This window comes from Streptomyces luteolifulvus (assembly GCF_008806595.1).
In the GTDB taxonomy this organism is placed as follows: Bacteria; Actinomycetota; Actinomycetes; order Streptomycetales; family Streptomycetaceae; genus Streptomyces; species Streptomyces luteolifulvus.
The window spans coordinates 56913-170472 of sequence record NZ_VZRB01000001.1 but is presented as its reverse complement, the minus strand read 5'-3'; the positions used below and the strand labels follow the sequence as shown (position 1 = coordinate 170472).

99 protein-coding genes and 1 tRNA gene (1 of these 100 running past the window's edge) are annotated in these 113560 nt (G+C 71.6%); 43 read left to right on the top strand and 57 right to left on the bottom strand.

Annotated elements, in window-relative coordinates; genetic code table 11:
* Positions 1-136: 136 nt before the first annotated feature.
* From F7R91_RS00780 to F7R91_RS00770, 3 genes are all read left to right on the top strand, one after another.
* Positions 137-221 (top strand) — tRNA-Leu (locus F7R91_RS00780).
* Positions 222-492: 271 nt separating this feature from the next.
* The gene (locus tag F7R91_RS00775) at positions 493-4365 is read left to right on the top strand and encodes a Pls/PosA family non-ribosomal peptide synthetase (RefSeq protein ID WP_150943340.1); all 3873 of its coding nucleotides are present in this window, start codon (positions 493-495) and stop codon (positions 4363-4365) included.
* An 86-nt stretch (positions 4366-4451) separates the two neighbouring features.
* The gene (locus tag F7R91_RS00770) at positions 4452-5795 is read left to right on the top strand and encodes a M1 family metallopeptidase (protein WP_150943339.1); all 1344 of its coding nucleotides are present in this window, start codon (positions 4452-4454) and stop codon (positions 5793-5795) included.
* Positions 5796-5856: 61 nt separating this feature from the next.
* Here F7R91_RS00770 and F7R91_RS00765 read toward each other — a convergent pair whose 3' ends face one another.
* The 20 genes from F7R91_RS00765 to F7R91_RS00670 all read right to left on the bottom strand — a co-directional run bounded on the left by F7R91_RS00765 (position 5857) and on the right by F7R91_RS00670 (position 35880).
* Positions 5857-6735 (bottom strand): peptidoglycan-binding protein, encoded by an 879-nt coding sequence (locus F7R91_RS00765; RefSeq protein ID WP_150943337.1) that lies wholly within the window; start codon positions 6733-6735, stop codon positions 5857-5859.
* Entirely contained in the window at positions 6735-8312 is a 1578-nt protein-coding gene (locus tag F7R91_RS00760) for a DUF6519 domain-containing protein (protein ID WP_150943335.1), read from the bottom strand. Before F7R91_RS00760 ends, F7R91_RS00765 begins: the two co-directional genes overlap by 1 nt.
* Positions 8313-8390: 78 nt before the next feature.
* Positions 8391-10568 carry a hypothetical protein gene (locus tag F7R91_RS00755; RefSeq protein WP_150943333.1) on the bottom strand — a complete coding sequence of 726 codons (2178 nt, stop codon included), beginning with the start codon at positions 10566-10568 and terminating at the stop codon, positions 8391-8393.
* Positions 10568-14353: a putative baseplate assembly protein gene (locus F7R91_RS00750; RefSeq protein WP_150943331.1), complete on the bottom strand. Its 3786-nt coding sequence runs from the start codon at positions 14351-14353 to the stop codon at positions 10568-10570. The genes F7R91_RS00755 and F7R91_RS00750 overlap by 1 nt, the downstream gene beginning before the upstream one ends.
* The gene (locus tag F7R91_RS00745; RefSeq protein ID WP_150943329.1) at positions 14350-17448 is read right to left on the bottom strand and encodes a putative baseplate assembly protein; all 3099 of its coding nucleotides are present in this window, start codon (positions 17446-17448) and stop codon (positions 14350-14352) included. Before F7R91_RS00745 ends, F7R91_RS00750 begins: the two co-directional genes overlap by 4 nt.
* Complete coding sequence (locus F7R91_RS00740; protein ID WP_150943327.1) at positions 17445-17840, bottom strand: GPW/gp25 family protein; 396 nt, start codon at positions 17838-17840, stop codon at positions 17445-17447. The genes F7R91_RS00745 and F7R91_RS00740 overlap by 4 nt, the downstream gene beginning before the upstream one ends.
* A complete protein-coding gene (locus tag F7R91_RS00735; protein ID WP_150943325.1) occupies positions 17837-18172 on the bottom strand; it encodes a hypothetical protein in 336 nt (111 codons plus the stop codon). Before F7R91_RS00735 ends, F7R91_RS00740 begins: the two co-directional genes overlap by 4 nt.
* Before the next feature lie 20 nt (positions 18173-18192).
* A complete protein-coding gene (locus F7R91_RS00730; RefSeq protein ID WP_150943323.1) occupies positions 18193-18729 on the bottom strand; it encodes a phage baseplate assembly protein V in 537 nt (178 codons plus the stop codon).
* Between the two features lie 84 nt (positions 18730-18813).
* The gene (locus F7R91_RS00725) at positions 18814-19953 is read right to left on the bottom strand and encodes a hypothetical protein (protein ID WP_150943321.1); all 1140 of its coding nucleotides are present in this window, start codon (positions 19951-19953) and stop codon (positions 18814-18816) included.
* Positions 19946-20311, bottom strand: a complete 366-nt coding sequence (locus F7R91_RS00720) for a hypothetical protein (protein ID WP_150943319.1) — start codon at positions 20309-20311, stop codon at positions 19946-19948. Before F7R91_RS00720 ends, F7R91_RS00725 begins: the two co-directional genes overlap by 8 nt.
* 10 nt (positions 20312-20321) lie before the next feature.
* The gene (locus F7R91_RS00715; RefSeq protein ID WP_150943317.1) at positions 20322-21002 is read right to left on the bottom strand and encodes a hypothetical protein; all 681 of its coding nucleotides are present in this window, start codon (positions 21000-21002) and stop codon (positions 20322-20324) included.
* A 54-nt stretch (positions 21003-21056) separates the two neighbouring features.
* Entirely contained in the window at positions 21057-21620 is a 564-nt protein-coding gene (locus F7R91_RS00710) for a HEAT repeat domain-containing protein (RefSeq protein WP_150943315.1), read from the bottom strand.
* A 15-nt stretch (positions 21621-21635) separates the two neighbouring features.
* Entirely contained in the window at positions 21636-28373 is a 6738-nt protein-coding gene (locus F7R91_RS00705; RefSeq protein ID WP_150943313.1) for an eCIS core domain-containing protein, read from the bottom strand.
* Positions 28370-28648, bottom strand: coding sequence for a hypothetical protein (locus tag F7R91_RS00700; protein WP_225320484.1), 279 nt, complete (start codon positions 28646-28648; stop codon positions 28370-28372). Before F7R91_RS00700 ends, F7R91_RS00705 begins: the two co-directional genes overlap by 4 nt.
* Positions 28645-30786, bottom strand: coding sequence for an ATP-binding protein (locus F7R91_RS00695; RefSeq protein ID WP_225320483.1), 2142 nt, complete (start codon positions 30784-30786; stop codon positions 28645-28647). Before F7R91_RS00695 ends, F7R91_RS00700 begins: the two co-directional genes overlap by 4 nt.
* 33 nt (positions 30787-30819) lie before the next feature.
* Positions 30820-31767: a DUF4255 domain-containing protein gene (locus F7R91_RS00690; RefSeq protein ID WP_150943309.1), complete on the bottom strand. Its 948-nt coding sequence runs from the start codon at positions 31765-31767 to the stop codon at positions 30820-30822.
* 48 nt (positions 31768-31815) lie between these two features.
* Positions 31816-32577 carry a hypothetical protein gene (locus tag F7R91_RS00685; protein ID WP_150943307.1) on the bottom strand — a complete coding sequence of 254 codons (762 nt, stop codon included), beginning with the start codon at positions 32575-32577 and terminating at the stop codon, positions 31816-31818.
* Positions 32570-33298, bottom strand: a complete 729-nt coding sequence (locus F7R91_RS00680; protein ID WP_150943916.1) for a T4 family baseplate hub assembly chaperone — start codon at positions 33296-33298, stop codon at positions 32570-32572. The genes F7R91_RS00685 and F7R91_RS00680 overlap by 8 nt, the downstream gene beginning before the upstream one ends.
* 32 nt (positions 33299-33330) lie before the next feature.
* A complete protein-coding gene (locus F7R91_RS00675; protein ID WP_121894385.1) occupies positions 33331-33855 on the bottom strand; it encodes a phage tail protein in 525 nt (174 codons plus the stop codon).
* A gap of 159 nt (positions 33856-34014) precedes the next feature.
* The gene (locus F7R91_RS00670; RefSeq protein ID WP_150943305.1) at positions 34015-35880 is read right to left on the bottom strand and encodes a phage tail sheath subtilisin-like domain-containing protein; all 1866 of its coding nucleotides are present in this window, start codon (positions 35878-35880) and stop codon (positions 34015-34017) included.
* A 372-nt stretch (positions 35881-36252) separates the two neighbouring features.
* On the opposite strand from F7R91_RS00670, the gene F7R91_RS00665 reads away from it, so the two are divergent.
* Positions 36253-36684, top strand: a complete 432-nt coding sequence (locus F7R91_RS00665; protein ID WP_150943303.1) for a YchJ family protein — start codon at positions 36253-36255, stop codon at positions 36682-36684.
* Positions 36685-36692: 8 nt separating this feature from the next.
* Here F7R91_RS00665 and F7R91_RS00660 read toward each other — a convergent pair whose 3' ends face one another.
* Positions 36693-37394: a FadR/GntR family transcriptional regulator gene (locus tag F7R91_RS00660; RefSeq protein WP_150943301.1), complete on the bottom strand. Its 702-nt coding sequence runs from the start codon at positions 37392-37394 to the stop codon at positions 36693-36695.
* 142 nt (positions 37395-37536) lie between these two features.
* Between F7R91_RS00660 and F7R91_RS00655 the strand changes: the two genes are divergently transcribed.
* Positions 37537-38043, top strand: coding sequence for a gluconokinase (locus F7R91_RS00655; protein ID WP_150943299.1), 507 nt, complete (start codon positions 37537-37539; stop codon positions 38041-38043).
* A gap of 14 nt (positions 38044-38057) precedes the next feature.
* Here F7R91_RS00655 and F7R91_RS00650 read toward each other — a convergent pair whose 3' ends face one another.
* The 4 genes from F7R91_RS00650 to F7R91_RS00635 all read right to left on the bottom strand — a co-directional run bounded on the left by F7R91_RS00650 (position 38058) and on the right by F7R91_RS00635 (position 42052).
* On the bottom strand, positions 38058-38684 hold the full coding sequence (locus F7R91_RS00650; protein WP_150943297.1) for a cytochrome b/b6 domain-containing protein: 627 nt from the start codon (positions 38682-38684) through the stop codon (positions 38058-38060).
* On the bottom strand, positions 38668-39420 hold the full coding sequence (locus F7R91_RS00645) for a molybdopterin-dependent oxidoreductase (protein ID WP_150943295.1): 753 nt from the start codon (positions 39418-39420) through the stop codon (positions 38668-38670). Before F7R91_RS00645 ends, F7R91_RS00650 begins: the two co-directional genes overlap by 17 nt.
* Positions 39421-39532: 112 nt before the next feature.
* Positions 39533-41068 (bottom strand): APC family permease, encoded by a 1536-nt coding sequence (locus F7R91_RS00640; RefSeq protein WP_150943293.1) that lies wholly within the window; start codon positions 41066-41068, stop codon positions 39533-39535.
* 33 nt (positions 41069-41101) lie between these two features.
* Positions 41102-42052 (bottom strand): hypothetical protein, encoded by a 951-nt coding sequence (locus F7R91_RS00635; protein ID WP_150943291.1) that lies wholly within the window; start codon positions 42050-42052, stop codon positions 41102-41104.
* Between the two features lie 446 nt (positions 42053-42498).
* Between F7R91_RS00635 and F7R91_RS00630 the strand changes: the two genes are divergently transcribed.
* The 4 genes from F7R91_RS00630 to F7R91_RS00615 are packed head-to-tail and all read left to right on the top strand — an operon-like array spanning position 42499 to position 44685.
* Positions 42499-43392 carry a DMT family transporter gene (locus tag F7R91_RS00630; RefSeq protein ID WP_150943289.1) on the top strand — a complete coding sequence of 298 codons (894 nt, stop codon included), beginning with the start codon at positions 42499-42501 and terminating at the stop codon, positions 43390-43392.
* 34 nt (positions 43393-43426) lie between these two features.
* Positions 43427-43957: an NUDIX hydrolase gene (locus F7R91_RS00625; protein ID WP_150943288.1), complete on the top strand. Its 531-nt coding sequence runs from the start codon at positions 43427-43429 to the stop codon at positions 43955-43957.
* A gap of 9 nt (positions 43958-43966) precedes the next feature.
* Complete coding sequence (locus F7R91_RS00620) at positions 43967-44359, top strand: YidH family protein (protein ID WP_150943286.1); 393 nt, start codon at positions 43967-43969, stop codon at positions 44357-44359.
* Positions 44356-44685, top strand: a complete 330-nt coding sequence (locus F7R91_RS00615) for a DUF202 domain-containing protein (protein WP_150943284.1) — start codon at positions 44356-44358, stop codon at positions 44683-44685. The genes F7R91_RS00620 and F7R91_RS00615 overlap by 4 nt, the downstream gene beginning before the upstream one ends.
* Before the next feature lie 150 nt (positions 44686-44835).
* Here the strand turns inward: F7R91_RS00615 and F7R91_RS00610 are convergent, their stop codons facing one another.
* Positions 44836-45804, bottom strand: a complete 969-nt coding sequence (locus F7R91_RS00610) for an NADP-dependent oxidoreductase (RefSeq protein ID WP_150943282.1) — start codon at positions 45802-45804, stop codon at positions 44836-44838.
* Positions 45805-45915: 111 nt separating this feature from the next.
* Here F7R91_RS00610 and F7R91_RS00605 point away from each other — a divergent pair, with 111 nt between their 5' ends.
* From F7R91_RS00605 to F7R91_RS00590, 4 genes are all read left to right on the top strand, one after another.
* On the top strand, positions 45916-46209 hold the full coding sequence (locus tag F7R91_RS00605) for a hypothetical protein (RefSeq protein ID WP_150943280.1): 294 nt from the start codon (positions 45916-45918) through the stop codon (positions 46207-46209).
* A 140-nt stretch (positions 46210-46349) separates the two neighbouring features.
* Positions 46350-47384 (top strand): phosphotransferase family protein, encoded by a 1035-nt coding sequence (locus F7R91_RS00600; protein ID WP_150943278.1) that lies wholly within the window; start codon positions 46350-46352, stop codon positions 47382-47384.
* A gap of 6 nt (positions 47385-47390) precedes the next feature.
* Positions 47391-48605: an acyl-CoA dehydrogenase family protein gene (locus F7R91_RS00595; RefSeq protein ID WP_150943276.1), complete on the top strand. Its 1215-nt coding sequence runs from the start codon at positions 47391-47393 to the stop codon at positions 48603-48605.
* 131 nt (positions 48606-48736) lie between these two features.
* A complete protein-coding gene (locus F7R91_RS00590; RefSeq protein ID WP_150943274.1) occupies positions 48737-50317 on the top strand; it encodes an IS1182 family transposase in 1581 nt (526 codons plus the stop codon).
* 247 nt (positions 50318-50564) lie between these two features.
* Here the strand turns inward: F7R91_RS00590 and F7R91_RS00580 are convergent, their stop codons facing one another.
* A complete protein-coding gene (locus tag F7R91_RS00580) occupies positions 50565-51158 on the bottom strand; it encodes a TetR/AcrR family transcriptional regulator (protein WP_150943272.1) in 594 nt (197 codons plus the stop codon).
* A 241-nt stretch (positions 51159-51399) separates the two neighbouring features.
* Positions 51400-52173: an SDR family oxidoreductase gene (locus tag F7R91_RS00570; RefSeq protein WP_150943269.1), complete on the bottom strand. Its 774-nt coding sequence runs from the start codon at positions 52171-52173 to the stop codon at positions 51400-51402.
* 188 nt (positions 52174-52361) lie between these two features.
* Here F7R91_RS00570 and F7R91_RS00565 point away from each other — a divergent pair, with 188 nt between their 5' ends.
* The 4 genes from F7R91_RS00565 (at position 52362) to F7R91_RS00550 (ending at position 57345) form a co-directional block, all read left to right on the top strand.
* On the top strand, positions 52362-53600 hold the full coding sequence (locus F7R91_RS00565; protein ID WP_150943267.1) for an exo-beta-N-acetylmuramidase NamZ family protein: 1239 nt from the start codon (positions 52362-52364) through the stop codon (positions 53598-53600).
* A gap of 95 nt (positions 53601-53695) precedes the next feature.
* Positions 53696-55042 (top strand): serine-threonine protein kinase, encoded by a 1347-nt coding sequence (locus F7R91_RS00560; RefSeq protein ID WP_150943265.1) that lies wholly within the window; start codon positions 53696-53698, stop codon positions 55040-55042.
* 433 nt (positions 55043-55475) lie between these two features.
* Complete coding sequence (locus tag F7R91_RS00555) at positions 55476-56078, top strand: hypothetical protein (RefSeq protein WP_150943263.1); 603 nt, start codon at positions 55476-55478, stop codon at positions 56076-56078.
* Between the two features lie 199 nt (positions 56079-56277).
* Positions 56278-57345 carry an RNA ligase (ATP) gene (locus F7R91_RS00550; protein ID WP_150943261.1) on the top strand — a complete coding sequence of 356 codons (1068 nt, stop codon included), beginning with the start codon at positions 56278-56280 and terminating at the stop codon, positions 57343-57345.
* An 86-nt stretch (positions 57346-57431) separates the two neighbouring features.
* On the opposite strand, the gene soxR is transcribed toward F7R91_RS00550, so the two are convergent.
* The gene (gene soxR, locus F7R91_RS00545; protein WP_150943259.1) at positions 57432-57896 is read right to left on the bottom strand and encodes a redox-sensitive transcriptional activator SoxR; all 465 of its coding nucleotides are present in this window, start codon (positions 57894-57896) and stop codon (positions 57432-57434) included.
* A 135-nt stretch (positions 57897-58031) separates the two neighbouring features.
* On the opposite strand from soxR, the gene F7R91_RS00540 reads away from it, so the two are divergent.
* Complete coding sequence (locus F7R91_RS00540) at positions 58032-58493, top strand: MaoC family dehydratase (protein ID WP_150943257.1); 462 nt, start codon at positions 58032-58034, stop codon at positions 58491-58493.
* A 30-nt stretch (positions 58494-58523) separates the two neighbouring features.
* Here F7R91_RS00540 and F7R91_RS00535 read toward each other — a convergent pair whose 3' ends face one another.
* From F7R91_RS00535 to F7R91_RS00525, 3 genes are all read right to left on the bottom strand, one after another.
* A complete protein-coding gene (locus F7R91_RS00535; RefSeq protein WP_150943255.1) occupies positions 58524-59150 on the bottom strand; it encodes a TetR/AcrR family transcriptional regulator in 627 nt (208 codons plus the stop codon).
* 93 nt (positions 59151-59243) lie between these two features.
* Entirely contained in the window at positions 59244-59492 is a 249-nt protein-coding gene (locus tag F7R91_RS00530) for a YiaA/YiaB family inner membrane protein (protein ID WP_150943252.1), read from the bottom strand.
* A gap of 76 nt (positions 59493-59568) precedes the next feature.
* Positions 59569-60720 carry an acyl-CoA dehydrogenase family protein gene (locus F7R91_RS00525; RefSeq protein WP_150943251.1) on the bottom strand — a complete coding sequence of 384 codons (1152 nt, stop codon included), beginning with the start codon at positions 60718-60720 and terminating at the stop codon, positions 59569-59571.
* Positions 60721-60810: 90 nt separating this feature from the next.
* Here F7R91_RS00525 and F7R91_RS00520 point away from each other — a divergent pair, with 90 nt between their 5' ends.
* The 3 genes from F7R91_RS00520 to F7R91_RS00510 all read left to right on the top strand — a co-directional run bounded on the left by F7R91_RS00520 (position 60811) and on the right by F7R91_RS00510 (position 63302).
* Positions 60811-61452: a TetR/AcrR family transcriptional regulator gene (locus F7R91_RS00520; RefSeq protein ID WP_150943249.1), complete on the top strand. Its 642-nt coding sequence runs from the start codon at positions 60811-60813 to the stop codon at positions 61450-61452.
* 47 nt (positions 61453-61499) lie between these two features.
* Positions 61500-62210, top strand: coding sequence for an ArsR/SmtB family transcription factor (locus F7R91_RS00515; RefSeq protein ID WP_150943247.1), 711 nt, complete (start codon positions 61500-61502; stop codon positions 62208-62210).
* Between the two features lie 120 nt (positions 62211-62330).
* Entirely contained in the window at positions 62331-63302 is a 972-nt protein-coding gene (locus F7R91_RS00510; protein ID WP_408055997.1) for a DMT family transporter, read from the top strand.
* Here the strand turns inward: F7R91_RS00510 and F7R91_RS00505 are convergent.
* The 6 genes from F7R91_RS00505 to F7R91_RS00475 all read right to left on the bottom strand — a co-directional run bounded on the left by F7R91_RS00505 (position 63292) and on the right by F7R91_RS00475 (position 71287).
* Positions 63292-64371, bottom strand: coding sequence for a Zn-dependent alcohol dehydrogenase (locus tag F7R91_RS00505; RefSeq protein WP_150943245.1), 1080 nt, complete (start codon positions 64369-64371; stop codon positions 63292-63294). The two genes, F7R91_RS00510 and F7R91_RS00505, sit on opposite strands and share 11 nt — an antisense overlap.
* An 11-nt stretch (positions 64372-64382) precedes the next feature.
* On the bottom strand, positions 64383-65771 hold the full coding sequence (locus tag F7R91_RS00500) for an aldehyde dehydrogenase family protein (RefSeq protein ID WP_150943243.1): 1389 nt from the start codon (positions 65769-65771) through the stop codon (positions 64383-64385).
* Between the two features lie 123 nt (positions 65772-65894).
* A complete protein-coding gene (locus F7R91_RS00495) occupies positions 65895-67232 on the bottom strand; it encodes an ABC transporter ATP-binding protein (protein WP_150943241.1) in 1338 nt (445 codons plus the stop codon).
* 423 nt (positions 67233-67655) lie between these two features.
* A complete protein-coding gene (locus F7R91_RS00485; protein ID WP_150943239.1) occupies positions 67656-69896 on the bottom strand; it encodes a molybdopterin oxidoreductase family protein in 2241 nt (746 codons plus the stop codon).
* Between the two features lie 138 nt (positions 69897-70034).
* The gene (locus tag F7R91_RS00480; RefSeq protein WP_150943237.1) at positions 70035-70652 is read right to left on the bottom strand and encodes a TetR/AcrR family transcriptional regulator; all 618 of its coding nucleotides are present in this window, start codon (positions 70650-70652) and stop codon (positions 70035-70037) included.
* Entirely contained in the window at positions 70649-71287 is a 639-nt protein-coding gene (locus F7R91_RS00475) for a hypothetical protein (protein WP_150943235.1), read from the bottom strand. The genes F7R91_RS00480 and F7R91_RS00475 overlap by 4 nt, the downstream gene beginning before the upstream one ends.
* A 151-nt stretch (positions 71288-71438) precedes the next feature.
* Between F7R91_RS00475 and hmgA the strand changes: the two genes are divergently transcribed.
* Genes hmgA through F7R91_RS00460 form a run of 3 tightly spaced genes read left to right on the top strand, consistent with a single transcriptional unit; the run spans position 71439 to position 74715 of the window.
* The gene (gene hmgA / locus F7R91_RS00470) at positions 71439-72755 is read left to right on the top strand and encodes a homogentisate 1,2-dioxygenase (protein WP_150943233.1); all 1317 of its coding nucleotides are present in this window, start codon (positions 71439-71441) and stop codon (positions 72753-72755) included.
* Positions 72756-72781: 26 nt separating this feature from the next.
* Positions 72782-73531 (top strand): GntR family transcriptional regulator, encoded by a 750-nt coding sequence (locus tag F7R91_RS00465; protein ID WP_150943231.1) that lies wholly within the window; start codon positions 72782-72784, stop codon positions 73529-73531.
* 26 nt (positions 73532-73557) lie between these two features.
* Complete coding sequence (locus F7R91_RS00460; protein WP_191971294.1) at positions 73558-74715, top strand: type ISP restriction/modification enzyme; 1158 nt, start codon at positions 73558-73560, stop codon at positions 74713-74715.
* A 250-nt stretch (positions 74716-74965) separates the two neighbouring features.
* On the opposite strand, the gene F7R91_RS00455 is transcribed toward F7R91_RS00460, so the two are convergent.
* From F7R91_RS00455 to F7R91_RS00445, 3 genes are all read right to left on the bottom strand, one after another.
* Positions 74966-75235: a hypothetical protein gene (locus F7R91_RS00455; RefSeq protein WP_150943227.1), complete on the bottom strand. Its 270-nt coding sequence runs from the start codon at positions 75233-75235 to the stop codon at positions 74966-74968.
* Between the two features lie 115 nt (positions 75236-75350).
* A complete protein-coding gene (locus tag F7R91_RS00450; protein WP_150943225.1) occupies positions 75351-76166 on the bottom strand; it encodes an anti-sigma factor in 816 nt (271 codons plus the stop codon).
* A complete protein-coding gene (locus tag F7R91_RS00445; protein ID WP_150943914.1) occupies positions 76163-76705 on the bottom strand; it encodes a sigma-70 family RNA polymerase sigma factor in 543 nt (180 codons plus the stop codon). Before F7R91_RS00445 ends, F7R91_RS00450 begins: the two co-directional genes overlap by 4 nt.
* A gap of 231 nt (positions 76706-76936) precedes the next feature.
* Between F7R91_RS00445 and F7R91_RS00440 the strand changes: the two genes are divergently transcribed.
* The 4 genes from F7R91_RS00440 (at position 76937) to F7R91_RS00425 (ending at position 84006) form a co-directional block, all read left to right on the top strand.
* Positions 76937-78469 carry a DUF4331 domain-containing protein gene (locus tag F7R91_RS00440; RefSeq protein WP_150943223.1) on the top strand — a complete coding sequence of 511 codons (1533 nt, stop codon included), beginning with the start codon at positions 76937-76939 and terminating at the stop codon, positions 78467-78469.
* Positions 78470-78598: 129 nt separating this feature from the next.
* A complete protein-coding gene (locus F7R91_RS00435) occupies positions 78599-80608 on the top strand; it encodes a tetratricopeptide repeat protein (RefSeq protein WP_225320482.1) in 2010 nt (669 codons plus the stop codon).
* Positions 80605-82296 carry an urease accessory protein UreH domain-containing protein gene (locus F7R91_RS00430; protein ID WP_150943221.1) on the top strand — a complete coding sequence of 564 codons (1692 nt, stop codon included), beginning with the start codon at positions 80605-80607 and terminating at the stop codon, positions 82294-82296. The genes F7R91_RS00435 and F7R91_RS00430 overlap by 4 nt, the downstream gene beginning before the upstream one ends.
* A 102-nt stretch (positions 82297-82398) precedes the next feature.
* Complete coding sequence (locus tag F7R91_RS00425; RefSeq protein ID WP_150943219.1) at positions 82399-84006, top strand: serine/threonine-protein kinase; 1608 nt, start codon at positions 82399-82401, stop codon at positions 84004-84006.
* Positions 84007-84009: 3 nt separating this feature from the next.
* Here the strand turns inward: F7R91_RS00425 and F7R91_RS00420 are convergent, their stop codons facing one another.
* Positions 84010-84816 carry an SGNH/GDSL hydrolase family protein gene (locus tag F7R91_RS00420; RefSeq protein ID WP_150943217.1) on the bottom strand — a complete coding sequence of 269 codons (807 nt, stop codon included), beginning with the start codon at positions 84814-84816 and terminating at the stop codon, positions 84010-84012.
* Positions 84817-85385: 569 nt separating this feature from the next.
* On the opposite strand from F7R91_RS00420, the gene F7R91_RS00415 reads away from it, so the two are divergent.
* The 7 genes from F7R91_RS00415 (at position 85386) to F7R91_RS00385 (ending at position 90508) form a co-directional block, all read left to right on the top strand.
* Complete coding sequence (locus tag F7R91_RS00415) at positions 85386-86207, top strand: glycosyltransferase family 2 protein (RefSeq protein ID WP_150943215.1); 822 nt, start codon at positions 85386-85388, stop codon at positions 86205-86207.
* An 11-nt stretch (positions 86208-86218) separates the two neighbouring features.
* Complete coding sequence (locus F7R91_RS00410) at positions 86219-87199, top strand: glycosyltransferase family 2 protein (protein ID WP_191971312.1); 981 nt, start codon at positions 86219-86221, stop codon at positions 87197-87199.
* Complete coding sequence (locus tag F7R91_RS00405; protein ID WP_191971293.1) at positions 87196-88002, top strand: polysaccharide deacetylase family protein; 807 nt, start codon at positions 87196-87198, stop codon at positions 88000-88002. Before F7R91_RS00410 ends, F7R91_RS00405 begins: the two co-directional genes overlap by 4 nt.
* A 40-nt stretch (positions 88003-88042) precedes the next feature.
* Positions 88043-88240 (top strand): hypothetical protein, encoded by a 198-nt coding sequence (locus F7R91_RS00400; protein WP_150943210.1) that lies wholly within the window; start codon positions 88043-88045, stop codon positions 88238-88240.
* Between the two features lie 40 nt (positions 88241-88280).
* Positions 88281-88478, top strand: a complete 198-nt coding sequence (locus F7R91_RS00395; protein ID WP_150943210.1) for a hypothetical protein — start codon at positions 88281-88283, stop codon at positions 88476-88478.
* A 149-nt stretch (positions 88479-88627) separates the two neighbouring features.
* Positions 88628-89722, top strand: a complete 1095-nt coding sequence (locus tag F7R91_RS00390) for a DUF5925 domain-containing protein (RefSeq protein WP_150943208.1) — start codon at positions 88628-88630, stop codon at positions 89720-89722.
* A gap of 15 nt (positions 89723-89737) precedes the next feature.
* The gene (locus F7R91_RS00385; protein WP_150943206.1) at positions 89738-90508 is read left to right on the top strand and encodes a DUF72 domain-containing protein; all 771 of its coding nucleotides are present in this window, start codon (positions 89738-89740) and stop codon (positions 90506-90508) included.
* A gap of 50 nt (positions 90509-90558) precedes the next feature.
* On the opposite strand, the gene F7R91_RS00380 is transcribed toward F7R91_RS00385, so the two are convergent.
* Positions 90559-90930, bottom strand: coding sequence for a GntR family transcriptional regulator (locus F7R91_RS00380; protein ID WP_191971292.1), 372 nt, complete (start codon positions 90928-90930; stop codon positions 90559-90561).
* Between the two features lie 71 nt (positions 90931-91001).
* Between F7R91_RS00380 and F7R91_RS00375 the strand changes: the two genes are divergently transcribed.
* Together F7R91_RS00375 and F7R91_RS00370 are read left to right on the top strand one after the other, a co-directional pair.
* Positions 91002-91931 carry a GNAT family N-acetyltransferase gene (locus F7R91_RS00375; protein WP_150943201.1) on the top strand — a complete coding sequence of 310 codons (930 nt, stop codon included), beginning with the start codon at positions 91002-91004 and terminating at the stop codon, positions 91929-91931.
* Positions 91912-92412 carry a DUF402 domain-containing protein gene (locus F7R91_RS00370; RefSeq protein ID WP_150943199.1) on the top strand — a complete coding sequence of 167 codons (501 nt, stop codon included), beginning with the start codon at positions 91912-91914 and terminating at the stop codon, positions 92410-92412. The genes F7R91_RS00375 and F7R91_RS00370 overlap by 20 nt, the downstream gene beginning before the upstream one ends.
* Here F7R91_RS00370 and F7R91_RS00365 read toward each other — a convergent pair.
* Positions 92409-93038: a class I SAM-dependent methyltransferase gene (locus F7R91_RS00365; RefSeq protein WP_150943197.1), complete on the bottom strand. Its 630-nt coding sequence runs from the start codon at positions 93036-93038 to the stop codon at positions 92409-92411. The genes F7R91_RS00370 and F7R91_RS00365 overlap by 4 nt on opposite strands.
* A 139-nt stretch (positions 93039-93177) precedes the next feature.
* Between F7R91_RS00365 and F7R91_RS43755 the strand changes: the two genes are divergently transcribed.
* A complete protein-coding gene (locus F7R91_RS43755) occupies positions 93178-93312 on the top strand; it encodes a hypothetical protein (protein WP_150943195.1) in 135 nt (44 codons plus the stop codon).
* 9 nt (positions 93313-93321) lie between these two features.
* Here F7R91_RS43755 and F7R91_RS00355 read toward each other — a convergent pair whose 3' ends face one another.
* From F7R91_RS00355 to F7R91_RS00345, 3 genes are all read right to left on the bottom strand, one after another.
* Positions 93322-93783: a GNAT family N-acetyltransferase gene (locus tag F7R91_RS00355; protein ID WP_408055996.1), complete on the bottom strand. Its 462-nt coding sequence runs from the start codon at positions 93781-93783 to the stop codon at positions 93322-93324.
* Positions 93784-93808: 25 nt separating this feature from the next.
* Positions 93809-94522 carry a DsbA family protein gene (locus F7R91_RS00350; RefSeq protein ID WP_150943194.1) on the bottom strand — a complete coding sequence of 238 codons (714 nt, stop codon included), beginning with the start codon at positions 94520-94522 and terminating at the stop codon, positions 93809-93811.
* A 173-nt stretch (positions 94523-94695) separates the two neighbouring features.
* Positions 94696-94911: a hypothetical protein gene (locus tag F7R91_RS00345; protein WP_150943192.1), complete on the bottom strand. Its 216-nt coding sequence runs from the start codon at positions 94909-94911 to the stop codon at positions 94696-94698.
* A gap of 422 nt (positions 94912-95333) precedes the next feature.
* Here F7R91_RS00345 and F7R91_RS00340 point away from each other — a divergent pair, with 422 nt between their 5' ends.
* Complete coding sequence (locus tag F7R91_RS00340; protein WP_150943189.1) at positions 95334-96356, top strand: lytic polysaccharide monooxygenase auxiliary activity family 9 protein; 1023 nt, start codon at positions 95334-95336, stop codon at positions 96354-96356.
* 103 nt (positions 96357-96459) lie between these two features.
* Here the strand turns inward: F7R91_RS00340 and F7R91_RS00335 are convergent, their stop codons facing one another.
* Positions 96460-97320 (bottom strand): esterase/lipase family protein, encoded by an 861-nt coding sequence (locus tag F7R91_RS00335; RefSeq protein WP_150943187.1) that lies wholly within the window; start codon positions 97318-97320, stop codon positions 96460-96462.
* Positions 97321-97515: 195 nt separating this feature from the next.
* On the bottom strand, positions 97516-97962 hold the full coding sequence (locus tag F7R91_RS00330; RefSeq protein WP_150943185.1) for a MarR family winged helix-turn-helix transcriptional regulator: 447 nt from the start codon (positions 97960-97962) through the stop codon (positions 97516-97518).
* 97 nt (positions 97963-98059) lie between these two features.
* On the opposite strand from F7R91_RS00330, the gene F7R91_RS00325 reads away from it, so the two are divergent.
* A complete protein-coding gene (locus tag F7R91_RS00325) occupies positions 98060-98434 on the top strand; it encodes a cupin domain-containing protein (RefSeq protein ID WP_150943183.1) in 375 nt (124 codons plus the stop codon).
* Between the two features lie 3 nt (positions 98435-98437).
* Here the strand turns inward: F7R91_RS00325 and F7R91_RS00320 are convergent, their stop codons facing one another.
* On the bottom strand, positions 98438-99412 hold the full coding sequence (locus tag F7R91_RS00320; protein WP_150943181.1) for a DNA polymerase Y family protein: 975 nt from the start codon (positions 99410-99412) through the stop codon (positions 98438-98440).
* Complete coding sequence (locus F7R91_RS00315) at positions 99409-102849, bottom strand: DNA polymerase III subunit alpha (protein WP_150943179.1); 3441 nt, start codon at positions 102847-102849, stop codon at positions 99409-99411. The genes F7R91_RS00320 and F7R91_RS00315 overlap by 4 nt, the downstream gene beginning before the upstream one ends.
* A 153-nt stretch (positions 102850-103002) precedes the next feature.
* Here F7R91_RS00315 and F7R91_RS00310 point away from each other — a divergent pair, with 153 nt between their 5' ends.
* A complete protein-coding gene (locus F7R91_RS00310) occupies positions 103003-104076 on the top strand; it encodes a DUF3533 domain-containing protein (protein WP_150943177.1) in 1074 nt (357 codons plus the stop codon).
* 191 nt (positions 104077-104267) lie between these two features.
* Here F7R91_RS00310 and F7R91_RS00305 read toward each other — a convergent pair whose 3' ends face one another.
* The 4 genes from F7R91_RS00305 to F7R91_RS00290 form a co-directional block, all read right to left on the bottom strand.
* Positions 104268-105350: a S1 family peptidase gene (locus F7R91_RS00305; RefSeq protein WP_150943175.1), complete on the bottom strand. Its 1083-nt coding sequence runs from the start codon at positions 105348-105350 to the stop codon at positions 104268-104270.
* A gap of 235 nt (positions 105351-105585) precedes the next feature.
* Positions 105586-106455, bottom strand: a complete 870-nt coding sequence (locus tag F7R91_RS00300) for a slipin family protein (protein ID WP_150943173.1) — start codon at positions 106453-106455, stop codon at positions 105586-105588.
* Between the two features lie 141 nt (positions 106456-106596).
* Positions 106597-107499 carry a S1 family peptidase gene (locus F7R91_RS00295; protein WP_150943172.1) on the bottom strand — a complete coding sequence of 301 codons (903 nt, stop codon included), beginning with the start codon at positions 107497-107499 and terminating at the stop codon, positions 106597-106599.
* A gap of 239 nt (positions 107500-107738) precedes the next feature.
* Positions 107739-108926 carry a DUF5685 family protein gene (locus F7R91_RS00290; protein ID WP_191971291.1) on the bottom strand — a complete coding sequence of 396 codons (1188 nt, stop codon included), beginning with the start codon at positions 108924-108926 and terminating at the stop codon, positions 107739-107741.
* A 299-nt stretch (positions 108927-109225) separates the two neighbouring features.
* Between F7R91_RS00290 and F7R91_RS00285 the strand changes: the two genes are divergently transcribed.
* The gene (locus F7R91_RS00285; RefSeq protein WP_150943168.1) at positions 109226-109663 is read left to right on the top strand and encodes a cell division protein SepF; all 438 of its coding nucleotides are present in this window, start codon (positions 109226-109228) and stop codon (positions 109661-109663) included.
* A 45-nt stretch (positions 109664-109708) separates the two neighbouring features.
* On the opposite strand, the gene F7R91_RS00280 is transcribed toward F7R91_RS00285, so the two are convergent.
* Positions 109709-110899 (bottom strand): acyl-CoA dehydrogenase family protein, encoded by a 1191-nt coding sequence (locus tag F7R91_RS00280; RefSeq protein ID WP_150943166.1) that lies wholly within the window; start codon positions 110897-110899, stop codon positions 109709-109711.
* Positions 110900-111034: 135 nt separating this feature from the next.
* Positions 111035-112633 (bottom strand): MFS transporter, encoded by a 1599-nt coding sequence (locus tag F7R91_RS00275; protein ID WP_150943164.1) that lies wholly within the window; start codon positions 112631-112633, stop codon positions 111035-111037.
* A 247-nt stretch (positions 112634-112880) separates the two neighbouring features.
* On the opposite strand from F7R91_RS00275, the gene F7R91_RS00270 reads away from it, so the two are divergent.
* Positions 112881-113560, top strand: the 5' portion of a protein-coding gene (locus F7R91_RS00270) for a hypothetical protein (protein ID WP_150943163.1). Its footprint extends 511 nt past the window's final position; 680 of the gene's 1191 nt are visible here — the first part of the coding sequence; its start codon is at positions 112881-112883; the stop codon falls past the right edge of the window.

Here is a 113560-nt window from a genome sequence, read left to right as displayed (position 1 = left end):
TGGTCCTCCTCATCCTGCCCTTCCGCGCGCCCGCGCCCCAAGGTGCGGGGCCGCGACGAGGGGTGATCGGCCACCCGGGAAAGCCTGGTAATGTTTCCTCTGTCGCCGCGGGGAAACCCCGCGCGACAGACACCTTGTCCGGGTGGCGGAATGGCAGACGCGCTAGCTTGAGGTGCTAGTGCCCTTTATCGGGCGTGGGGGTTCAAGTCCCCCCTCGGACACACGAGATGAGTGAGGGTCGCGACCATGAGGTCGCGGCCCTCACTCGTTGTGTGGGGGATGTCTCGTTCACGTGAAGATCACCAGGTCAGCGCCGATCCCCCGGCCGCCCAGGCTTCCCCGAACGGCCCTCTTCGAATGGTGATCCGACCATCCCGAACCTAGGTTGTACTAAAATTTCCGGCTTGTTACGAAGCCGGGCCGGACAACCCCAGGCAGACCTGAGGGCCCGCCGGCGCCCCGGAGCTTCCGGGATCGAGACACGAGGACCTGATGGCAGCCATACAGGAGAGCAGTGCTCTCGGTCTGCTCGACGAAGAGATCCGTGAGCGGTTCGGTGACACAGCACGTTTCTCCGGGGGGCACGCGGCCTCTCCCCGCACGCTCGTCGACGTCTTCGACGCCTCCGTGCGGTCGTACCCCGATGAGCTCGCACTGGACGACGGCACCACCCGGCTCACCTATCAGGCACTGGCCGTCGAGGTGGAGCAGCTTCGGCGCAGGCTCGGCGCCGCCGGGGTCGGACTCGGCGACCGGGTGGGCGTCCGTGTCCCGTCGGGCACCAATGATCTGTACGTCGCCATTCTCGCCGTACTGGCCGCAGGGGCCGCCTACGTCCCGGTGGACGCCGAGGACCCGGACGAGCGGGCCGAGCTGGTCTTCGGGGAGGCCGGGGTGCGGGCCGTCATCGCGGGCGGACACGAGATCGCCGTCCATGGCTGGTCCGAGGCCCGCGCCGCGCGTCCCGGTGTCGAGCACGACGCTTGGATCATCTTCACCTCCGGCTCCACCGGGAAGCCGAAGGGCGTCGCCGTCAGTCACCGCAGCGCCGCCGCGTTCGTGGACGCCGAGGCCGCGCTGTTCCTCACCGACGACCGGGTCGGGCCCGGCGACCGGGTCATGGCGGGGCTCTCCGTCGCGTTCGACGCGTCCTGCGAGGAGATGTGGCTGGCCTGGCGGTACGGGGCGTGTCTGGTGCCCGTGCCGCGCGCGCAGGTCAGGAGCGGGGCCGATCTCGGGCCCTGGCTGGTCGAGCAGGAGATCACCGTCGTCTCGACGGTGCCGACGCTGGCGGCCCTGTGGGAGCCGGAGACCCTCAACGACGTACGCCTGCTGATCTTCGGCGGCGAGGCCTGCCCTCCTGAGCTGGTGCAGCGGCTGGTGACCGAGGGACGCGAGGTCTGGAACACCTATGGGCCCACCGAGGCCACCGTGGTCGCCTGCGCGTCGCTGATGAGCGGTGAGGAGCCGATCCGGATCGGGCTGCCGCTGGACGGCTGGGAGCTGGCCGTCGTCGACGAGGCCGGGGAACCGGTGCCGATGGGCGGCACCGGGCAGCTGGTGATCGGCGGGGTGGGGCTCGCCCGGTATCTCGACGCCGAGAAGGACGCGGAGAAGTACGCGCCGCTGGAGTCGCTCGGCTGGGAGCGGGCGTACCGCAGTGGTGATCTGGTCAAGGCGGAGCCCGAGGGGCTGGTGTTCCTGGGGCGGGCCGACGAGCAGATCAAGCTCGGCGGGCGGCGGATCGAGCTCGGCGAGGTGGACGCGGCTCTGCAGGCGCTCCCCGGTGTCGCGGGCGCGGCGGCCGCGGTGCGCACCGCCCGCAGCGGCAACCAGCTTCTGGTCGGGTATGTCGTCACCCAGGAGGACTGGGACCAGGCGGCGGCCGTGGAGAAGCTGCGGGCCGAGCTGCCCGCCGCGCTCGTGCCGCTGCTCGCGCCGGTCGACGACCTGCCGACCCGCACGAGCGGCAAGGTGGACCGCAAGGCGCTGCCCTGGCCCCTGGAGGGCCTGGAGACCGGCGGCCCCGCGGAAGAGCTGTACGGGACGGAGGCCTGGCTCGCCGAGCAGTGGCGGGAAGTCCTCGGCATCGCTGTCACGAGCGCCCGCGACGACTTCTTCGCGATCGGCGGCAGCAGTCTGGCCGCCGCCCAGCTGACCACACGGCTGCGCACCCGGTACCCGAGTGCCGCCGTCCTCGACATCTACCAGCAGCCCGTGCTGCGCAAGCTGGCCCGCCGTCTGGAGGAGTCCGCGCCGGACGACGGCGCGGACCGGGTGATCGCCCCGGTGCCGGTGCGCGCCAAGGTGATCCAGCTGTTGCTTCTGGTTCCGCTGTTCACACTGCTGGGGCTGCGCTGGACGGTGCCGCTGGCCGCGCTCGGGAATCTGCTGCCCGCGTACGCCTGGCTGCCGACCGCTCCCTGGTGGCTCGTGGTGACCGGCGCCCTGCTGCTGTTCACCCCGCCCGGACGGCTCGCGATCGCAGCGGGCGGGGCGCGGCTGCTGCTGCGCGGCGTGCGGCCCGGGCGCTACCCCCGCGGCGGGAGCGTCCATCTGCGGCTGTGGGCCGCCGAGCGGCTGGCCGAGTTCAGCGGGGCGACCTCGCTGACGGGCTCGTGGCTGGAGCGGTACGCGCGGGCGCTGGGCGCCAAGGTCGGGCCGGAGGTGGATCTGCACTCGCTGCCGCCAGTCACCGGCATGCTCAAGCTGGGCCGGGGCGCGGCCGTCGAGTCCGAGGTGGATCTGTCCGGGTACTGGCTGGACGGCGACCGGCTGGAGATCGGCCCGGTCAAGGTGGGCGCGCACGCCGTGGTCGGCACGCGCAGCATGCTCTTCCCGGGTGCCCGGGTCGGCAAGCGGGCCGAGGTGGCGCCCGGGTCGGCCGTCACCGGTCAGATTCCCACCGGTCAGCGGTGGGCGGGCGCGCCCGCGGTCAAGCTCGGCAAGGCGAAGCGCAACTGGCCCAAGGAGCGGCCCCGCCGGGGCACGTACTGGCGTGTGATGTACGGCCTGACGGGCATCGCGCTGGCCGCGCTGCCGGTGCTGTCCGGCCTGGCCGCGCTCGCCGTCGCCCTTGAGTTCGTCCCCGCGGGCGGCTCGCTCGGCGAGGCGGTCAGGGGTGCGGCCGTCGCCCTGGTGCCGGCGACGCTCGCGTTCGGGCTGGCGTACGCCGTGCTGCTGCTGATCGCCGTACGGCTGCTGAGCCTCGGCCTGCGCGAGGGCACGCATCCCACGCACAGCCGCGTGGGCTGGCAGGCCTGGACCGTCAGCCAGCTGATGGACCGCTCGCGGGAGACCCTGTTCCCGCTGTACGCCGGGCTGGTCACGCCGGTGTGGCTGCGGCTGCTCGGGATGCGCGTGGGGCGGCGCGCCGAGGTGTCGACCGTGCTGGCGCTGCCGAGCCTGACCACGGTCGGCGACGGCGCGTTCCTCGCCGACGACACGCTGACCGCGCCGTACGAACTCGGCGGCGGCTGGGTACGGATCGGGCGCGCGGAGATCGGGCGGCGGGCCTTCCTGGGCAACTCGGGGATGACCGCGCCGGGGCGGAGCGTGCCGGACGGCGGACTGGTGGGTGTGCTGTCGGCGACGCCGAAGAAGGCGAAGAAGGGCAGCTCGTATCTGGGGCTGCCGCCCGTCAAGCTGCCGCGCAGCACCTCCGACGGCGACCACAGCAGGACGTACGAACCGCCGGCGCGGCTGCTGTGGGCCCGCGGTCTGGTGGAGCTGTGCCGGATCGTGCCGGTGTTCTGCTCGGCTGCCCTGGCAGTCCTGACGTTGGCGGCGCTGTGCGCGCTGGGCATGTGGGCGGGGCTGCTGTCCGGTTTGGTGCTGCTCGGGGCGGGTGTCCTGGCGGGCGTGGTATCGGTGGCCGCGAAGTGGCTGCTCGTGGGCCGGCACCGCAGCGGCGAGCATCCGCTGTGGAGCGGGTTCGTGTGGCGCAACGAGCTGGCGGACACCTTCGTCGAGGTGCTGGCCGTGCCGTGGCTGGCCGGTTCGGTGCCGGGGACACCGCTGATGACCGCGTGGCTGAGGGGTCTTGGAGCCCGTATCGGCAAGGGCGCCTGGGTGGAGAGCTACTGGCTGCCGGAGAGCGACCTGGTGACACTGGAGGACGCGGCCACCGTCAACCGGGGCTGTGTGCTGCAGACGCACCTCTTCCACGACCGGATCTTGCGGACGGATACTGTGGTCCTCCGTGAGGGCGCCACGCTGGGCCCTGGCGGAATCGTCCTGCCGGGCAGCACGGTCGGAGCCCGTACGACGTTGGGTCCGGCCTCGCTCGTCATGGCGGCGGAGTCCGTTCCCGACGACACCCGCTGGCTGGGCAACCCGATCGAGGCATGGCGTTCCCGGAAGTGAGCGCGGCTCGGCCGGGTCCCGGGGACGATGCGTTTCTTCGCGATCCGGCACGACGTACGAGCACAGCGCAGGGAGCAGACGCAGCAGTGGCAGTTCAGCAGTCCGTGGGTGCGGACCCGTACTTCCCGGCCAATGGTGATCCCCGCTACCGGGTGCACCGCTACGAGCTCGTGCTGGACTACCGCCCGGGCCCGAACCGTCTGTCGGGGACGGCCCGGATCAACGCCATCGCGGGCCGGTCGTCGCTCACCGAGTTCCAGCTCAACCTGGCCGACTTCAAGATCGGCCGGGTCAGGGTGGACGGCCGGCAGCCGCACTACACCCACCGGGGCGGCAAGCTGCGCGTCCGGCCCGCGAAACCGCTGCGGGCCGGGGCCGCGTTCACCGTGGAGGTGCACTGGTCGGGCAACCCCAAGCCGATCGCCAGCCCCTGGGGCGGGCTCGGCTGGGAGGAGCTGGGGGACGGGGCGCTGGTGGCGAGCCAGCCGGTCGGGGCGCCGTCCTGGTACCCGTGCAACGACCGGCCCGGGGACAAGGCGTCGTACCAGATCTCGATCACGACGCCGTCCGCCTACGCGGTGGTGGCGGGCGGGCGGCTGCTGACCCGGACCACCAGGGCGTCGACGACCACGTGGGTGTACGAACAGTCGGCGCCCACGTCCAGCTATCTGGTGGGTCTGTCGATCGGGAAGTACGAGACGGTGCTGCTCGGCGACCCGGGGCTCGGCGGGGTTCCGCAGCACGGGCACATTCCGGCGCACCTGCTGCCCGAGTTCTCGCGGGACTTCGCGCGGCAGCCGGGGATGATGCACCTCTTCCAGCAGCTCTTCGGGCCGTACCCGTTCGACGAGTACGCCGTCGTGGTGACCGAGGAGGAGCTCGATGTCCCTGTGGAGGCCCAGGGGTTGTCGCTGTTCGGCGCCAACCATGTGGACGGGGCGAGGGGTTCGGAGCGTCTGGTGGCGCACGAGCTGGCGCACCAGTGGTTCGGCAACAGCGTGTCCATCGCCGACTGGCGGCACATCTGGCTGAACGAGGGTTTCGCGAAGTACGCCGAGTGGCTGTGGTCGGAGCGCTCGGGCGGGCGGAGCGCACAGCAACTCGCCACCGCCGCACACCGGTTGCTGTCCGGCCAGCCGCAGGACCTGCGGCTGGCCGATCCCGGCCGGAAGTCGATGTTCGACGACCGGCTCTACGAGCGCGGCGGACTCACCGTGCACGCCCTGCGCTGCGCGATGGGCGACGAGGCGTTCTTCCGTATGCTGCGCGCCTGGGCGGGGCTGCACCGGGGCGGCTCCGTCACCACGGCGACGTTCACCGCGCATGCGGCCCGGTTCGCGGCCGAGCCGCTGGACGACCTCTTCGACGCGTGGGTGTACGGGACGGCACTGCCCCCGCTGCCCTCGCCACAGGCGCGGGCAGCGGGGTAGTAGGGGCAGTAGGGCCTGTCGGACGTCGCCCGGCAGGCGGTAGGTTTCGGACCGACCCGGGTCAGGTCGCCGGCACCTTCAGCTTGTCCCAGCTGGACTTGCCCGGGATGCCGTCGGCGTCCTTGCCCCTGAAGCCGAGCTTGGTCTGCCAGGCGGCGTAGGAGCGGCGGTCGGCCTCGGTCCACTCGGGGCTCGGCCCCTCCTCGTAGCGGCCGCAGCCCTCGGCCACCAGGCGGCGGCCCATGGCGGTGATGACCCGGGACTTCTGGCCGATGTGGAAGAAGCCGCTGCCCGGGAACGGGGCGTGCGCCGGCTTCGGGTCGGGCCTCGGATCCGGCTTGGGGGCCTTTCCGTCCAGCCGGTCGGCTATGCGCCGGCGCATGCCGTCCATGGTGAAGCCCCGCGGGTCCTGCTTGCCCGGCTGCCACTCCTTGTGGCCGATCACCGAGCGCTCGCTCCAGCCGTGGTGGCGGCAGATCGCGGCGGCGACCTTCTCGATGGCCTCCTTCTGCACCTCGGGCCAGGGGTCCCTGCCGTTGCCGAGGTTGACGCACTCGAAGCCGTAGAAGTGCCGGTTGCCGTCGGCGTCGGCCTCGTTGTCGTGCGGCAGCCCCGTCTCGTTGACGACGGCGCGCAGGACGTCGCTGTCACCGAGCCCGGCGTGGTTGGCACGGCCGTTGCCGACGAGGTGGACATGGCCCTTCTTGTCGATGACGCCGTGGCACAGCGGTCCCGGCAGCCCGGAGTAGCCGTTGTAGCAGATGTTCACCGAGGCTTCGGTGCCGGAGGTGACGGTGTGGTGGATCATCACGCCGTTGACCGGCCCCCAGGGGCCCTTGGTGTTGCGGTTGTGGGTGCGCCAGTTGCGCACCTCGTGGACCGTGAGGCCCTCCGCGCGCAGGATCGCCACCAACTTGGACGCGCTGAGCGGCGTCGCCATCACTCGTCTCCTTCCACGGCGGCCTCCGCGGCCGCTGTCGTCTGCGAGCGGCCGCCGGACGGGTCCGCCTCCGCCTCCTGCTCCTGCCGGCGGGCCTGCTCCTCCGCTGCGAGCGTCGCCTCGTCGGCCGCCGGGATGCTGCCGGCCCGCGGGGCGAAGCCGAGCCGCAGGTCGACGGCGCCGCCCTCGCCCTTGACCAGGGCCAGCGGGGCGAAGTGGCGGGCGATGCCCGAGGGCGCCCGGAGCAGGGGGCGGCGGGCCGGGTCGGCGGGCCACTCGACACTTCCGGTGGCGGTGCGGGCGGGGATGATCCAGTGGTCACCGGTGCGGTAGGTGCCGCCCGTGGCGAAGTACACCTCGACCCCGTCCTCCAGGGGCAGCCACTCCCCCTCCGCGACGGGGACGGCGCCGCCCTTCAGCGCGGTGGTGCGTCCCTTGCGCTTCGGGCCCTCGTGGTGGTCCCAGCGGCGCAGGAAGGGGTGGAGGTGCGGCAGCCGGCCGACGCCCGGCGCCGGTTCGGCGGACAGCCGGACGCGGCGGCCCGGCAGGTCCAGTTCCTCGACCCGCAGGAGCGGCAGGGGTTCGAGCCGGGAGGCGTAGGCGGTGTCGGTGAACTCGACGAGGTCGCCGACGTCCAGGTCCAGCTTGTCGTCCTGGCCGAGGGAGGCCAACTGCACCCAGGTGCCGTCGAGTTCGTCGACGGGGAAGACCACCGAGCCGTTCTCGCGGGACCACTTGAAGGTGGCGTCCTTCGCCGCGCCGCCGGCGTGGACCTCGACGCGGTACAGCTGGTTCTCCGGGCCGCGGTAGCGGGCGTCCGGCTTGACCAGGCACGGGTCCTCGTCGGCGTGGTCGGGCCGCTCGCTGCGGGCGGCGAGCCGGGCGGAGGGTGCGGCGCGGCCCCTGGCCCAGCGCTCGAACGCCGCGCGGACGACGTCCTTGGACGGCTCGGGCTCCTCGATCGCCAGCTCGGCGAGGGAGAGCGGCAGCACCTGCCAGACGACCTTGACCCGGGCGGCGGTGTCCGGCAGGGCCGCCCCGAGGGCGACCTCGCGCAGGGCCGGGTCCTCGGCCGCGGTGACCGAGCGCTCCCACACCTTCAGATAGACCACGAAGGGCGTCTGGGCGGGCGAGGGCAGCCGGTCGCCGGGCTTCTCCGGGTCGCGGAAGCCGTCGGGCTGGTCCCAGTAGGTCCAGAACGCGGGCGGGGCCGCGGTCTCCTGCTCCGTGGAGTCCGCGGCGTCCTTGGTGTCCTCGGTGTCCTCGTCGGGCACCGGGATGCCGGGGGCCGGGCGGTCGGCGTCGCACAGGATGCCGTCGACGTAGTAGCGGCCACCGTGGATGTACAGGGTGTCGATGTCGTGCTTGCCGCCCACGTAGTCGATGCGGAAGCCGGCCGCGTCGACCGGTCCGCCGTGCGGTCCGATCAGGTCGGCGGCGAGGGTGCGGGCGTGGTGGAGCTGGATCGCGGTGTGTTCGTTGGCGTCGGCGTCGAGCTGGACGCGGCCCTGCTGGGCGATGACCGCGGAGTAGTGCCGCTCCGGGCGGAAAGTGGAGCGGGAGAGGTCAGCGTGCATGAAGGGGGTCCCCCTGGTTCAGGATTGTGCGGTTCGCGAAGTCATCGGTGGGTGCGGCCCGGAAGGCCCGGGGACGGCTCATGTCACGAAGAAGATCCCGGCGTCCGTGCCCGCGGGTGTGTACTCCGCGAGCCGTGCCCGCAGGCCGTCCTCGCGCTGCGGGCGGTACAGGTCGTGGAAGGCGCCGAGTTCGGCCCCGTCGTCGGCGCCGCGCCGGATCTCCTCGGCGCAGCGGTCCGCCAACTGCCCGTACCAGGGCGTCCCGTAGCGCTCCGCGGCGAACAGCGGCCGTACCGCGAAGGCCCGTCCGGGTCCGGCCAGGTCGGGCTGGCAGCGGTGGCGGCGCGGGGTGCGCGAGCCGGCGGGGACGTAGCAGAAGCGCAGACAGCCGATGCCGCGCCGGGCCACCTGGAGGCGCCCGGTGAACACGGAGTTCTCGGCGATCTTCACCGCGTGCGTGTGCACCTCGCCGATCACCGTCGTCCGGTGCAGATGGAGCACGGCGTGGGCGTGGCGGCAGTCCGGTGCGGACAGGGCCTCGCGGTCATGGCCGGTCGCGTCGAGGACGCTGTCGCGCAGATGGATGTCGAGCGGCTCCTCGCTCACCTCGTCGCCGATGACCTCGATGGTGCCGAGGATGCTGTGCTCGATCTGGAGGCAGGCGGTGGTGCGCTCCAGGACGATGCTGGGCTCGTCCGGCGAGTGCGGTGCGCACTCGGGCTCCAGGGACCAGCCGGGCACGAGGGTGCTGTGCCGGACGACGACGGCGCCCATCGGGCCGGTGACGTTGATGCCGCGCCCGGCGATCAGCAGCCCGTCGAGGACGATCCGGGGCCGCTCGTGCGGGGAGCAGTCGTCAGCCACCGCACGGATGTTGAGGGCGTCGGGCCGGTTGCTGTACCAGTCGAGCAGCCGGATCACCGGCCGGGTGCCCTCCGCCGCCCGCACCTCCAGCCGGTCGCCCGGGTCGAGGTCGAAGTCCAGCTGCTCCTGGTAGGCGCCGCTGTGGGTGATCTCGATGATGCCCTCGGGCCCGGTCCGGTCGGCCCGGCGGTCGTGCTGCCAGGCCCGGTAGGCGTCCATGATCTGCCGGTACGGCTGTCCGGGGCCGACCCGGTAGAAGACCGCGTCGGGGCGGGGCCCGCGGTCCTCGCGCGGGTACTCGCCGCCGCCCATGTCGGCGCCGAACGCGTAGTGGTGGTCCACCCACACGCCCTGCCGGGGCGCCGACCGGGAGCCGAACGCGATCCGCCCGAGCTCGGGGTCGACGGCCACCTGGCCCCGCTTGGGGCGGTAGCGCCAGTCGGAGAGGTCGGCGACCACGATGTCGGACGGCGGTACGGGCCGGTCCTCGCCGTCACGGCGGATGACGAAGCTCTTGCCCGGGCCGTAGTAGTCCAGCAGCCGGTCGTGGAGCAGACGGCGGGTGATGAACGCCGGGACGTTGTCGACCGCGGTGAGGTGTGTGGGCGACGGCTCCGGGACCGGCCTGGTGACCAGCGGGGTGTCGTTGCCGAGGATGGAGAAGGTGTAGAGGTTGCGGGCGCGGTCGATGCAGTACGCCGGTGACGACGTCAGCGAGTAGGCCTTCAGGCGCCAGACGAAGAGTCCGACTCCGGCCGGGGTCCAGCCTCCTTGCGTCTTCGTGGAGTCGGCGCGGCGGACGTCGACCGTGCGGGCCGTGGTGTCGAAGGGTCCGCCCGCGAGCGCGAGCGCCGAGCCGTCCCGGAGGTCGAGGAGCCGGCCCCTTCCGGTGTCCCGGTAGAGCTTCACCGGCTGGGTGTGGGCGACCAGGCGGGACAGCTCGACCGCCCGCGCGGGCCGGCCCGCGACCTGATCGGACAGCTCCTCCAGCAGATGCAGGGTGCCCTTGCGGCGGCGGTTGGCGACGGTCGCCGCGACGTCGGCGCGCGGCGCGATCGCCTCGGCGAGCGCGGAACGGCCCCCGTCGTGCAGGCCGGTGGTGAGGACGCGTTCATAGCCGGGCAGGGTGCGGTAGCCGACGAGGTCGCCGAGATACGGCAGCACCCAGGGCGCCGCCGTCTCCACGAACAGGTCCTCGTAGCCCTGATCGACGCCGTCGCGGACCCGGTCGAGCTGTTCGGCGATCACCGCGAGCAGCGCGCGCAGCGGTTCGCCCTCCTCGGCGTCGCGCAGGAGGTGCCAGCGGGGCAGCAGCGCGGCGAGTCCGTCGGGTTCCCGGGTCGTGGCCGGGGCGGTCGTCTCGAACGGGACGTCCGTCGAATGCGCGGCCATCAGTTGACCTCCGTCAGAATCAGGGTGTCCGCGGCCCGCGGCGACAGCAGGGCCAGCTGGGCCGGGCGGATGCCGCGGAAGACGAACACCGAACGGCCCTTGGCCAGGCGACGGGTGTCGGTGATGTCGGGGTTGAGGCGCAGGAGTTCGGCGAGCGGGATGCCGTACCGGGCGCAGACCGAGGTGAGGGTCTCGCCGTTCCTCGCACGGACGGTGTGGACCTTCTCGTCGTACGCCGCCGGGTGCGCCGGCACCGATGCCTTCGGTGCACCGGGGCGGGTGAGCAACTGGGTCAGCTCGTCCGGGGTGGCGGACGCGGGGACGCCGGTGAAGACGTCGACGTCGACGTAGTCGACGCCGGGCACCGTGTGGGCCGTGGCGAGGAGTTCGGAGAGGCGGGCGGGCTGTGCCAGCTCCCGCCCCGCGAAGCCGAGCCGGCGCAACAGGGCCTGGCGCAGCCGTGGTTCGACGCTCTCCCAGGCGTGGTCGGGGGCGACCTTCACCTTGGCGGCGACGAGCAGCAGGACCAGTTCGCGCACGTCCACGCGGACCGGCAGGCCGGGGTCGCCGTACTCGGCCAGCGCACCGCGCAGGGCGCGCAGCGTGGCTGAGTTCTCGCCGTCGGCGGCGATCGGGACGTCGTCCGCGCCCGCGACCGTCACATGGAGCACGCGCCGCCGTCCGTCGAAGAGTTCGCGTGCGGCGGCCCGGCCGATGCCGGCGCGGGAGCGGGCGAAGTCCTCGTAGTCGGCCGCGGACACCAGACGGTCCAGGGCGGAGACGGCGAGCGGGATCGTACGGCGGGTCAGCGCGGGCCCGTCGGCGTCCGAACCGCCCATGGCCGGGCGGGGGTTGGTGACCGACATGACGCCGAGCGGGCGGGTGAGGGGCTGGGTGATCCGGTCGGCGGGGACGTTGGCGGCCCTGCCGGTGCCGAAGCGGTAGCGGGCGTGGACGTTGTCGTGCCCGGAGGGCAGCCGGGCGCCGTGGACGCCGTCTCCGAAGGTCACCGTGGTCCGGCCGTCCCCGGTGGTGCCGGTGATGTAGATCCGCTCGCGCGGGCCGCGGCCGGCGAGGCTGTCGACCTCGTGCCACAGGACGCCGTCGACCCGGATCTCCAGGACGGGTGTGGCGCCGAGTGGGTTGTCGTCGGCGAGCCAGGTGAGCGGGGACTGCCAGAGCGCGAAGGTCTGGCTGGTGCGGTCCGAGTCGCCGCTGCCGATGGCCTCCTCCCGGCTCTCGCCATGGGTGGTCTCGACGACGTTGCCGAGGATGCGGACGCTGTCGCGGCGGTAACGGTGGGCGAGGTCCGCGGTCAGGGTCAGCCGGGTGTGCACATGGTCGCCGGGCAGCCGGGCGTCGACCGCGGGGTCGGCGGCGGCGATCGTGACGACCTCGGTGGCGGTGACCGCGCCCGGGATGTCGCTGCGCTCGCCGGTGACGACGAGCGTGCGGCCGGGCCGCAACCCGTCGTACAGCTCGGCGAGTTCGATCTCGTTGCCGTGCACGTCCTCGCCGAGCGGTTCGTCCGCGAGGCGCAGCGGCTCGCCGGCCGCGTGCACGGTGGTGTCGCGGACGTGCGAGAGCAGGACGTCGAACTCGTCCAGCCAGGGTTCGGCGAGGGTGAGTTCGGTGCCGCGTCCGGTGATGCCGTAGTTGCTGTACGCGGCCGTGCGTGCGGCCACGACCTGGGTGGTGACGAACGCGAGCCGGGCGTCGCCCGGGATGCCGTCTCCCCCCTTGGCGGGGCGCTGGACCGCCACCCAGCTGCCGACGGTGATGCCGGTGTGCACGGTGTCGAGCTGGAGCACCCGGCGGTTGACGGGTTCCGGTTTGCTCGCGAGGACGACCTCGACGTTGGGCTCGGTGCTGCCCACCGTGTAGCGAAGGCTCACCTCGTACTCGCCGTGCGTGAACTGCTCGTTCGCGCCCGGCCGCAGCGGGATCTCCTGGGCGGTGCCGTTGCGGACGCTCACGTGGACCACGCCGTCCTCGTCCGGCCGGGACACGAACAGGGTGCTGTCGGGCAGCCCGTCGCGCAGGCGGGCGATGACGCCGGGCTCCTCGGAGTCGTCGGGCCGTCGGATGAGCCGGCTCAGGTCGCGGTCCTGGCCGGCCCGGGTCGACAGGTCGACCTGCCCGCTGCCGAGAGGGAAGCTGACCTGCTGGGCGACGGGCAGGTTCTCCGCCCGCTGGTCGGAGCTGCTGCCCTCGACGTACTGGAACTCCGCCCGGACCGGGACCTTGCCGGCCGTGTCGTAGACGACCCGCATGCTGACCAGGACGGCGCCGGTGAGCGGCCAGTCCGCGGTGCGGATGACCCGGCCGCGGTCGTCCTGCACCGGCTTGAGCGGGGCCGTGGCGCCGAAGGGGGCCGCGGTGACCCGCAGCGCGAGCAGCTCGCGCAGGAGCTGCGGGGTGCCGGGGGCGGCGGCCCTGCGCCAGGCCGGGTAGAGACTGCCGAGGCCGGGGTCCAGGGCCGTCAGGAGGCGCGCGGTGTCGCTGCCCGGGCGCTGGGCGCGGGTGCCACCGCGGGGGGCGGGGGCGGAGGCGCGCAGGGCGGGCAGGACGGTGCTGAGGGCCTGGAAGGCAGCGGTGCGGGGGTCGGGGGTGGTGGCGGTGGTAGCGGTGGCGGCTTTGGCGGTCACCGTGTCCGTGGGCTGCGCGGGCGCCAACTCCAGGGCGCGTTCGGCGAGTTCCGCGAGGACCGCCTCCAGCTGCTCGAACCACGCCGCCACGTCCTCGTACGGTGTGGCCAGCACCTGGGCCTCGCCGAGGCGGGCGACCGGCTCCGCGAGGCGGGCCGCGAGCCGCTCCGGGGTCCTGATGGCGTCCAGGTCGGTCCGCAGGGGTTCGAGCACCTGGTCGTCGAAGTCCTCGATCAGCCGGCTGACCGGGCGCGGGTTGGGAACCTCGGGCGTGAGCGGTTCCTCGCCGGGCTCGCCCGGCACCGCGGGCTCGGCGGTCCAGCGCCGTACCTCGTCGACGAGTTCCTTCAGGGTGGGCGGGGCCGACCTGGGCAGCGAGATCGCCGTGATCTCGTCGTCCCGGTCGATCCGGGCCCCCGCGACGGGCAGCAGCTTGCGTTCCCCTCCGGCCTGTTCACCGAAGACGAAGAGCAACTGGTCCCCGGTCCGCAGGGAGTTCGCGGTGCCCTCGACGAAGAGTTCGGAGCGGCGCTCCAGGTCCTCGGGGGTGACGAGGGAGGGGCGGCGGCGCCGGACCTTGAGCTCGTTCCAGTCCCAGCGGGCCGTCAGGTCCCGCCCGGTCTCGAAGGTCAGGGACTGCTCGTCGGCGGAGGCGGGCACGCTGTGGCTGCGGGCACCGCGCGGGATCAGCACCGGCAGGGTCTCGGCACGCGGGTCGCGTTCCAGGGCGTACGCGAGGTGGGTGGCCGCGGCGACCCCGGGGCGGGGACGGTGGCCGACCAGCCGGCCCAGCAGGACCAGCGAGCGGTGCTCGTTGGCGGTGCGGATGTAGGCCTCGTCGGCGATCCGCTCGGAGTGGAAGGTGAGCAGGTCGCCGAGGACGGCTGCGGCGTCGAGAAGTCCGATCGCCGGGTCGTCGGGGGTGCGCACGGTGAGCCGGTTCAGGGCCGGGTACGCGGGTGAGGCGAGCCGGTCGAGGAGGGCGGCCCGGAAGTCGCCGTACTCACCGACGCGGTAGTCGAGGGCGGTGCGGCCGGGCGGGTTGTGCGGCGGGGCGGGCGCGAGGCGCTCGTCGTGGCCGCCGCGGCAGGCACCGCCGCAGCCGCAGTCGTCGGTCAGGGCGTCGGTCGCGGTCATCGGGCATCTCCCAGGGAAATCGCCAGCAGGCCGTTCTCCGGCCGGTCCGGGTCGTTGTCGCAGCTGGCGATCTCCAGCGGGCCGAGCCGCAGCACGCCGTCCTCCCTTTCTCCTCGGTCCTGTTCGAACAGCCGCCGCAGCCGGGTGACCTGGACGCTCTCGACGCCTGGCACGGCCGCGGCGACGGCGACCAGACGGCTGAGCCGCACGGGGTCGCCGAAGGTCAGCGCGTCCGGGTGGAAGAAGCCCCGCCGGCCGGTGCCGAGGACCTGGTACAGCTCGGCCAGGATCTGACCGTGCTGATGGCCGGGCGCCGCGCACACGGTCAGGGCGATGTCGAGCGGTACCGGGCGCGCGGGCCCGACCACGAGGTCGTGGCCGATGCGCCGGTACGCCTCCAGGGCCTCGGCGACCTGCCCGAGCAGTTCGTCCGTCGGGGCGCCCGTGCCGTAGGCGTCGATCGCGACATGAGCCTCCTGGACGCTGCCGGTCCAGCGGATCTCGGCGGCGGCGCGCTGCACCCCCGGCAGGGCGGAGGCGAGGGCCGCGTAGTCCTCGGCGGTGACCGCGCGCAGCCGGGTGCGGCGCAGATCCAGAGGTGCCAACTGGCGTACCTGTTCGACGGGTTCGGGCTCGGTGCCACCGGTGGCGGGCAGCGGGTTGCGGACGACCGCGGCCGGCGGATGCTCGCAGTCGCTCTGGACGACGAGGTGGTTGACGGCCTCCGCGCCGACGTTGCCCGCGATGCCGCCGCCGAGGCGGTAGTGCAGGGCGAGCCGGGCGCCGGGTGCCGGTTCGGCGCCGTGCCGTCCGTCGCCGAAGCGCAGGGCGAGGCGGCCGTCGTCCTGGAGTTCGCCGACGAAGTGCCGGTCGCGGGAGCCGCTGTCGAGCAGGTCGCGGCGGGGTTCCCAACTGGTGTCGTCGTTCTCGTGGACGCGTACGGCGGGCAGCGCGCGGCGCGGGTCCTGGGTGAGCGCGGCGGTCGCGGAGCCGCGCAGGACCGGCTCGTCGGGGTGGAGACCAGCCGCGTACGCCGGGCCCCAGCTGTGGGCGATCTCCCAGGCGATGTGCCCGTCGAGGACGGTTCCGGCCCGGGCCCGCGCCGTGAGGATCTCGACGCGACGCAGCTTGGCGTCGAGCAACCGGTCGCTGCGGTACAGGAGTTCACGCAGCGCGCGCACCGGATGGCGGCGCAGTTCGAGGCGTTCCAGCACCTTCAGGCCGTAGATCACGGTGAGTTCGGCGATCTCCTCCTCGCCGAGTCCGTCGCGGTCGCGGGCGCTGCGCCACAGTTCGACGAGCCGCTGCCGGACGTGTCCCGGGATGGCGGCGATCCGCTCGGCCTGGCCGGCGGCGACGGTGCGGGATGCGGGGAAGGGCACCGCCTGGACGACCGGGGCGCGGCCGAGGACGGGCCGGAAGCGGGGTGCGATCCCCGGGTACACGGACTGGGCGAGCAGCGTCCGCAGGGCGGCGGCCTGCGCGTATGCCGCGCCGGGCACCACGCGCTCGTGCCGCTGCCCCGCCCGCTCCAGGCCGAGCCCGGCGCGTACGGTGGCCGCCTCGCCGACCACGTCGAACAGTTCGCGGACATCGTCGGGGGTGAGTGCGTCCCCGCTCTCGGTGCGGTCCGTGAGGGAGTTGATGAGCCGGGCGGGCGCGTTGCCCTCGGCGCGGTCGGGGCAGCCGAAGGCGGGATCGCAGGGGGCGGTCACGGCGGGCGCGGGCGGCACGGTGACCGTCTCGGGCAGCCCGGTGAGGGTGCGGCCGTGGTCGACGAGGACGACATTGCCGCGGGCCAGCGTCACGTCCTCGACGGGCAGACAGTCGCGTCCGCCGCGGGTGGTGAGGCAGAGCGGGAAGCGGAGGGCGTCCTCGGCGGCCCAGGTGACCTCCAGGACCGGCTGGTCCTCGATCCGGTCGAGCCCCCGGGTGACGGAGGTCAGCCGCACGGCCTGGCGGTGAGCGGGGTCGGCGTCACCGGGTGTGCCGGTGCGCGGCCCCTTCACCTCCTCCAGCACGAGCAGGTCGCCCGGCTTCAGATCGAGCCGGCGTTCCCGGCAGGTCTCCGGGTCGTCCCACTCGTCGCGCAGGGTGGCCGAGGTGGCGCCCTCGGGCAGGGTGCACACCTCGCCGCCCCAGGTCCACAGGCGGATCGCGTTGTGCGCGACCCGCAGCTCCAGCGGGTCGGCTGCGGCGACCGGCTCGAAGACCTCGACCGAGCCGCGCTCGTCGAGGTCGGCGAGCTCGTTCTCGTCGACGACCGTGCCCGGCTCGGGCCGGTCGTGCGGGTCGAGGGTACGGACGTCGACGGAGGCGAAACGGTAGGTGCCGGTGGTGAGCGTGTGGTCGCCGGCGGTCTCCACGGTGACGTACGCGCGGGCCGTGCAGCCGTCGTGCATCGCGTAGTCGATGAGCCGGACGTGGCGGCGTACGGAGACGCGGCGGCGCGCGGTGTCGAGGTAGGCCTCCGTGGCGACCGCGTCCTGCTGGTAGCTGATCTGGTCGCCGGTGTACGCGAGCAGTTCGACGAGCGTCGTGCCCAGGTCGGCGGGGTTGCGTTCCACCCAGTCGGGTGTGGTGAGCGCGAGCCGGTCCAGGAGCAGCTTGCGGATGGTGTCGTAGTCGCGGGCCGTGTAGTCGACTACGGGCGCGTCCGGGAAGTCCGGCTCCGGCTCGTGCTCGTCCTTGCAGTCGAAGGGGGTCGGGCAGTCGGGCCGGAAGGAGAAGGCCGCGCTGTGGTAGCGCTGGTCGAAGCCGCGGAACGGTTCGGTGCCGGGGCGTCCGTACGGGTCCGTCTCGACGAGCGAGAGCCGGTAACGGGAGGTGTCGCCGGCCCGGTCGAGGGTGACGTGGAGCCGGTCGTCGAGCTCCGGGTCCTCCTCGCGTTCGACGCTGATGTCGAGGGCGGCGATGCCGGTGATCCGGCGGCCGCCGTCGATGCGGACGTTCTCGGCGCCCAGGCCGTGCGGGGCCTTGCCGAGGAACGTGACGGTGAGCAGCAGGCCGTCGTCGCTGACCTCGACGGCGTCGACTCCGTTGAGCTGGGCGGCCCGCACCTTGGCCCGGCGGGACGGGGTGGCGGCGGTCGTCATGCGGCCCTCCCTTCGAAGACGTCGTCCCGGCGGGTTCCGGTGGAGCGCAGGACGTACGACAGATACACGCGTACGGCGTTGTCCTCGCCGACCACGTCGAGGGCCTCCACCTCGATGAGGTCGCCGAGCCAGCGCTGCAGCGAGGCCTGCACGGACAGTTCGAGGGTGCTGATCAGCTCGGGGCTGTTCGGGGCGAAGACGAGATCGAGGAGCCCGCAGCCGAAGTCGGGGCGCATCACCCGCTCGCCGGGGCTGGTGAACAGCAGTTGTTCGATCAGGTCGTGGACATGCTCGCCGTGGGAGGCGTGCGCGGTGCGTCCCCTGCGGTCGGCGCGGAAGGGGAACGCGATATCGGTGCGCGGGCGGGTACGTGGACTCGTCTGGCGGCTCATCGGACGATGACCTTTCGCTGTGCGGCCTGGACCACGGGCGGTCCCTGCGGCACGAAGGCCGCCGTGAAGCACTCGGCCGCGGAGGTGTCGAGCAGCACGGGTGAGCCGTCGACCGCGACCCCGGTGCCGTCGGCGGTCCAGCGGACCGAGACGCACGGCGTGGGCACACCGTCGACGGTGTGGGGGCAGCCGGTGACGACATAACTGTGCGCGGCCGTGGCGACGGCCGCGCCTTGGACGAGCACGCCGCCGGAGGGTGTGGTGGCGGCACTGACGCGGCCGCCGTGCGGGCAGCCGATCACCGCACCGGCGTCGAGCAGACTCCCGGACAACTTCTTCGATCCCCCGTCTTCTATCGCTTCGAGAGCACGGTCAACTGGCCCTCGTTGATGGTCACTTGCTGTCCGCGCAGAACGATCTCGGCGCCCGCGCCAGTGGCGATGACCACGGCCTCCTTGGTGATGCGGATGTAGGCGCCGCCCTGGGCCTGGAGCAGGATTCCCTGCTCGACGCCGGGGGTGTCGTTCAGGACGACCTTGTGCGCCTGCGGTGTCTGGACGACCACCGGCTTGTTCGGCGCGTTCGCCTGCAGCTCGCGGCGCGCGTCGGGCGGCAGTTCCTCGGCGGCGCCGTACCAGCAGCCCGTCCAGACCGGGAAGCTCGGGTCGCCCTGCTCGAACTCCACCCAGACGCCGGCGCCGGGCGGCGGCACGACGAACTGCCCGGACTCCGGTCCGGTGAACGGCAGACAGGGCAGCGCCCAGGTGGACGGCTCGTTGCCGAGAACGTCCGGGACCTCGACGGTGATACGGCCGATGCGCAGCGGGTCGTCGTTGTCCACGACCCGGCCGCGGAACTTGCCGAGGTAGCGATTACTGGGTGCCGCCATACTGAACTGCTCCTGGTCCGTTGTCTGTTAGGTGTGCCGCTGCCGCGGCGCCTGCCCGGCCCATGGGGGCCTTGGCGTGCGCCGCTACGGCCGGACGTGGTCGCTGCGCGCCTCCAGTCCCTCCCTGGAGAGGGTGAAGTTCTGCTGGAAGGAGCCCGGGCGCAGGCTGTGCGTCACGGACTTGACGTAGTAGTCGCCGTCGTACGCCCGTCCGGCGCCGCGCACACCGACCAGCCGGCGGGGCTGGAGGAGATAGCCGTGCCGGTTCACGTCGAGCGACCCCGAGCCGGAGACGACGTCCGCGGAGATGGCGGCGCGGGCCAGCAACTCCGCCTCGGCCTGGCCCCGTTGCTGCTTGGCGGTGCCGGACAGCGTCCGGCGTTTGAGGGCCGGGGTGGGCCGTTTGCCGAGCGGCGGGCGCAGCGGGCTGATCGGCGGCTGGGGCAGCAGCGTGGACTGCCGGGTGCCGGGATCCTGCCAGCGGGCCTGCGGCTCCTCCCGCGCCGTCCCGTCGTACGCGAACGTCAGCTGGTCGACGGTCGTGTTGGCGTCCATGTTGACGTTGAGGGCGTGCTGGCGGATGCCGAGGCGGACCTCCGGTCCCCAACGGGCCGACGACTGGCCCGGGTTGGGGCCGGGCTCCAGATAGAAGGTGTAGCCGTTCGCCCGGGCGAGCTCGGTGACGTACTGGAGGTCGGTGCCCGTCTGGTAGTGGACGCGGAGGTCCTGGTGCGGGGGCTGCGTCACCTTCTCGGTGTAGACGTCGGGCCGGATGCCGTAGTCGGAGTAGCGGCGCAGGATGGCCAGCACCCGCTCGGACGGGGGCAGATTGGGGTAGCGGGCGGTGCGCTCCTCCAGATCGAGGAGCAGGCTCAGGTCCTCGCCGGTGATGGTGAGGGTGGAGTGGCCGGGCTGATTGCTGGCGCCGACCTCCTGACGCACGATCAGGCCGTCGAAGAGCACCTCGGTCGTGCCCTTCACGGTGACGGCGACGACGAGACGCGTCTTCGGATCGAAGAACCCCTCGGGCAACAGCCGCCGGCTGATGATCCCGGTCTTGGTCAGGTCGAAGGCCAGCTGAAAGCCGCTGCGCTCCCCCGCGGTGGCGGTGATCTGGGCGGACAGCAGGGCCTGGGTGACCTCGGCCGGGACCGGCCGGGCCAGCTTCGGCCCCATGAGGAGCGTGAGGTGAACGGGGCCCTGCCCCACGGGCAGCTCAGACACGCCGGTCCCCCCGGGGAAGTCCGCCGGCGAGCGGAACATCGATGACGTTCCCGGCCTCAGCGGTCAACTCGCGTGGATCGAGTACGGGGTTGGCGTCGGCGATCCGCCACCACTGGCCGGGATCACCGAAGTAGCGCTGCGCGAGCAGATCGGGCCGCTCGCCGGCGCCGACGACATGCTCCTGAGTCTCTTCTTCTTCCAACGGCGGCAGCAACCGCCGTCTGGCGTACCGGACTTCGGTCCCGTCGGCCTGGCGGTGCACCCCGATCTCGGCGTCGTGGTAGCGGCTGGTGCGCGGGTAGGGGTGGGCGCCCGGTATCGCGCCCAGGGCGTTCTCGTACGGTTCGATGTCGGCCATGGTGTGCAGCTCAGCCCCTTCCGCTCAACGTGCCCGAGAGTCCCAGCGCGCCCAGCCCCGCGCCCCGCGCGGCGGCGGCGAGCCGCTCCTTCTGGGCGAGGTGCGCCAGATAGAGATCGGCACCGCGGTGCCCGGCGGGCAGGTCGCTGACGGTGAGGATCTTCATGCCGATGCCGAGCGAGGCCCGTATCGGATTGAGGTTGACGTCGAAGGCGGACTCGTTGACGGACAACTCGGTCAGCCGGACCGGCATGACGCGCTTGCTCCCCCAGGTGAACAGCGTCAGCGGCATCTCGATCGGGCTGATCTCGATGGTCCCCTTCTCCGACAGCCGGCTCGCGGCCCGCAACTGCGCGGTGGTCGGCTGCACCAGCATCTCGAGCGTCGCGAGCTGCGGGTGGATCCCGTCGGGCGCCGCGATCTCCAACTGGTCGGTGGCATCGATCTCGGCGGTGAACTTCCAGGTCTCCTGAGCGGGCCCCTTGAGCCGCAGAGCCTCGTTCCGGTCCCCACCGCCACTCCCCCCTCCCCCGGAGTCCCCACTGTCACCGGCGGACTGCGGACTCAGACTCCGCTCAAGGGTGTCCGGGTTGAACTGCAGCACGATGACGCGCTGGGGGGTGCCGCGGTCGGGGTCGATGACGACTATGCCGGAGCGGATGGGTTTGGGGATGTCTGCGTAGCGGGTCACCGCTGGTCCTCCAAGAGCTGGTCCTGAGGGAGAGCCGACGCAAGGCGACGCATGTCAGTTCCCTTCGGAAAGTCCGTCCAGCAGGATCTGGGCATTTCTGCGGACATGCTCCACGGGGTCGCCGTCGCGCAGTTCTCCCACGAGATCGACAAGACCGGGATGCGGGAAGTAGCCCGTGGCAATGATCACGGACTGGCGGACTCCGGCATCGCTGTCGCGCGCGGCGGTCCCAAATTCACGGATCAGATCGTCCGCGTCTGCCTCAGTAGCAGAAACCGCCGCAGCGAAGACAGCTCTGAGCTTCTCGTCCCTGGTGCTCGCCCCGCGCAGGTCGGCCAACGCCTCCCGAGCCGACCAGACGTCGCAGTCCTCACGAATCTGTCGAGCAATCTCCGCGCTGCCAGGTCCGTGCAGCGTGAAATACCGGGTACCGATGGGCCGGTCATCCACCAAATGGATCTCGGTTTTCCGATCCAGCGTGACCCAGCTGTCGACATACGCGCCGGCCTCTTGGATCTGAGCCTTCTTCAGAATCCAGCCCCGCTGCATGGAAACGAAATCAACATCATCCGAGGTGCAACTCGGCTTGATTACCAGTCGCTCAGTAGTACCCGTCATTGTGGTGCCTCTCGCTCATTCCAGTCCGTAGAACCTTAGCAGGAACTCCCTGATGAGATTGCGCGCCTTTTCGGTGGCATCTTCCTTGTTGTCGAACTCGATCCCGTCCAGTTTCATCCTGGCCAGTAGCCACCTTTCCGCCAACTCACCCTCACGTTGCTTCAACTCCTCACGTTGCGCCTTGCTTCCCTTCAGGCCCTTGGTCTGGCCTTCCACTTCCTCTTGCTCAATTCCCTGGGCCGCCGGCGCGGCACCCACCATCGACATGGGGAACCGGCCGCGCCCACCCAGACGCTTCCCTTCGTGCTCGGCGAATGCCTGATGCGGAGTCAGGCCGCCCCGGTCAGGACCATAGGCGAGGAGATCGGCGGTCATGGCGGCATAAGCGAGGTTGGTCGGATTGCGGTGGGACTCACGGACGAACATGAGCCAGTGCGCATTCCTCACCAGCCTGGCCTGATCCTCCGTGAAGCCCTCGGGAGCCTTGCCCTCGAGAATGTAGGACCGCAAGCCTGCCGCGAACCGCGGACCAGACAGGCCTACACTCTTCAGACTGTCCTCTGGCTTTCTGCCAGAGGCAGTCGAAGACTCCTTCTTCTTCCCTTCGGTCAGGTGCTGGTATTTACCTATCCCCTGCGTGACCAGATTGGTCACACCCGTTTTCTGCTGTTCCTTGACCCGTTCCTCGTTCTCGCCGATATCATAGAGTTCCATCTTGCCCCAGCTGACATCGTACGGATCCGCAAGCACCGGGTCCTCGCCGGGCCGTGAAACATCAAGTTGCTCACCGCGTTCACGGAGATACCGCACTGCCGCCGGGATATGCGGGCCGCCGTTTATCCGCAGTGGCTCGTCGATTCCACTTCGGTCGTCAGCCGACTGCGCTTCATGCTTCTCCCGGCGCATTTCCCGAGCGGCTGCGACCACATCGTCACGGTCAAGAACTTCATTCGTGACCTCTCTGACAAGCACTCGCAGTTCGGCACCAGACAGCTGATACCCGTCCTCCGCCTTTCCGGTGGGATTCAGCGTGGCCGCCACCTCGAAGGCAGGAGACCCATGTCGCGCGAGACTCGTCAGGCGATACCAGGTCCGCATTCCCTTGAGCGCGCCGTCGAAGACTCGCTCGTGGACCGACCTCCGGAGCATGCCGCCGATCTTCGGGCGGATACGCGCAATTATCTTCTGGAGCCGTGCGTCCTTCGAATCCTTCGAGTCCTCGTCCTTCTTGCGCTGGTCCTTCTTGTCCTGCTTCTCCTTGTGCGGGTCCCTGTCCTTGTCCGGGTGCTTGTCCTTGGGGCCCTTGCGCTTGGGGTCCCGGTCCTTGGGCTTCTTTCCGTCCCCGTCCTTAGGCTTCTTCGGCTTCCTCGGGCTGCTCTCGTCGCCGTCCTTGGGTTGCCTGCCGTCCCCGGACTTGGCGTCCTTCGGGCGGTTGGGGCCGTCCTTGTCGTCCTTGGGCCTGGTCGGGCGCTCGTCCTTCGGGCGGTTGGGGTCGCGGTCGGGGCGACTGCCGTCCTGGGGGCGGTCGTTGTCCCTCGGGCGCTCGGAGTCCTGGTCTCGGCGCGGCCGGTCCTTGTCCCTGGGGCGGTCGGGGGTCGGCCTGTCGTCCCTCGGTTTCGTCGGAGTGTCGCGGTCCGGGCGCGGGCGGGTGCGCGGGGTCGCGGGCTCCGTCGGGCGGGAAGCCGGGCGGTCGGGCTGGGGGCGGCCTCGGCCGTCCTGGCGGCCCGGGCCCGACGGGGGGCGGCCCGCGGAGGGGCCGGTGGGCCTGGGGCGGCCGGCGCCCTGGGCTGTGGGGGCGGGCCTCGCCGGGGACTTGGCGGACGGGCGGTCCGACGCGGTCTGATGCTCGGAGCGAGCCCCGTCCCGGCGGCCGCCCTTGTCGTCGGAGCCGTCGGCGCCCGGACCGCGACCGCCACCCCCCTTGCCCTTGCCGCCCAGCTTCGCTGCCACGTTCTTCAGGCGGCGGCCCACCTTGGCGACGTACTTTCCGATGCCGGAGAGCAGGGCCTGGTACAGCACCTCCAGCAGCGCGACCACGCCCGCTGCTACCGCCTTGGCGAAGAGGATGCCCGCGCCGCCCATCCGGACGGCCTTGAGCCAGGCGAGGACCGCGCCCAGGGAGCGGAGGATGGCGCTCAGCGCGCCCCACGCCGTGCGGATGGCGTCGATCACCGCCATCACCCAGCCCGCGCCCGGGATCAGCTTCGCCACGACCTTCGTCAGGACCAGCTCGCCGATGATCAGCGGAAGTTGCGGGACCACCGCGTCCCACGCCTCCTTGACGATCTTGTCGAGGCTGTAGCCGCCCTTGATCAGCTTGTCGATGATCGCCTTGGGAACGCCGATGATCTCCTGGATCTTCTCCTGGAACCAGGCCTTGACCGCCGAGGAGACCTCGCGGAACAGATGGTTCTTCGCACCGTCGACCGCCGAGTTCTTCGCGCCGCCGAGCCAGCCGCCGGGATCGGAGAGGAAGTCGACCGCGATGAGCATCCACGCGCCCAGCGCACTCAGCAGCTTCGACGCGAACTCCAGGACCGCCTTCACCGCCTCCACGACCGCCTTGAGCGCGGCGAGGAGGGCCTTCTTCAGCACGTCCAGGATGCTGCTCAGCAGCCGGCCGATGGCGTTGAGCAGATCCGTGATCGCCTGCTTCAGTGCCTGCGCCAGCCGGTTGACCAGGGCGATCGCCGCCGCGATCAGGTCGGTGATGAACTTCCGGATCCGGTTGGCGAGTTCGATCACCGCACGCACCATCGCCAGCGCGAACTCGATCAGGTCCTTGATGAAGTTCTTGATCGCCTCGACGATGTTCTTGCGGGCGTCGTTGATCCAGCGCTCGACCGTCTGCTTGAAGGTGCGGATGAAGCCGACGACCGCTTCCCGCGCCGCCCGGATGACCCGGACGATCGCGTTCTTGATCTCGATGACCTTCTGTTTGATCCAGTCGAAGGCCTTGCTGACCCAGTTGCCGGACTCCTGGACAGAGGCGTCCCGCTTCTGTTCCGCGTCGCGTTCCGCCTTGTCGCTCTCGTCCTTGATCTTCTTGTCGCTGTCCCCCTTCTCCTTCTCGACGTTGTCGTCGGTCTTCTTCTCCTCGTCGTCGACGTCCTTGCGGACCTTGTCGTGCCGCTCGGTCTTCTTGTCACCAAGGCTCTTGAGTTCTTCGTCCTGCTCCGCGCGCCAGCCCTCGCGCTGGGCGGTGACCTCGCCCATCGCCTTCTCGCGCTCGCCCGCCTGCGACTCGGTGTTCGTCGCGATCTCGGCGTCGACCTTCCGCTTGTGCTTGGCCTGCGCGTCGCGGAAGTCCCGGTCCTTGGCCTGCCGGCCCTCGGAGACACCTTTCTGCCCGTCGGAGAACGCCGCCTGGAACTGCGGCCCCCGCTCGTGCTCGGCCACCTCAGAGGCGGCTTCCGGGGGTACGGCACCGGTCGCCCCGCCCTCGGCCGCCACTCCCTGACCGCCGCCCTGCTGCCCCGGCACCTCCGCGGTCAGCTGCTCCTTGGGCGCGTTCGGGTAGACCTGGTCCTCGCCCATGCCCCGGCCGGCGTCGTCCCGGCCGGTCTGGACGGTCTCCTGCCCCTTGGCGTCGACGTGGCCGTCCTGCTCACCGGTGGTCTGCTCGGCGGCGCCCTTCATCTGCACGCCGGGCGCGTTGCCCGCCTGGGCCTGCTTCAGCGCCTCGTCCTTGGTCGGCAGCCCGGCGAACTTGGCCGCCAGCTCCTGGGCGTCGACCTCGAAGCCCAGCCAGCTCGCCACCTTGCCGATGCCGAAGCCCAGGGCCATCTTGAACGTGTCCCAGCCGCCCGGCTCCTCGGCCTTCTCCGCCTCGATCTGGCCCTCGGGCTGCTTCTCGCCGGTGACCTTCGCGTCCTCGCGCTCCGGCTCCTGCGCCTGCTGGGCCGGGTCCTGCGCATACTGGGCCGGTGCGTCCGTCCTCGGCCTGCCCTGCAGGGTCTGCGGCGCGCCCGCCGGCCGCTGCATGGCGGGCGGTGCGGCGGCCAGCGTCTTGTGTTCGTCGCCGACGGTGCGGTCCACCGCACCGCTGACACCGCCCATGGCCTGAAGTGCCTTGTGCGGCTTGAGTTTCGAGGCGGTGGCAAGGCCCGCCTCCGGGGAGACGCCCGTGAGGTTCGGCGCGGGTGCGGAGTCCTTCTTGCCTCGGGCGGCCGGGCCGGAGGCTCGGCCACCGCCACCACCACCGCCCGCGCCCCGTCCACCACCACCGCCCGCGCCCCGTCCACCGCCACCGCCGTGTGACGCCGAGCGGGCGGTGGGTGCGGATGCCGCCGTGGGCTCGGGGGCGGTCTCCGGTGCCGCCGCCTTCGACGCGGGTGCGGAGGCCTGCTCCTGGGGAGCAGGCGCGGACCTCGGCGCCGGAGCCGCCGTACGACCGCTCGGTTCGGCCGGGGACTCCTGCGCCCCGCCTCCCGCTCCGGACGAGGACCCGGACCCGGACCCGGCGGACGGTGCGGGCGCAACCGGCCCGCCCGAGCCGCCCGTCGGCATGTCCTGCCCGGCCGGCGACGAACTCTGTGCGTCCGCCGAGGCTCCTGTGCCGCTCGCCGTCTCCTTCGCCCCGGTCTCCGACTGCGCCGCCCGGCCGGCCGTGGCCTGCTGGGACTCCCTCTCCGGCGCGGCCGACGCCTTGTCTCCGGCGGCGTCGGTGCCCTTCTCCTCCTTGGCGGCCGTCTCCTTCGCCGCGCTGCCGCCCTCGGACTTGGCCTCCGCCTTGCCCGGCGCCTCCTGCACCGTGGTCTGCGCGGCGACCGGCCCGGCCTTCGGGTCGTCACCGCTCTTCGGGTCCCTCGACGCGGAGGTCGACGCGGGCGGACCTGCCGTCGTCTGCTCAAGTGCCGGGCCGCTCAGGCCGGTCGAGCTCGCGGGGCCGCCCTCGGTCTCCGGAGCCGACGACTCCGGTTCCGCGGCCTCATCCGATGTGTCCTCCTCGGGCTCCGCCTCCGCGGCCGCGTCCTCGGCGTCCTCCGCCTCCCGCTCGACCTGCACCTTCTCGGCCCTGGTCGGCGGCGGAGCGGGGAAGGAGGGGACCGCCGGGGTGGCGGAGGACGACGGGTCCAGCTGGTCCGCGGTCGGTACGGCGGACACGTCGAGGTCGTGCTGCGGAAGGAAGTCCTCGGGCTGGAGCTTGGTGTCCCAGGCGCTCGGCTCCCCGCCCCCGACCTCGACCTCCGACTCGCTGCCGGAGCCGAACGGGTCCTCGTCCGTCTCCTCCTCCGGGCCGCCGAGATCCTGGTTGCGTGCGCCGTCGAGCGTGCTGAACGCACCGGGCAGCTGAGTGTCCTTGCCGGACGCGGCCGGTGAGCCCTTGGGCTTCTCCTGCCCGCGCCTGTCCTCCTGCTTCAGCTGCCGGCCGGCCACGGCGGCCTCGGCGGCGCCCGCACGGTTTCTGGCCGCGGACTCCTCCTTGCTCGCGGCCGGAGTCTCCTGCCGCTCACGGGCCTCCTTGCCGCCCTTCTCCTCGCCGCCCTTCTGCTCCTTGCTCCCCTTCTCCCCTGGCTCCCCCTGCTCCCCCTTCTCTCCCTTGCCCGACTCCGACCCCGTGGCCTGCTGTGTCCCGCCCTGCTGTCCGGCGTCGGCTTTCTCGCCGGCTGCCGGAGCCGGAGCCGGAGCCCCAGCAGGACCGCCGGACGAAGGCGAAGTCGCGGGGGCCTGCGAGGCGGAGGCGGAGGACGAAGGGCCCGCCGCCGAAGACCGCCCCTGCTGCGCCCCAGCCAGATCGGCCCGACGTTCCGCCGGACCGCCGTTGCGCGGAGTACTGCCGGGCGCGCCCTCCTCGACCGCCCGCTCCTTCTCCGGCCCGGGCGCCGCCCCCGGCCGCTGCTCCTGCGTCCGCCGCTCCTCCGCGTCGCACCGCTCGTTCTCGCGCTCGGTGCGGAGCTGTTCGGCCGTGTCGGGCTCGATCCGCGGGGCCTCCAGCGCGTCCCGCTCCAGACCGTCGTCGGCGAAGTCGTCGTACGCCTCGATCTCGTCGACCATGTCGAGCACCCGGTCGTGCTCGGAGCCGAGCAGCCGGTGCTCCAGACGGGCCAGTACGCCGTCGAGCAACTCGTCGGGCAGCCGGGCGAGTTGCTTGCGGGTGCGCTGAGAGAGGTCCTCGGGGTCGCCGCGCAGGGAGCGTACGACCGAGTTCGCGAGGCGGTCGACGAGGGTCGCCGGGTCGATCGCCTCCATCCGGTTCCGGTCCGCGTCCACGGTGGCGTATCGCAGCCAGCCCGGGGTGGCCTGCCCCTCCTCGACCTGCGGCGCGGCCTTCTGGTCGGCGGCCGGTTCGGCTCGTACCAGATTCTGGGCCGCCGACTCCGCCTCCCGCTCGACGGCCTGCTGCGGCAGGCTCACCGCGCCGAGTTCGCGGCCGGCCCGCAGGGCGCCGAGGCCGTGCGGGTTCTGCACGGTGTGCAGCAGCTCGTGGGCGAGGAGGCGGCGGCCCTCGTCCGTGCCGGGCATGAAGGCGCCCTCACGGAAGAAGACGTCCTGGCCGACCGCGACCGCGTCTGCGCCGAGCAGTTCGGTCAGCTGCCCGGCGTCCCGGCCGGTGTGCAGCCGTACCCGGCCGAGGTCGTGACCGAGCTGTTCCTCCAACTCCCGCCGTACGCCGGGGTCCAGCGGCTGTCCGGCCCCGCTGACGATGTTCTTCGGCTCGGGGGTACGGGAGTTGGCGGCCCGCTCCTTGCGCCTGCGACGGCGCTGTTCGGCCGCCTGCTCCGAACGGGCCTCTTGATTCTGGGAGTTCACCGGGTCACCTCCCCGTGTCCGCTCAGCCCCTCGTGCACCGCGCGCGCCAGTTCCTGTCCGAGGCGTCGCGCGGACAGTCCGGCGGGCAGGGAGGCCAGGCCGGACAGGGTGTCGACGCTCAGCGCGCCGTCCGCGGCGAGCGGTACGCCGTGTTCCCGGACCAGCCGGGTGAGCTCGCGTTCGAAGGCGGCGGAGACCCGCTCGGGGTCCACGCGGAAGCCATGGAGGGCGAGTTCGCCGATCTCCACCCGGACCGTGTCCGGTTCCCTGTTCACACCCACCCGCGCACCTCCCCCGGGGTCAGCGAGCGTTCGAGCTTCAGGTACTCGGTGCGGGCCGCAGCGAGCATGTGGCGCATCTGGAGCGGGTCGCCCTCCTCGGCTGCGAGGAAGGCCCCGGACAGCGCGATGTTGCGGATCGAGCCGCCTGCGACGGTGAGCTGGGCGAGGAGAGCCGGGTCGATGTCCTTGACCGGGGCCTGCGCGGGCAGGACGCGGCGCCAGATCTCGGCGCGTTCATGCTCGGCCGGGAAGGGGAAGTCGACGACGAAGCGGATGCGTCGCAGGAACGCCGTGTCCAGGGCCTTCTTCATGTTGGTGGTGAGCACGGCGAGGCCCCGGTAGGCCTCCATCCGCATCAGCAGATAACTGACTTCGAGGTTGGCATACCGGTCGTGGCTGTCCTTCACCTCGCTGCGTTTGCCGAACAGCGCGTCGGCCTCGTCGAACAGGAGGAGCGCACCGCCGCGTTCGGCGGCGTCGAAGACCCGGCGGAGGTTCTTCTCGGTCTCGCCGATGTACTTGCTGACCACCTGGGAGAGGTCGATGACGAACAGGTCGAGGCCGAGCTCCCTCGCCATGACCTCGGCGGCGAGCGTCTTGCCGGTGCCGGAGCCGCCGGCGAACATCGCGGTGACGCCGAGGCCGCGGCGCAGGGTCCCGGCGAAGCCCCACTCCTGGTGGACGGTCGCCCGCTGCCGCACATGCGCGACGATCTCCCGCAGCACGCGCGTCTGCCGCTCGTGCAGGACGAGGTCGTCCCAGCCGGCCTGCGGCTCGATACGGCGGCCCAGCTGATCCATGCCGATCCGGGCCTCGTCGAGGCCCGCCCGCCAGGCGAGTTCGGCGGCGTCGAGCTCGTCCTCGTACGGCAGTCGGTGGCGTACGGTGGCGGCGGCCGAGCGGACGACATGCGGCGGCAGCTGGAACTGGGCGACCAGCGAACGGAGTTCGCGGTCGTCGAGGTCGGCCACCTCGTCGAACGCATCAGTCCAGAGGGCGAGTTGCTCCTGGTCGTCCAGACGCGGCACGCTCACCCGGGCACCGTGCGGCCGGTCCGAACGCAGCGGGTCCTCGCTCGACACGACGACGGGCACGGCGGCCCCGGCCAGGAACGCCTCGGTCGCCGCCCGCTGGTCGCGGTCCAGCTCGCCCACCTCGACGAGCAGCGCGGCGGGCAGCAGGATCGCCTCGCGCTGCCAGAGCCGGGCGAGCAGGTCGCGCTCCGCGGGGCCCGCCGGGATGTCCTCGGCGTTCATGGCATAGAGCCCGAGCCCGGAGCGGGCCGCCGCGGCGGCGGCGAGGTCGGCCCGGCTGCGCGGGTCCTGGCCGGTCACCTCGACGAGCGGCGGCGTGCCGGGGCCGGCCACCGTCGTCCAGCCCTCGGCGATCCGGGTGGCGGCGAGGTCGTACGAGGGTGGCAGCGTCTCCGGCACCGGTGTGCGGCGCAGTTGGCCGTGCAGCCGGGCGTCCAGGTAGGGCGAGCCGAGCAGGAAGTGCAGGATGCGCTCGTCGAGCCGGAGGCGGGACGTGGTCAGCAGCGAGTCGTCGGCCGGCTCGACGATCCGCCAGCGCCGCAGCGGGGCCACGGGGGTGAGCGCGCTCCAGTGCGGTTCGTCCAGCGCGGCCAGCGCGAGCGAGAAGGTCGGGTAGGCCCGCTGGGGGTCACCGCAGGCGGCGGCACATCGGGCGGCGGCGGTCGGCTCCGTCTCCTGAGCGGCGGTGAGCAGGACGAGGTCCCGCTCGAAAGGGGTGAGCCCGAAGCAGGCGGCGAGCGCGTCGAGGGGCGCGGTACCGGGGCCTCCGGCGGTCAACAGGTCGGCACCGGAGGCGGGCGGCGGGTCGAAGGCGCCGGGAGCGTCGGAGGGACCGGGACCGGGGGCACCTGCGGTGGCCGACGCATCGGAAGCGGTGGGGGCGGGGGCCGCGCCGGAAGCGGCAGGAGTCACGGCGGACGTCGCGGTGCCGCCGTGCGGGCCCGCACCCTCCGCCCCCGCGGCCGGAGACCCGTCCGATGCGGCGTGCGCCGCGCGCGCCGCGTGCGTGTCGACGCGGGCCAGGACGCGGCGGATCTCCGCGGTCAGCGTCGTGCCGCCGTGCCGAGCGTGCGCTCCGTCCGGCTCGTGCGTCCCCATGCCCTCACCTGCCCCCGTCCGTGCCATCCCGCCTCAGCTCTCCGTGCCCTCGCCGCCGGCCGGACGCGGTCCGGTGCCGCCGTCCGTGCGCTCAAGCTCGGCCGGTTCGGCGCGCTTCGGGGGCTTCTTCACCGCGGCGGACTTCGCCGTTCTGGCCGCCTGAACCGCCTTACGGGGGCGGCCAGGTGTCTTGGCAGCGGCCTTGGCGGGCGTACTCGCCCCGGCCCTGGCAGGGGTGCTGCCCTCCGCCCCCGCACTCGCACTCGCCCGGCCACGCTCCCCAGCGCCGGCCTTCACCACGTCCGCGGACGCCCCCGCATGTGACGGCACATCAGCATCCCGCTCCGCCCCCGGAGGGACCGGCGCACCCGGTGCCCCGAACGGCAGCACCCGTACCGTGGTCCGTTCCACCGGCTTCCCCGGCACCGGCGTCTGCTGCCCGTCGATGAGGACGAGCGCCGCCTGGTAGACCACGGACAGCGAGTACGGCGTCTGGTAGAGCATCCCCCACAGCTTCGAGGTCTCGTCGATGTCCATCACGGTCGGCACGAACCGCACCCGCTGTGCAGCCTCGGCCAGGTCGCTTCCCGCGAGGTACGGCTTCTCCCCCGCCCGTTCGATGACGTCCTTGGGCAGGACGGGGATCTCGTGCAGCGTGCGGACCACGGAGCCGATCAGCCGCTGCCCGACCAGCTCGGTCTCGTCGCCGTACGCGCTGATCAGGAAATGCAGGTCCAGTGCCGCGGCGGGCCGCTTGACCAGCGTGCCGTCGGCAGCCCGCGTCGGCAGGTCGTTGTTTCGCTGCGAGGTGTTGGGCGTGACCTGGTAGAGGAACACGGAGATGGTGGGCTCGGCCGGCGGGTCGGCATGTGGCTTGCGCGGCTCCACCTTGACCGCTTCGCCGAACTCCGGTCCCACATTGGACTCGATCAGCAGGGCGAGGGCCTGGGTGACATGGGCGAGGGCAAGTGCGTTGCTCATGGCGTCAGTTCCTCAGTTCCTCTCGTACGGTCAGTCCCTGTGTGCGGCTCACTCGCGCCCCCGTGCCAGGTATGCGGCGAGGCTGAGCGTCGCCCCCGCGCGTCCCCCCGCAGGCGTCCGGGGGCGTCTGCCGCCGGCGGGTGACTCGGCCGCCGTGACTTCGAGCCGCCCGATCTGCACCTGCACCACCTGCTCGGGCGCCCGCCCGGGCCGCCGGGCGGCGGCCTGCCGTGCTGCGTCCCGTGCCGCCGCGGTGTCCGCGGAGCGGGGACGCAGGGCCGCGGACGCGTCGGCGGCAGGTGCGGTGTCCGTGCCCGGGGGGAGGGGCGCGGACACCGCGATCCGGTCGGCGGCCTGGTCCGGGCGCCCCCGTCCCGTCGCGCGCCGCGCGGTGTCGGACCCGGGCCGCGGTCCGGGCGCCAGGGGCGCGACGGGACGCAGCAGCGGTGTCTCGGGGAGGACCGGTACGGCGGCACGCGCAGCGGGCTCGTGGGGTACCCGCTCCGTGTGTACGACGGTCCGCTCGCGTTCGGTGTGGGTGCGCGCGTCGAGGGTGGAGGCCGAGCGCGCCGGGTCGGCCGGCTCCGTGACCGACGGCGTCGAGGAGGGCCACCGGGGCGCGTCCTCGTCCGGCACGGCCGTCCGGGCCCGTACCGCCTCGACACGTTCGAACGGCCCGGGCAGCCGGGGCCGTACCCGTACCGCTCCGGAGCGCGGAGCGGCTCCCGGTGCGGTGTGCCGGGCGATCAGCCGGTCGAGGAAGTCGGGTTCGGGCGAGCCGTCCGACCGCCCGGCCAAGGAGTCAGACATCCGCACACAGCTCCAGGTAGTAGCGGCGCCGCAGCGGGCTGAGCGCCAGGATCTCCGGCTCGCTCCACCCGTAGGCGGTGGCGAGGAGATGGACGTCGAGCAGTACGTCCCGGGCCCAGGCGTCCAGTTCGGTCCACAGGTAGGAGGCGATGTCCAGCTCGGCCCGGGTGGGCCGCCCGCACTCGGGGCAGCCCACGTTGAGCGTCAGGTCGGCGCCCGGGTCGGCCGCCTCGACGGCCTCGGCGATCCGGCGCTGGACCGGCGCGGGCAGGTCCCCCGCCGTGACCGCCGTACCGTCGTGGACCGCCGAGACGAGGCACCGCGCAAGGAGCGCCCCGCGCGGGTCGGCGGAGCGGGCCGCCGCCGTCAGGTCGGCGGCGGAGGGCAGCCGGAACTCGACGTCCCAGCCGCCCTCCGCGACCCGCACCACGGCCTCGTCGCGCCCGGTGAGCGACTGGGCGAGCTCCCCGGCGTCCAGCTCGAACTCCATGTCCGCGCCGCACGCCCGGCACTCCAGCCGCACCTGCATCCGTTCCCCGAACAGGGCCCGGCGCAGCGCGAACAGGTCCGCCTCCCGCTCTCCGACGGGCAGCACCGGCAGGGACCCCGCGTCGGCGTCCGGACGCGCGGTGCGGTGCAGCAGCAGCGCGCGTCCGGCCGGCGCCTCGGCGAGGCCCGCCTCCCAAGCGGCCAGCAGGCCGGCCGCCCCGGTGATCGCCATCTCCTCCCCCGTTTCGCTCAACTAGCCGCTGTTCAGGCCGGGTTGAGGAACGACGGCTCCTCCGGCTCGGGCACCTCGTAGTCCCGCTCCCAGCCCTCGCACTCGAGCTTCAGCGACTGGATGGCCACCGCGTTGGCGTTGGCGTCCAGCTCGCCGAGGACCTGGTACTCGCTGGGCCAGGTCCGGTAGAGCTTGTGCGAGACGGCGACCTGGCCGGCCTCGTTGAGGACCTGGATGACGATGTCCTTGCGGAAGTCGGCCAGGGACACCTCGGCGCCGAGGCCGGCGCCGACCTGCCAGACCTTGTTGGCCCAGCGATCGAACTCGGGGTCGTGGGTGACTCCGCGCTCCAGGGTGATGCCCTCGAACTCGGAGCGGCCGGGCGACTTGCGCGGGGAGGAGGGGTCGCCGCCGTGACGGTGCTTGACGACCTCGGTGGTCCGCTTCAGCGGACTGATCTTGCTGATGCCGGCGACCGTACGACCGTCCCACAGAACCAGGAACTTGAAGTTCTTGTACGGGTCGAAACGATGGGCGTTGACCGTGAACTCAGCCATCGGATTCTTCAGCTCTCCAAGGTTCTGCGGGCGCTGAGCGCTCCGCTGGGAATGCCGCGATGTGCCGTTGATCGTCTGAGGCACCGTCGTGGCTGGTCGCGCAGTTCCCCGCGCCCCTTCAGGGCGCTGCCGAACCGCAGTGGACTTCGCTCGACCTGCTCAGAGCGCGAACTGCCCCGACGTCTGCTGGATTCTGACGATCACGAACTCGGCCGGACGGACCGGCGCGATGCCCACCAGGACGTTGACGACACCGTTGGCGACGTCCTCGTCGGTGGTGGTCTCGTGGTCGCACTTGACGAAGTACGCCTCGCGCGGGGTGCTGCCCTTGAAGGCGCCCTGGCGGAAGAGCGTGTGCAGATACGAGGAGGCGCTGAGCCGGATCTGCTGCCACAGGCTCTCGTCATTGGGCTCGAACACGACCCACTGCAGGCCGCGCTGGAGGCTCTCCTCCACATGCAGGGCGAGCCGCCGGACGGGCACGTACTTCCAGGCGCTGTCCAGCGCGTCGGAGCCCTCCAGGGTGCGCGCACCCCACACCAGCGGGCCCGTCAGCGGGAAGGTCCGCAGGCAGTTGACGCCCAGGGGGTTGAGCAGCCCGGTCTCGCGGTCGGTGAGGTCGACGGTGAGCGAGTGGACGCCCGCGAGGCGTGCCTCGGTGCCCGCCGGTGCCTTCCACACACCGCGCTCGGAGTCGGTGCGCGCGACGACGCCGGCGACCGCGCCGGAGGGCGGGAAGGCGCGCAGCCGCCCGGTGAGCGGGTCGGTGAGCTGGATGTGCGGGAAGTACAGGCCGGCATGGTTGCCGCGTACGGAATCGAAGGCCGAGAGCCCGGCCCGTGCCGTGTCCACGCTCACCCAGGTGCTCGGCGCGTCCACGAGCAGGAAGATCCGCCGCTCCTCGCACAGCCGCTGCGCGGCCGAGACGACGGTGAGCTGGTCCTCGGTCTTCTCGTACGACGCGACCTCCGGCAGGGCCAGCAGGTTGACGTCGGCGACCGAGCGCAGCGCCTGGATGCCGGTCTTGCCGGCCTCGGAGCCGATGAGGTCGCCGGGGCCCGGGGCCTCGCCGTCCTCGCCGCCCTCCAGCGGGAACACCGGCGGGTTGACGGAGGCTTCCAGGCCCAGGTTGTTGGCGCACTCGCCGAGGAAGCGGACGACGTCCTCGGGGTCGGTGGAGCCCGCGACGACCTGGATACGCCGGCCGAAGGCCGTCACCTCGACACCGGCGAAGGCGTGCTTGCCGGGGGCGTCGGGCAGTGCCCGCAGCTTGCGTTCGAGCAGCAGCGCCAGCTCGGCGACGGTGCACGGGGCTTCGCCGTCGCAGTCGGGGTCGTAGAGCGTGAACTCGCGCTCCACATCGCCGATCTTGACCGTCAGGTCGACGGCCAGGTCGGGCAGTTCGTGCCCGAACGGCTTGGAGACGGTGCCGGACGGGTCGGGGCGGCCCTCGCCGACGGCCTCGACGCGGATGAGCCGCGACCCCGCGTTGATCACGGTCGGCGCGTAGCGGCCGTGCCCGGCGTCCATGGACAGCCCGGTGAAGCTCTCCCGGGCGTCGCCCTTGGCGTCGTACACCCGCAGGTTGAAGGTCTCGTCGGGACAGGGGGTGTCGTAGTCGACGGCGACGCGCAGGCCGTTGCCCCACACGCCGGGTTCCTTGGCGTGGACTTCGAGGACGCGGCTCTCGCTGTGGCCCTCGGTGGACTCCAGGACGACGCAGGCGGCCTTGCCGCTGCCGGCCTTGGCGACCCGGACGATCACGGCGACGGTGCCGCCGTTGCCGAAGAACTGGTGGACCGCGTAGGCGAGGGCGCTCTGCGAGCTCAGCCCGCCGAAGCGCCGCTCGAACTCGGCGAATCCGGTGACGCGCACCGGCTCGTTGAGCGGACCGCGCCGGGTGTGCCCCACGAAGGCGGTCACCGAGGTGGTCACGGCGGAGATGGTCCGGGTGCTGCTGGGAAGCTCTTCGACGTAGACGCCGGGATACGTCGGCCTGGCGGCGCTCACTGCATTCGTCGGCATTCCCCCTCCAATCCCTTTTCGGGCACCGGTTGACAGGCACCAAGAGACGGCAGAAGGAGGTTCCTCGTTCACGGTGCGCGCGGGTCGGCCGGTACGCGCGTTCGCGCCGGCCCGCGGGCACCGCATCAGCTTTCCCCCGTCAGTGCCCCGGACGGACGGCCGCCCGGGTCAAGCAAGCACGCTTGTGACTCCTGATGCTCAAGTGCTCAATCCACCTTTGGGGGTGAGGAGTTGGACGAGCAAGAGGGGTTCACGCCAGCCATGAGGAAGGTTCGATGAAGGGTGCCTTTCATGACCCGCACAGGATGTGCGCGCGTCGGGACAGGTCCTTCACAGATCTCACACGGGCGATGGTGCAGCAGAATGGAGGGCATGTCCCGACGTACCTCGCATCTTGGGCGGAAGCACGGCTCCGCCCCTGCTCACCAGCCCTTCTGCCCGTGCGGCCTTGGGGAGACGTACGAAAAGTGCTGTGGCCGATTCCACCGGGGTGAGGCCCCGGCACCGACGGCGGAAGCGCTGATGCGCTCGCGTTACAGCGCCTTCGTGAAACGGGACGAGGGGTATCTGCTGCGGACCTGGCATCCGCGTACCCGGCCGGCGCGGGTCGAGTTCGATCCGGGGATGCGGTGGACCGGTCTCGAGATCCTCGCGACGGAGGACGGATCGGCGTTCCACTCCACCGGCACGGTGACCTTCCGGGCCTCGTTCCGGGGCGGTTCCCTGCACGAGCGGAGCGGCTTCGAACGGGTCGACGGGGCGTGGGTGTACGTCGTCGGGGAGTTCCCCGACGAGGACGAGTGACGAGGGGGTTACGGGGCGAGGATGTCCAGCTCGTGCAGCGCCCCCACGGTGATCTCCCGGGTGAGCTGTTCGGCCCGCTCGGCGTCACCCTCCCGCACCGCCTCCGCGACCTGGACGTGCAGGGTGACGGCGGCCGGGTCGGGGTCCTCGAACATGACGTCGTGATGGGTGCGGCCCGCCAGGACCTCGGCGACGAGATCGCCGAGGCGGGCGAACATCTCGTTGCCCGAGGCGCTGAGGATCACCCGGTGGAAGGCCATGTCGTGGACGAGGTACCCGTGCAGCTGGTGGCCGCGTGAATGGGCCACCATACCGAGGGCGCACTCGGTGAGTTCGGCGCACTGCTCGGCCGTGGCATGCCGGGCGGCGAGCCCCGCGGCGACCGGTTCGATGGCGGAGCGCAGCACGGTGAGCGAGCGCAGTTGCCGCGGCCGGTCGGCGCCGGCCAGCCGCCAGCGGATGACCTGAGGGTCGTAGACGTTCCACTCGGCCTTGGGGCGCACCGTGACGCCCACCCGGCGGCGGGACTCGACCAGATGCATGGATTCGAGCACGCGCACCGCCTCGCGCATCACGGAACGTGACACGTCGAAACGCTGGGCCAGTTCGTCCGTCCGCAGGACACTGCCCGGCGGGTACTCGCCCGCGGTGATCGCGGGGCCGAGGGTGTCCAGTACATGGCCGTGCAGCCCCCGGCCCGCTGTGCTCATGAAAGCAGAGTACGGGCCATCGGACGGGGCAAAAAGTCGGATTTATTGATCGCACGGACTTGAATTAGTCGTACCTAATAGGCTTCAGTATGGCCGACGTCAGAGGCCGGCGTCGGTGGTCGAGGAAGGCAGCGAGGCAGTGATGCGTACCCCGCACGTCGTCGTGGTGATGGGCGTCACCGGCACGGGCAAGAGCACGATCGGTCCCCTGCTCGCGGCCCGGCTCGGCGTCCCGTACGCCGAGGGCGACGACTTCCACCCGCGGGCCAACATCGCCAAGATGTCGGCCGGGACGCCGCTCGACGACGCGGACAGATGGCCCTGGCTCGACGCCATCGGCGCCTGGGCACGCAAGCGGACCGGGCTCGGCGGGGTGGTCAGCTGCTCGGCGCTGAAGCGGTCCTACCGGGACCGGCTCGCGGCCACGGCTCCCGGGATCACGTTCCTGCACCTCACGGGCGAACGGAGCCTCATCGAGGACCGGATGGCGCACCGCCGGGGTCACTTCATGCCGAGGTCACTGCTGGACTCGCAGTTCGCCACGCTCCAGCCGCTCGGCGCGGACGAGCCCGGGGTCGCCGTGGTCGTCTCCGGCAGCCCGGAGGAGATCACCGAACGGGCCGCGAAGGCGCTGGACGAACTTCCCTAGCCGGCCAGCCCCTGTCAGGGACGCCACAGCGGATGCTCGTGCTGTGCCCACTCCCGGCTCACCCTTCCCGTGCGCAGGCCCCGCCGGGCCTCCGGATCGCCGATCGCCATGCCGATGTGGCCGGCCAGCACGATCCCGATGGTCAGGGCGAGCCAGTCGTGGACGAAGGTCGCGCTGGTGCGCCACACCAGCGGGGTGAGGTGGGTGAACCACATCAGCAGCCCGGTGCCCAGCATCACCAGCGTCGCCCCGGTGATCCAGGCCGCGTAGATCTTCTGCCCGGCGTTGAACTTCCCGGCGGGCCGGGACGAGCGCCGCTTGTCGCGGACCAGGGCGGCATGCAGCCAGACGCGGTCGTGCGGACCGAAGCGGTTCAGGAAGCCGAGATCGGCGCGGAAGGCACGGGAGGCGAGGCCGACCAGCACCGGCACCGGCAGGGCGAGCCCGGCGCACTCGTGGACGCGGACGACCAGCTCGCGGCGGCCGACGAGTTCGGCGAGCTGGGGGACGTACAGGCAGGCGGCCGTCACCACGCACACGCCCATCAGCGCGGCCGTCGTGCGGTGCACCCACCGCTGGGCCGGACCGAAGCGGCGGACCGTGGCGACCCGCGGCGTCGAGGCCTCAGCTCGTAGGCTCATCGTCCCGCCCGTTGGACCGGCCGACCCAGGCGTCGACGTCGTAGCCGCGCTTCTCCCAGTAGCCCGGCTTCACGTCCTCGGTGACGGTGATGCCGGAGAGCCACTTGGCGGACTTGTAGAAGTACATGGGTGCCACGTAGAGGCGGACCGGGCCGCCGTGCGCGTGGCCGAGGTCCTTGTCCTGCATCCGCAGGGCGACCAGGACGTCGGAGCGGCGGGCCTGGTCCAGGGTGAGGCTCTCGCTGTACGCACCGTCGAAGCAGGTGAAGCGGACCGCTCCGGCCGAGGGGCGCACTCCGGCGGCGTCCAGCAGCCGGGACAGGCGCACTCCCTCGAAGGGGGTGTCGGGCACCCGCCAGCCGGTGACGCACTGGACGTCCTTGACGATCCGGGTCTGCGGCAGGGCCCGGAGGTCGGCCAGGGTGTAGGTCCTCGGGTGGTCGACGAGGCCGTCGACGGTGAGGGCGTAGTTCTCGGCGTTCTTGTGGGGCACCGAGGAGGTGACGGAGTAGTAGCGGAAGCCGCCGCCGTTCGGCAGCAGGCCCGTCAGACCGGTGGGGTCCTTGTCGGCGGCGCTGCCGAGGAAGGCTTCCAGGTTGCGCTGGAGGGTGGGTGCGGCGACCACGCCGAGGGCGCCCAGGCCGAGGGTGCCGAGGACGACGCGGCGGCCGACGGGCGTGCCCCTGCCCTCCGAGGGAGCCGGCCTGCCCGGTTCCTCGGGCTGTTCTGACTTCACCTTCTCATTCGAACACCCGCGACCCGGGCGGGGCCAGGGATCGCGGGTGCTCGTCAGGCTTCCGTAAGCAGTTCTTACGCGAATCTCATCGAGCCTTGTTTCCGGACGGGGCCTACGGCGTGTCCTCCGCTGCCTTCTCCAGCTGGAACGCCTCGTTGCCGAGCCCGATGCGGGCGTGCGCCTCCGGCTTGCCTGCGCGCAGGGCCAGACCCTGCACCAGACCGCAGACGAGGGCGAGCGCGATGATCCCGGGCAGCACCCAGCTCAGTGACGAACCGGCGCCGGCACCGACCAGGACGTCGAAGTCCTTGACCGTGTAGCCGGCGATCACGAGCAGGGCGATGCCGGCGAGCGACGACGCGGCCAGCCGCCCGGCCTGGGCACCCACGGCACCGCGCCGGACGAAGAAGACGACGACCGAGAAGGAGGCCGCGGCCATCAGCAGGATCACGCCGAGGGCACCGACATTGCCCATCCAGGTGAACAGGTGCATGACGGGTCCGGTCGGGTCGCCGGTGGGCTTGTCGTCGGCGAGGGCGAAGGCGATCACGACGACCACGGACACCACGGTCTGCAGCAGCGAACCGGTGCCGGGGGCGCCGCTCGCGCCGGCCGTCCGGCCGAAGGCGCCGGGCAGCAGGCCCTCGCGGCCCATGGCGAAGGCGTACCGGGCGACGACGTTGTGGAAGCTGAGCAGGGCCGCGAACATGCCGGTCACGAACAGGATGTGCAGGACGTCCGTGAAAGTGCCGCCGAGCCGGGACTCGGTGAGGCCGAACAGCAGCCCGGCGCTCTCCGCCTGCGCGGTGCCGACGATCGCGGACGGGCCGGTGGCGACGGTGTACGCCCAGGAGCTGATCGCGAAGAAGACGGCGACGAAGCTCACGGCGAGGAACATCACGCGCGGGACGAGGACATGCGGACGGCTGGTCTCCTCGGCGTACACGGGTGCCTGTTCGAAGCCGGTGAACGCGGCGATGCAGAAGCACAGTGCGGTGCCGACCCCGGCGCCGCTCAGGGTGTCCGGGTTGAAGGCGTGCAGCGACAGTCCCTCGGCGGCCGGGTCGGCGACCACCGCCACGTCGAAGATGACGACGAGGGCCACCTCGACGACCAGCAGCACGCCGAGCACGCGCGCGTTGACGTCGACCTTCAGCCAGCCCAGCGCGCCGACGACGAGCGCGGCCGCCAAAGCCGGTATCCACCAGGCGACCTGGGTGTCGGCGTAGGTGGCGAAGAGCCCGGAGACCTCGAAGCCGAAGATGCCGTAGATGCCGACCTGGAGGGCGCTGTAGGCGACGAGGGCGACCAGGGCGGCGCCCGCGCCGGCGGTGCCGCCGAGGCCACGGGCGATGTAGGCGTAGAAGGCGCCCGCGTTGTGGACGTGGCGGCTCATCTCTGCGTAGCCGACGCTGAAGAGGACGAGGACGACGCCGAGGACGACGAAGAGGAGCGGCTGTCCGACGATGCCCATGACCGCGAAGGTGGTGGGCATGACACCGGCGACGACCATGAGCGGGGCGGTCGCGGCGAGGACGGAGAGCAGCAGGCCCCCCGTGCCGAGCCGGTCGGCGCTCAGGGCCCGCGTCTGCCCCTTGAACGTGCTGATGCCGGTGGATCTGCTCGTACTCGAACTGCCCGTCGTCATGGGGGACCGTCCTTCGTCTCGGATTCGGGGGTGTCAAGCCGTGCCGAGCGCGTTGTCGCGTGCGGCGCGGAAGGCGGTGTACGGATCACGGTCGGGGTACGACCAGGGGGCAGCCGTGAGGTGCTCGCCGATGCGGTGGAACAGGGCGGCGGCCTCGGCACCCCGGCCCTCGCAGACCTTGGCGTGGGCGAGGAAGTTGAGGTCGACCAGGCGGCGGGGGTGGCCTTCGTGCTCCCACTCCAGCCACCAGTCGAAGGCGGCCTTCATGACCTGGCGGGCCCGGCGGCCGGACCAGTGGCCGGAACCGGCCGGGTCGGCGGGCTCGTGCCCGGCGGCGGCCAGTACGCGGTAGCGCTCGGCGTGCGCGACGACCGGCAGGATCGCGAGCGGGGAGTCGGCGGGCGCCCGTTCGGCCCACTCGTTGGCGAAGTCGTAGACCTCGTGCAGCGGGTCCGGGCCGGAGCAGGCCCGGCGCTCGGCGATCCGGGCGATCATCAGATGGTGGGCGTGATGGTGGTCGGCGTACCGTGCCCGGACCTCCTCGAAGAGCCGGGCCGCCTCCGCCTCGGTCCCGAGGGTGCGCTCCAGCATGAGCAGGCCGAGCCAGGGGGTGGGGTCGGCCGGTGCGGGCGCTGCCGCCGCTAAGCAGGCCTCGCGGGCGCGGACCGGCTTCTCCTTGCCTCGCAGGGCGCGCTGGACCTGGGCGAGGGCGAGCAGGACGCGTGCGTCGGCGGACTCCGGTTCGGCGAGCAGCCAGTCGCGGGCCCAGGCGTCGCTGTAGGGCTCCGCGGCGAGGACGGCCACCCGATGGCCCCGGCTGTCCCAGTCGTCACCGGTGCGGGTGAGCAGGGTGCGCGCGGCCTGCCAGCGGCCCTGTGCCAACGCGGCGCGCGCGGCGACGAGTTCTGTGTCGTCGAGCGCGGTGTCGGGGGCCTGAGCGGCGCGTCTGCGGCTACGGCCCAGGGATGGTGGGGGTGGGGACACCGCGGAGACTTCCTCACGCGACGCAACGAGTCGTCGGTTGTCGGCTTGCCATCAACTGATCACGCACAGAAAACCGCCCGCCAATGGTTCACGTCAAGCGCGAGGCTGGTGTTACATGCATCAACTATTGGTGCGCATGAGGAAGTTGAGCCGGGTTGGGCCGGGGCCCGAGAGACCCATACGGCAGGGACCCATGGGCCCGATACGACAGGGGCCGATAGGCCCGATATATCCATCTGGTCACGAATGTGACCTGCGTCATAGCCGAAGGCGCCCCGGCCCCCCACCATGGCTGGGAAGGTCACGCCGCCACCCCCGCTCGGCCGGGCACCGTGACCGGGTCGACTGCCCGAATTCCGGGAACTCGAAGGAGCACAGCACGCTCCGGGACGCTACAGTCGGCCACTACGCACCCGATGCCCGGCCGGAAGATCGAGGTACGCCGCGTGTCCCTTCTGGTTCTGATTCTCGCCGTGAGCGCGGCTTGCTGTCTGGGCTTCGGATACGTACTTCAGCAGAATGCCGCCCAGCATGCGCCGCTCAGCGACTTCCTCTCGCCCCGGCTGCTCCTGGACCTGGTGAAGGTGCCGCGCTGGCTCGGCGGTATCGGGCTGATGGTGGCCGGCATGGTCCTCGGCGCAATCGCGCTCGGCCAGGGCGAGCTGTCCCTCGTCGAGCCGCTGCTCGCCACGAACCTCCTCTTCGCGCTCGCCCTCTCCCGCAGACAGACCAAGCAGCCGCTGGGCCGCCAGGGATGGTCGGGACTCGCGCTGCTCGCGGGCGGCGTCACCGTGTTCATCGTGGCGGGCCAACCGCGCGGCGGCGACGCCGTCACGGACCCGCAGCGCCACTGGCTGATCATCGGCGCCATGCTGGGCGCCGCCCTGCTGCTGACGACCTGCGCCAAACGCTCCCGGCTGAGTTCCGGCCCGGTCCTGCTGGCCCTGGCCGCCGGCGTGCTCTACGGCCTCCAGGACGGACTGACCCGGGTGAGCGGGCAGCGGTTCTCCGAGGGCGGCTGGCTCGAACTACTCACGGGCTGGCAGCCGTACGCCGTGCTCGCCCTCGGGGTCACCGGGCTGGTCCTGGTCCAGAGCGCCTTCGAGACCGCGTCCCTGCGCATGTCGCTGCCCGCGCTGACCGCGGCCCAGCCGCTGGCCGGGATCCTCTGCGGCGTGGGCTTCCTCGGGGACCGGCTGCGCGCCGACACCGGAGCGCTGGCCTGGGAGGCCGCCGGACTCGCGGCGGTCGTGACCGGCATCGTGCTCCTCGGACTGCACCCGGCGATGCCCAGCGGCGCCGCGGTACCCGCCCGGCAGCCGGCACTCCAGTCGAACTGACCCCGGGTCCCGCGCCCCCTGCTTGGATGGGGCCATGAGCGCTGCTGACGAGATCCTCGACATCGTCGACGAGAACGACCGCGTCATCGGGCAGTCCCCGCGCGGGGAGGCATACGCCAAGGGCCTGCGCCACCGCTGCGTCTTCATCCAGGCCCGGGACGCCGAGGACCGCCTCTTCGTCCACCGCCGCACCGCGACCAAGCTGGTCTTCCCCTCCCTCTACGACATGTTCGTCGGCGGAGTGGTCGGCGCGGGCGAGTCGTACGACACGGCGGCCCTGCGCGAGGCCGAGGAGGAGCTGGGCGTGACGGGCCTTCCACGCCCCGAGCACCTCTTCACGTTCCTGTACGACGACGGCGCGGGCCGGACCTGGTGGTCGGCGGTCTACGAGGTCCGCTGCGAACTGCCCGTCAGCCCACAGCCGGAGGAAGTGGCCTGGCACGGCTTCCTCCCCGAGGAAGAGCTGCGGCGCCGCCTCACGGAGTGGGAGTGGGTACCGGACGGGCTGGCGGCGTACGAGCGGCTGGGGGCGTACCGATCCGAGCAGCGGCCCCCGGCCGGATAAGGTCGCCAAGTGATCGATTTCGCGCAGAACATCCGGCTGTGGTTCGCCCCCCAGGAGGTCCGGCAGGAGGGCAGCACACCCGACTACCGGTTCTCGCTGGCGAACGAACGCACCTTCCTGGCCTGGCTGCGCACCGCACTCGCACTGATCGGCGGCGGCTTCGCCGTGGACCAGTTCCTGCCGGACCTGCGCTGGGGCTGGCGCGTGGGACTCGCGCTCGGGCTGCTCGGCGCGGGTGTGCTGTGCTCCCTGCGCGCGGTCAACCACTGGATGCGCTGCGAGCGGGCCATGCGCCGGGGCGAGGACCTGCCGGTGTCGAGGTTCCCGGCCATGCTGAGCCTGGTGGTCGCGGTGGTGGCCGTGGTGATGGTCGTGGTCGTGCTCGTCGGGTGGGAGGGATGAGCGGCGGGCCCGTCCCGGTCCGCGATCCGGGGCTCCAGCCGGAGCGCACCCTGCTGGCGTGGCGGCGTACGACGCTGGCCAGCACCGTCGCCGCGGTGCTCGCCATGCGGGCGACGCTGCGCGGCGGGGCCTCGGCGACCGGGATCGCCGTCTGCGCCCTCAGCTTCTTCCTGTGGCTGGGGTTCCTGGCGGTCGCCCACCGCCGGATCAGGACCCTGGGCACCGCGGCCGGCCCCCCGGCCCCGGTGCTCACCCCCCGGCACGCCGCGGCGGCGGCCCTGCTCACCGTGGCCCTGGCGGTGTGCGGGGTGGCTCTGGTGCTCTGAGCACTCCGCTGGAAGTGCCGCGATACGTCGTCGGCCGTCTGCGGCGCCATCGCGCGGGTCGCGCGGTTCCCCGCGCCCCTTCAGGGCGCTGCCGAACCGTAGCGGACTCAGCCCGACCTGCTGTCTAAGTAACGCTGCGGCTCAATACACCTAATACCCGGTGGCTCCCCGGCCCTCCTCCGGCTCCTCCTCCCATTCCACCGTCACCACGATCTTTCCCCGGGTCCGGCCCTCCTGGTTCAGCCGGTGGGCCTCGGCGGCCCGTTCCAGCGGGAACGTCTCCGACACATGCACCGACACCGCACCCGCCTCCGCGAGTTCGGTCAGCCGCAGCAGGTCCACGGGGTCGGGGCGTACGAAGTAGTAGCGGCCCCCGTATTCCACGACGTCCCCGTCGGCGATCGACGCGAGGCGGCCCTCCGGGGCCAGCAGGTTCGCCGAGATCCTCAGCGTCTCCCCGCCGATCGTGTCGAAGGCCGCGTCCACGCCCTCGGGCGCCAGCCCGCGCACCCGCTCGGCGAGCCCCGCGCCGTACGTCACCGGCTCACCGCCCAGCCCCCGCACGAAGTCATGGTTGGTCTCGCTCGCCGTACCGATCACCCGGGCGCCCAGATGATGGGCGAGCTGGACGGCGATCGAGCCGACCCCTCCGGCCGCCGCGTGCACGAGGACGGTCTCGCCGCGCCTGACCTGGAGCACCTTGACGAGCACCTGGTAGGCGGTGAGCCCCACGAGCGGCAGACCGGCCGCCTCCTCGAAGGACAGATTGCGCGGCTTGCGGGCAAGGGTGCGCACGGGTGCGGCGACGTACTCGGCGAAGCTGCCGCGGGAGAGGAAGTCCTCGCGGATGTAGCCGATGACCTCGTCCCCGACGGCGAACTCCGCGACGGCCGGGCCGGGCCGCACCACGACCCCCGAGACGTCCCAGCCGGGGACGACCGGGAAGACGGCTTCGAGGGCTCCGTCGAGATACCCCTCGCGGCACTTCCAGTCGACGGGGTTGACGGCCGCCGCCCGCACCTTCACCAGCACCGAGTCGGGTCCGACCTTCGGCAGGCGCAGCTCCCCGTACTCCAGCACCTCGGGTCCGCCGTACCGGCTGTAGCTGATGCCCTTCATGTCACCGACCCTCCGGGGTACACGGACGCCACGCAAGCCGGATGCCCCGATGGGGGCCGTTCGCGTGGCAGCCTGTCGGACGTCGACCCGTACCCCGAAGGTGAGAGCACCATGACCAGCCACCTGGAGCACGTCTCCCACCCCCACGTCCACGGCCCGGACTGCGGCCACACCCAGGTGCGGCACGGCGACCACGTCGAGTACGCGCACGGCGGGCATCTGCACCGCGAGCACGGCGGCCACTGGGACGAGTGCGAGCCCGGCGGGCACGTCCCGCACGAGGGCCACGACCACCGGCACGGCGAGGGCTGCGGGCACGAGAGCGTTCTGCACGGCGACCATGTCGACTACCTCCACGACGGCCACCGGCACGCCGCCCACGACGGCCACTGGGACGATCACTGACCCCTGGCGGCCACCGGCGGGTCCGTCCCACGCCTATCGTGGCTCCGATCACGTTCAGTCCCTCCTCTGGACTACATACCGACCGGTCGGCATCATTAGGCGAGTCCCGTTCACTCGTATGCAGACACGCAGGGAGAACCATGAGCCCCGACCATCCGCCCGGACTCGATCTCGACCGGCTGCGCGGCCTGCTCGACACCGAGCGGCCCGGCCTGGTGCACGGGCCCCTGACCGGCCGGCTGATCGAGGGCGGACGGTCGAACCTCACCTACAGCGTCTCCGACGGCACGTCGAAGTGGGTCGTACGGCGGCCCCCGCTCGGCCATGTCCTGGCCACCGCGCACGACATGAAGCGCGAGCACCGGGTGATCAGCGCACTGCACCCGACGAACGTGCCCGTGCCGCGCCCGGTGCTGCTGTGCGAGGACGAGGAGGTGCTGGGAGCGCCCTTCTACGTCATGGAGTTCGTCGAGGGCACCCCGTACCGCACCGCGGACCAGCTCGCCCCGCTCGGCGAGCAGCGCACCCGCGACGCGGTGCTGTCGCTCGTCGACACCCTCGTCGAGCTGCACGCGGTCGACCCCGCCGAGGTCGGACTCGCCGGCTTCGGCCGCCCCGAGGGCTTCCTGGACCGCCAGTTGCGGCGCTGGGGCAAGCAGCTCGACGCCTCCCGCAACCGCGAACTCGGCGGCATCGACGAGCTGCACGCGGCACTCGGCCGTCAGCTGCCCGGCTCCCCGGCGCCGGCCGTCGTGCACGGCGACTACCGGCTCGACAACGTCCTGATCGGTGACGACGACACGATCAAGGCGATCCTCGACTGGGAGATGTCCACGCTCGGCGATCCGCTCACCGACCTGGGCCTGCTGGTGATGTACAGCATGCCGCTGGGGATGCCCCACTCCCCCGTCTCCACCACCGCCGAGGCGGCCGGGCACCCGAGTCCCGCCGAGCTGATCGAGCGGTACGCCGCACGCTCGGGGCGCGATGTCTCCGCGGTCTCCTGGTACACGGCGTTCGCCTGGTTCAAACTCGCCGTGATCCTGGAGGGCATCCACTACCGCTACACGCTGGGCCAGACGGTCGGGCGCGGCTTCGACCGCATCGGCGACCTGGTCCCGGTCTTCATCGAGCACGGCCTGACCACTCTTCACGACGGCCTCCAGGAGGGCTGATCCGTCATGGACTTCGCGTTCGACGCACGTACGGAAGAGCTGCGTGCCAAGCTCCGCGCCTTCATGGACGCATACGTCTACCCGGCCGAGGCGGTGGCGGAGGAGCAGCGGGCCGCGCTGGCGTCCCCCTGGGACACCCCGGCCGTGGTCGAGGAGCTGAAGGCCGAGGCCCGCCGGCAGGGCCTGTGGAACCTCTTCCTGCCCGACGCCGAGTACGGCGCCGGGCTGACCAACCTCCAGTACGCGCCCCTCGCCGAGATCACCGGCCGTTCCCCGCAGCTCGCGCCCACGGCGACGAACTGCGCGGCACCCGACACCGGCAACATGGAGGTGCTGGCGCAGTTCGGCGACGAGCAGCAGAAGAAGCAGTGGCTGGAGCCGCTGCTGGCGGGAGAGATCCGCTCGGCGTTCGCGATGACCGAGCCGGAGGTGGCCTCCTCGGACGCCACGAACATCACGACGTACATCAGGCGGGACGGCGACGAGTACGTCATCACCGGCCGCAAGTGGTACATCTCCGGGGCGATGGACCCGAACTGCAAGATCTTCATCGTGATGGGCAAGACGGACCCGGACGGGGCGGACATCCGCCGCCAGCAGTCGATGATCCTGGTCCCCCGGGACACCCCGGGGGTCACCGTCAAGCGCGCCATGCAGGTCTTCGGCTACGAGGACCACTACCACGGCGGTCACGCCGAAGTGATCTTCGACCAGGCGCGTGTGCCGGTGTCGAACCTGATCGGCGAGGAGGGCGGCGGCTTCGCCATCGCCCAGGCCCGCCTCGGTCCGGGCCGCATCCACCACTGCATGCGACTGATCGGCATGGCCGAGCGGGCGATCGAGCTGATGTGCAGGCGGGCGGTGTCCCGTACCGCCTTCGGCAAGGCGCTGGCCCAGCAGGGCGTGGTCCACAACTGGATCGCGGACGCGCGGGTGCAGGTCGAACAGCTGCGGCTCCTCGTCCTGAAGACCGCCTGGCTGATGGACACGGCCGGCAACCGGGGCGCGCACACGGAGATCCAGGCCATCAAGATCGCCACACCGCGCGCGGTCGTCGAGATCATCGACCGGGCGATCCAGTTGCACGGAGCGGGCGGCGTCAGCCAGGACTTCCCGCTGGCCGAGCTGTACGCGGCGGCCCGCACGCTGATGATCGCCGACGGCCCGGACGAGGTGCACCAGCGGTCGCTGGCGCGCCGGGAGCTGAAGCGGTATCTGTGAACCATGGGTGAGGGGCGGCCGCTGTTGCGGCCGCCCCTCACCCATGCTCGGAACCGCGGCTAGAAGGCTTATGAAGATCTTGGGTTCTGGCCCTGCCGCGTGAGTGGCAGGGCCAGACTCGTCATGTGGCGATGGGTGAGTGGGTCGGCGAGACCGTCGGGCCGGACGTGTGGGAGACCTGCCGGGAACTGATCCCGGCCAGGAGTGTGTTCGCGTTCCTGGCCGAGCGTCGCGGCGAGCTGTTCCCGGCTGAGATGTTCGTGGACATGTACCCGTCGGCGAACGGACGGCCGAGCATGCCGCCGCAGATCCTGGCCGCCGCGATCACCTTGCAGGCCCTGCACGGGCTGTCGGACTTCGAGACGGTCCAGGAACTGCGGTGCGACCTGCGGTGGAAGGCCGCATGCGGCCTGGGCCTCAACGACATGGCGTTCGATCCGTCGCTGCTGGCCTACTTCCGCCGCCGACTGGCCCGTTCCACCCGCCCGAACCGCATCTTCGAGGCCGTACGCGAGGTCGTGAAGGCAACCGGCGTACTCAAGGGCAAGCACCGCCGGGCGCTGGACTCCACCGTGCTGGACGACGCGGTCGCCACCCAGGACACCGTCACCCAGATCATCGCCGCCGTGAGGGCGGTGATCCGCGAGGTCCCCGGCGCCGACGCGGTCGCCGCTGCGCAGTGCACCGCGCACGACTACACCGACCCGGGCAAGCCCCGCATCGCCTGGAACGACGAGCAGGCCCGCGCCGCGCTGGTCGACACGCTGGTCACAGATGCCCTGCGGCTGCTGGGTCACCTGCCCGAACAGCAACTCGGGGACAAAGCCGCGAACGCGGTGGGCATCCTGGCCCTGGTCGCCGGCCAGGACGTCGAGCCCGCCGAGGACTCCGACGGCCGCGACGGACGCTGGCGCATCACCCGGGGCACCGCCCCCAGCCGGATGGTCTCCACCGTCGATCCCGAAGCACGGCACGTCCACAAGACCCGCAACCATCAGCAGGACGGCTTCAAGGCCCACCTGGCCATCGAGCCCGAGACCGGCCTCTACACCGCCGTCGCCCTGCGGCCCGGCGCCGGAGCCGAACACCACGAGGCCGCCGTCGGCCTGGACCTGCTCGCCGACGAGGACAACCCGCTGGACGTCTTCGGTGACACCGCCTACTCCAGCGGCGACGCCCGCCAGACCCTCCACGAGGCGGGGCACCGGCTGTTCCTCAAACCCGCACCGCTGCGGCCCGCCGTCGCCGGCGGCTTCACCCTCGACGACTTCGCCATCGACACCACAGCCGCCATCGTGACCTGCCCGGCCGGACACACCGTGGCCCTGTCCGACCCCGGCGGGCAGCACCACCAACGCAAAGCCTCTTTCGGAGACTTATGCACCGGATGCCACCTGCGCGAGCGGTGCACCAAAGCCAAGGCCGGACGCATCCTGACCATCCGCCCGCACCACGACCTCCAGACAGCCGCCCGCCACCAGGCCGCCACCGACCCCGGCTGGCAGGCCGACTACCGCCGCTGGCGCCCCCCGGTCGAACGCGCCGTCGCCTGGCTCGTCCACCACGGCAACAGGCGTCTGCGCTACCGCGGCACCATCAAGAACGACACCTGGCTCCACACCCGGGCCGCCGCCCTCAACCTCCGCCGACTGATCAACCTCGGACTCACCCACACCAGTGGCACCTGGCACCTTGCACCGGCCGGTCCATGACCGCAGGGGCTGTCCGGCCTGACGGCCGGACAGCCCCACACCAAGATCTTCATCGGCCTTCTAGGGGGTGTCGTTTGGATCAGGCTGGCCGTGAGAAGCGGTGCCCTTGCAGCCAAGTCGAGCGGGGTGTGGTGCGTGCAGCTGCAAGGCGGAGGAGGGAGTCGACGCGGAGCGTCGGCGAGTGACGACAACGCGGCAGATGTGCGTGCCACACCCCGCGACGCCCGCATGATCCAAACGACACCCCCTAGGGCCTGAGAGCCCGCAGCAGCAGGTCGGCCAGATGGTCGGCGACCTGCTGCGGGCTGAGCGGGCCGTCGGGGCGGTACCACGTGGACAGATGGTGCACGGAGCCGAAGTGGTAGTCGACCACGAGGTCGGCCGGGGTCGCCGTGGAGAAGACGCCCGACTGCTGGCCCTCCTCGATGAGCGCACGGAAGCGTTCGTGGTAGCGCCGGCGCTCCGCGCGCACCTGCTTGTTCTTCTCGGGGCTCAGATGGTGCATCGAGCGGAAGAAGATCATCGCGTCGTCGAGGTTCTCGATCGTGGTGACGACGACGTCGGCCGCCGCGGCCCGCAGCCGCTTCTCGACCGGCTCGTCGGCGCCGGCCAGCGCGTCGAGCCGCTCCTGCTGGACGCGCAGCACGCGCGCGTACACCTCGTGCAGAAGGTCGTCCTTGGAGCCGAAGTAGTGGTAGAGCGCTCCCTTGGTGACGCCGGCCGCCTCGACGATCTCCTGCACGGAGGTGCGGTCGTAGCCCTGCTCGGCGAAGAGCCGCGTGGCGGCGGCCAACAGCCGCTGCGGGACGGGCGTACCGTCTCCGTCGGTCGTCCTGGGCACTGTGCCGCCACCTGCCTTCCGGGCTTTCTGTTGTTTTCCCACGTGTTCTTACCGGTTTTCGCACCCGTCGTGCGGGCGGAACGAAGTTCCCGACGGAGGATCTTCCCATGCGCCGTTTTCGGCAAATCGGGCAGGATCTCCCCCTACCGCGGGTACGTGCAGGCGGCCAGTCTCTCCCTGCCGTACATCGCGAGTTCATCCGGGTCCGGGTCGGCGCCCGAACGGAGGTCGACGTGCTCGGTCACAGGCTCGCCTCCCACTTCTGCTGGAGGTGGTTCATGTTGGTGAGCCAGCGGTCGGGTTCGGCCGCCCTGGCCTGGTAAAACCCGGCGACCTCGGGGTGCGGCAGGATCAGGAAGCGGTCCTCCTCGATGCCCTTGAAGAGGGCGTCCGCCACGTCGTCCGGCTCGATCGCGGTCGGCTTCAGCACCAGGTCGCCGGCGCTGCCGGTGGCGGCCAGCATGTCGGTGCGCACGCCCTGCGGACAGACGGCGTGGACCTTGAGACCACGGTGGCGGTACGTCAGTGACAGCCACTCGGCGAAGGCGTACGCGCCGTGCTTGGTGACGCTGTAGGGCGCGGCGCCGAGCATGGTGAGCAGCCCGGCGGCCGACACGGTGGAGACGAAGCGACCGCTGCCGCGCTCCAGCCAGTCCGGGAGCAGTGCGTGGGCCGCACGGACATGCGCCATGACATTGACGTCCCAGGAGACCGCCCAGGCCCTCTCGTCGGCGAGGTCGGCCACCTCCGCACCCCCGAAGGCGACACCGGCGTTGGCACAGTAGACGTCGACCACTCCACCGAGCGCGTCCCGCGCCTCGGCGACGATCGCGGAGGCATCCCCGGCCACCGCAACCCCTCCGACCTCGGCGGCGACGGCTTCTGCCTTGCCCGCGTCCAGGTCATTGACGACGACGCGGGCTCCCTCGGCGGCGAACCGCCGGGCAAGGGCGGCCCCGATCCCTCCTCCGGCCCCGGTGACGACCACACCAGCACCCTGAACGGCTTCCACCATCGGTCTCCTTAGACTGCGGCCCGGCTGAACACACAGACTAACCGGTCGGTATGTCACACGAAAAGGCCGACTGCCATGCCGCCAGGGGCGCGGGGCAGCATCGATGGGCGGCTACGGCGCGGGGCGCGACAAGCCACAGCGCACCCGCACACTCCCCACAACCCGCGGGAGCACCTACCGTGCACACCATGCGCCTTTCCAGACGAGCCCTGCTCGCAGCGACAACGGCAGCAACATCCCTGACCAGCGCACCCCCAGCCACCGCAGGCCCACGCCACAAACCCCTCCGCACCGGCTTCGAACGAATGGCGGCAACCGGCTACGCCCGGCTCGGCGGCCGGCGCACCGGCGTCGTCACCAACCCCACCGGCGTCACCCGCGACGTCCGCCACATCGTGGACGTCATGCACGCCGACAACCGGGTGAACCTGACCGCCGTCTTCGGCCCCGAGCACGGTTTCCGCGGCACCGCGCAGGCCGGCGGCTCCGAGGGCCGCTACGACGACCCGGCGACCGGACTGCCCGTCTACGACACCTACCTGAAGAGCGGACAGCCACTGGCGGACATCTTCACCGCGTCCGGCGTGGACACCGTCGTCTTCGACATCCAGGACGTGGGCGCGCGCTTCTACACGTACATCTGGACGCTGTACGACTGCATGGAGGCGGCGCAGCTCGCGGGCAAGCGGTTCGTCGTCCTGGACCGGCCGAACCCGGTGACCGGGCGGGCCGCCCTGGGCCCGGTGCTGCACAAGGAGTTCGCGAGTTTCGTGGGGCGGCAGCCCATCGCGCAGGCGCACGGGATGACCGTCGCCGAGCTGGCGCGGCTGTTCAACGGGGAGTTCCTGACCACGCCGGTGGAGCTGGACACCGTACTCATGACGGGCTGGCGGCGATCGGAGTTCTACGACGCCGGTCGGCTGCCCTGGGTGCCGCCGAGCCCCAACATGCCCACCCCGGACACGGCCCTGGTGTACTCGGGGACCTGCCTCTTCGAGGGCACGAACCTGTCGGAGGGGCGCGGCACCACCCGGCCCTTCGAACTGCTCGGCGCGGAAGGTGTCGACGGGCGGTGGGCGGCGGCGGTGAACGGACTCGGGCTGCCCGGGGTGCACTTCAGGGAGGCGTACTTCGCGCCGACCTTCTCCAAGTTCCAGGGGAAGACCATCGGCGGCGTGCAGATCCATGTGCACGACCGGGCCGCCTTCGACCCCGTACGCACGGGGATCGCGCTCCTGGTGACCGCCAAGAAGGTGTGGAGCGGCTTCGGTTGGCGCTCCGACAACTGGATCGACAAGCTGACCGGGTCCACCTGGGTGCGTTCCGCGATCGACGCGGGGGCGGACGCCGACGAAGTGGCCGCGGGCTGGCGGGAGGAGCTCGGGGCGTTCCGGAAAGTGCGCCGGGAGTACCTCCTTTACCACTGAATCACCCGGATGAGTCATGACGTATGGCCAACCTTGCCCGGTAGCGGGACGATGCGCCCACATCGCACCACTTCGGGGGACGAGGGGGACTTGTCATGGTGGATCCGGCTATGAGCGTGGCGCCTTACTGGGAGCTGACCTTCGACGCGGACGGCGACCCGGACCGAGGGAAACGGGACCGTCTGCTCGCCCAGGTCGAGGAGCGCGGGGTCCGTGATCTCGTCGTCTTCTCGCACGGCTGGAACAGCGACCGCTCGGGCGCGACCCGGCTCTACAGCGGCTTCTTCGCGCCGTTCCCGGAACTGGCGCCGCGGGCCCGGCTCGGGTATGTGGGGGTCGTATGGCCGTCCATGCGGTTCTCGGACGAGCCGATTCCCGACCTTCCGCGGTCCATGGCCGCGGAGACGACCCGGCGGCCCGCCCTCGACAAGGACACCCGGCGCGCGCTCCTGGAGACCTTCCCCGGCCGGACGACCGTGATCGACCAGCTCGCCCGGCTGCTGGACCAGCAGCCCCGCGAGGAGACGGAGCTGGAGGAGTTCGGGCGGCTCGTGCGGCTGCTGGTGGACGTGGTGCCGTCGGGGCCCCAGGCGCTGTTCGCCACGGACACACTGGCGGAGGGTGTGCCGCAGGGCGAGCCCGAGATGTTCTCCGGGCCCACGGCGGCGGCCTGCGAGGAGTACGCGCGGGCACTGGCGGCTCTGGAGAATCCCGGCGGGGCGGAGGGGTTCGCGCTGCCCAACCCGTGGGACGGCGCCCATGAACTGCTGCGCCAGGCCACGTACTACGCGATGAAGCGGCGCGCGGGAACCGTCGGGGAGCGGGGACTCGGCCGGGTGATCGGACAGCTCGCGGCGGCGGCACCGGATGTACGCGTGCATCTCGTCGGGCACAGCTTCGGCGGGCGGCTGGTGTCGTTCGCACTGCGCGGACTGCCCAGGGGCGTGCACACGGTGAAGTCGGTGACGCTGCTCCAGGGGGCCTTCTCGCACTACGCGTTCGCGGCCCGGCTGCCCCACGACCCGCGCGCGGGCGGTGTGCTGCAGGGCCGGCAGAACCGCATCGACGGGCCCCTGGTGTGCTGCTACTCCCGCTTCGACACGGCCCTCGGGACGATCTATCCGCTGGCCTCGCGCATGGCGGGCGACGCGGAGGGAGTCGCCGAGTTCGGCCTCGGCAAGCTCCTGGGCGCCAAGTGGGGCGCGATGGGGCACGACGGCGTGCAGGCGGTGCCGGGCACGCGCGCGTTCAAGCTCGCCGACGCGCTGCGGACGAAACTGCCCGCCTCGGGGTGCGTGAACATCGACGCGGCCGCCGTGGTCAGGCGCGGCGGGCCGCCGACGGGCGCGCACAGCGACATCGTGCACCGGGAGCTGGCGCAGGTGGTGGTGGCGGCGGGCCGCATCGCCCGGCCCACCGCCACGGACCCGTCACCGCGTTGACGTGTGCAATGGTGCCGGCGTTGGTGATTGAGTCCTTCTGACCGGTCAGCACGTAATCACCGGAGAAGTATCGGCCGCTGTCGGAGGCGTCGATGCAGGCGTTGGCCGCCGTGACCTCGGCGGCCGCCGCCGCTTGGGAAGAAGACCGGCCATCAGGGCGCATACGGATGCCGTCTTCAGGAACCCGGGGATTCCGCCGGGAGTTCTCAGTCTGTCGAGCAAGGTGGGCGGGGCACGCCGGCCGCTCCGGCCGGTGTCCCCGGGATCGAAGATGAATATGCGTCACCTTTTCGAGTCCGTACGGCCTGCTGATGGAGGTCATCGGAAAACGGATGGAGCCGAATCGCTTGTCGATACGTCTATTCGGCGACGTCCGTACGTAGACGCCGAAGTAACCGAAGTACAGGTGCAGTTGTGACGGAGGTGCAGGGCGATGGCCGGTTTCCGGAGTCTGGCGAGACAGGTGCGGGATCCGCGGTGCGACCTGGCGCTGCGGCGCTACTCACTGCGCAAGTGCCTTGAGCGGTTCGCTCCTTACGGGCACAGGGCGACATGGGACCATTTGTGCTCCCGGGCCGGGTTCGGCCCGGAGGACCGGTCCCCCGATCCGGCGCGGCTCGTGGCCGCACTGGAGGAGCTGGAGGAAGCGCGTTCGGTCTGGCTCGCCTATGAGGTCGAGTTCGCCGAGCGGCGCAGGAAGGAGAAGCACGACGGGTTGCGCAGGCCGGGCAGCGTGGACGACTGGCACCGGCTGACCTGGGGCGGTTTCGGAGTCGCCTGGTGCGACGACCCCCGGGTGCACCCGCGTGAACCGCTCGCGGAGGTGCTGCGCCGTCTGATCTCCGCGCTGGAGCGGGAGCCGGGCGCGGAGTGCCCGGTGTGCGGCGGGGAACGCCTCGTCTGGAAGTACGAGCTGGACCACGAACCGTCGACGGGTCCGGTCTGCGCGGACTGCGGGATTCTCGTACCGCGGCCCGTGCTCACGCCCGAGGCGCTGGCGGACGCGAGGCGCGGAAGGCTGCTGATGTCGGCCTGAGCACGACGGGGGTGCGCCGGGGATGCCGCACCCCCCTTCTGTCGTCCCGCCGTTGTCAGTGACGGATGTCACCATCGAACGCGGGCCGGCCTCCTCGGGCGGCGGCCACGGTAGCAGTCGCCAAACCGGTCGCTCCAGCCCTTTCCCATCAGGACAGTTGGAGGCGATGAAAGCCACCTGAAGCCTCCGAGGAGTCCTCATGTCGACGCTGCGTGTCACCGCCGAAGTGCTGACCGTTCACGAGCATCCGAACGCCGACGCGCTCGAACTGGCCCAGGTGGGCCTGTACCGGGCCGTCGTCGCCAAGGGCGCGTTCCGCACCGGCGAGGCCGCCGTCTACATCCCCGAGCAGTCCGTGCTGCCGGCCGGGCTGATCGAGGAGCTGGGGCTGACCGGGCGGCTGGCGGGCGGCAATTCCGACCGCGTCAAGGCGGTGCGGCTGCGCGGCGAGCTGTCCCAGGGCATCGTGTGCCGGCCGAAGTCGCTGGCGGACGTCGACCTGGCGCGGGCCGCGGCTGAGGGAACCGACTTCGCGGAGCGGCTCGGGATCGTCAAGTGGGTGCCCCCGATCCCGCCCACCATGAACGGCGACGTCGAGTCCGCGCCCGATCTGCTGCCCTGGGTCGACATCGAGAACATCCAGCGGTACCCGGGTGTTTTCACACCGGGCGAGGATGTGGTCCTGACCGAGAAGCTGCACGGCTCGGCCTGTCTGCTCACCTGCCTCGCCGACGAGGACCGCGTGCATGTCTCCTCCAAGGGCTTCGGCGCCAAGTCCCTGGCCCTGAAGGAGGACCCGCGCAATCTGTACTGGCGGGCGGTGCACGGCCACGGCGTCGCCGAGGTCGCCGCGCGGCTCGCGGAACGGCTGCGGGCGCGCCGGATCGGGATCTTCGGCGAGGTGTACGGCGCGGGGGTGCAGGACCTGACGTACGGCGCCGACGGGAGGCGCGAGACGCTGGGCTACGCCGTGTTCGACGTCTCGGCGGAGATCGACGGGACGGTGCGCTGGCTGGACGCGGCGGAGCTGCTGGAGGGCGAACTTCCTCTGGTGCCACGGCTGTTCGTGGGGCCGTACGACGTCGAGCGGGTGCTGGAGATCGCTACGGGGCGGGAGACCGTGTCGGGGCGCGGGCTGCATCTGCGGGAGGGCGTGGTCATCCGCCCGCTCGTCGAGCGGTACAGCCCGGTGACCGGCGGGCGGGCGATCGCGAAGGCGGTCAGTCCGGCGTATCTGACCCGGAAGGGCGGAACGGAGTACGAGTGAGCACACTCAGCCCGTCCGGCGTTTGAGGACGAGGCCCGTGCGGGGCCGAAGCGGGGGTCTGGGGGCGGCCCCCGCGACGGCGCCCGTCAGCCCCGCGGATGCTCCACCAGCAGTCGCGACCCCGACCGGCGTTCGCCGAAGGCATCGTCCGGATTGGACAGCACACATGTGTCGAGGGACAGACAACCGCAGCCGATGCAGTCGGTGAGGTGATCGCGCAGCCGGTTCAGCTGGGTGATGCGTTCATCGAGTTCGGACCGCCAGGCCGCGGAGAGACGGGCCCAGTCCTCCCGGGTCGGCGTCCGCTCCTCGGGCAGTTCGGCGAGCGCGTCCCGGATCGTCGCCAGTGGGATGCCCACGCGTTGCGCCGCCCGCACGAAGGCCACCCGGCGCAGGGTGTCCCGGGAGTAGCGGCGCTGGTTGCCCGCGGTGCGGCGGCTGCTGATCAGACCCTTGGACTCGTAGAAGTGCAGGGCGGACACCGCGGCGCCGCTGCGGGCGGCGAGCTGGCCGACCGTGAGCTCGTGGATCTTCTCGGGAATCTGGGGCACCTCTCGAACCCTACCCACCGCGTCGTGGGACCGGTCCGTTGACAGGGAGCTCCCGTCCGACCATGCTAAGCAGTCGCTTAGACTTTGCGTCGCGAGCATGCGCCACGCGACACGCGACCCGGGAGGCCCAGGGACATGGCAGAGCCGAGGATCTTCACGTCCGTCGACGAGCTGAAGGCAGCGGTGGGCGAGCAGCTGGGGTACACCGACTGGCTGGAGATCGACCAGAAGCGGATCGACCTGTTCGCCGAGGCGACCGGCGATCACCAGTGGATCCATGTGGATCCGGAGAAGGCGGCCGCGGGCCCGTTCGGCACGACCATCGCGCACGGCTATCTGACGCTGTCACTGCTGCCCCTCTTCGGACCGCAGCTGATCCAGGTCGAGGGCGTGAAGATGGGCGTCAACTACGGCACGAACAAGGTCCGCTTCCCCGCCCCCGTCCCGGTCGACTCCCGGCTGCGCGCCACCGCGAAGATCAGCGCCGTCGAGGACGTGCCGGGCGGCGTCCAGCTGAGCGTCGCCTACAGCGTGGAGCGCGAGGGCGGCGACAAGCCGGTGTGCGTCGCGGAGTCCGTGGCCCGCTTCTACGTCTAGTCACCGGGTGCGGGCAGGACCGGGGGTGGGCTACTTCGCCGCCCCCACCATCCGCAGCACGAGGTCGGCGTAGAGTTCGCCGACCTCCTGGGGAGTCCTGGGGCCGTCGACGTTGAACCAGCGGGCGACGTCGATGCAGAGGGAGAGCACGGCGAGCGTGGTCCCGTGGACGTCCCGCACCTCGAACTCGCCCGCCGCCACGCCGTCCTCGATGATGTGGCGCACCTCGGCGTCGACCTGGCGGCGCAGCGCGAGGATCTCGGCGCGGGCGTCCGGGCCGAGCGAGTCGAGTTCGTACTGCACGACCCGTGCGGTGGTACGGCCGCCCGCGTGCCAGCGGACGAAGGAGCTCACGGCGTCGGCGAGCCGCTCGGTCGCGCCGCCGTCCCGACGGGCCGCCGTCCGGAGGATCTCCAGGGCCTTCTCATGGCCGATCCTGCTGATGCGGTGGAGCAGTTCTTCCTTGGTCTTGTAGTGGATGTAGAGCGCCGCGGGGCTCATGCCCGCGCGGCCCGCGATGTCGCGGGTCGTCGTGGCGTGGTAGCCGCGCTCAGCGAAGGCCTCCACCGCGGCGACGAGCAGCCGCCGCGCCGCGTCGGGCGTCACCTCGCCCCACGGCTGCGGCTCGCCGCCGACCGTCTCCTGCGCCGTACTCATCGCTCGTTCGCCCCTTTCACCGGCAGGGGTAACACCATACCGCCGAAGGTGAGCGGGCGCTTAGCGTGGACGTGCGGTGCAGCGGAAGGTGGCTCAAAGCTTCTCGAAGGGGCTGTAGGCACGGGCCGCCGTCGCGTCCTGCCGGTCCCGGATGACCTTGGCGAGGGTGAAGGCGGAGGTGACCAGGTACAGGACGGCGATCCCGAGGAAGGCCCGCACCCAGGCGTCGGCGTTCAGCTTGAAGATGCCGATGGCGGTCGCGCCCATGGCGACGGAGAAGGAGGCGACGGCCTGGCCGTAGAAGGCGGCCGTGTTCTGCTGCTTGCCGGGTGTGTCACTCATGGGGACAAGGATGGCCGGGAGTGGCCCGTGCCACATCCGCCGAAGTACTCAGCCGGATACTCAGACGCTCGGGCTCTCAGAAGGCCGAAACCCCGGTCAGCGCCCGCCCGATGAGCAGCTTCTGGATCTGGCTGGTGCCCTCGTAGAGGGTCATCACACGGGCGTCGCGCAGCAGCTTGCCGGCCGGGTACTCGTCGATGTAGCCGTAGCCGCCGAAGACCTGGAGGGCGCTGTTGGCGGCCCGGACGGCCGCCTCCGAGGCGAAGAGCTTGGCCTTGGAGGACTCGGTGGCGAACGGCAGCCCGCGGTCGACCAGGTCGGCGACCCGCCAGGTCAGCAGCCGGGCCGCGTCCACGTCGACGGCGATGTCGCTGATCAGCTCCTGCACCAGTTGGTGGTGCGCGATGGTCCTGCCGAACTGCTCGCGCTCGCCGGCGTGGCGGACGGCCGCGTCCAGGGCCGCCTGGGCTATGCCGACACAGCCCGCCGCCACCGACATCCGCCCTTTGGCGAGGGCGGACATGGCGACCGAGAAGCCCTTGCCCTCCTCGCCGAGCATCGCCGCGGCAGGGACGCGGACGTCCTCCAGCACCAGTTCGGCGGTGGCCTGGCCGCGCAGACCGAGCTTGCCGTGGAGCGTGCGGCGGGTGAGGCCGGGGATGTCGGCCGGCACCAGGAAGGCGGAGACGCCCTTGTGGCCGGGGGCGTCGGTGGAGCGGGCGAACAGCAGCACCACATCGGCCCAGGTGCCGTTGGTGATGAACATCTTGGTGCCGTTGATGACGTAGTCGTCGCCGTCGCGGACGGCGCGCGTGGTGAGGCTGCCGGCGTCGGACCCGGTGCCCGGCTCGGTCAGGCCGAAGCAGCCGACGTACTCCCCGGAGGTGAGCCCCGGCAGCCACCGCCGCTTCTGTTCCTCGCTTCCCCAGGCGGCGACGGTCTTGGCGACCAGGCCGAGGGAGACCGAGACGATGCCGCGCACCGAGGAGTCACCGCGGCCGAGCTCCTCGGTGACCAGGCAGTACGCAAGGTGGTCGCCGCCCGAGCCGCCGTACTCCTCGTCGATCGTCAGGCCCAGGAAGCCGACCTCGCCGAGCTTCTTCACGATCGACCGGTCGACGTCCTCGGCGCGGTCCCAGGCGACGACGTGCGGCGCGATCTCCCGCTCCACGAAGTCCCGCGCGAGCCGCCGTACGGCCTGCTGCTCCTCGCTGAGCTCCAGGTTCATGCAGCGTCACCCCACAGAGAAGGAATCTTGAAGACCGTACATTTAAATTAGCACTGCTAGTTTCTCTTGTGCAGCCCTACTATGTGCGCCATGGCCCGACCGCACAAGCCCCTTCTCAGTACCGACCGGATCATCGAGACCGCACGGACGCTGGTGGACGCGGAGGGCCTCGCGGCCGTCTCCACCCGCCGGCTCGCCGCCGAACTGGGGGTCAGCGGGCCCTCCCTCTACAACCACTTCCGTACGAAGGACGAGATCCTGGAGGCGGTCGCCGACTCGGTGAGCGCCCAGGTCGACCTGTCGATGTTCGAGGACGGCCGGGACTGGCGGACCGCCCTGCACGACTGGGCGGTCTCCTACCGCGCCGCCCTGCGCGACCACCCGAACATCGTCCCGGTCCTCGCTCGTGGCCCCGGCCGCCGTCCCGCGGCACTGCGCCTGGCGGACGCTGTCTACGGCGCGATGGTCGACGCGGGCTGGCCGCCTGCGCATGCCACATCCATCGGCGCGCTGATGCGGTACTTCATCATGGGCTCCGCACTGGGCTCCTTCGCCGGCGGCTTCGTGGACGACGCGAGCGCGTACGACCCCGCCGACTACCCCCGCCTCGGGCAGGCCCACCTCCTCGCCGAACAGCAGGAGAAGATCGACGAGCGGGCCTTCGAGACGGGCCTGACGGCGCTGCTGGACGGCCTCGTTCGGCAGTACGAGCAGGTCAGCCGTACCACGTAGGAACGCTTCGGCGGGCACCGAAGTGTCCGTGCTCCATGCTGGAGGGCATGACCACCAGGGACCCTCGGGCACCGGAGCTGGCACGCCTCGCCCGGCTGATCGCCGACGAGACCCGGGCCGCGGTTCTCCTTGCGCTGCTCAACGGGCGGGCGTGGACCGCCGGTGAGCTGGCTCGGCACGCGGGCGTCGCGGCGTCGACGCTCAGCGAGCATCTGGGCAAGCTGGTCGCGGGCGGGCTGCTCACCGAGGAGCGGCAGGGCCGGCACCGGTATGTGCGGCTGGCCGGGCCCCGGGTCGCCCAGCTGGTGGAGGACCTGGCGGCCCAGATCGCGCCGGAAGCCGTCGTACGTCCGCGCACGCTGCGCGAGTCGAGCGCCGGGTCGGCGATGGCCCGCGGCCGCACGTGCTACGACCATCTGGCCGGACGGCTCGGCATCGCGCTCACCGACGCGCTCACGGCACGGGGGCTGTTGCGGCAGGACACCGGCTTCGCCCTCACGGACGCGGGTCTCGGCTGGTTCGACGCCACCGGTATCCGGCTCGACCGTACGGGCCGCCGCCCGCTGGCCCGTGCCTGCCTCGACTGGACGGAGCGCCGCCCTCATCTCGCGGGCGTCGCGGGCGCGGCCCTGTGCCGGCATGCCCTCGATGCCGGGTGGTGTGTGCACATCGGCTCGGAGCGGGCCGTGAAGGTGACGGCGGCGGGCGAGGGCGCGCTGTCCGAGCTGCTCGGCATCGAGGCGGGGGCGCTGCGCTGAGCTCCGCCGACGTTCGGTGCCCGGCTCAGCTCCGCAGACCGCCAGGCGACTCTGCGCACACCCGGCGTCATGTCCGAAATCCGCGAGACTCCTGACCGCTTCCTCTCTAGCCTCTGGAGCATGATGAACGTCTCCCCGACCCGGCCGGTGCTCCGCACCGAGCTGCTCGCCGCCGGCGCGGCCGTTGTCAGCGTCGTGCTGTGGGCCTCCGCCTTCGTCTCGATCCGCAGTGCCGGCTCCGCGTACTCACCGGGTGCCCTGGCGCTCGGCCGGCTGCTGGCCGGTGCGCTCGCGCTGGGGGTGATCTGTCTCCTGAGGCGGGAGGGGTGGCCGCCGCGGTCCGCCTGGCGCGGGATCGCGCTGTCGGGTGTGCTGTGGTTCGGCTTCTACATGGTGGTCCTGAACTGGGGCGAACAGCAGGTGGACGCCGGTACGGCCGCCCTGGTCGTGAACATCGGGCCGATCCTCATCGCCCTGCTCGGGTCGCGGCTGCTCGGTGACCCGATGCCGCCGCGGCTGCTCGCGGGGATGGCGGTGTCCTTCGCGGGAGCGGTGACCGTGGGGCTGTCGATGTCGGGCGACGGCGGGTCCTCGGTGCTCGGCGTGGTGCTGTGCCTGCTCGCCGCGGTCGGCTACGCGGGCGGTGTCGTGGCGCAGAAGCCGGCCCTGGGCCGGGCGAGCGCGCTGCAGGTGACGACGTTCGGGTGCCTGGTCGGCGCGGTGGTGTGCCTGCCGTTCGCCGGTCAACTGGTCCGGGACGCCGCCGAGGCGCCGGTCTCCGCGACCCTCAACATGCTCTACCTGGGCGTGTTCCCGACCGCCCTGGCCTTCACGACCTGGGCGTACGCGCTGGCGCGTACGACCGCAAGCCGCATGGGAGCGACCACGTACGCGGTCCCCGCACTGGTCGTGGTGATGTCGTGGCTGGCGCTGGGCGAGGTGCCGGGGCTGCTCACGCTGGCGGGCGGGGTGCTGTGCCTGGCGGGCGTGGCGGTGTCGCGGTCGCGGCAGCTGCAGCGGGCCGAGCGGAGGACCTGGGGGCTCCGCCCCCAGACCCCCGATCTGCCTGAACAGACCTCCGTCAGAAAGTGACCAGCGCCCGGCCGCCCTTGCCCGCCAGCATGTTCTCGAACGCCGCGGGGATGCCCTCCAGGGCGATCCGGTCCGTCACCAGTGCGCCCAGGTCCAGGCGGCCCGCCCGTACATGCTCGGCCAGCTCCGGCAGGTCCTTCGCCGGGTCCGAGTTGCCGTACACACAGCCCGAGAGGGTGCGGCCCCAGTGGAAGATCTCCAGTGCGTTGAACGTGACCTGCTGGTCCTTGCCCCCGATGCCGACCACCGTGGTGCGGCCGCCGCGGCGGGTGGAGTCCCAGGCCGTGCGGATCGTCGTCGCCCGGCCCACGCACTCCACGGCCACGTCGACACCCTGCTTGCCCGTGAGGGCGCGGATCTCGCGGGCGGTGTCGTCCGAGGCGACGACGTAGTCGGTGGCTCCTGCCGCGCGCGCCAGCTCCTCCTTCTCGGGAGAGACGTCGACCGCGACGATCTTCGAGGCGCCGGCGATCCGCGCCGCCTGGAGGGTGGCGAGCCCCACCCCGCCGGCGCCGAACACGGCCACCGTCTCCCCCGGCTCGACCTGCGCCGAGTGGTGGACGGCGCCGTAGCCGGTGAGGACCGCGCAGCCGAGGAGGGCCGCGTCGGTGAGCGGAACACCGTCCGGGACGGGGAGCACGCAGGCCGCGGACACCACCGTCTCCTCGGCGAACGCGGCGACGTTCAGGCCGGGGTGGAGATCCCTGCCGTCCGCGGTCCGGGCGTGGACGTCCGCGGCGCCGTTCATCGCGTTGGCGCACAGCCACACCTCGCCGAGCGAGCAGGCGTGGCAACCTCCGCAGGACGGGGCCCAGTTGAGGACCACACCGGCGCCTGGCGAGACATGGGTGACCCCCTCGCCGACGGCGACGACCGTGCCCGCGCCCTCGTGGCCGAGGACCGCGGGGACCGGTACCCGCAGGGTGCCGTTGGACAGGGACAGGTCGGAGTGGCAGACCCCGGCGGCGGCGAGGCGGACGCGGACCTGGCCGGGGCCCGGGTCGGGCAGGTCGATCTCCGTGATCTCCACAGGGGCGCCCACGGCGGGAAGAACGGCGGCTCGGACCATGCGAAGGCTCCTCAGAACTGCAGGGACTTGGTCTGGAGGTACTCGGACAGGCCGTGGGTGCCCAGTTCGCGGCCCACGCCGGACTGCTTGTAGCCGCCGAAGGGGGCGAGCGGGTTGAAGCGTCCGCCGTTGATGTCGACCTGACCGGTCTCCAGCCGTCGGGCGAAGGCCACCGCCTCCGCCTCGTCGCCGGCCCAGACGGCTCCCGCGAGACCGTAGACCGTGCCGTTGGCGATCCGCAGGGCGTCGTCCTCGTCGTCGTAGCGCAGGATCGACAGGACCGGGCCGAAGATCTCCTCCTGGGCGATCGTCATGTCCTCGGTGACGTCGGCGAACACGGTGGGGCTGACGAAGCAGCCCTGCTCGCGCGGGGATTCGGGGCCGCCCGCGACCAGGCGGGCGCCCTCGGCCACGCCCTTGTCGATGTAACCGCGCACCCGGTCCCGCTGCTTGGCGTTCACCACCGGGCCGATGCGGTCGCCGTACTTGGCGGCGGCCGCCGCGGCGAGCCCTACCGCCTCGTCGTACTGGTCCCGGTGCACCAGCATGCGGGTCCACGCACTGCACGTCTGACCGGAGTTGGACATCACGTTGGCGACGCCGACGTTCACCGCCTTGGCCAGGTCGGCGCTCGGCAGGATGACATTGGCGGACTTGCCGCCCAGCTCCAGCGCCACCTTCTTGACCGCGCCCCCGGCGGTCGCGCCGATCCGCTTGCCCACGGCGGTGGAACCGGTGAAGGAGACCAGATCGACATCCGGGTGTTCGGCGAGGGCCTGGCCCGCCACCGGGCCGAGGCCGGTGACCAGGTTGAAGACGCCCGCCGGAATCCCGGCCTCATGGACCGCCTCGGCGAAGAGCTGGGCGGTCAGCGGGGTGTCCTCGGCGGGCTTGAGCACCACCGTGCAGCCCGCCGCCAGTGCCGGGGCGGCCTTGGCGACGATCTGGTGGAGGGGGTAGTTCCAGGGCGTGATCGCGGCGACCACGCCCACGGGCTCCAGAAGGACGGTCGAGTTGCCGGCCTTCTCCTCGAAGGAGTACGTCGCCGCCAGTTCGGCGTACGAGGCGGCGACCGCGATCGGGACGCCGGCGTGGACCGTCTGCGAGAACGCGAGCGGCGCGCCGAGTTCGGCGGTGACGGTCTCGGCGATCTCGTCCTTGCGGGCCACGAGGACGTCCCGCAGAGCGGACAGGCGTGCGGCCCGTTCGGCGGGCGCGGTCGCGGCCCAGGCGGGGAGGGCGGCTCGGGCGGCCCGTACGGCGGCGTCGACGTCAGCGGCGGTGCCCGCGGGGACCGTCCCGATGATCTGCTCGTCGGCCGGGTTCACGACCTCGATCACGTCCCGGCCCGCGGCGGGGCGCCACGCGCCGTCGATGTACATGCCGTCGTGTGCCTTCATCGCGCTTCCTCCCGGCGGGGCTTGGTCGTCGTGGGTCATAAACTAGCGCTGTTAGTTTTAGTCCGCCAGACGCCCCCCATGAGATCAGAAGCACACGCCGTTCGGGGCACTGGGTGTGCGGCGTCACTCCGCCAGATCCGGCAGCCGCGCCGGGGCCGGGCAGATGCGTTCGCCGTGCTGGTCGAAGACGAAGAGATGAGCGAGGTCGACGAGCAGGGGCACCTGCATGCCCCGGCGCAGATCGATGTCGGGGGTGGTGCGGACGACGAGGTCGCCGGGGAGGCGGCCCTCGGGCGGCACGGGATCGGCACCGGAGCCGTCCCCGGGGCGCTCCAGGACGGCCACCGGGCCGGCCCGCAGGGCGCCCGCTCGCTCCCTGAGCCGCTCCAGGACCGACCCCTCGCGACGGCGGCGCCGGACCGGCCGGGCGGGGCGCGGGGCCTCCAGCTCCGGTACGACGGCGGGGCGGGAGCCGGTGTTGAAGTGGACGAAGATCTCGTGCCCCTGGAACTCCACGTGCTCCACCAGCCCGGTGATCGCCACCTCGCCGGGGCGGGCGGAGGCCGGCTTCGCGATCCGCACCGCCTCCGAACGCAGGCCGACGAAGATCTCCCTGCCCTGCTGTACGCGCAGCAACTGGTGGTCCAGGGACAGCGGTTCGGGCAGCCGCAGGAACTGCTTGCCGAGGCTGATGGTCATCGCGCCGTCGAGCGGGGCGCGGACGACACCGCGCAGCAGGTTGATGCGCGGTATGCCGATGAAGGCCGCGACGAAGAGGTTGCGCGGCAGCGCGTACACCGAGCGCGGGGTGCCCAGTTGCTGGAGCACGCCGCCGCGCAGGACGGCGACCCGGTCGCCGAGCGACATGGCCTCGGCCTGGTCGTGGGTGACGTACACCGTGGTGACGCCCAGCTCCCGGGTGAGGTGGGTGATCTCGGCCCGCAGATGGTTGCGGAGCTTGGCGTCGAGATTGGACAGCGGCTCGTCCATCAGGAAGGCGGAGGGATGGCGGGCGATGGCCCGGCCCATGGCGACGCGCTGGCGTTCGCCTCCGGAGAGCTGACTCGGAAAGCGGTCCAGGAGGTCCTCGATGCCCAGCATGCGGGCCGTGGCGTCCACCCGCGGGCGCGGGTCCTCGCCGGGGTTCTCGACGCGCAGCGGGAAGCCGATGTTGCCGCGGCCCGTCATGTTCGGGTAGAGGGCGAAGTTCTGGAACACCATGGCCATGTTCCGCTGGGACGGGACCAGGCCGTTGGCGTATGCGCCGTCGAGCCGCAGCTCGCCGGAGGTGATCTCCTCCAGGCCGGCGATCATCCTCAGGATGGTGGACTTGCCGCAGCCGGAGGGTCCGAGCAACACCAGGAACTCGCCGGGCGCGATGTCCAGCGACAGCCGGTCCACCACGCGGACGCCTTTGCTGTAGACCTTGCTCACGTCGTGCAGGGAGATGGCGCGTGTCATGACGGTGCCCCCGGGGGCTCACTGAGCGAGCGCTGACGCTCCGCGGTCGAACGCCACGTGCGGGTCGTACGGGGCGTGTGAGTCACGGAAGTTAACGGATTGTGCCCGTCCGGGGAAGAGACCGGGCGGGATCGGACGCTACGCACCGGTAAGCGGGCAATACGGTCCGGTGAGCGAGAAAACGGACGGTCGGATTCAGCGCGGGACGAAGACTGCGTACGGCCGCCCGCCGCCCCCTGCCCCTCCTCCGCCCGCTGGGCCGGTGACCGCAGCGCGACCCCCGTCGACAGCAGCAACAGCGCCGCGAGCATCACGAACGGCGCGGCCACGCCCGCGACGCCCGCTACCAGGTCGCCGCGGCGGGCGCGGCGACCTGGGTCATGGCTTTGCGCAGGTCAGGGGCGTGAGCAATGCGGGGTTGGTTCAGGTCGCGGGCACGAGCGCGGCGACCTCGACGGGCACGCCGTTGAGCACCGCGTTGCCCGACAGCGGGTCGAGCAGGCTGCCGTCGAGGAGCTGGTTGACGTTGACGCCGGGGTCGGCGGACGCATGGCTCATCCGGGTGCCGGGCCGGTCGTGGCCCCAGCCGTGCGGCAGGCTCACCACCCCCCGGCGCACCCCGTCGGTGACCTCGGCCGGGGCGGTCACCTCTCCCCCGGCGCCCTTCACCCTCACCGGCTCCCCGTCGCGCACGCCGAGGCGTTCGGCGTCCTTGGGGTGGATGTGCAGCGTGCAGCGGTTCGAACCGCCGGTGAGGGCGGGCACGTTGTGCATCCAGCTGTTGTTGGAGCGCAGATGACGCCGGCCGACGAGGACGAGACCGTCGGGGCGTTCGCGCAGGGCTTCCCGCAGCCGCGGCAGATCGTCCGCGATGGGCTCGGGCAGCAGTTCGACCTTGCCGCTGCGGGTCTTCAGCGGCTGCGGCAGCCGGGGCCGGAGCGGGCCGAGGTCGATGCCGTGCGGGTGGGCGAGCAGCTTCTCCAGGCTCAGCCCGTCCGGTCGTACGCCGAAGCCTTCGCCGTAGGGGCCGAGGCGCAGCATCATGTCGAGCCGCCGCTCGGGGCCGGTCTCGCCGGTGAGCCGCGCGGCCAGGTCGCGGGGGTCCTGGCCGTGTACGGGCGAGTGCGGTTCCTTGACGGCCTTGCCGAGGGTCTGGTCGATCACGAGCGTGTCGACGGCCGCCGGGTCGGCGCCGTGCATGCCGGTCGCGGCAAGGATCAGCCGGGCGAGGATCTCGGTCTCCGGCATCCGGCCGGGCTCCAGGGGCACGGCGGGGCGGTTGTAGCGGACCTGGTTGCGTACGGCGAGGGTGTTGAAGGCGAAGTCGTGGTGCGCGCTCTGCGAGGGCGGCGGCGGGGGCAGCACGACGTGGGCGTGGCGCGAGGTCTCGTTCAGATACGGGTCGACGCTGACCATGAAGTCCAGGGAATCCAGGGCCTTGTCGAGACGGTCGCCGTCCGGGACGGACAGGACGGGGTTGGCGGCGATCGCGACGAGGGCCCGGACCGGTTCGCCCTCCGCCGTCGCGGTGTCGATCTCCTCGGCGAGCGCGGAGATCGGCAGCTCGCCCTTCGCCTCCGGGTGCCGGCTCACCCGCGAGTGCCAGCGGCCGAGCGCGAAGCCCCGGCCCGGTCCGGCGGGGCGGGGCGTCTTGTCGGTGGCCGCCTGCGGGAAGAGGGCGCCGCCGGGGCGGTCGAGGTTGCCGGTGAGGATGTTGAGGACGTCGACCAGCCAGCTGGCCAGGGTGCCGTGCGGGACCGTGCAGCTGCCGATGCGGCCGTACACGGCGGCGGTGGGGGCGGCGGCCAGTTCACGGGCGAGGGTACGGATCAAGGTGGCGTCCACGTCGCAGGCCCCGGCGACGGCCTCCGGTGTGAAGTCCCTCACGGCTTCGCGGAGTTCGTCGAGTCCCTGGAGGTGCTCGGTGAGCTCACCGGGAGCGGCGAGGTCCTCCTCCAACAGGACGTGTGCCATCGCCGCGAGGAGCAGGGCGTCGGTGCCGGGGCGGATCGCGATGTGCCGGTTCGCGAGCCGCGCGGTGCGGGTGCGGCGCGGGTCGATGACGGTGAGGGTGCCGCCCCGGGCCTTGAGTGCCTTGAGCTTGCCGGGGAAGTCGGGGGCGGTGCACAGACTCCCGTTGGATTCGAGGGGGTTGGCGCCGATGAGGAGCAGATGGTCGGTGTGGTCGAGGTCGGGCACGGGGATCGCGTTGGCGTCGCCGTAGAGGAGCCCGCTGGAGACGTGCTTGGGCATCTGGTCGACCGTGGACGCGGAGAAGATGCTGCGGGTGCCGAGGCTCGCGAGCAGCAGCGCCGGGTAGAGGGCGCCGGCCATGGTGTGCACGTTGGGGTTGCCGAGGACGACACCGACGGCGTTCTGGCCGTGGCGCTCCACGACGGGACGCAGGCCCGCCGCGACCGCGTCGAACGCCTCCTCCCAGGTGGCCTCGCGCAGCTCGCCGTCCTTGCGGACGAGGGGGGTGCGCAGCCGGTCGGGGTCGCCGTCGACGGCGCCGAAGGAGGCGCCCTTGGGGCAGATGAACCCGCGACTGAAGACGTCGTCGCGGTCCCCGCGGGCGCCGGTGACCCGGGTGCCGTCGATGGTGAGGGTCAGCCCGCAGGTGGCCTCGCACAGGGGGCAGATTCGCAGGGCGGTGCGGGACACGGGTCCTCCCGGTGGACGGCGGCAGCGGTGACACGCGGACTGAGCCGAGCATACCGACCGGTATGGACGGAGGGGAGCCCCCTACCTCAACGAGGGTCGGAAAATCGCACCGGGCCGCGTCCAGCGGATGCGCGCCCGTCAGTCCAGCACGCGCGCCAGATACGCCCGCAGCAGCTCCCGCGCCTCCTCGATGATCTTCTCGTCCCCCTCAGGCGCCACCCGGAAGGCCAGGTGGACCAGGGTGTCGGCGGTCTCCACGGCGATCAGGAAGATGCGCCGCAGATCGTCGTCCGGCTCGCGGTCGAGATACCCGGAGAGCAGGTCGGTGAGACGGTCGGCGACGCGGTGGTTGGGCTCGCCGTGGCGGGCGCCGACCGGGATCTGGTTGCCGAAGTCGACGAGGGAGAAACCGGGCGCGGTGCGCTTCATGGCCAAGTACTCGTCGAGTACGGCGTCCATGGCAGCCCGCCAGTCGCCGCGCCGCGCCTCCTCCAGGCGCCGCACGACGCGCTCGGAGTACCGCTCCAGATTGCGCTGGGCGAGCGCGTCGGCCATCTGCCGCTTGTTGCCGAAGAAACGGTAGACCGAGCCGATGGGCACGCCGGCGCGCAGGGCGACGGCGCGGGTGCTCAGGGCGTCGTAGCCGACCTCGTCGAGGAGGTCGGCGCAGGCGTCGAGGATCCTGGTCAGCCGTTCGGCGCTGCGCCGCTGCACGGGCGCGCGGCGGAGCGATGTCGTGTGGGGCACGGGCTTCATGATGCCTTTCCGCCGCGGTCCGGTGAACCTCGGCCCTCGGTACGCGGTCGAGCGCCCGGGACGCTCGACCCGCCGGACGTGGCCGTGGTGCCGGCGCCGGTCCCGTCGGCCGAGGGCTCCGACTCGGAGGCCGTGATGTCCGCGGTGCTCTCCACCGGCTCACCGTCGACGGCCCACACCGTGTGGTCGTCGGCGTACAGGCGTGCGGTGACGTGATGCGTGCCGTGCGGGACGAAGCCGGCCGAGAGGTGGTACTCGGGCGTGCGGAGACCGGCGACGGGACGGCCGTCCACGAACAGGAGGGCGACGCCGCGGCCGGCCACCGCCTTCGCCTTGGTGCCGGCAGGCGAGAAGCGGAAGTTCCGGACGGTCAGCCGGACGTCCCAGCCGGCCCGGGCATCGGGTTCCACCTCGATGCCGACCTCGGGTGCGTCCTGCTCGTCCACTTCACGGTAGCGCCGCCCCTCGTTGTCCTTGTCCTCCAGGATCTTGCCCACCGGTGAGGGCGACACCCCGCTCTTCCCGTTCTTCCCGTTCTGCTGCTCGTGCTCGTTGCCGGTGCCGCAGCCCGCGGATCCGGCCAGCAGCAGGACACAGACCGCGAGCGCGGCGAGCAGTCCGCGCGTCCACGACATGCCCGGGAGACTAGAACACGAGTCCGACACCCCGAATCCCCCTGGAGTCTGGTTCGGCTCCTCCCTGGTGAGGAGGTTCCGCCACCCCCTTGCACATACGAAACCGCAATCCTACGGTGATACATAGGAATCGAAATGCGAGGGAGCGATCATGAGCGGGGACGCGCGGAAGACCGCGGAAGGCCTGGCATACCTCAGCGGCTTCGGCAATGAGCACAGCTCCGAGGCCGTACCGGGCGCACTGCCCGAGGGCCGCAACTCACCGCAGCGGGCACCCCTCGGGCTGTACGCCGAGCAACTCAGCGGGACGGCGTTCACCGAGCCCAGGGCGCACAACCGCCGCTCGTGGCTGTACCGCATCCGCCCCTCGGCCGCGCACCCGGCGTTCACCCGCACCGACAACGGCGCGCTCCGCACGGCTCCCTTCCACGAGGCGGTGCCCGACCCGAACCGGCTGCGGTGGAACCCCCTGCCCGAGCCCCCGGCGGGAACGGACTTCCTGGCGGGCCTGTGGACCCTGGGCGGCAACGGCGACGCGACCCAGCGCGCCGGCATGGCCGTGCACCTGTACCACGCCACCTCCTCGATGGACCGGGTCTTCAGCGACGCCGACGGAGAGCTGCTGATCGTCCCCGAGCAGGGCGGGCTGCTGCTGCACACCGAGTTCGGTCAGCTGCATGTGGAGTCCTCACACATCGCGCTGATCCCGCGTGGGGTCCGCTTCCGTGTGGAGCTGCTGGACGCCACGGCCCGCGGCTATGTGTGCGAGAACTACGGGGCGGCCCTCCGGCTTCCCGACCTCGGCCCGATCGGCGCCAACGGGCTGGCCAACGCCCGCGACTTCCGCGCGCCCGTCGCCGCCTACGAGGACGTCGAGGGCCCGGTGGAGGTGGTGAACAAGTTCTGCGGCAACCTGTGGACGGCCACCTACGACCACTCACCGCTCGACGTGGTCGCCTGGCACGGCAACCATGTGCCGTACACCTACGATCTGCGCCGCTTCAATGTGATCGGCACCATCAGCTACGACCACCCGGACCCGTCGATCTTCACGGTGCTGACGTCTCCGTCCGACACCCCCGGCCTCGCCGGCGTCGACTTCGTGGTCTTCGCGCCACGCTGGCTGGTGGGCGAGGACACCTTCCGGCCGCCGTACTTCCACCGGAACGTGATGAGCGAGTACATGGGCCTGGTCGAGGGTGCGTACGACGCGAAGGCGGAAGGCTTTGTGCCGGGCGGCGGCTCGCTGCACAACACGATGTCGGCGCACGGACCGGACCGGGACACCTTCGACCGGGCAAGCGCCGCCGAGCTCAGGCCGCAGAAGATCGACGACGGACTGGCCTTCATGTTCGAGACGCGCTGGCCGATCACCCTGACACCCCCCGCGGCCCACGCCGAGCACCTTCAGCAGGGGTACGACGAGGTCTGGCAGGGGCTCGAGCGCCACTTCCGCCCCTTGCACTGATCATTCCCACCCGGTACGGATGGCCCGTGACCTCCTTCGCCCCGGACTCGATCGTCCTGAACCGCAAGCTGCCGCTCTGGTACCAGGTGTCGCAGTCGCTGCGCGCCTCGATACTCGGCCGCTCGCCCCAGGACCCGCTGCGCCTGCCCACGGAGGAGCAGCTGGCCGGGCACTACGGAGTGAGTGTGCTCACCATGCGCCAGGCACTGAAGGAGCTGGAGGACGAAGGGCTGATCACCCGCCATCGCAGGCGAGGCACGTTCATCGAGCCCGCCGCCCGGCGGGGCGCCCCGGTGCGGCTGCTCGGCTCGGTGGACGCGATCGTGGCCCAGCAGTCCGGCATGACCACCGAACTGCTGGACCACGGCACCGCGCCCGTGCCCGCCGAACTCGCCGAGTACTTCCCGGACCTGGCCGAGACGGCGACGTACCACCGGCTGCGCAGCGACGAGAAGACGGGCGAGCCGACCAACCACGCCCGCAACTGGCTCCGCCCCGAACTGGCCCGGCACATCGATCTGGAGGACCTTGTCCGCTGGCCGATGACCAAGGTGCTGCGGGACATCGTCGGGGCGGACATCAGCCGCATCACGGACACGGTGGAGGCCCGTCTCGCGGACCCGGAGACGGCCCGGCTGCTCCAAGTCCCGCTGCTCAGCCCGATCCTGCACTACACGGGCATCACCTACGACACCGAGGGCCGCCCGCTGGACGTGGCCGTCATCCACTACCGGGGCGACCGCTTCTCCTTCACGGTGACCCTGGACGCCACCTGACCCGGTTGTCCGTGGACCCACGTACGATGCCCAGCGTGACGCACGACGACGCTCCGCCGCTGGCGGACCTCATGCCGTGGTCCGTCGCACCGCCGCGGCTCGGCCGGGGGTGGCCGGCGGGCCCCGACGCCGCATCCCTCACGGCCCGCTGGGACGCCTTCGTGAAGTCCGAGGGCCCCGACCGGGAGGCGCTGTTCGAGCCGACGCGTTCGCGCAGGCTGTACTCCGCGGTGGGTCAGCTGCCGGGGCGGGCCGGCGGCACGGAGAAACTGGTCCGCGCCTCGGGCACCTGCCCGGAGCCGGTACGGATCCTGTACGCCCCGTTCGACGAGCAGTGGCTGATCCCCGACCACCGGCTGATCGACTCGGCCCGGCCCGAGCTGTGGCGGGTGGCGGACGAGCACCAGATCTTCACCGTCGAGACGCCGGGCGCCTCCGGCCCGCTTCTCCTCGCGACCTCGCTGCTTCCGCTGCTCCGCCCCGGCCGCATCCGCCCGCTGTTCCGGCGCCCGGGCGGTGAGGAACCCAACCTGGCGCCCGGCCTCCTGGACCACCTGACCGGCCGCCTCGGCCGGGCGCCGGCCCCGCGGGACGTCCTGGCCTGGATCCTGGCGGCCGTACGCCCCGGTCCGTCCGTCCCTCTCACCGACGACACCGAACTCTGGGCACACGGCGTCGAGCTGGGCCACCGCATCCTCTGGCTGTCGCGCCGCGACGGCGAACGCCCCAAACTCCCCGGCGGCCGCCGCCCCTACGTCCGCGCTCCCCTGCCACCGCGCCCCCTGACCCTGCACTACGACCGCGACGAGGAAACCCTGCACCTCGACGAGGGCCGCATCTCCCCGGTCCCCCCGGAGGCCTGGGACTACGAGGCGTCCGGAACACGGGTTCTGGAACAGTGGTTCACCACCCGCACGACGGAGCCCACTCGGGGCACCCTCACAGCGATCCGCCCGGCGACCTGGCCACAGGCATGGACGTCGGAGCTGCTCGAACTGATCACCGTCCTCGCGCTGCGGGCGGAGCTCCGCCCGCAACAGGAGGAGCTGACGGTGACTTCACCGATCACGACGGGGGAGCTGCGCACGGCGGGCGTACTTCCGGTGCCGGAGTCAGCCCGCAGACCGGCCTCGGTACTCGACCATCACGAGGAAGGCCCCGAGGGGCAATTCGCACTGATCTGAGCAGGCATTCGATCTGAGCAGGCGATCGATCTGAGCAGGCATGCGACCGGGCCTGCGGCAACGCCGAACTTCTGAACACGGGTGGGTGGGACCGTGCCGAGGTGACGGGAAGACGCGGTGAGGAACGTGTCCGCGCTCGGGAAGCCGACCGGTGCGACGCTGCACGCCGTGGGGATGACGGACGGTCGGATCGCAGCGATGGACCGGAGCGGCATGGCGGCCCGAGCGCGGACCTTGGGGAACGCCGGGCTCAGCGCCCGCCGAACAGCGAACGGCGCAGTCGGCGCAGTGGTGCGAAGAGCGAGACTCTGCTCACTCGCGCGCCCCAGCCGCTGCGGTCGTGCGCGGTGTCACGCGCGGTCAGCTCACGCATCAGCGAGGTCGCCTCGGCCGCCTCCCGCTGCGGGACGGCAGGGCCCCCCAGCACCGAGAGATGGCGGTCGAGGCGCGAACTGGTCGCGCTGCTCCCGCAGGTGATCGCAGGGACCCTGGCCCTGCTGCGCACTGTTATCTGTTCCATGTCTCTCCCCACCCGTACGAGTCCACCCGGCCCGGGCAGGGTAACCCTATCGCCCCCTTGGGGCATGCGTGTATCGCGGTCACAGGATTCACCTTCCCCGTAAGCGTGTTGACGATTACTCTTCGAATCCGACTGATTTCAGGGCGAGTTGAACAACGGGCTGGGTGGTGGGCTGTGCTGAGCCCCCGTCGGGCTCGACCGTGACAGCCAGTGATGTGGACGACTTGGAGAGACCGGATGCCACCAAGGGCGTGTCGCTCTCGAAGAGCCCGAGGGAGCGTGGTTGCGCGCCCGGGCGCATGAGCCACAGCTGGCGCACTTTGCCGCTCGGCGGAGCGTTGTATCCGCTCAGGGTGACGACCGCGCGCCCCTCCGATGCGGAGGCGATCACTCCGATACTTCGGCCCCCGGCCTCCTCGCCGGTGGCCGCCCGCGCGTCGGGAGCCGCGAGAACGTGGGCGATCTCACGTGCCTGGGCCCGCTCGGCGTCCAGCTGGTCCTGCGTCCGCTCGGCCTGGACGGCGAAGAGTGAGGCGACCACGAGCGCCGCGGCGGCCGTCGCGGTGGCGAACGGCACGAACAGGGGACGCGACCGGGGCGCACGGGTGCGCCCCGGCGGCGGCTGCGTGCCCCAGACATGCGGCGGCAACTGGGGAGCGCGCGCCCGCGCCGGGTCGCGCGGGGCGAGCTCCTGCGGAGTCGTGCGTACGGCGGCCAGCACCCGTTCCCGCATCGCGGCCGGCGCCGGTTCCGCGGTCGACCAGGCGAGACGGACGGCGTCCTCGGACAGGTCCCGCACCTCGGCGGCACAGCTCCCGCAGCCCCTGAGGTGCTTCTCGAAGCGGGCGCGCTCGCCGGGTTCGAGGGCGTCGAGGGCGTAGGGCGCGGCGAGGGAATGGATGTCCTCGCGCCGGAACAGACGGAAACTCATGCGACACCTCCCAGGCACTTGCGCAGCTGGGTGAGTCCGTCGCGCATCCGGGTCTTTACCGTGCCCAGCGGCAGGGAGAGCCGCTCGGCCACTTCACGGTATGTGTAGCCGTCGTAGTAGGCGAGGGTCACGGACTGTCTCTGGAGGGCGGTGAGCCGGTCCAGACAGCGGCGGACCCACTCGCGTTCGAGACCGGCCTCGACCTCCTCGGAGACCTGGTCGAAGGCAGGGTGATGAGCCCGCCGGGCCTCCCGCTGCTCGCGTTCGCCCGCCGCGCGGGCACTGCGCACCCGGTCCACGGCCCGGCGGTGGGCGAGGGTGAGGACCCAGGACAGGGCACTGCCCCGGCCGGGGTCGAACCGCGCGGCGGACCGCCAGAGTTCGAGCAGCACTTCCTGGGCCACCTCCTCGGACTGTGCCGGGTCGCGCACCACGCGCCGTACGAGCCCGAACACCGGCCCGGACACCAGTCCGTACAACTCCTCGAATGCCTTCTGGTCGCCGCCTGCCACGAGCACCAGAAGCTCGTCCGCCTCCAACTCGGTCCCCCTCTCAGTGGGCCGCACACGGCCCGTCCCGTCACACGAGGCATTCGCAACGAGTGTGCCTCCGGATGGGGTTACGGATCAGCCTGCCGAAAAAGCGGGTCGCCCGGCGATGAAACAAGTTTCGGGACGCGACGTAAGAACGTTTGGGATTCGACCAATCCACCCTGCCGGCCGCTCCGAATGGCGTTCGTCAGGCAAGTTGGCACGTTGAGGACGGACGGCATGACACCTATCTCCAGGAGCGGCACAGGACGCAAGGGCCTCGCGACCCTCATCTGTGGCGCGCTGGCCGCCGGGGGGCTTGCAGCCGCCGGCGTGGCCACGCTCGAACCGGGGGCGGCCTCCGCCTCCAGCCACCGGGAGGCCCCGCTGATCTCGGGGACCCCGCAGTACGACAACACGGACGTGTACGCCTTCGTCAGCCCGGACCACCCGGACACGACGACGATCGTCGCGAACTGGATCCCGTTCGAGGAGCCCGCCGGCGGCCCGAACTTCTTCACGTTCGCCGAGGACGCGCAGTACGACCTCCACATCGACAACAACGGTGACGCGCAGGGTGAGCTGCTCTTCCGCTACACCTTCAAGACGCACACGAAGAACAACAAGACGTTCCTGTACAACACGGGTCCGGTCACCAGCCTGGACGACCCGGACCTGAACATCACGCAGACGTACGACATCGACCTGATCAAGCTGCGCAACCAGAAGGTGACGCACTCGACGAAGATCGCCGACGATGTGCCGGTGGCACCGTCGAACGTCGGCAAGGCGTCGATGCCGGACTACAGCACGCTGCGCAAGCAGGCGATCCACAAGCTCACCAACGGCGCGAAGACGTTCGCCGGGCAGGCCGACGACCCGTTCTTCCTGGACCTGCGCGTCTTCGACCTGCTGTACGGCGGGAACCTGTCGGAGGTCGGCCGCGACACCCTCAAGGGCTACAACGTCAACTCGATCGCCCTTCAGGTCCCGACGGACATGATCACCGAGTCGTCCGACCAGCCGATCGTCGGCATCTGGTCGACCACCCAGCGCAAGAACGCGCAGGGGTACTACGCGCAGGTCTCGCGTCTGGGCAACCCGCTGGTCAACGAGGTCGTCAACCCCCTCAAGGACAAGGACAAGTTCAACGCGTCCGCGCCGTGGGACGACGCCCAGTTCCTGAAGAACGTGACCAACCCCGAGCTGCCGAAGCTCATCGAGGCGATCTACAAGATCAAGGCGCCCGCCGAACCGCGCAACGACCTCGTCGACGTGTTCCTGAAGGGCGTGAAGGGCCTCAACCAGCCGCCGAAGGTCCGTCCGGCGGAGGAGCTGCGCCTCAACACATCCATCAAGCCGGCCGCCAGCCCCAAGCGGCTGGGTGTCCTGGACGGTGACAACGCGGGCTTCCCGAACGGCCGTCGGCTCAGTGACGACGTGATCGACGCCTCGCTCCAGGTCGTCGAGGGCGAACTGGTCGGTTCCAAGAACGACCTGGGCGACGCGGTCGACAAGAACGACAAGAAGTTCGGCAAGTCCTTCCCGTACCTGGCCAACCCGACGGCGGGTTCGCGTGGCGCGCTCGCCAAGGGCGTCAGCGGCGGCAACGACGTCCGCAACCAGCTGGGCGACGCGCTCCAGCCGGCCGGCGCGGGCACCTCGGACGACACCACCCTGATCGCCGCCTCGGCGGGCGCCGGCGCGCTCGGCATCCTCCTGATCGGCGGAGGCCTGATGTGGTGGCGCCGGATGCGGGGCCGGGCGTACTGAGGCCCGCACGCGGCGGGCGGCCCCGGTTCGGCCGCCCGCCGTCCCCACCGACTGGCGCGGCCCGCACCTACCCATCCCCCACGGCGCGGGCCGCGCCGCCCGAGCACACGATCCGACCGAGGAGAGGGCATGGCCCCGCGTACGACCCCCAGCGCCCCGGAGAGCAAGCCCGGCCCCCAGCGCAAACGCGGCCCGGCCCCGACCTCGGCAGGCGTGGGCGGCACCAGCACGGGCTCGGCGACACGGCCGGAGAACGGGCTCGACAAGACGCCCGGTACCGAACGCACAGGCGAACAGAGCAACGGACCGACCGGAGGCCTGGAGAGCAGGCGCGACGAGCAATCGGACGCAAGCACGCCAGGCAACCACGACACGACACCATCCGCCGGAGCGACGGGCGAGCACGACAACACCCCGGACGCCGGGCCGCAGGCCGAGCACGGCGCCCAGTCGACCACACCCATACAGCACGAACGCGGCACGGCCGCGGCCACGCGGACGGACAGCGGGCACCACAACCGACCGACCGCGGCCCCGGACCGCAGCCACGACAGGCGACCCGGCGCAGGCCCCGAGGACAACCCCAACAACCCACCGCCCGCCGGGCCGACAGGCAAGCGCAACAACACGCCGGGCAGCAGGCCGCAAGCCGAGCAGGGCGGCGCCCAGTCGGCCACCGAGCCGACCGGGGAGCAGGACGAAACGCCTGGCGCCGTGGCCGACGGCGAGCATCCGGTGACGTCCGCCGCAGGCGGCGACGTGGAGATCGATCCGCGTGTTGTCGCCGTGCGGCGGGTCGGGGCGGCCGGGCGGCGGTGGCGGGTGGCTCATCTTGCCGGGTGTGCCGTGCTGTTGGCCGTCGCGCTCACCGCCGGCTCCATCGCGGTCGGGGCCGTGCGGGACGGTGGCCGGACGGCCGCTGTCGCGGCGGCGCCCAACGCCATGTCCCCCGCGCTGCTGTCCAGCGGTGATCTCGACGCGAGCATCAGCGCACTGCAGACGCATCTCCGTGCCCAGCCCAAGGACTTCGGCAGCTGGGCCACCCTCGGCCTCGCCTATGTCGAGCAGGCCCGTACGAAGGGCGACCCCGCCCGTTACCCGCAGGCCGAGCGGGCTCTCAAGCGCTCCCTCGCCCTGCAGCCGGACAACGAGCAGGCCCTCGCCGGCCGCGCCGCCCTCGCCGCGGCCCGGCACGACTTCAACAACGCCCTCGCCCACGCCGAGCAGGCCCTCGAGCAGAACCCCTACAGCGAGCGCGCCCTGTGTTCCCGCATCGACGCTCTCGTCGAACTCGGCCGCTACGACGAGGCGTCGAAGGCCGCGGTCACCGCCGACTCACGGCGGCCGGGCGTCCCGGTCTTCACGCGGTACGCGTACGTGCACGAACTGCGCGGCGACGTCCGCACCGCCCGCAGCGTCCTGGAACGCGCCCTCGCCACCGCCGCCACCCCCGGAGACATCGCCTACGTGGCCACCGCCCTCGGCCAGCTCGCCTGGAACCAGGGCGACTACGGGACCGCCTTGAATTACTACGCGCGCGCACTCGCCGCCGACGAGAACTACCTTCCCGCCCTGGAGGGCCGTGCCCGCGCCCGGTCCGCGAGCGGCGACCGGGCCGCCGCGATCAAGGGCATGGAGGACGTCGTCTCCCGCTCTCCGCTGCCCGGCCCGCTCGTCGAACTCGGCGAGTTGTACGAGGACCGCGGCGCGGCGGGCGACCGGGAGAAGGCCGAGGCCCAGTACGCCCTCGTCGACGCGTGGACGGCCCTCGCCCGCGCCAACGGCGTCAACGCCGACCTCGACACCGCGCTCGCCGCCGCCGACCACGGCGACAAGCGGGCCGCCCTGCGCGCGGCCCGCGCCGAGTGGGCCCGCCGCCACACGGTGCACACCGCGGACGCCCTCGCCTGGGCGCTGCACGTCAACGGCCGCGACACGGAAGCCCTGCCCTACGCCCGTCGGGCCACGGCCACCGGCTACCGCAACGCGTCCTTCCTCTACCACCGCGGAGTGATCGAACGCGCCACGGGCCACGACAAGGAAGCCCGCACCTCGCTGCGATCCGCCCTGAAGCTGAACCCCGGCTTCTCGCCGCTCGGCGCCCGCGAGGCCCGTAAGGCACTGGAGGCCGCCCAGTGAAGGCCCGACGCCTGGTCGCCTCCGGCGCGGCCGTGCTCACCGCCGCAGCCGCGCTCACCCTTCTCCCCGCCGCGACCGCGAGCGCCCACCCCCTCGGCAACTTCACCGTCAATCGCTACGACGGTCTCGTCGCCGCCCCCGGCACGCTGCGCGTGGACCATGTCGAGGACCTCGCCGAGGTCCCCGCGACCCAGGCCAAGCCGGATCTGAAGCGGCTGGGCACGGCCGAGTGGGCCCGGCAGCGCTGTGCGAAGGCCGCCGCGGACAGCGAGGTCACCGTCGACGGGCGTACGACGCCCCTCACCGTGACGGGCAGCAACGCGCGCGTGCGGCCCGGGCAGGCCGGGCTCGACACCCTCCGGGTGGAATGCCGTATGACCGCCGCCCTGCCCAGCACCGGCAGCGTGACCCTCGGATTCCACAGCGCCGGCGCCTCCTCGGGCCCCGGCTGGCGGGAGATCACCGCGCGCGGCGACCGTATGACGCTCACCGCGTCGGACGTGCCCGAGAGGTCGGTGTCCCGCGAACTGACCCGCTACCCCGAGGAGTTGCTCTCCTCCCCGGCCGACACCGCGACCGCGTCCGTGCGCGTGCGCCCCGGCGGTCCGGCGCTGGCCGAGGAGCAGGAGGACGCACCCGCCGCCTCCGTCCTGCCGCGCGGCGCCGACCGCTGGACCCGGGCCCTGGACTCCCTGGTCGCCCGTCACGACCTCACCGTCGGCTTCGCCGCCCTGGCCCTGCTCATCGCCGTGGCCCTGGGCGCGATGCACGCGCTCGCGCCGGGCCACGGCAAGACCCTCATGGCCGCGACTGCGGCGGCGCGGGGCGGCCGGGCCCGGCTGAAGGACGTACTGCCCCTGGCCGCCTCGGTGACGGTCACCCACACCCTGGGGGTGGTCGCCCTGGGCCTGCTGGTCACGGCCGGTTCGGCCGCCGCGCCCTCGGTCGTCGCCTGGCTCGGCATCGCGAGCGGCGTCCTGGTGACCTTCGCGGGCGCCACCCTCGTACGACGGGCATGGCACAACCGGACCCACACGCACGGGCACGGTCACTCCCACGGGCACTCCCGCGGGCACTCCCACCCGCACGGGCATCCCCACGAACACGCGCACACGCCCGAGGCCGACCACACCCACGAACGCGCCCCGGTCCTGGTCGCCGCGCACAGCCACACCGCGTCCACCGACCACACGCCTCACACCACCTCCCCCTCCCCCGCTCACGCCCACGCCCTCGGCCAGGACCACGACCACGACCACGGCCAAAGCCACGACCACCACCACGACCACGACCACACCGTCGAACACACCCACGGCGGCTTCACCCACACCCACTCCACCGCCCCCACCCTCCGCGGCACGATCCTCCTCGGCTTCGCCGGCGGTCTCGTGCCCAGTCCGTCCGCCGTCGTGGTGCTCGTCGGCGCCGCGGCCCTCGGCCACGCGTGGTTCGGCCTGCTGCTCGTCATCGCGTACGGCGTCGGGCTCGCCCTCACCCTCACCGCGGCCGGCTTCGCGGTCGTCAAGCTGGGTACGGGCATGACCCGGATGCTGGACCGGCGTTCCCGCTGGAGCACCGGCCGCGCGGCAGTGCTGCTGCGCAGGACCACACCCCTGGCGTCGGCGCTGGTCGTGGTGGCCCTCGGGGCCGGATTGGTGCTCAAGGGGGCGGCATCCGCACTCGGCTGAGCTACGTTTGGGGAGAAAACACGCACAGGCACGCGGAGTGGAGATTTCACTCGGACGCGGATCCCGGAGGCAGAACACCGAAGGCGAAATGGGGGAGCGCTCGTGTCCGAAGAACCGGGCAGTGAACGTCTGATCGCCGGCCGCTACCGTCTTCTCGCCCCGCTCGGCGAGGGCGGCATGGGAACCGTGTGGCGCGCCCGCGACGAGGTGCTGCACCGCGAGGTGGCCGTCAAAGAGGTGCGCGCCCCGGCCGGGCTGCCGGCCGGTGATGTCGAGCGGATGTACGCCCGGCTGGAGCGCGAGGCGTGGGCGGCTGCCCGGGTCGCCGACCGCAATGTGGTGACGGTGTACGACGTGGCCACCCAGGACGGCCGCCCCTGGATCGTGATGGAGCTGGTCCCCGGCCTGTCCCTGGCCGATCTGCTGGACGCGGAGGGCCCGCTCGATCCCCGGCGCGCAGCGCACATCGGTGCCGAGGTGCTCGCCGCGTTGCGGGCCGCCCACGCGGCAGGGGTGCTGCACCGGGACGTGAAGCCGGCCAACGTCCTGTTGTCGAACGACGGCCGGGTGGTGCTCACCGACTTCGGGATCGCCATGGTCGAGGGCAGTTCCGCGCTGACCATGACCGGCGAGGTCATCGGCTCGCCCGAGTTCCTCGCGCCGGAACGGGCGCTGGGCCGTACGCCGGGTCCCGAGTCCGACCTGTGGTCGCTCGGTGTGCTGCTGTACGCGGCGGTCGAGGGCAACTCCCCGTTCCGCCAGAACACTCCGCTCAGCACCCTGCGCGCGATCGTCGACGAGGAGCTGCCGCCACCGCGCCGGGCGGGTCCGCTCGCCCCGGTGATCGAGGGTCTGCTGCGCAAGGACCCGGCCGAGCGGCTGCCGGCCGACCGGGCCGAGCAGGATCTGCGGATCGTCGGCGCGGGCGGCTCGCCCCGGGCCGACACGGTGCGGACGACGCCGTACACACCGACGTTCGCGGGTCATCCGGAGCAGCCGTCGCCGACGCCCCCGATGCCGCTGCCGACCGCGAGGACGCAGCGCTCGCCCGTCGCGACGACCACTCCGACGACGGCCGGACCGGACCGCAACCGCCGGGCGGCCGTCGTGCTGGTCGCCGGCCTGGCCGCGCTGGCGCTGGCGATCGCCGGGCTGACGTACGCCCTGCTGAACCGCGACGACGGCGGGAACGGCGGCACTGCGAGCAAGAGCAGGAGCGCCGGGGTGAGTTCGACCCCCGCGACCGAGGAGAGCACACCGAAGGGCGGGGGCCCCGCCCCCTCCCCCAGCAAGAGCTCCGGCCCGTCGAGCGCTCCGCCGCAGACCGTCGGGGTCAGCGTGACCGGCGCGCACACGGACTACTCCGGCACCTGCCCCCCGCCGAGCGGTCAGGCACCGGCGTTCACGGCGACCATCACGGTGGGCCGGCTGCCGGCGCAGGTGAGCTATCGGTGGGTGTCGCGGGACGGCCAGGTCATGGATCAGGGCTGGAAGACGTTGTCCTTCCCGGCGGGCGGCGGGCGGACCCAGCAGGATCAGGCGTTCGTGACGACGTACGACGAGACCGGGACGTTCCGGAACGCGATCAGTGTCGAGGTACGGGACCCGGTGCGCACGACCTCCAACGAGGTCCCGTTCTCGGTGACCTGTGTGGCGGAGACCCCGACGGGCGGGGCCTCCCCCTCTGGTTCCGCTTCTCCGACCTCCTGAGTCTCAGTCGAGGCTGCTCAGCACGGGCAGATAGCCGCCGGACTGGCCGCCCGCGGTCGGGTGGTACGACTCGCCGATGTTGAGCCAGTTGAGGCTGTGCAGCCAGGAGCTGCCGGAGCAGATCTCATGACCGGTGAAGGTGGTGCGGACGTCGCCGTAGGCGTAGCCGTGGTTCGCGGCCCGCTTGGCGATGGCGGTGTCGAGGTAGTCGGCCGCGTCGTTGATCGCCTTCCGCTTGGTCTCGGACAGGCCGACGCAGGTGGTGCCGAGCTTGTAGAAGCGGGGGTAGCCGAGTACGACGACCCGGGCGGACGGTGCCTTGGCGCGGATCGCCGAGTAGACGCTGTCGAGCTTGCCGGGGAGCGTCGAGTCGACGTACGCCTTCGCGGTGGCGATCCGGGACAGGCAGGAGCTGTTGGACTGGAGCACGCAGGTCGTCATGACGTCGGAGAAGCCGGCGTCGTTGCCACCGATGGAGATGGAGACGAAGGCGGTGGCGGAGTTGAGCGGGCCCAGCTGACCGGACAGAACATCACCCGTACGAGCGCCCGAGCAGGCGGTGAAGGCGAACGACGAGGGTGAATGGGCGGCGGCCCAGAGGTAGGGATAGGCCTTCGTGCTGCGCTTGCAGTCGCCGCTGGAGCCGATGTAGCTGCCCGCGCCGACTCCGGAGGAGTAGGAGTCGCCGAGGGCCACGTACCCGCCGGTTGCGGCGAGTTGGGACGCCTGTGCCGCGGTGGTCCCGGTGAGGACGGCACCGGCGGCAAGGAGGAGTGAGCTGACGTATGCGAAAAGTCGGGAACGTCTCATGGAACCTCCCTTTAGCAGGATCTCTGCCACAACCGTCGTAGCAATCACCTGTGTTGACGGGAAGTGTCCATGCCAAGACTTTTCGGCTCTTTCGGTACTTGACGGCCCGCACGGGGCTGCGCGACATGGACGCGCCTTCGCCCGTGCCGTCAAACGGATGGGGGAAATCCGGTCAAGGTGGGGAGAATCACCACGCTGTAACGGTCAAATCAACGAAAACGTGAGGCCTTGTTCCAGGTCTTGCCATAAGTGCTCAATCATCAATACCGTCGTACATCTCACCCGCATCGGTCCGTCAGCAAGCGGCTCAAGGGGAGGGCTCAAGGACCGCGACGGAACCCGGCGCGGGGCGCGGTAGGGGGGTGCCGTGCTCGGTGACCGCACAGGTGACCGAGTCGTGCCGCGAGACCGGCTGCCGTTGTCCGGCAGACGGCCAGCTTTGCCAGCTCACCCGACGTGCACGGAGAACCCTTCCGTCATGACCTGGGTGAGAACCCCCCTTTCGAACCGGGACACAGAACCGGGCCGCCCAGGGGCGGGCGGTCCACCGGACGAGAGGGACCAGACTCATGAGCTCAGTTCTGCATCCGGCGACCACCGGACACAGTCCGTCCATGGCCGCCAAGTACCGGCCGATCTCCTCTCACCTGGCCATCGCGCCGCCGGTGAGCGTGGTGATCCCCGCCATGAACGAGGCGGAGAATCTTCCGTACGTCTTCAAGACCCTTCCGGGCTGGATCCATGAAGTGGTCCTCGTGGACGGCAACTCCACCGACGCGACCGTGGAGGTCGCCCGCGAACTCTGGCCCGACGTCAAGGTGGTCGAGCAGCGAGGCAAGGGCAAGGGGGATGCGCTGACCAGCGGTTTCGAGGAGTGCACCGGCGACATCATCGTGATGGTCGACGCGGACGGCTCGGCCGACGGCAACGAGATCGTGTCGTACGTCTCCGCCCTCGTCTCGGGCGCGGACTTCGCCAAGGGCTCCCGCTTCGCCAACGGCGGCGGCACCGACGACATGACGCCCATCCGCAAGCTCGGCAACTGGGCACTGTGCACGGCCGTCAACCGCAAGTTCGGCGCCCGCTACACCGATCTCTGCTACGGCTACAACGCGTTCTGGCGGCACTGCCTGGACAAGATCGACCTCGACTGCACCGGCTTCGAGGTCGAGACGCTGATGAACATCCGCGTCGTCAAGGCGGGGCTCAAGGTGCAGGAGATTCCCAGCCACGAGTACCTCCGCATCCACGGCACCAGCAATCTGCGTGCCGTGCGGGACGGGCTGAGAGTGCTCAAGGTGATCCTCAAGGAACGCTCCAACCGGCGCGCCCTGCGCCGCCGCGAGCAGCACTCCCCGATGCTCGACCCGGTCCGGGGAGAGGCGTCTTGAGCGAGCCCGGCATGCTCGGCATCTCGGTCGTGATCTGCGCCTACACCGAAGACCGCTGGCAGGACATCCTCGCGGCGGTCTCCTCCGTACGCGCACAGTCCCGGCCCGCGCTGGAGATCCTGCTGGTCGTCGACCACAACCCGGCGCTCCTGGACCGGCTGGCCAAGGAGTACAAGGAAGCCGGCGAGGTGCGGGCGCTCGCCAACGCGGGCCCGCGCGGCCTGTCCGCCGGCCGCAACACCGGGATCGCCGCCTCCCGCGGCGAGGTGATCGCCTTCCTCGACGACGACGCCGTGGCCGAACGCGACTGGCTGCGCCACTTCGCCGACGGGTTCGCGGACCCGCAGGTCGTGGCCGTCGGCGGGCGTACGGTGCCGATCTGGGCGTCCGGACGCCGGCCCGCCTGGTTTCCTGAGGAGTTCGACTGGGTGGTGGGCTGCACCTACCGGGGCCTGCCAGCGGGCCGGGTCCGGGTGCGCAACGTGCTCGGCGGCAACGCCTCGTTCCGCCGTGCGGCGTTCGACGCGGCGGGCGGCTTCGCGACCGGCATCGGACGCGACGGCGACAAGCGCCCGCTGGGCTGCGAGGAGACGGAGCTGTGCATCCGCCTCAGCCGCGCCCGGCCCGAGGCGGTCCTGCTGATCGACGACCGGGCGGTGATCCACCACCGGGTGCCCGCGGCGCGCGAGCACTTCGGGTACTTCCGCACCCGCGCCTACGCCGAGGGCCTGTCGAAGGCGCTGGTGGCCCGGAGCGTCGGCGCCGGCAAGGGACTTGAGTCGGAGCGCCGCTACACCACCCGGGTGCTGCCGGCCGGGGTGGCGCGCGGGTTGCGGGACGTCCTGCTGGCCCGGCCGGGCGGCGCGGGCCGGGCGGGCGCGATCGTCGCCGGGGTGCTCACGGCGGCGGGCGGCTATGTGGTGGGCAGCGTCCGGGCGCGCCGGGGCGGCGTCGCCTTCTCGTCGGCCCCGATCGAGAGGACCGGCCCATGAGTGAAGCGCCGGTGCCGATCCTCATGTACCACTCGGTCGCGGCCGGTCCGAACGACGCCACACGTGATCTCTCGGTGGCCCCGGAGGCCTTCGCGCGGCAGCTGTCGCTGATCGCGGACCTGGGCTTCGCCCCGGTCGGCACCGCCGCGCTGGCCGCCCACTGGCGCTCGGGAAGTCCGCTGCCCGAGCGGCCGGTCCTGATCACCTTCGACGACGGCTACGAGGGCGTGCACCGGCACGCCCTCCCCGCGCTCGCCGAACACGGCTTCGCGGCCACCCTGTTCGTCACCACGGGCTGGCTGCGCGGCCCGCACGACACCGGCGGCGGCCTGGACACCATGCTGGACTGGGACCAGGTCCGCGATCTCGTCGCGGCGGACGTGGAGATCGGCGGCCACAGTCACACCCATCCGCAGCTCGACCGGCTCGACGACACCGGGCTGCGCTCCGAGCTGATCCTCTGCAAGGAGATCGTCTCGGACGAACTGGGCACCGTCCCGGCCTCGTTCGCCTACCCCTACGGCTACTCCAGCCGCCGGGTGCGGGAAGCGGTGCGCGAAGTGGGGTACGCCCAGGCGCTCGCGGTCGGCAACGGCCTGGCCCGCCGCCGGCAGGGGCCGTACGCCCTGCGGCGCGTCACGGTGCGCCGCAGCACGGGCATCGCGGAGTTCGAACGACTGCTCCAGGGGCGAGCGATCGCCCGGACCTTCGCCAAGGACCGTGCGCTCACCAAGGGATATGCCGTGGCACGCAGAACACGCCAGGCCGGCCGAACGGCCATCCGCTCCCTCGTCCACGCCTGACCACGGCCCACGGCCACCGGAACGACGACGGCCCAGACCCGTGCCACCCGCGCCCGATGGCGGGCGGCACGGTCCCGGGCCGGAGCGGCGCTGCGGGCACGCCGCCGAACGACTGCTCCAGGAGCGAGCGATCGCCCCGAACTTCGCCAAGGACCGTGCGCTCACCAAGGGATATGCCGTGGCACGCAGAACACGCCAGGCCGGCCGAACGGCCATCCGCTCCCTCGTCCACGCCTGACCACGGCCCACGGCCACCGGAACGACGACGGCCCAGACCCGTGCCACCCGCGCCCGATGGCGGGCGGCACGGTCCCGGGCCGGAGCGGCGCTGCGGGCACGCCGCCGAACGACTGCTCCAGGAGCGAGCGATCGCCCCGAACTTCGCCAAGGACCGTGCGCTCACCAAGGGATATGCCGTGGCACGCAGAACACGCCAGGCCGGCCGAACGGCCATCCGCTCCCTCGTCCACGCCTGACCACGGCCCACGGCCACCGGAACGACGACGGCCCAGACCCGTGCCACCCGCGCCCGATGGCGGGCGGCACGGTCCCGGGCCGGAGCGGCGCTGCGGGCACGCCGCGGAAACCGCGTGCACCGGGCGGCGCCGTGCCGGATCATGGCGGCATGTCTGCGAACCCACACGACGCTCTGCCGATCCGGCTCAACGTCGACGACAGCGACTCGCCGTCCGATGTCGTCGACGCGCTGTTCCTCGGCCGCTTCGCGACGGGCGAGCAGCCGTACTCGCACGCGGCCAACATCGACCGCGTACGGTCCGGGGCCACCCTCATGCCCCCGGGCGCCCGCGTGTTGCGCATCGCCCGCGACGACGACCGCAGCGCCACGCTGGCCGAGGGCGACGGCTGGACCCTGCTGATCTCCCGCTGGAACCGGGGCGCCGACATCACGGTGACGGCGACCAGCGCCGAACTGGCCGCGAAGATCCTCGACCAGGCCACGGACGGCGCGGCGGACGAGCCCGAACCGCAGCCGGAGAACGTCACGATGGGCTTCTGGTACGTGTCCCCGAGACGCGGCCCGCACCGCACCACCCGGCAGATCTCCGCCGGGACGTGGGACGAGGTCCGCCCCAACTACACCGCGCCGGTGGCGGATGCGATGGACCGTCTGATGAAGACGACCCCGCAGGACATCGCCGGCCGGCTGCTGCTTCTGCACGGCCCGCCGGGCACCGGGAAGACCTCGGCGCTGCGGACACTGGCCCGTTCCTGGCGGGACTGGTGCCAGGTGGACTGCGTGCTGGACCCGGAGCGGCTGTTCTCCGACGTCGGCTATCTGATGGACATCGCGATCGGCGAGGAGGACGCGGCGGGAAAAGGACGTTGGCGCCTGCTGCTCCTTGAGGACTGCGACGAACTGATCCGCGGCGAGGCCAAGCACACGGCGGGGCAGGCCCTGTCGCGGCTGCTGAACCTGACCGACGGCCTGCTCGGCCAGGGCCGCAACGTCCTCGTCGGCGTCACCACCAACGAGGACCTGGAGCGCCTCCACCCCGCCGTCGTCCGCCCCGGCCGCTGCCTGGCCCGCATCGAGGTGGGCCCGCTCACCCGTCGGGAGGCGGTCACTTGGCTGGGCACGGAGGAGGGAGTGGGCCGCGAGGGCGCGACCCTGGCCGAGCTGTACGCGCTGCGCCGGGGCACCTCACCGACATCGCTGCCGGAGCCGCGGGGCGGGGCGGACGCGGGGCTTTATCTGTAGTGCTTTGATGGACGTATGACCCTGTTCGTCGGAACCTCGGGGTGGCAGTACAAGGACTGGCGGGACCTGGTGTACCCCGCCGGGGTTCCGACGCGGCTGTGGCTGGAGGAGTACACACGGCTCTTCGCCACCGTGGAGATCAACAACGCGTTCTATCGTCTGCCGACGAAGGAGAACTTCGAGTCCTGGCGCGACCGCGTGCCCGCGGACTTCGTGGTCGCGGTCAAGGCCAGCCGGTACCTCACCCACATCAAGCGCCTGAAGGACCCCGAGGAGCCGGTGCACCGCCTGATGACCCACGCGGAGGGCCTCCACGACCGGCTGGGACCGGTCCTGCTCCAGCTCCCGCCGACCCTGCGCGCCGACCCTGGCCTGCTGGACGCCTGCCTCGGCTGCTTCCCCTCCGGCACACGGGTCGCCGTCGAGCCCCGCCACGACTCCTGGTGGACGCCCGAGGTCCGCAAGGTACTGGAGTCCCGGCGGGCCGCCCTGTGCTGGGCCGATGTCCAGGCCCGGCCCGTGGCCCCGCTGTGGCGGACCACCGACTGGGGCTACGTCCGCTTCCACGAGGGCCGCGCCCAGCCATGGCCGCGCTACGGCCGGCGCTCCCTGGACACCTGGATCGACCGCATCGCCACGACCTGGTCCGACGCGGAGGACGTGTACGCGTACTTCAACAACGACCCGGGCGGCGCGGCGGTGAAGGACGCGGTGACGTTCGGAAGGGCGGCGGCGAGGGCGGAACTGACGGTGACCCGCATTCCGGAGCTGACGGCACGCAGCTGAAGCATTCTGCGTGCCCCGCCGGTCACTTTCCCGAACCCTCCTCGGGCCCCTCAATCCTCCCCGTAGGCCGCCCGCAGGGCATCCCGCACGGCGGCGAGCGCATCCCCCTCAGTAAGCCCGAGCCGCCGAACCCGCTCCACATAACTCTGCGCGGCGGCGGCAGCCTCCCGCTCCGCCGCCGACCCCGCCGCAGCGACGAACGTTCCGTTGCGCCCCCGCGTCTCGATCACCCCGTCCGTCTCCAGAGCCCGGTACGCCTTGGCGACGGTGTTCGCGGCGAGCCCGAGCGACTCGGCCAGTCCGCGCACCGTCGGCAGCCGGTACCCCACCGGCAGCACCCCCGACCGCGCCTGCTCGGAGATCTGCGCGCGCACCTGCTCGAACGGCGGGGCACTGTCATCGATGTGGATCTTCAAGGTCACGGGGTGATTGTCCCGCACCCGCCGGAAAATGAGAGGCAACCCGGTGTGCCACCCCCGTAGCGTGCGCCCACATGACAGTGATCGTGCGCGACCTGCGTCCCGGAGTCCCGGCCGATGCCGAGGCCTTCGCCCGCGTCCGAACCCTCGCCCTGCCGTTCTTCCTGCTCACCCCGGACTCCCTCGCCTACGACCTCGCCCACGCCCACCCCGACTCCCACTACCGCCCTCTCGTCGCGGAGGAGGACGGCGAGGTGATCGGCACCGCCCAGGTCGGCCTGGTCCACGACAGCCCGGAGCCCGGCCAGGGCTACATCAATGTGTATGTGCACCCGGAGCGGACGCGGCGCGGCGCCGGCGCGCTCCTGGCCCGGGCCGCCGAGGAGCACCTGGCCGGGCTGGGCGCGACCAGGCTCTTCACCTGGGTCCTGGACGAGCCCGGAAACCGGGTCTTCGCCGAACGGCACGGCTACCGTGCCCGCCGCTCCGCGCACTTCCTCCGCCTCGACCTGGCGAACGGCACACTCCCGCCGCTCCAGAACCCCCCGCCGGGCGTGGAGCTGCGCACGGCCGCCGACTTCGCGGACGATCCGCGCCCGTTGTTCGAGCTCGACGCTCACACCCTGGCGGACGAACCGAGCGACATCGACCGCGAGTTCACCGATTACGAGGCGTGGCTGGAGGAGACCTGGCGCCATCCGCTGCTCAGCCTCGACCTGACGTCGGTCGTGGTCGCCGACGGCCGCCCCGCCGCCTTCAGCGCGGCCCGCACGGACGGCGCCGCGCGCTATGGCACCGTGATGACCGGAACCGCCCGCGACCACCGCGGCCGGGGCCTGGCGAAGCTCGCCAAGAACGCCTCCCTGCACCGCGCCCGGGCCGCCGGATTCACGGAGGCGTTCACGGGCAACGACGCCGGAAACGACCCGATGCTCGCGATCAACAAGTGGTTCGGCTACGAGATCTGTGCGACGGAGGTGCAGTATGCCCGCGAACTCGGCTGAGCCGACGGCACGCGTGGACGTCGTCCTCGTCAAGGCGGGCCGTACGAAGATCCGCTACGCGGCCGAGCTGCTCGAGGACGACGGCACCCGCATCGCCGTCCGTGCGCCCTGGGCGGGCGACGGCGTCCGGGACTTCGGCTTCGTGCGCTTCGAGTCCGGCGACGTCTTCACCGAGTACTACTGGCGCGACCGCTGGTACTCGGTGAAGGAGGTCCGGGACGCCGCAGGCAGGCTCAAGGGCTGGTACTGCGACATCACCCGCCCCGCCAGGCGCACCGGCGCCGAGCTCGTCGCCGAGGACCTCGACCTGGACCTGTGGCGCTCCGCCGACGGCACGGACGTACGCCGTCTGGACGAGGACGAGTTCGCCGAGAGCGGCCTCGCGCAGACGGACCCGCAGGCCGCGGCCGCCGCGGTGGCCGCCCTGGACGAGCTGGAGTCGCTGGCCCGCGGAAGCGGCTTCGAGACGCTGCTCGCCTAGGGCGTGCCCGCGCCCGTGACCGCCACGACCGCGTACCGCTCGTCCGGCACGTCCCTCCCCCACAGCAGCGCGTCGCCCGACAGCCGGTCCACGCGCACGTCCCCGGCGAGCGGGGCGAGCAGGCCGGTGAGCCGGTCCGCCGGTATGCCGACCGGGCTGAGCGTCCCCCACACGCCCTCGACCAGCACGAACCGCCCTCCGGGCCGCAGCAGCTCCCGCCAGTGCCGTAGCACACGCCCGGGGTCGGGCAGCGCCCACAGCACATGCCGTACCAGCACGACGTCGAAGCGCTGCTCCCCCACCGGAGGCGCCGCCGCGTCACCGACCAGGAACGCGGCGTCACGCCCGGCGAGCTTCGCCCGGGCGAGGTCGACCATGGAGGGCGAGCTGTCCACGCCGGTGACCCGGTGCCCCTGCTCGGCCGCGAGGAGCGAGAGGCTGCCGGTGCCGCAGCCGAGGTCGAGGACGTCCGCGGCGCGCCCGGGCAGCCAGGAGCGCAGCCGGGCGGCCCAGGCCCGGCGTACCTCGGGGTCGCGCAGCCCGTGGTCCGGCTCGTCGTCGAAGGAGGCGGCGAGGGCGTCCCAGTCCTCGTCCGCCCAGGTCGGTCCGGTCTCTTCGTTCGTCATGGGCCCCAGAGTGACACCCGCCACTGACAGTCGAATCGTGACAGCCGCCACTGACAGACGTGGACCGATGAGGAACTCTCGCCGAAAGGGTCTACCTCCGTGAGAACACGGAACCCGGTAGTCCTGTGAGGAGGCAGCCATGCGCCGTACGACAGTGCAGAGGCCCCTGAGGAAGACGGACGCCCGCCGGGTCCGCGAGGAGGCCGAAGAGCGTCCTGCCGGGCGGCCGGAGGTCCGCAAGGACATCGCACGGACATGGTGGCCGGACGGCTGACCTCCTGGTTCAGCCCAGCCGCTTGCGGTAGTGGAGCCGGTCGTAGGGCCCGTCCGCACGACCCTCCACGAGCTCGTACCCGTACTTGGGGTAGATCCTCTGGTTCTCCCACATCATCGCGTTGGTGTAGAGCCTGACCTCGCACAGACCCAGCGCACGCGCGCGTGCGTCCACGAAGTGCAGCAGCCGCCGCCCCACGCCCCGGCCGTGTACGTCGGGGTGGACGGCGATGCTGTCGAGGAACAGATGGTCCGCGCGGGCCTCGATCACGACCAGCCCGATCACCGGCTCCCCGATCACGAACACCCGCCCCGCAGCCACGTTCGCCGCGTGGTCCGCCTCCATGGGCTTGGGCACCACCCCGATGCGCTCGATGTAGTGACAGTAGGCGGCATCGGTCACGGCTTTCACGACCGGCACATCGGCGTCAACCGCCGGCCGAATCTCCCCGCCCGGCATTCCCTGTGTCATGCCATGACCGTACCTACCTGATCGCTTACAGAGTGGTGTCCTCCCACTCCCCTGGCTCATCGTGGATCTTCCGCAGGAGTTCGGCGAAGGCATCGCCATAGAAGAGCAGGCCGTTGTACTTGTCCGGGATCCGCTTGTCGTTGATCACGACGGTGGGTGTCCCCGTGCCTCCGGCCCGCTCGTAGGCTTTCTCGGACGCAGTCACGAAGGCGCGGTACTTCATGGATCTCACGGCCGCGTCAAACGCCCGACCGCGCAAGCCCTCCACCTTGGCAGCCAATTCCAGCAGATGGGCATCTGTGAAACCGTCGAAGCTCTCCTCAGGCTGGTTGGCGTAGAGCACCTCGTGATACTCCACGAACTTGCCCTCCTCCAATGCGGCTCGCAGCGCGTTGACCGCCTTCTTCGAGCCGCTGCCGCCGAGCCGGTCATCCAGGAAGGACGCCAGGGTGTACTCGGTTCTCACCCGATGATCGAGCATGGCCTCCTGGAGCCTCGGGCCGCCGCCGGTGGTCTCGAACTCCTCACAGACTGGACAACGGGGATCTTCAGAGAGTTGCACCCTCGTCTCCGCGTCGGGATCTCCCACCGTGATGGTGGTGCCGTCCGAACCGAGCGCTTCCGGCAACCTTTCTGCGCTCGCGAACCTGGGCCTGGCGTCCGCCGGCCGCTGTCCGCACCCTGCAACCAATAGCACTGCGACCGCGCACAGCACTGCCCACCGACCCCGACGCACCATGCTGGTGTACCTCCCCCTGGGAACAGCGAACTTTAGATCATCCGTACGACAGCAGCACCACCGATGCAGCCCCGCCTCGGCGCAGGTGGGCCCGCAGACGACGACCGCTGCCCGCGCCCGATGGAGGTGCGGCCGGGGCGGAAAGCGGTCGGTGCGGTGCGGGTTCGGGTGTGTCAGTTCTCGTGGACGCGGAGCGAGCCGCGGACCACAAAACCGTCATCCGACCCGTCCGAGACGAGCAGCGTGGTGTATCTGGACCGATGTCTGTCCGGGATGTCCACGAATCCGTCGATGCCGGCGGTGGCCGTGTCGGGGGCGAGGGAGATCAGGAGTTCGGGATACTGGGACTTCAGCTTCAGGCCCAGGACGTCCAGGAACTCGATCTCCACCGTCCCATCAAGTCCCCCTCTCGGGCGCGCCCGCAGCACGAGGCGGCGATGGGACACCTGGTAGGACCAGAGCTTGATTCCTTCGCGGAAGACCCGGCCACGGCACCTGCGGACCCAGGGCGCCGCAGAAGCCCGCGATAGTTCCCAATTGCATGGACACATAGGCGCCGCCGGGAGCCAACCGAGGCGTCCGGCCGCGGACGAACCCGGACTGCCACGGACTGTAACTCTGCTCGGGCGCAGATGGCCCCAGGGGATTCCTCCTCCTCTTCCTGAGCCCCCAGTTAGCCCTCCCTTAACGCGACCATAAGGATCTCCATCACCCGCCTCCAGCAGGCGATTTCGCGGTTTCTTGGGGCTAGCTTGCTGATACCCCCACGGGATTCAGCCCCGCTTCAAGGACCGTTTCGAGGAGTTCCCCCATGCCCTCACGCCGCAAGGTCGCCACGATCGCCGCCCTCGGCGCGACCCCGCTCGCGCTCACCGCGCTCACCGCGCTCGTCGGCGCGCCCGCGTTCGCGCACGGTTCGACGGGTGATCCGGTGAGCCGGGTCTCGCAGTGCTACGCGGAAGGGCCCGAGAGCCCGAAGTCCGATGCCTGCAAGGCGGCCGTCGCGGCCGGCGGTACGCAGGCGCTGTACGACTGGAACGGCATCCGCATCGGCGACGCCGGCGGCCGGCACCGGGAGCTGATCCCGGACGGCAAGCTGTGCAGCGCGAACAACGAGGAGTTCAAGGGCCTCGACCTGGCCCGCTCGGACTGGCCGGCGACGAGTGTGAGCAGTGGTTCGAACACCTTCAAGTACCGTGTGACGGCGCCGCACAAGGGCACCTTCAAGGTGTACCTCACCAAGGCAGGCTACGACCCGGCAAAGCCGCTGGCCTGGGACGACCTGGATCTGAAGCACCCGGTGGCGACGGCCAAGGACCCCGTCGCTGCGGGCGGCTTCTACACGTTCTCCGGCACCCTGCCCGAGCGTTCCGGCAAGCAGCTGCTGTACGCGATATGGCAGCGCTCGGACAGCCCGGAGGCGTTCTACTCCTGCTCGGACGTCACCTTCGGCGGCAGCGCCGGCACGGGAAGCGGCAGCGGGAGCGGCACGGGAAGCGGCACCTCGGCTGCTCCGACCGCCTCCGCGCCCTCCGAGGAGCAGATCGAGGACGGTACCGACAAGTCGACCGTCGAGCACGGCGGTCACGGCGACGACGACGCCAGTACGTCGGCGAAGCCCACCGCCGAGGCGGCCGCCGCCAACGAGCCGAAGGCGGCGGGGAACACGGAGAAACTCGCCGAGGAGTCCGAGCAGAACCTCGCCGAGACCGGGGGCGACAGCAGCACGCCGTACATCGCAGTGGGCGGCGCGGCCGCCCTCGCGCTGGGTGCGGCGACCCTGTTCGCCTCGGTCCGCCGACGGGCGGCCGCCACCGGACGGCGCGGGCGCTGACACCGGTCGGCTGAACAGACTCCGGGGCCTGTCCGGCGGCTCAGGCCGGACAGGCCCCGTTGATATGTCGGTTCAGCTGCCAGTCGATGCGTCGGCCGATGCGTCAGTCGAAGACCGACGCGCAGGTGGTGGCCTTGGCGTGCGCCGGGTCGAGGGCGTTCACCACCTCGTGGAAGGCGATCCGGTCGAACAGCCCGATCGCCGCGTGCTCCGAGAGATCGATCGGGCACAGGTCCTGGAGCACGACGTTGCGCACACCGGGCCCGTCGAGGAACTGGCTCCGGTACGGCGTGACCACCTCGTCGTACTTGGTGGCGAGGACGGTGTAGCGGACGCCGGGCACGGTGTCGCCGCCCTCGTTGAGCTTGGTGAGGAAGGCGGAGCCGGCGACCTGGTCGGCGAGGGCGGGGGTGGCGGTGGTGAGCAGGTCCTCGGCGCCGGGGAAGTACGGCAGCAGCTTGGTGAAGCCGTTCAGCGTGGTGCCGTGGTTGCTGGGCGCGATACCGACGAGGGCGTTCACCTTGGCGGCTCCGCCGAGGAACTTGAGGTAGTAGCGGGGCATCATGCCGCCCTGCGAGTGGCCGACGAGGTCGGTCTCGGCGGCGCCGGTGGCGCTGAGCACCTTGTCGACGAAGGTCTTGAGCTGCTCTGCCGACTTGTCGATCGGGCCGAGGCCGTAGAAGAGCGGGACGCCGGGCAGCTGGCCGTAGTCGAACGAGAAGACGCAGTAGCCGCGGTCCTTCAAGTAGGGTGCGAAGGCCAGCCAGTTGTCGACGGAGTTGGCGAGGGTGCCGTGCACGAGGACGACGGGGCGGGGGTGCGCGGCGGAGGGCTTGCAGGAGTAGTTGTTCCAGCCGCTGGTGGGGGCGTCCGCCGCTTGGGCGGCCGTGGCGGGAACAGTGGCGACTGCTGCGGTCAGCAGCAGTGCGGCGAGTGGTCTGAGCACTCGCTTCCAGGGCAGCATCGTGTGATCTCCTTGCGGCTCATGGGGAATTGCCAGGGAGGTGCGACGGCCTTACGCCCTGTGATCCGGATCACGAGGATGCTGTTCACATGTCAAGTTACGGGTGAGTAGCCCCGACGTGAAGTTACGCGTCAGTAAAAACTTCCAGTGATAGCTAAAGGCGGCCGTGACCTGCGGTCATTCACTGACGAACCATCACCAGGCGGGCTTGAGAGGACCATAGGGTGCGATGCGCACCAACTGGTCGCGCAGCGCCCGCACTTCACGCTCACCCAGCAGTGCGACCCATGCCCGCACGGCATCCGCCGCCGCCTCCTCGGCCGCCCGGGTGCACGCCCACCCCCGCTCGGTCAGCACGACCAGCCGGGCCCGCGCGTCTTGGGGATGCGGCCGGCGCTCGGCATAGCCCTTGCGCACGATCTCGTCGACGAGCTGACTCGCCGCCTGCTTGGTCACCCCGAGATGGGCCGCGAGGTCGGTGACGGTCGCCCCGTCCGGAGCGAGCCGGGCGAACGCGAAGCCGTGCGCGGGCCGCAGCCCCTCGAAGCCGCGGGCGACCACGCCCTCGTTGATGCGCTGGGTGAGCTCACCCGCGACGGCGAGCAGGGCGGCGGACAGGCCCATGGCCTCGGAGTTCTGCACGCCTGCATTGAAACACCCTTGACGAACCGGTCAAGCAGCTTGACCATAGGAAACAGTAGTCAAGTAGCTTGACCATTTGCCTGCAGGAGGCACCCTCATGCCCGTCATCCGCTCGTCGGAGGCCGTCACCCACGAGATTCACGGCGCCCGCTTCGTCTCGTACGCCACCCCGCTCACCGGCAGCAGGGAACTCTGCGCCTGGCGGGGCGAGATCCCGGCGGGAACGAAGGCCCCCGCCCACACCGTCAACCGGGAGGAGATCTTCCATCTGCTCAGCGGCGAACTTCTGATCACCCTCGACGACCGCACCCATCGCGTCATCGCCGGCGACACGGTGATCGTCAATCCGGGAGCCACGCTCGCCGTCGAGAACCCGACGGCCGAGGTCGCGCTCTCCTGGGTCACCACGTCCATCGGCCTGGAGGCGGAACTGGCCGACGGCACCCGCATCACTCCCCCGTGGGCCAATTGAGACTCACGCCGCCAGCGCCCCCGGCATCACCGCCCGCGGCCCGAACTTCGCTCGCGCGCGGTCCGCGACCTCCTCGATGCGGCGGACTTTCTCGTCGGCGGGGTCGAAGGTGAGCTGGTGGGAGGCCTGTTCGGCGGGGCCGAGACCCTCGGCGCGCAGGACGATCGCGCGGACGCGGGCCCGCTGGAGGCCGAGCGCCTCGTACATGCCGTAGGCGGCCCTCGTCAGCGCCGCGGAGTGCGCGGTCGGCTCCTTGAGGGTGCGGCTGCGGGTGGTCGAGGAGCGGTCGGCGTAGCGCACGGTGAGGGTCAGGGTGCGGCAGACCTTGTCCAGGGCGCGCAGCCGGGCGCCCAGTTCCCCGGCGGCGGACAGAAGGGCGCGGCGGTGCCGGTCCCGGTCCAGTTCGTCACGGTCGAAGGGGCGTTCGGCGGCCAGGGAGCAGGAGGTGGCATTCGGTACGACCCGGCCGCGGTCGATGCCGTTCGCCTTCTCGTGCAGCTCACGGCCCGCCTTCGCGCCGACCAGGCGCTGGACCGTGGACAGGGGCGCGGCGGCGACCCGGCCGAGGGTGTCGAGACCGTACTCGCCCAGCGTGCGGGCGGTCGCGGTGCCGACGCCGGGGAGCGCGGCGACGGGCCGGCCGGCGAGGAACTCCACGATGCCGTCCGGCTCTTCGGGGACCGCGCAGATCACCCCGGGCTCGGCGTCGCACAGCGCCATACGGGCCAGCATCGGGCCCGGCCCGGCGCCGATCACACAGTCGACCCCGTGGAGCGCGAGCGCCCGTACCCGGATCACGGACGCCAGCTCGACCGCGCTGCGCCCGAAGTACCGTTCGGCGCCCCGCAGATCGGCCAGCGCCCGGTCCGGCGGCAGCGCCTCGATGACGGGCGTGAACTCCTCGAGCAGCCCGAGCAGCCCGGGCAGGGCCGCCTCGTACGTCGGAGGCAGCTGAAAACGTACGCAGAGGATGGTCATCCCGCACTCCCCGGACTCTGGTGCCACAACTTCCGTGTCTTCGCGGGCTCTTCGCCCGCCGGGCGCAGATCGGCCCATGGATGCAGTTCGTATCCGGTGGGCATCTGGATTCGCCGGCCTCCCGTCGAGTCGCCGGTCCCTTCCGGCATGGGTTCCGCAAGGCGCGCCGCCACCGCGTCGAGGCCGTGTTCGTCCCGCAGTTCGACCAGTTCGGCGAGGTTCCAGGCGGCGGCGCCCACCACGCTGAGGCTGCGCGGGCCGCGGCGCTGCACCACCCCGCGCACCAGCAGCAGCCAGGAGTGGAAGACGGTGTGGGCGCAGGCGTCGTGGGAGTCGTCGAAGAAGGCGAGGTCGACCAGGCCGGTGCCGTCGTCCAGGGTGGAGAAGATGACCCGCTTGCCGGACCGGATCGGCGGGGTCTGGGTGGCCGCCTTGGCGCCCGCGACCAGGACCGTCTCCCCGTGCCGGGCCTCGCGCAGCCGGCGCGCCGACACCACGCCCAGCTCGTCGAGGAAGGCGCGGTGATCGTCCATCAGATTGCGTGAGGCGTCCATGGACAGCACGCCCAGCTCGGCGCTGAGCCGCTCCGCGGAGGAGAGGTCGGGCAGTCCCGCCGGGGCGGTCTTCCGGCCGCCCGCCAGCGGGAGCTGGCCGCCTCCCGCGCCCCGGGCGCCCCGGTGCAGCTCGGTCAGGTGCAGTTGCAGATCACGGCGGTTGGCGCCGAAGGCGTCCAGCGCACCCACCTGTGCGAGCCGCCCGGCCAGCGGCCGGCTCGGCCGGGCACGTTCCCAGAAGTCGAGGAGCGAGGCGTACGGCTGCCCGTCGGCGATCCGCGCCGCCTCGGCCTCGCTGATGCCGTGCACGTCGGAGAGGGCCAACCGCAGTCCCCACACCCCAGATTCAGACACCAGTTCGATACGATGGCCGACCGCCGACCGGTTCACGTCCAGCGGCAGGATCGGCACCCCGCGCCGCCGCGCGTCCGCCAGCAGCAGCCGCTTCGGGTACATCCCGGGGTCGTGCGTGAGCAGTCCCGCGTAGAAGGCGGCCGGGTGGTGCGCTTTCAGCCACGCCGACTGGTACGTCGGTACGGCGAAGGCGACCGCGTGCGCCTTGCAGAAGCCGTAGGAGCCGAAGGCCTCGATGATCTCCCAGGTCCGCTGAATCGTTTCCGCGTTGTATCCCTTCGCCGCCGCGTGCTGCGCGAACCACACCCGGATCCGCCCCTGCGACTCCGGGTCGGACAGCCCGCGCCGCACCCGGTCCGCCTCGTCCCGCCCGCAGCCGGTCATGATGTCGACGATGTGGATGATCTGCTCGTGGAAGACGACGACTCCGTACGTCTCCTTCAGCGGCTCCGCCAGATCCGGGTGCGGGTACCTGATGGGCGCCCGCCCGTGCCGGGCCTCGATGAACGGCCGCACCATGTCGGCGGCGACCGGCCCGGGCCGGAAGAGGGAGATGTCGACGACGAGGTCGTGGAAGGTGGCCGGCTGAAGCCGCCCCACCAGGTCCCGCTGGCCCGGCGACTCGATCTGGAAGCAGCCCAGCGTCTCGGCGGAACGGATGAGCCCGTACGTCGCCGGGTCGCCCGGCGCGAGGGAGTCCAGATCGATCCGCTCCCCCGTCGCCCGCTCCGTCTCCGCGACCGCGTGCGCCATGGCCGACTGCATCCGCACCCCGAGCACATCGAGCTTGAGCAGCCCGAGGTCCTCGACGTCGTCCTTGTCGAACTGCGACATGGGGAACCCCTCGCCGCTGGTCGGCACGACCGGCGTACGGGCGAGGAGGGAGGCGTCGGAGAGCAGGACCCCGCACGGGTGCATGGCGACCCCGCGCGGGAGGGCGTCGAGGGCCTCGACCAGCTCCCAGAACGTCCCGTACCGCTCCCCTTCCCGCTGGAACTCCTCCGCCAGCCGGCGCAGTTCGGGCAGTTCCTCCAGCGCCGCGCGGGCGTCGCGGGCGCGGATGTGCGGGAAGGACTTGGCGGTGCGGTCGATGTCGGCCGGGTCCATGGACAGGGCCGCGCCCACGTCACGGATCGCGTGGCGGACCCGGTACGTCTCCGGCATCGAGACCGTCGCCACCCGCTCGGTGCCGAACCGGTCGATGATCGCGCGGTAGACCTCCAGCCGGCGCGCGGACTCCACGTCGATGTCGATGTCGGGCAGGACCAGGCGGCGCTTGGACAGGAAGCGCTCCATCAGCAGCCCGTGCTCGACGGGGTCGGCGTGGGCGATGCCGAGGAGGTGGTTGACCAGCGAGCCCGCGCCGGAGCCGCGCGCGGCGACACGGATGCCCATGTCCCGTACGTCGTCCACCACTTGAGCGACCGTCAGGAAGTAGGAGGCGAAGCCGTGGTGGGCGATGATGTCCAGCTCCTGGTGCATCCGCTCCCAGTAGGCGCGCCGGGTGTCGTAGCCGCGGAGCACCATCCCCGCCGCCGCCCGGGAGGCGAGCGTCCGCTGGGCGGTGCGGCGGCCGGCGCCGACGAGATGCGGCTCGGGGAAGTGGACGGTGCCGATGCCGAGGTCGTCCTCGGGGTCGACGAGGCACTCGGCGGCCGTCGCCCGGGTCTGTTCCAGCAGCCGGTGGGCGGTGTCGCGCCGGTAGCCCGCGGCCTCGACGACCCGCTCCGCCACCTGGAGCATGGCGCCCGCGTCCTTGAGCCAGGCCTCGCCGGAGTCCAGTTCCCCGGCGGTGTCGACGGGCACGAGCCGGCGGGCGGCGTCCAGGACGTCGGCGACCGGGCCCGCGCCGGGGTCGGCGTACCGGACGGCGTTGCTGAGCACCGGCCGGACGCGCTGCTCGGCGGCGAAGCCGACGGTACGGGCGGCCAGGCGCAGGGAGCCGGGGCCGGTGCCCTTGCGGCCGTGCCAGACGGCTTCGAGGCGCAGGGCGTCGCCGTAGGTCTCCCGCCAGGGGACGAGGAGCCGGGCCGCGCGGTCGGGGCGGCCCGCGGCGAGCGCGCGGCCCACGTCGGAGGCCGGGCCGAGCAGGACGGTCAGACCGTCTCCCCGGTTGGCGGCCCGGGGCAGCAGGGGCGTGCCCTCTCCCGCATGGGCCGCGGTGACGATCCCGCACAGGTCGGCCCAGCCACGGGCGCCGTCCCGGGCGAGGAAGGTGACCCGGGGTGTCGACTCGTCGATGAAGGCACCTCCGCGCACGGGGACACGGCGCCTTTCCCCGCCCGCGGGCCCGTCTCCTCGTGCGGTCCCGGACTCCGCCACCGCCAGCTCGGCGCCGAACAGCGGGCGGATGCCCGCCTTCGCACAGGCCTTGGCGAAGCGGACCGTGCCTGCGAGGTTGTCGCGATCGGTGAGGGCGAGGGCGTCCATGCCCCGTTCGGAGGCGCGCTCGGCCAGCCGTTCCGGGTGGGAGGCCCCGTAGCGCAGGGAGAACCCGGAGACGGTGTGCAGATGCGTGAAACCCGGCACACGCACCTCCCGCACTCGTGAGCCCGACCAGCTCTCGAACATTTGTTCCCAGCTACCTCACCCCCACCATAGACCAATTTTCGAAAGCGTGTGCGACATCCGTTCGGGCCCGTCCCACCTGCGCAAACACACCTCAACCCGGACGGTGGGGACATGACACAACCCCCCGCCGACGGCACTCGTCGCGACTCCCTCCTCGCCGAGGTGAAGGACGCCGTCACCCTGCGGGCCACGCTGCTCGTGACCGGGGTGGTCACCCTCCAGCTGCTGTTCATCGCCTCCTACATGGGGGCGCTGCACAACCCGAAGCCCCGGGACGTGCCCTTCGGGGTCGTCGCGCCCCGGGCCGCGGCCGAGCAGGCGGTGGACCAGCTGGAACGGCTGCCCGGCGATCCGCTGGACCCGCGCACGGTGGCCGATGCGGCGACGGCGCGGAACCAGATCACCGACCGGGACATCGACGGCGCGCTGATCATCGACCCGGCCGCCACCACGGACACCCTGCTGGTCGCCTCCGGCGGCGGCCGGGCCCTCTCCAACACGCTGATCACCCTCACCACCGCGCTGGAGAGGCCCCAGGGGCGTGCGGTGCGGACCGTCGACGTGGCGCCGTCCGGCACCAAGGACCCCAGCGGGCTCTCGTCCTTCTATCTGGTCGTCGGCTGGTGCGTGGGCGGCTATCTGTGCGCGGCGGCGCTCGCGATGAGCGCGGGCGCGCAGCCTTCCGACCCGCAGCGCGCGGTGATCCGGCTGGCGGTGATGGCGCTGGTGGCGATCGTCGGCGGGCTCGGCGGGGCGGTCATCGCGGGTCCGGTCCTGGACGCGCTGCCGGGCAGCACGGCGGCCCTGTGGGGGCTCGGTGCACTGATCGTCTTCGCGGTCGGCGCGGCCACCCTCGCGTTCCAGGGCCTCTTCGGGACCATCGGTGTCGGGCTGGCCATCCTGCTCGTGGTGATCCTGGGCAACCCGAGCGCGGGCGGCGCCCTGCCGCTGCCGCTGCTGCCGCCGTTCTGGCAGGCGATCGGCCCGGCACTGCCGCCGGGCACGGGCACCTGGACGGCGCGCTCGATCGCGTACTTCGACGGCAACGACGTCGCCGTCTCGCTGCTGGTGCTCTCGGCCTGGGCGCTCGCGGGCGTCGTGATCACACTGCTGGCGGCGGCGCTACGGCGGAAACAGCGGCCGGCCCGAGACCCGTCCGCACCGCCGGCCCGACCAACGGACTGAGACCCGTCCGGACCGACGGACTGAGACCCGACCGGACCGACGGGCTGAGACCCGACCGGACCGTACGACGCGGACACCCGGACCATGCGACGCGGAACACCCGGACCGTACGACGCGAAAGTCCCGCCCCCGGCGTGCGGGGCGGGACTTCGCCGGGCCGTGAGACCGGGGTCTGTGGTGCGGGGCGGCCGTCAGCCGATCTGGGCGCCGAAGGCCGAAAGCGCCTCGGTGACCGGCTGGAAGAAGGTCTCGCCGCCCGAGGTGCAGTCGCCGCTGCCGCCGGAGGTGAGGCCGATCGCGTTGCTGTCCGAGAAGAGCGAGCCGCCGCTGTCACCGGGCTCGGCGCAGACGTCGGTCTGGATCAGGCCGTTGACGATGTCGCCGTTGCCGTAGTTCACGGTGGCGTCCAGACCGGTGACCTTGCCGTCGTGCACCTGGGTCGTCGAGCCGCTGCGGGTGACCTGCATACCGACGGTGGCCTCGGCCGCGCCGGTGATCTGCTGCGCGGAGCCGTTGTAGAGGTTGACCTCGCTCGGGTGGTCCACCTCCGCGGTGTACTTGACCAGGCCGTAGTCGTTGTCCGGGAAGCTGGACTGCTCGTTCTTGCCGATCTCCTTGCCGCTGGAGTCCGACCAGGTGGAGATGGACTCGGTGCAGTGCCCGGCGGTGATGAAGTACGGCGCGCCGTCCTTGACCACGTTGAAGCCGAGCGAGCAGCGGCCCTGTCCGTCGGTGATGGCGTCGCCGCCCGCGATGAAGGGCTTGAACTCCCCCTTCGTACGCTGGAGTTCGGCCATCGGGCCGAGTCCGTCGACAACCTTGGTCAGCTCGGCCCACTCGGCCTTCGAGACCGTGCGGTCGGCGGTGACGACGACCTTGTTGGTCTGCGGGTCGGTCATCCAGGAGGTGCCGGGGATGGTGGCGTCCTGCTTGAGGGTGCTGCGGGCGCTCTTCAGCTCGGCGAGGGAGTTCTCGACGACTCTGGCCTTGGCACCGGCCGCCTCGACCGTCTCGGCGGCAGCCTCGTCGAGCACGTTGACCACGAGGTTCTGGGTCTTTGCGTCGTAGTACGTGCCCGCCGAGTCGGCGCCGAGGTCCTCGCCGAGCGCAGAGGCGAGCTTTCCGGCCGCCGCGACCGAAAGGGTCTGGGGCGCCGCGGTCTTCGTGGGCTCGCTGGCGTTCGCAGACTGGAAAGTGACTCCCGCGGCCACCAGTGCGGCGATTCCCGCACCTGCGACGGCGGCCCGCCGCTTGGGTATGCGTCGGTGCTTCAACTCGGGTCCTCCTGTGGGGGGTCGGTCCGGGAGGATTGTGGGGACCTCACGGACCGGAAGGCAGGGTTGACGAGCACCTACTCTTCCGAACTCCCCAGGGAGCGCACAAGGTTGACTTCAGGACGCGCGTAGAACGCGACCGCACTCCCCCTCCTGTTTGACCAGCCACGGTCGTTCCAGGCGGATTCGCGCTGCAAACACTACGTGCGAGTAACCCGTCACCGGCGGGTGAGGTCTACTCCTGTCTTGAATTCGCCTCTTGCGTACTGGAGTTCGGATGAGGATCGGCGGCCGGAAGTTGCTCGTGCACCGGTTGCTGCGGCACGGACGGCATCGGCGGCGCGGGCTGCTGCGCCTTCTCCAGGAATCGCAGCAGCTCCACCGGGAACGGCAGCACCAGCGTCGAGTTCTTCTCCGCCGCGACCGCCACCACCGTCTGCAGCAGCCGCAGTTGCAGCGCGGCCGGGGTGTCCGCCATCTGCTGCGCGGCCTCGGCGAGCTTCTTCGACGCCTGGAGTTCGGCGTCCGCGTTGATGACCCGGGCCCGCCGTTCGCGGTCGGCCTCCGCCTGCCGGGCCATGGAGCGCTTCATGGTCTCCGGCAGGGACACGTCCTTGATCTCGACCCGGTCGATGGTGACGCCCCACTCCACGGCCGGGCTGTCGATCATCAGCTCCAGGCCCTGGTTGAGCTTCTCGCGGTTGGACAGCAGGTCGTCCAGTTCGCTCTTGCCGATGATGGACCGCAGGGACGTCTGCGCCATCTGCGAGACCGCGAAGCGGTAGTCCTCGACCTGGACGACCGCGTCCGCGGGCGAGGTCACCTTGAAGTAGACGACGGCGTCCACGCGCACCGTGACGTTGTCCCGGGTGATGCCCTCCTGCCCCGGCACGGGCATCGTGACGATCTGCATGTTGACCTTGCGGAGCTTGTCCACCACCGGAACGATCATCGTGAACCCCGGCCCGCGCACCGTGGGCCGCAGCTTGCCGAGCCGGAACACCACTCCGCGTTCGTACTGCTTGACGACCCGCGCCGCCGCCGAGACGTACACCACTGCGGCGGTCGCGAGGGTCACTCCCGCCGCCACCAGCTCCTCCACCATGCCGGCCCCCAGGGTCCGAAGTGGGCGTATTGCAGGGGAGTACTGCCTGCCCTTAGACGGTAACTCCGGCACCTGGACAAGGGCGAGCCCCCGCACGACGGTTGCGTGCGGGGGCGCGCTTCATGGGGCCGGGGTCCCGTCCTAGTAGACGCTGACGCCGTAGGCGTTCAGTGCCTCCACGACGGGCTGGAAGAAGGTCGTGCCGCCGGAGGTGCAGTTGCCGCTGCCGCCGGAGGTCAGGCCGTAGGCGATGCCGCTGTTGGAGTACAGCGGACCGCCGGAGTCGCCGGGCTCGGCGCAGACCGTGGTCTGGATCATGCCGTAGACGATGTCGCCGCCGCCGTAGTTGACGGTCGCGTTCAGGGCGGTGACCCGGCCGCTGCGGGTACCGGTGGTGGAGCCTCGCCGGTAGACGGTGGTGCCCACGCTCGGGGTGGCGGCGCTGGTGATGTCGACGCTGCCGACGGTGCCGGACTTGGTCACGGAGGAGTTCGTGTAGCGGACGATGCCGTAGTCGTTCGTCGGGAAGCTGGAGCCCGCCGTGGTGCCGAGCGTCGTGGTGCGCCCCGAGTTCGACCACCAGGTGCCCGCGCCGTCGGTGCAGTGACCCGCGGTCAGGAAGTAGTAGGTGCTGCCGCTGCGGACGTTGAAGCCCAGGGAGCAACGCCAGCTACTCGCATAGATGGCGTCGCCGCCGGAGATCAGCTTGTTGAACGTGCCCGGGGTCCGCTTGATCGTGAGCGCGCCCGCGTTGGCGCCGGCCTGCTCCTTGATCTTCGCGATCTCGGCCTTGGAGACCGTGCTGTCGACGGTGACGACGACCCGGTCGGTCTTGCTGTCGACGGCCCACGCGGTGCCCGCGATGTCGGCCTTGAGCACGGAGCTGCTTGCGCTCTTGAGCTGGGTGGCGCTGAACGTGGTGACGTCGGACGCGCTCGCGCTCGGGACCGCGATCGCTGCGGTGGCCACGAGGCCGGTGGATACGGCGATCAGCCGGGTCCGTCTCGTGATACCGCTGTGGGGAGTGGTGCGCTTGATCCTCACTTTTCGTTCCTCCACATGGGAAGTCGGGGGCCCATTGGTGGGGTTGGGCCCGTGAGGCGCAGCCAGAGACCGGTCGCCCGGATTCCGAACTTGCCGTGCCCCTGACAAGCGCTGAGGGGAATATGCAGCCGGACGGCCGGTCGGCGCAAGGGCACCTTTCGGCCGTCAACTTTTGAACGAACTGCGCGAAAAGGCCACTTCGGACGGGTCTCGCCGCCGGAGCCGAAGGGACGGACGGCTCAGCAGTCGCAGCCGCAATCACACCCGTCGCAGCAGTTCCCGCAGCAATCGCAGCAGTTGCAGCAGTCACCGCACCCGCTGCAGTCGCAGTCGCACTGCCGGCAAAGGCCCTCCCTGCGCTCCCGGCTCCACGGGTCGTCGTACTCGCCGCAGCACATCTGGCACGTACAGGCGAGCCCCGCCCACACGAGGCACCCGGCGAGCAGACCACGCCGGTCGCGGCGGGGCGGCTCAGGGGGCAGCGGCGGGCCGCCGGGACCCGAGGGGGCGTACGGGTTGCCCGGCGGCGGCCCGTACGCCTCGGGGCGGTGCGAGCACGAGCTCGTGCCGAAGGCCCGGTCCACCGAGTTCCGCAGCTCGTGCGCGAGCAGCAGATGCGCCAGCCTGCCGTCCGTGAACTCCACCTCGCGCAGGGCGAGCCGTATCCCGTGCAGCGCGTCGTCCGCGAGCCGCCGGGCCTCGGTGAGCGGGGTACCGGTCGCCGTAAGCGGGTTCCATGCACCTGACGCGGCGTCGGCTTCCCGGTCCTCCACGGCGTCCAGCAGGTGCGCGAGCCGTCCGAACAGACGCCCGGCCTCGGCGAGCGGCTCGGCGTTGCCCGGCCGTCCGGCCAGGAGGGCGGTGTGCGCGAAAGCCGCGGCCGTCGCGGTCTCGGTCGGCTCGGTGACGGTCAGGATCCCCGTCCCGGGCCCGGCGAGCGACTCGATGCCGAGCTGCCGGTCCACGGCGTCGACGAGCACGGCGGTGTCGAACCCGACGTCCAGACCGGTCCGCTCCCCCGCCTTCCCCCAGCTCGCTGCGACCCGGCGCGCCGCGAGCGCCACCGGCCTGCGGGCCAGCAGCCCGTCCCCGTCGGCGACATGGTCGCGCACCTTGGCGGAGGCGAGCACGAGCGAGACGGCGGCCGCGAGCCGGGCGCCCTCACCGTGAGCGACCGAGGCGGTACGCATTCCGCGCAGCGGACAGGGCCCGGCGGTACGCCGCCCTCCGCCTTCCTTTCCCGTCCGAAGATCCGTCTGAGCCTCCGTCAGAACGGATATGAGAAGCCCGTCGTAGTTGGTCACCACCCGCGCGAACTGCCCGTGATCGCCGCGCAGCGCAAGGCACAGCCCGCACAAATGCGCCATCCACTGGACCTTGAGGCTCTCCGAGAGCCGGTGACGACAGGGCCTGACGATTCCGAACACGACGATCCCCCGTGGTGCGTACGGTGTTGAACTCAGGTGAGCTGCCGCATCGTACCGACCCTCCGTTCACCCGTACGCTCCGACCGTCACCCATACGCCGACAAGAATCATATTTCACTCACAGTCAGCAGCCGTTTGAGGCACGACCCTTGGGACACACGGACTCTCGACGAATTCGCTGTGCACCAGTACCGTCACAAACCCCCCGCGCGGCGTCTATCCACTTGGCGCGCCGTCCGCATCATGGATGACCATAGGGACGCGGAACGCAGAAGAGACCGCTGTGAGAGGAGGCGTCCATGGGATCGGTACGCAAGGCAAGTGCCTGGCTTGGCCTCGTTGACGACAACGATGACGAGCGTTACTACGACGACGACTACTCCGAAGGGACCGAGCCCGGGGAGGCCTGGGTCACCGATCCGCGGGTCAAGGTGGCCACGGACGTCGCCGAGGAGAAGGGCCGCAGGATCGGCACGGTCACCCCGGACAGCTTCCGGGACGCGCGCGCCATCGGCGAGATGTTCCGGGACGGGGTTCCCGTCATCATGAACCTCACGGCCATGGAGGCCTCCGACGCCAAGCGCGTGGTCGACTTCGCGGCCGGGCTGATCTTCGGCCTGCGCGGTTCGATCGACCGGGTGTCCAACCGTGTGTTCCTGCTGACCCCGGCCGACACGGAGATCGTCAACGGGGACCCGGCGCCGCACCGGACGGACGGGTTCTTCAACCAGAGCTGAGGCAGGGCCGCTCGCCGGCCCTGCCTCCCGCGGGGTCGACCCGGATCACCGGAAGGCGTCGAGTCCGGTGAGCGCCTTGCCCAGCACGAGCTGGTGCATCTCGACGGTGCCCTCGTAGGTGAGCACCGACTCGAGGTTGGTCGCGTGCCGCATCACGGGGTATTCGAGCGAGATCCCGTTGGCCCCGAGGATGGTCCGGGCCGTACGGCAGATGTCGATGGCCTCGCGCACGTTGTTGAGCTTGCCGAAGCTGACCTGCTCGGGACGCAGGCGCCCGGCGTCCATACGGCGCCCCAGATGGTGGGCGAGCAGGATCCCCTTGTGCAGTTCGAGGGCCATGTCGGCGAGTTTGGCCTGGGTGAGCTGGAAGCCGCCGATGGGCCGCCCGAACTGCTCCCGCGACTTCGCGTAGTCGAGCGCGGCCTCGAAGCAGGAACGCGCCGCCCCCATGGCTCCCCAGACGATGCCGTAGCGGGCGTGGGAGAGACAGCTGAGCGGGCCCTTGAGTCCGACCACGTCGGGCAATACGGCCTCGGCGGGCAGCCTGACGTCGTCGAGGACGAGTTCGCTGGTGACGGAGGCGCGCAGCGACCACTTGTGCTTGATCTCGGGCGCGGAGAACCCGGCACTGTCGGTGGGCACCACGAACCCGCGGATCCCGTCGTCGGTCCGCGCCCAGACGACGGCCACCCCGGCCACGGAACCGTTGGTGATCCACATCTTGCGCCCGTTGAGGACCCAGTCGTCCCCATCGCGTTTGGCATGCGTCCGCATCGCGGCCGGGTCGGAGCCGTGATCGGGCTCGGTCAGCCCGAAGCACCCGATGACCTCACCGGCGGCCATGCGCGGCAGCCACTGCTGTTTCTGTTCCTCGGAGCCGAACCGGTGGATGGCGTACATGGCCAGGGAGCCCTGCACGGAGACGAGGGAGCGGATCCCGGAGTCGGCGGCCTCGAGTTCCAGGCACGCCAGCCCGTACTGCACGGCGCTGGCGCCGGCGCATCCGTACCCGCTGAGCGACATCCCGAGCGCACCGATGCCGCCCAGTTCCCGGGCGAGTTCACGGATACCGGGCAGCTCGCCCTTCTCGTACCACTCGGCGACATACGGCAGCACACGGTCCGCGGCCCACTCCCGCACGGTGCCACGGATCGCAAGATCCTCGGGCTCCAGCAACTCGTCGACACCGAGCGGGTCGGCGGGGTCGAACGGGGGGAGCTTCGACGAGGCGGACATGGCACAACCCTCCGACACAACTGAAACTAGCACCGCTAATCACCACTACCGGCCCGACGCTACGACGCGGTCTCCTCCACGTCCAGTACCCCACCCGGCGCCGGTGCGCGGGAAGGGGAGAGAGAGCGAACCCCGTCAAGCAGAGACGCGGGACTCGGCAACCTTCCGCGGCGCAGGAATCTCCACTTCCGCCGCAGGCACCTCGCACTGCATCACCCGCGGCAACCGCAGCGCCATCACCGCCCCCAGCAGCAACAGCCCCGCGCTCACCAGCAACGTCACATGCAGCCCATGGACGAAGGAATCCTTCGCGGCCCGCCGCAGGGCCACCCCCGCCGACCCCCCGAGCCGCCCGGCAACCCCGTACGCCTCCCCCAGCGAGTGCCCCGCCGCGTTCGACGCCGACGCCGGCACCCCCGGCACGGCCGTCAGCCCGGGCGCGTACGCCGCGTTCATCACACTCCCGAGAAGCGCGATCCCGATGCCCGCCCCCAGCTGGTAGGAGGTCTCGCCGATCGCCGCGGCCCCGCCCGCCTGCTCCGCCGGAGCCTCGCTCAGCATCGACTCGTACGCGCCGAACAGCGTGGTCTCCAGTCCGAAGCCCAGCAGCACGAACCCGGACAGCAGCAGGCCGGCGTTGTCCTCACCGCCCATCGCCGTGAGCAGCACGACCGACGCGGCCGTCAGACAGAACCCGATGCAGACCATCCGCCGCGGCCCGAACCGCCGCAGCATCTGCGCCCCGGCCAGTCCCGCCGCCATCGCCGCGATCGTCAGCGGCAGCAGCCGCAGTCCGGTCTCCAACGGTGACAGCCCCAGCACGAGCTGGAGATACTGCGCCGCGATCAGCTCCAGCCCGACCAGCGCCAGCATCGCCAGCACGATGCACCCGACGGACGTGCTGAACGCCGGCCGGGCGAACATCCGCAGGTCCACCAAGGGGTGCGCACGGCCCCGCTGCCGCCGTACGAACAGAACGAGCAGTACTGCGCCCACCACCAGCGGCAGCACGGTGAAACCGCCCAGCTCCCCGCCGCCGAGCCGCTTCACGCCCAGCACCACGCCGAAGAGCCCGGCCGCCGCCATCAGGGCGCCGACCACGTCCCAGGGGCCGTCGCCCCTCCCTCGCGACTCGGGCAGCAGCAGCCGCCCCACGGGCAGGCTGATCAGCATCAGCGGGATGTTCACGAGGAACACCGAGCCCCACCAGAAGTGCTCGAGGAGGAAGCCGCCGAGCAGCGGTCCGACCGCCGCGCCCACGGCGGCCACCGCGCTCCAGATACCGATGGCGAGCGCCCGCTCCCGCCGGTCGGGGAAGACCTGGCGGAGGATCGACAGCGTCGCGGGCATGATCATCGCGCCGCCGACGCCGAGCAGTGCCCGCGCCAGGATCAGTACATGGGGGTCCTGCGCGAGCGCCGCCATTCCGGATGCGACGCCGAACAGGGCGTATCCGAGAAGCAGAACGCGTCTGCGGCCGACCCGGTCGCCGAGCGTGCCGAAGAGGATCAGCAGCGACGCGCAGACGAGCGGATAGATGTCGACGATCCAGAGCAGCTCTATCGCGCCGGGCTTGAGGTCCTCGGTGACGGCGGGCACCGCCACGTGCAGCACGGTCGCGTCGAGGGCGACGAGGAGCAGGCTGGCACAGAGCACCACAAGGACGACCCAGCGGTTGGCACCGGCCCCGGCCGCCCGACGGCGCAGCACAGCGGCCGTGGTCGTCCCGGACATGTACGTACCTCCCAGATGTTCCCTCGCGTTCGGCGGGCCCACGGGCGGGGACGTCCCGTGACTCGGCCGGAGAGGAGCGGGGTCTCCGGCCCACGCAGCGAAGGCGAGTGACACGCCAGGTTACGCGAGTTCGTTCCGTTACCCAGTGGCGGACCTCTCAGAGTGTGGACAGTGTGACGTACGCCACCCCCCTGCGAGCACGCCCCGGCGGGCCGGCCGGTTCCGTGAGCCGTCGATAATCGGGCGCGTGACCGCTCTTGAGACGCGCCCGGCGCCGCCCCGTGCCACGGCCCTGCGCCGGGCGGCCCCGGCCCTCCTCGGGTACGCGGCCGTACGCGCCCTCGGCCTGCTCGCCCTGGCCCTGTGGAGCGCTGCGCGCGACAAGAGCCCGTACACCCTCCTCACGGCCCGCTGGGACGCGCTCTGGTACACCCGGGTCGCCGAACTGGGCTACGGCTACGAGGTGCGCCTCCCGAACGGCGACGTCCACTCCAATCTGGCCTTCTTCCCGCTGCTGCCGTGGCTGGAGCGGATGCTGGCGGCCGTGAGCCCGCTGTCGTACGCCGACGCGGGCTTCGTCGTCACCCTGCTCGCCTCGCTCGCCGCGGCCTGGGGGATCTTCGCGGTCGCGGACCACGTGTACGGGAGCCGGGCGGGGGTGTGCGCCGTCCTGCTGTGGGCCGTGCTGCCCGTCGGGATCGTGCAGTCGATGGCGTACAGCGAGTCTGTGTTCACCGCGCTCGCCGCCTGGTCGCTGTACGCGGTCCTGACCGGACGGTGGCTGACGGCCGGCGGCCTGGCCCTGCTGGCCGGTCTGACCCGCCCCGTGGGGCTCGCCGTGGTTGCGGCAGTGTGGGCTGCGGGCATTGCCTCGTTCGTACGAGAGCGAAGCACAGCGCGCACGGGCGGCGCGCAGAGCACAGCGCG

What these genes read in the sequence shown, in the direction of transcription:
- F7R91_RS00775 (WP_150943340.1), top strand. Translation starts at nt 493, where the DNA reads ATGGCAGCCATACAGGAGAGCAGTGCTCTCGGTCTGCTCGACGAAGAG.
- F7R91_RS00765 (WP_150943337.1), bottom strand. Translation starts at nt 6,735, where the DNA reads ATGGCGACGCCGCTCAGCGCGTCCAAGTTGGTGGCGATCCTGCGCGCG.
- F7R91_RS00760 (WP_150943335.1), bottom strand. Translation starts at nt 8,312, where the DNA reads ATGCACGCTGACCTCTCCCGCTCCACTTTCCGCCCGGAGCGGCACTAC.
- F7R91_RS00755 (WP_150943333.1), bottom strand. Translation starts at nt 10,568, where the DNA reads ATGGCCGCGCATTCGACGGACGTCCCGTTCGAGACGACCGCCCCGGCC.
- F7R91_RS00750 (WP_150943331.1), bottom strand. Translation starts at nt 14,353, where the DNA reads ATGACCGCGACCGACGCCCTGACCGACGACTGCGGCTGCGGCGGTGCC.
- F7R91_RS00745 (WP_150943329.1), bottom strand. Translation starts at nt 17,448, where the DNA reads ATGACGACCGCCGCCACCCCGTCCCGCCGGGCCAAGGTGCGGGCCGCC.
- F7R91_RS00740 (WP_150943327.1), bottom strand. Translation starts at nt 17,840, where the DNA reads ATGAGCCGCCAGACGAGTCCACGTACCCGCCCGCGCACCGATATCGCG.
- F7R91_RS00730 (WP_150943323.1), bottom strand. Translation starts at nt 18,729, where the DNA reads ATGGCGGCACCCAGTAATCGCTACCTCGGCAAGTTCCGCGGCCGGGTC.
- F7R91_RS00720 (WP_150943319.1), bottom strand. Translation starts at nt 20,311, where the DNA reads ATGGCCGACATCGAACCGTACGAGAACGCCCTGGGCGCGATACCGGGC.
- F7R91_RS00710 (WP_150943315.1), bottom strand. Translation starts at nt 21,620, where the DNA reads ATGACGGGTACTACTGAGCGACTGGTAATCAAGCCGAGTTGCACCTCG.
- F7R91_RS00695 (WP_225320483.1), bottom strand. Translation starts at nt 30,786, where the DNA reads ATGGGGACGCACGAGCCGGACGGAGCGCACGCTCGGCACGGCGGCACG.
- F7R91_RS00690 (WP_150943309.1), bottom strand. Translation starts at nt 31,767, where the DNA reads ATGAGCAACGCACTTGCCCTCGCCCATGTCACCCAGGCCCTCGCCCTG.
- F7R91_RS00685 (WP_150943307.1), bottom strand. Translation starts at nt 32,577, where the DNA reads ATGTCTGACTCCTTGGCCGGGCGGTCGGACGGCTCGCCCGAACCCGAC.
- F7R91_RS00680 (WP_150943916.1), bottom strand. Translation starts at nt 33,298, where the DNA reads ATGGCGATCACCGGGGCGGCCGGCCTGCTGGCCGCTTGGGAGGCGGGC.
- F7R91_RS00675 (WP_121894385.1), bottom strand. Translation starts at nt 33,855, where the DNA reads ATGGCTGAGTTCACGGTCAACGCCCATCGTTTCGACCCGTACAAGAAC.
- F7R91_RS00670 (WP_150943305.1), bottom strand. Translation starts at nt 35,880, where the DNA reads ATGCCGACGAATGCAGTGAGCGCCGCCAGGCCGACGTATCCCGGCGTC.
- F7R91_RS00665 (WP_150943303.1), top strand. Translation starts at nt 36,253, where the DNA reads ATGTCCCGACGTACCTCGCATCTTGGGCGGAAGCACGGCTCCGCCCCT.
- F7R91_RS00660 (WP_150943301.1), bottom strand. Translation starts at nt 37,394, where the DNA reads ATGAGCACAGCGGGCCGGGGGCTGCACGGCCATGTACTGGACACCCTC.
- F7R91_RS00655 (WP_150943299.1), top strand. Translation starts at nt 37,537, where the DNA reads ATGCGTACCCCGCACGTCGTCGTGGTGATGGGCGTCACCGGCACGGGC.
- F7R91_RS00650 (WP_150943297.1), bottom strand. Translation starts at nt 38,684, where the DNA reads ATGAGCCTACGAGCTGAGGCCTCGACGCCGCGGGTCGCCACGGTCCGC.
- F7R91_RS00640 (WP_150943293.1), bottom strand. Translation starts at nt 41,068, where the DNA reads ATGACGACGGGCAGTTCGAGTACGAGCAGATCCACCGGCATCAGCACG.
- F7R91_RS00625 (WP_150943288.1), top strand. Translation starts at nt 43,427, where the DNA reads ATGAGCGCTGCTGACGAGATCCTCGACATCGTCGACGAGAACGACCGC.
- F7R91_RS00615 (WP_150943284.1), top strand. Translation starts at nt 44,356, where the DNA reads ATGAGCGGCGGGCCCGTCCCGGTCCGCGATCCGGGGCTCCAGCCGGAG.
- F7R91_RS00610 (WP_150943282.1), bottom strand. Translation starts at nt 45,804, where the DNA reads ATGAAGGGCATCAGCTACAGCCGGTACGGCGGACCCGAGGTGCTGGAG.
- F7R91_RS00605 (WP_150943280.1), top strand. Translation starts at nt 45,916, where the DNA reads ATGACCAGCCACCTGGAGCACGTCTCCCACCCCCACGTCCACGGCCCG.
- F7R91_RS00600 (WP_150943278.1), top strand. Translation starts at nt 46,350, where the DNA reads ATGAGCCCCGACCATCCGCCCGGACTCGATCTCGACCGGCTGCGCGGC.
- F7R91_RS00595 (WP_150943276.1), top strand. Translation starts at nt 47,391, where the DNA reads ATGGACTTCGCGTTCGACGCACGTACGGAAGAGCTGCGTGCCAAGCTC.
- F7R91_RS00590 (WP_150943274.1), top strand. Translation starts at nt 48,737, where the DNA reads ATGGGTGAGTGGGTCGGCGAGACCGTCGGGCCGGACGTGTGGGAGACC.
- F7R91_RS00570 (WP_150943269.1), bottom strand. Translation starts at nt 52,173, where the DNA reads ATGGTGGAAGCCGTTCAGGGTGCTGGTGTGGTCGTCACCGGGGCCGGA.
- F7R91_RS00565 (WP_150943267.1), top strand. Translation starts at nt 52,362, where the DNA reads ATGCGCCTTTCCAGACGAGCCCTGCTCGCAGCGACAACGGCAGCAACA.
- F7R91_RS00560 (WP_150943265.1), top strand. Translation starts at nt 53,696, where the DNA reads ATGGTGGATCCGGCTATGAGCGTGGCGCCTTACTGGGAGCTGACCTTC.
- F7R91_RS00555 (WP_150943263.1), top strand. Translation starts at nt 55,476, where the DNA reads ATGGCCGGTTTCCGGAGTCTGGCGAGACAGGTGCGGGATCCGCGGTGC.
- F7R91_RS00550 (WP_150943261.1), top strand. Translation starts at nt 56,278, where the DNA reads ATGTCGACGCTGCGTGTCACCGCCGAAGTGCTGACCGTTCACGAGCAT.
- F7R91_RS00540 (WP_150943257.1), top strand. Translation starts at nt 58,032, where the DNA reads ATGGCAGAGCCGAGGATCTTCACGTCCGTCGACGAGCTGAAGGCAGCG.
- F7R91_RS00535 (WP_150943255.1), bottom strand. Translation starts at nt 59,150, where the DNA reads ATGAGTACGGCGCAGGAGACGGTCGGCGGCGAGCCGCAGCCGTGGGGC.
- F7R91_RS00530 (WP_150943252.1), bottom strand. Translation starts at nt 59,492, where the DNA reads ATGAGTGACACACCCGGCAAGCAGCAGAACACGGCCGCCTTCTACGGC.
- F7R91_RS00525 (WP_150943251.1), bottom strand. Translation starts at nt 60,720, where the DNA reads ATGAACCTGGAGCTCAGCGAGGAGCAGCAGGCCGTACGGCGGCTCGCG.
- F7R91_RS00520 (WP_150943249.1), top strand. Translation starts at nt 60,811, where the DNA reads ATGGCCCGACCGCACAAGCCCCTTCTCAGTACCGACCGGATCATCGAG.
- F7R91_RS00515 (WP_150943247.1), top strand. Translation starts at nt 61,500, where the DNA reads ATGACCACCAGGGACCCTCGGGCACCGGAGCTGGCACGCCTCGCCCGG.
- F7R91_RS00510 (WP_408055997.1), top strand. Translation starts at nt 62,331, where the DNA reads ATGATGAACGTCTCCCCGACCCGGCCGGTGCTCCGCACCGAGCTGCTC.
- F7R91_RS00505 (WP_150943245.1), bottom strand. Translation starts at nt 64,371, where the DNA reads ATGGTCCGAGCCGCCGTTCTTCCCGCCGTGGGCGCCCCTGTGGAGATC.
- F7R91_RS00500 (WP_150943243.1), bottom strand. Translation starts at nt 65,771, where the DNA reads ATGAAGGCACACGACGGCATGTACATCGACGGCGCGTGGCGCCCCGCC.
- F7R91_RS00495 (WP_150943241.1), bottom strand. Translation starts at nt 67,232, where the DNA reads ATGACACGCGCCATCTCCCTGCACGACGTGAGCAAGGTCTACAGCAAA.
- F7R91_RS00480 (WP_150943237.1), bottom strand. Translation starts at nt 70,652, where the DNA reads ATGAAGCCCGTGCCCCACACGACATCGCTCCGCCGCGCGCCCGTGCAG.
- F7R91_RS00475 (WP_150943235.1), bottom strand. Translation starts at nt 71,287, where the DNA reads ATGTCGTGGACGCGCGGACTGCTCGCCGCGCTCGCGGTCTGTGTCCTG.
- hmgA (WP_150943233.1), top strand. Translation starts at nt 71,439, where the DNA reads ATGAGCGGGGACGCGCGGAAGACCGCGGAAGGCCTGGCATACCTCAGC.
- F7R91_RS00460 (WP_191971294.1), top strand. Translation starts at nt 73,558, where the DNA reads ATGCCCAGCGTGACGCACGACGACGCTCCGCCGCTGGCGGACCTCATG.
- F7R91_RS00455 (WP_150943227.1), bottom strand. Translation starts at nt 75,235, where the DNA reads ATGGAACAGATAACAGTGCGCAGCAGGGCCAGGGTCCCTGCGATCACC.
- F7R91_RS00450 (WP_150943225.1), bottom strand. Translation starts at nt 76,166, where the DNA reads ATGAGTTTCCGTCTGTTCCGGCGCGAGGACATCCATTCCCTCGCCGCG.
- F7R91_RS00440 (WP_150943223.1), top strand. Translation starts at nt 76,937, where the DNA reads ATGACACCTATCTCCAGGAGCGGCACAGGACGCAAGGGCCTCGCGACC.
- F7R91_RS00435 (WP_225320482.1), top strand. Translation starts at nt 78,599, where the DNA reads ATGGCCCCGCGTACGACCCCCAGCGCCCCGGAGAGCAAGCCCGGCCCC.
- F7R91_RS00420 (WP_150943217.1), bottom strand. Translation starts at nt 84,816, where the DNA reads ATGAGACGTTCCCGACTTTTCGCATACGTCAGCTCACTCCTCCTTGCC.
- F7R91_RS00415 (WP_150943215.1), top strand. Translation starts at nt 85,386, where the DNA reads ATGAGCTCAGTTCTGCATCCGGCGACCACCGGACACAGTCCGTCCATG.
- F7R91_RS00410 (WP_191971312.1), top strand. Translation starts at nt 86,219, where the DNA reads ATGCTCGGCATCTCGGTCGTGATCTGCGCCTACACCGAAGACCGCTGG.
- F7R91_RS00405 (WP_191971293.1), top strand. Translation starts at nt 87,196, where the DNA reads ATGAGTGAAGCGCCGGTGCCGATCCTCATGTACCACTCGGTCGCGGCC.
- F7R91_RS00390 (WP_150943208.1), top strand. Translation starts at nt 88,628, where the DNA reads ATGTCTGCGAACCCACACGACGCTCTGCCGATCCGGCTCAACGTCGAC.
- F7R91_RS00385 (WP_150943206.1), top strand. Translation starts at nt 89,738, where the DNA reads ATGACCCTGTTCGTCGGAACCTCGGGGTGGCAGTACAAGGACTGGCGG.
- F7R91_RS00375 (WP_150943201.1), top strand. Translation starts at nt 91,002, where the DNA reads ATGACAGTGATCGTGCGCGACCTGCGTCCCGGAGTCCCGGCCGATGCC.
- F7R91_RS00370 (WP_150943199.1), top strand. Translation starts at nt 91,912, where the DNA reads ATGCCCGCGAACTCGGCTGAGCCGACGGCACGCGTGGACGTCGTCCTC.
- F7R91_RS00365 (WP_150943197.1), bottom strand. Translation starts at nt 93,038, where the DNA reads ATGACGAACGAAGAGACCGGACCGACCTGGGCGGACGAGGACTGGGAC.
- F7R91_RS43755 (WP_150943195.1), top strand. Translation starts at nt 93,178, where the DNA reads ATGCGCCGTACGACAGTGCAGAGGCCCCTGAGGAAGACGGACGCCCGC.
- F7R91_RS00355 (WP_408055996.1), bottom strand. Translation starts at nt 93,783, where the DNA reads ATGACACAGGGAATGCCGGGCGGGGAGATTCGGCCGGCGGTTGACGCC.
- F7R91_RS00350 (WP_150943194.1), bottom strand. Translation starts at nt 94,522, where the DNA reads ATGGTGCGTCGGGGTCGGTGGGCAGTGCTGTGCGCGGTCGCAGTGCTA.
- F7R91_RS00340 (WP_150943189.1), top strand. Translation starts at nt 95,334, where the DNA reads ATGCCCTCACGCCGCAAGGTCGCCACGATCGCCGCCCTCGGCGCGACC.
- F7R91_RS00335 (WP_150943187.1), bottom strand. Translation starts at nt 97,320, where the DNA reads ATGCTGCCCTGGAAGCGAGTGCTCAGACCACTCGCCGCACTGCTGCTG.
- F7R91_RS00325 (WP_150943183.1), top strand. Translation starts at nt 98,060, where the DNA reads ATGCCCGTCATCCGCTCGTCGGAGGCCGTCACCCACGAGATTCACGGC.
- F7R91_RS00320 (WP_150943181.1), bottom strand. Translation starts at nt 99,412, where the DNA reads ATGACCATCCTCTGCGTACGTTTTCAGCTGCCTCCGACGTACGAGGCG.
- F7R91_RS00310 (WP_150943177.1), top strand. Translation starts at nt 103,003, where the DNA reads ATGACACAACCCCCCGCCGACGGCACTCGTCGCGACTCCCTCCTCGCC.
- F7R91_RS00300 (WP_150943173.1), bottom strand. Translation starts at nt 106,455, where the DNA reads ATGGTGGAGGAGCTGGTGGCGGCGGGAGTGACCCTCGCGACCGCCGCA.
- F7R91_RS00285 (WP_150943168.1), top strand. Translation starts at nt 109,226, where the DNA reads ATGGGATCGGTACGCAAGGCAAGTGCCTGGCTTGGCCTCGTTGACGAC.
- F7R91_RS00280 (WP_150943166.1), bottom strand. Translation starts at nt 110,899, where the DNA reads ATGTCCGCCTCGTCGAAGCTCCCCCCGTTCGACCCCGCCGACCCGCTC.
- F7R91_RS00275 (WP_150943164.1), bottom strand. Translation starts at nt 112,633, where the DNA reads ATGTCCGGGACGACCACGGCCGCTGTGCTGCGCCGTCGGGCGGCCGGG.